This is a genomic window from Streptomyces sp. NPDC002125 (assembly GCF_053593715.1).
This window is the reverse complement of the sequence record NZ_JBSFDD010000018.1, coordinates 57,672-169,167: the sequence shown is the minus strand read 5'-3', so window position 1 is coordinate 169,167 and position 111,496 is coordinate 57,672. Positions and strand designations below refer to the sequence as shown.

Below are 111,496 nucleotides of genomic sequence, written 5' to 3'. Positions count from 1 at the left end.
TCATGGAACGTCACCCCGTGCGCCCCCAGCTCCGCGAGCCGCTCCACCGACTCGACCGGGTCCAGGGCGGGACGCGTCGCGTCACCGAACGGGTCATTGCCACGCCAGCCCACGGTCCACAGACCGAAGGTGAACCTGTCCGAAGGAGTGGGGGTGAAGCGTTCCGTCATGGTGTGTCCGCCTTCGCCTGCCTGGGGTCCGGAGTCGTCGTCAGCCCCCGGGCCTATTTGTTCACTGACATGATTAATTATGCACACGGCACCGTGCGGGCGTAACCCCCCGGACGACGAAACGGGGGGCGCCTCTGTTCCGGACGCCGTCGATCACGTAATTTGTTTGTCGCACTCCCAAAACCAGCACCACCGGAAACCGCACGAGAAGAGGTAGCCCATGCCGCCGCGTACCGTCGTCATCGGCGTGGACAGCTCCACCCAGTCCACCAAGGCTGCAGTCACCGACACCGAGACCGGTGAGCTGCTCGCCGTCGGCCGCGCCCCGCACGTCGTCACCGGCGAGGGCGGTGCGCGCGAGACCGACCCCGAGGTCTGGTGGCGGGCGCTGTGCGACGCCGTCGCGGCCGGGCTCAAGGAGTCCGGGCTCTCCGCGTCCTCCGTCGTCGGCATCGCCGTCGCGGGTCAGCAGCACGGCCTCGTGGTCCTGGACAGGTCCGGCCGGCCGCTGCGGCCCTCGCTCCTGTGGAACGACACCCGCTCCGCGCCGCAGGCTGCCGCGCTCGTCGCCGAGCTGGGCGGCCCCGAGGCCTGGACGGCGCGCACCGGCACGGTGCCCGTGGCGTCCATGACGGCGACGAAGTGGCGGTGGCTGCGGGAGAACGACCCGGCGGCAGCCGAGGCGACCGTGTCCGTGCGGCTGCCCCACGACTTCCTCACCGAGCGGCTCGCGGGCGTCGCGGCGACCGACCCGGGCGACGCGTCGGGCACCTGCTGGTACTCGACCGCGACGGGCGCGTACGACCCGGAACTCCTGGACCGCCTCGGCCTCGACGTCTCGATGCTGCCGGAGGTCGCCGCCACCGGTGGCACCCGCGTCGGTTCCCTGACCGCCGCCGCGGCCGAAGCGCTCGGCCTGCCGGCCGGGATCGCCGTCGCGGCGGGCACCGGGGACAACATGAGCGCCGCCGTGGGCCTCGGCCTGGGCGGGGCGGGGCTGCTGGACCACCCCGTGCTGAGCCTCGGCACCTCCGGCACCGTCTTCGCCGCGTCGGGGACCCGCCCGGCCTCCACCTCGCTCTCCGGTTTCGCCGCGGCCGACGGTACGTACCTCCCGCTGGCCTGCACCCTCAACTGCACCCTGGCCGTCGACAAGGTGGCCGCACTGCTCGGCCTCCACCGCGACGACGCGACACCCGGCGGCGAGGCGGTCCTCCTCCCGTACCTCGACGGCGAGCGCACCCCGGACCTGCCCACCTCGTCCGGGCTCCTCACCGGACTGCGCCACGACACCACTCCGCAGCAGCTTCTGGGCGCGGCGTACGAGGGCGCGGCGTTCACCGTGCTGCGGGCGCTCGACGAACTGCTGCGGGCCTGCGGGCTCGACCCCGCCGATCCCGATGTCGCCGGCCGGCCGCTGCGGCTGATCGGCGGCGGCGCCCAGGGCCGCACCTGGGTGGAGACCGTGCGCCGCCTCTCCGGCCGGCCCCTCATCGTGCCCGGCAGCGGTGAACTCGTCGCGCTCGGCGCGGCGGCGCTGGCCGCGTCCGCGGCGGGCGGCGGTGATCCCGTCGCCATCGCGACCCGCTGGAACAAGCGGGCCGACAACGCCGACGCCGAACACCCGGCCGTGGAGCGGGACACCGAGACGTGGGAGCGCGTCGGTTCGGTACTCGACAGGGCCGCGCAGCCGCTGCTCGGCGGCTGAACGGCGGCCCCTGAATCGCCTCCCCCGGAGCGGTTTTGGGGGTGATCGCCGATCTTCAATAGGATCCGGCGATGATCATAAGAACACGGCTGACGGCCGGGGTGTGCGTTCTGCTCGCCACCCTGGCCGCCGGGCTCGGCACCGCCGTCCCGGCTTCCGCCGACGAACCCTCCACAGCCCCGTCACCCAAGGTCGAGCTGGTCCTCGACGTCAGCGGTTCCATGCGTGCCCGCGACATCGACGGCCAGTCCCGGATATCCGCAGCCAAGCAGGCGTTCAACGACGTCCTGGACGCGGTGCCCGAAGAGGTCGAGCTCGGCATCCGTACGCTCGGCGCGGACTACGCGGGCGACGACCGCAAGGTCGGCTGCAAGGACACCGCGCAGCTCTACCCGGTCGGCCCGCTCGACCGCACCGAGGCGAAGACCGCCGTCGCCACCCTGACGCCGACCGGCTGGACCCCGATCGGTCCCGCCCTGCTCGGTGCGGCCGACGACCTCGAAGGCGGGGACGCGACCCGGCGCATCGTCCTGATCACCGACGGCGAGGACACCTGCGGACCGCTCGACCCGTGCGAGGTCGCGCGTGAGATCGCGGCGCGGGGAATCCATCTGGTCATCGACACGCTCGGCCTCGTGCCCGACGCCAAGATCCGGCAGCAGCTGACCTGCATCGCCGAGGCCACCGGCGGCACCTACACCGCCGTCCAGCACACCGACGAACTCTCCGGCCGCGTCAAGCAGTTGGTCGACCGTGCCGCCGAGCCCGTCATCACCCCGGTGGCGACCGAGGGCGCGGGCAGCTGCTCCGCGGCCCCGCAGCTGAAGGCCGGGCTCTACACCGACCGCCAGGAGATCGGGAAGCACCGCTGGTACCGGGTCGACGTGCTGCCCGGCCAGGAGCTGCGCGCCTCGGTCAGCGTGGCCGCGGACCGTGCCGTGAACGACGACTACGGGGTGCTGCTGCGCGCGGTCACCACGCACGGCCGTGAGATCGTCCGGGGCGCGGAGTCCGGCACCGGGCGTACGGACGCGATCTCTACCGGGCTGCGCTATCCGAAGCCCGAGCAGGAGGACGCCGACGTCTCCGACGAGGATCTGAAGCCCGCCGCCGAGTCCGTCTGCCTCCAGCTCTCCAACTCCTTCTCGGCGCCCTCGTCCGTGAAGACCACCCCGGGCATGCCCGTCGAGCTCACCATCGACCTGGTCGGGGGCCCCGACGACGCGTCCGACGTCGCCGCGTTCGGCCTGGGCCGCGGCTGGTGGCTGCTGGGCGTCATGATGCTCACCGGACTGATCGCCGGCCTGCTGTTCGGCTGGATCTCGCGCTGGCGCGTTGCGGTCTGGAGGACCAACTGATGCGTACCCCTCGCAGGAACCGGCTGGGGCGCGCCTGTGCCGGCGTGCTGCTGGCGGGAGCCACCCTGTTCACCTCGGCGGGCGCCGCCGTCGCCGACGACCCGTCAGCGAGCGCGAGCCCGGCGGACGGGGAGTCCTCCGGCCCCACGGAGGCGGGCACCACCTTCCGTACGGCGACCCCTGTCCAGCAGGAGCAGACCGCCACGGCGGACGCCTCCACGGGTGACTACCTGTACTGGTCCTTCCCCGCCGACGCCGGCCAGCGGCCCACCGTCCGGACGAAGGTGAGCCTGCCCGAGAGCGCCACCCGGCACGGGGCGTCGACCTGGCAGGTCGACGTGTACGACGGGCTGCGCCGCCGTCAGGCCTGCATGTACGGCCACCAGACCAGGAAGGCGGCACCGGACGCGGGCACCGTCGAGCTGTCCTGTGTGCTGCGGACGGTGCGCGCCTGGTCGGAGCCGTGGGCGTCCGATCCGCTGCCCGGGAGTTACTACGTACGCCTGACCGTGGTCGGTCTGGCCGAGGAGGACCTGGGCCTCCCGGTGCACGTCGAGACGGAGATCACCTCCACCGGGCAGGGCGGCGCTCACGACGTCGGCGGCCACCTCGCCGAACCGCTGGTGCCGGGGGTGTCCCTGGCCTCGGCGCAGCGGGACGACGCCACGGGGCAGGACCGCGTGGCCCTCGCCGGCGAGCCCGAGGACGGCTGGTCCTCCGGCTGGTGGACGGACCGCTGGCTGTGGACCATGGGCGGCGGCGTACTGGCCGCGCTGGCGGCGGTGTTCGGCTACGGCCTGACCCGTGGCTCCGGCCGCCCCTCCCGGGTGCCGCCGGGCGTCTGAACCGCGCGATCCCCCGGCCCGAGGGCCGCAGACCACCGGTCTGCGGCCCTCGGCCGTACCCGGTCCCGCCGCACACAAAGGCGTTGTCGAACTCCTGGCCGACGGGCATTAGGCTCGACAACTCACTTGCTCCGTACGGCAGATGACAGGAGTTCCCTCATGTCCACGGAAACCGGTGCGGCCCCCGACACCGAGCCGCGCGGCCACCGGCCCGTCCAGGGGCCGAGGGGGCTCCCCTTGCTCGGCAGCCTGCCGCAGTTCGGCAAGGACCCTCTCGCCTTCTTCGAGCGGCTGCGCGGATACGGGGACATGGTCCGCTGGCGCTTCGGCCGCAACGAGTGCGTCTTCATCGCGGATCCCGAGTACATCGGCGAACTGCTCACCGAGACGGAGCGCACCTTCGACCAGCCGCTGCTGGGTATCGCGTTCCGCACGGTGATGGGCAACGGTGTCGTGGTCGCGCGTGGCCCGGACTGGCGGCGCAAGCGGTCGCTGGTGCAGCCCTCGGTGCGGCCCAAGCAGGTGAAGTCGTACGCCTCCACGATGACGGCCTGCACGGTGGAGCTGGCGGACACCTGGTCCGGCGGTGAACGCGTGGACATCAAGCGGGTGATGGCGGCCCTGACGCAGAAGATCGCGGTCCGCACGATCTTCGGGGTGGACACACCGGCCGACGCGGAGTCGATGGGCCGGGCCATGGACATCGCCCAGCAGGAGATCGGCAAGGAGTTCAGCGGTCTGGGCGCCGTCCTGCCGGACTGGGTCCCGACACCCGGCCGGGCCCGGATCAAGAAAGCCGCCGCCGTGATCGACGCCGAGGTCGGGCGCGTGGTGGCCCGGCACCGCGACGGGGACGGGGAGCGGCCCGATCTGCTGAGCCGGCTGCTCACCGCCGTCGACGAGACCGGAGCGCAGCTCTCGGACAAGGAGATCCGCGACGAGACGGTCACGCTCTACATCGGCGGTCACGAGACGACCAGTTCGACGCTGGTCTGGGCCTGGTATCTGCTGTCCCGCACCCCGCACGCCCGGGAGGCACTGGCCGAGGAGCTGGACCGGGTGCTCGGCGACCGGGAGCCCGGGATCGACGACTACGCCCGGCTGACCTACGCGCAGGCGGTGGTGAAGGAGACCCTGCGGCTGTACCCGACGATCTGGCTGGTCACCGGAATCGCCAAGGAGGGGGCGAGCATCGGTGGCGTACCGATGCCGGAGGGCACGCGGGTGTGGAGCAGCCAGTGGGCCACGCACCGCGACGAGCGGTGGTTCCCGGAGCCGGAGGCGTTCCGCCCGGAGCGGTGGGACGCGGAGGAGGGGGACGAGATCCCCGAGTACGCCTGGTATCCGTTCGGCGGCGGGCCCCGGGTCTGCCTCGGTACGCGCTTCGCGATGGTCGAGGCGGTGCTGATCCTCGCCGTACTGGCGCGGCGCTTCGAGCTGGACGTGGATCCGGGCACCATCGGTCCCGTGCCGACGCTGACGCTGCAGCCCGACCGGGAGGTCCTGGCGACCGTACGGGCGCGCTGAGCGCACGGTCGGGTGACAGCGGTGGGGAACACTTGACCTCAAGTTTGCTTGAGGTCCTAGCGTTCCGTGCGTACCCACCGCTCCTGGAGGCACCCGCATGGACATGGAAGTCACCGCGTGGCATTCGCTGCACAGCACGATGAACGCGCAGGAGGACCGCAGGCCCTTCTCCCGGGCCACCCTGCGCCGCATCGGTGAGTTCGCCCGGCCGCACCGGGCCCGGATCGGCCGGTTCCTGCTGCTGAGCATGGTCACCGCCCTGCTGGCCGTGGCGACTCCGGTGCTGGCGGGGCGGGTGGTCGACGCGATCGTGCGGGGCGACGACGCCGGCACGGTCGCCGGGATCGCCCTGCTCATCGCGCTGATCGCCGTGGCGGAGGCGGGGCTCGGGCTCCTCACCAGATGGCTGTCGGCCACGCTCGGCGAGGGGCTGATCCTCGATCTGCGCACCACCGTCTTCGACCATGTCCAGCGGATGCCGGTCGCCTTCTTCACCCGCACCAGGACCGGCGCGCTGGTCAGCCGCCTCAACAACGATGTGATCGGCGCCCAGCGGGCGTTCAGCAACACCCTCTCCGGGGTGGTCTCCAATCTCGTCACCCTGCTGCTGACGCTGGCCGTGATGCTCACCATCTCGTGGCAGATCACCCTGCTCGCCCTCGTGCTGCTGCCGGTGTTCGTCGTCCCGGCCCGCCGGATGGGCTCACGGATGGCGGGGCTCCAGCGGGAGGCGGCGGCGCACAACGCCACGATGGGCACCCGGATGACCGAGCGCTTCTCAGCCCCGGGCGCGACGCTCGTCAAGCTCTTCGGGCGCCCCGCCGACGAGTCCGCCGAGTTCGCCGCCCGAGCGGCCCGGGTCCGCGACATCGGTGTCCGTACGGCGATGCTCCAGTCCACCTTCGTCACGGCGCTCACCCTGGTGTCGGCGCTCGCCCTCGCCCTGGTCTACGGCCTGGGCGGGTACTACGCGCTGCGCGGCAGCCTGGAGCCGGGTGCGGTCGTCGCCCTGGCCCTGCTCCTCACCCGGCTCTACGCCCCGCTGACGGCCCTGGCCGGCGCCCGGGTCGAGGTGATGAGCGCCCTGGTCAGCTTCGAGCGGGTCTTCGAGATCCTCGACCTGAAGCCGCTGATCGCGGAGAAGCCGGACGCCCGCGAGGTACCGGAGGGACCGGTGTCCGTCGAGTTCGACGGGGTGTCCTTCGGCTATCCCTCCGCCGACAAGGTCTCCCTCGCCTCACTCGAAGAGGTCGCCACGCTCGACGCGGGCGGCGGCACGCAGGTGCTGCACGACGTCTCGTTCACCGCGGAGCCCGGCCGGATGATCGCTCTCGTGGGCTCCTCGGGAGCGGGCAAGTCGACGATCGCACAGCTCCTCCCCCGGCTGTACGACGCCGACTCCGGCACCGTACGGCTGGGCGGGGTCGACGTACGCGATCTGACGGCCGACTCCATCAGGGCGACACTCGGCATGGTCACCCAGGACGGGCACCTCTTCCACGAGTCGGTGCGCGCCAATCTGCTGCTCGCCCGGCCCGGGGCCACCGAGGAGGAGATCTGGGACGCGCTGCGCCGGTCCCGCCTGGACGGCCTGGTGGCGTCGCTGCCCGAGGGGCTGGACACGGTGGTCGGCGAGCGCGGCTACCGCCTCTCCGGTGGCGAGCGCCAACGGCTCACCATCGCCCGCCTGCTGCTGGCCCGTCAGCGGGTGGTGATCCTGGACGAGGCGACCGCGCACCTGGACTCCACGTCGGAGGCCGCCGTGCAGGAGGCGCTGACCGAGGCCCTGGAGGGCCGCACGGCCGTGGTGATCGCCCACCGGCTGTCCACCGTGCGGGCGGCCGATCTGATCCTGGTCGTCGAGGACGGGAGGGTGGTCGAACGGGGCACGCACGACGAGCTGTTGGCCATCGGCGGGCGCTACGAGGAGCTGCACCGGACCCAGTTCGAGCGGCCCGCCCCCCAGGAGGCGGCCCGGCCCCTCGGCTGACCGGCTCCGGCCGGGGACCGCCGGCCGTCCCCTGCCCGCCCTCTGGCCTTGCACGAAACAGTGATACATACTGCGGATGCTTGTTTCACGCTGCTGAGGAGGAAGCCGATGGGCATCGATGAAGCGCGAACCCTGTTCGCCGTCCTGCGCGCCAAGGAATCCGCCGTCCCGGTCGAGGAACTCGAAGCCGTCTGGGCCGTGTTGCCGACCGTCCGTGTCGAGGAGATCCTCGGTGAGTGGCGGGGCGGCGAGTTCGACACCGGGCACCCGCTCAACGGGTTCCTGCAGAAGGCGGGTTGGTACGGCAAGACGTTCGTCTCCGCCGCCGACGCCAAGCCGCTGATCGTGCGCGGCGAGGACGGCACGCTGTACAGCGACACCGAACTGGGCAAGGGCGAGGCCAGCCTGTGGATGATCGAGTTCCGGGGGGAGTCGACGGCCACCATGGTCTACGACGGCCAGCCGGTCTTCGACCACTTCAAGGCGGTCGACGAGCGCACCCTCATGGGAATCATGAACCGCAAGGGCACCGGCCCGGAGGGCCCGTTCTACTACTTCTACCTCGACCGGGTCTGAGCCGGACGGGGCGGCAGGGCCGACGGAGAGGGAGTGGGAGTGAAAGCCGCAGTGGTGGACGCGCTGGGCAGCGGATTCGTCGTGCAGGACGTCGACATCGCGAAGCCGCAGGGCCGCGAGGTGCTGGTGGAGGTGAGGGCGTCCGGTCTCTGCCACACCGATCTCACCTTCGCCACCCACGCGTTCGCGGGCTTTCCGCCGCCCGTGGTCCTGGGCCACGAGCTCGCGGGCGTCGTCGTCGACGTCGGCCCGTACGCGCGCTCCTTCTCCGTCGGGGACCATGTCGTGGGCTGTCTCGTCCAGTGGTGCGGCACCTGCCCGGCGTGCCTCGACGGCAGGGCGTACCAGTGCGCGAACCAGGGGGCCACGCTGCGCGATCCCGCGAAGGACGGCCCCCGGCTCAGCCGCGCGGGCCTGCCCGTCACCCAGGGGATGGGGCTGGGCGCCTTCGCACAGCAGGCCCTCGTCCACGAGAACCAGCTGACCGCGGTCCCCCGCCGGCTGCCGTTCGCGCCGGCCGCCCTCCTGGGGTGCGGGGTGCTGACCGGTGCGGGATCCGTCCTCAACGGCGCGCGTGTCCGGGCGGGTGAGACCGTGGCGGTGATCGGCGCCGGGGGCGTCGGGCTCAACGCGGTCGCGGCGGCGCGGCTCGCGGGGGCCTCCCGCGTCGTCGCGGTCGACGTGCAGGACGGCACCCTGCGGCGGGCGCGCGACTTCGGCGCGACGGACGTGGTCAACTCCGCCGCCGTGGACGCCGTCGCGGCCGTCCGCGAGCTGACCGGGGGCGGGGTGCGGCACGCCTTCGACATCGTCGGTGTGGCGGCGACGGCGGAACAGGCGCTGCGCATGACGGCCCCCGGGGGCGGTGTGTACATCGTCGGCCTGGCGGGCGGCGGAGGAGGAGAGCTGAAGCTGTCGCTGCCCCGGCTGCTGCTGGAGCAGAAGAGCATCCAGGGGCTGATCATGGGATCGGGGAACCCCCGGCGGGACATCCCCCGTTACGCGGACCTGTACCTCCAGGGCCGCCTGAACCTCGACGGCCTCGTCTCCCGGCAGATCGCCCTGGACGGGATCGACGCCGGCTACGCGGCGGCACGGGACCCCGAAGTGGCCCGGGTCGTCATCACGTCCTTCTGAGCCCCGCGCCGCCGCCCTCGTCCCGGGCCGGTACGGCTGTGAGCAGCGGAAACGGGCCTGTCGACGTTGCGCGGACTCCGGGCCCGCTCGTAACGTGACGGTGTCCGCCGAGCCGGCCGGCCTCCGGGACCGGCCGGGGCGGGCGCCCCGCCGTCCTCGGGACCGGCCGGGGCCGCACTGTCCCTCCCACCGCTGAAACCGGGTACGAATGAGTCAGTCACACTCCGCCGTCGGCGCATGGCACCGGCCGATGGTCGCCCGCCTCGCCGGCGAGGAACACCGCACGGCGACGGCGCTGGAGCTGTTCTTCGACCTGTGCTTCGTCACCGCCGTCGCCCAGGCGTCCGCCGCCTTCGAGCACGAGCTCGCCGAGGGGCACATCGGCCACGGGGTCCTCGGCTACGCGATGGTGTTCTTCGCGATCTGGTGGGCCTGGATGAACTTCACCTGGTTCGCCTCCGCCTACGACACGGACGACGTCCCGTACCGGCTCCTGACGCTGGTCCAGATCACCGGTGCGCTCATCCTGGCCGCCGGAGCGGCGGACGCCCTCCAGCACGAGGACTTCACCGTCATCACGTGGGGTTACGTCGTCATGCGGCTCGCCATGGTGACCCAGTGGCTGCGCGCCGCCCGCTCCGACCCCGAACGGCGGCGCTCCTGCGTGCGGTACGCCGTCGGCATCCTGATCGTGCAGGTCGGCTGGGTGGCCCGGCTCGCGCTGCCCGAGGACTGGGGCCTGCCGCTGTTCGCGGTCCTGGTCGTGGCCGAACTCGCCGTACCCGTCTGGGCCGAGAGCGCCGCCATGACCACCTGGCACCCGCACCACATCGCCGAGCGGTACGGTCTGTTCACCCTCATCGTCCTCGGCGAGACCATCACCGCGGCGACCGCGGCCGTCCGTACGGCCCTCGACGGCGAGACGGCGCTCGGCGACATCGCGACCCTGGTCGTCGGCGGAGTACTCACCGTCTTCGCCCTGTGGTGGCTCTACTTCGCGCAGAACGCCCCGCGGCGGCTCGACGGCCTCAGGTCGGCGATCCTCTGGGGTTACGGCCACTACGCCGTCTTCGCCTCGGCCGCCGCGGTCGGCGCCGGGCTGGCGGTCAACGTCGCCCACGCCACCGGTCACGGCCACCTCTCCGACCGGGCGACGGCTGCGGTGTTCACCGTTCCGGTGGCCGTTTTCGTCACCCTGGTGTGGCTGCTCCACCACCGTGGCGCCGAGATCCGCAGCCGGACCGACCTCATCCACCCGGTGGTGGTCCTCGGCGTACTGGCGATGACGTTCACTCCGGTCCCGGTGCTGGCCACCGGCATCCTCGCCGCACTGCTCGTCGCGGCGACGCTCGTCGTGGCGTCGCGGGCGCGGGGCGGGGCGGTTCTGCCGACAGCCTGAGGCGGGGGCCGGACAGCCGGTGGGGGCGTCAGACGGCAGCGGCCAGCGCGGTGACGCCCTCCCCCTCCAGGTCGTCCAGGGCCACCCGCCGACGGGAGACGGCCAGGAGCAGCGAGAGCGCCGGGCCCCGCACCTCCGGGCCCTCACCGACCGACACGTCCGCGTCCGATGCCGTCAGACGGGCGCGCGCCACGAGCTCCTTGGCACCGCCGAAGGAGGCCGGCGTCCGGGCCTGCAGACGCAGCGACCGGACGACGGCCTCCTTCGGGTAGGAACGGGCGAGCCCGAGCGGCCGTCGAATGTCCTCACCGTGCACGATCTCCTCCACGAGCCTGCTGTCGAGGGGCGCCGGCGGGGTGGAGGTGCGCGAAGCCACCCGCCGCAGCCGCTCCAGCGTCTCCCTGGGCGAGGCGCCGCGTTCACGCTCGACACCGCGGGCGTTCTGGCGGTCGAAGTCGAACCGCGCCCGGGCGAGGCCGATCAGGAAGCCCGGGCGGGTCGTCCGGGCCGTGTCGACCAGGTGGGCGACGACGTCGTGCACGGTCCATCCCGCGCAGAGCGAGGGCCCGTCCCACCGCTCGTCGTCGAGTCGTTCGAGATCACCGATGAGCGCCGCACGCTCCGCGTGGACCATCGGCCAGACATCCTTCACGGCTTCCTCCTTCGGCGGACCGCGGCATCTGCCAGGGCAGACTCGGCGCGCCCCGGAAACTCATCGGCCCGTCCGCCTCCGCGACGCTCGCGGTGCCGGCACGAGCATCATGGCGGAGCGGGTCCCGCCGGAGGCCGCACAACGGCGAGGCGCGGCGACGCGTGACCCGGAACGGCGTCGGCCGCCGCAGCTGTGCCGCGGCGGCCGACGGTGGGGCGCGGAGCCTGGCCCCGGCTCAGATCACCTGTCCAGCCACTTCTTCCAGGTGCCGGGGTGCTTCTCGATCCAGCGCCCCGCCGCCTCGTCGGGCGTCAGCCGCTCGGAGGCGATCAGCTCGGAGACCTCGTTCTGGTCCTTCTCCGACCAGTGGAACTTCTTCAGGAACGCGGCGGCGTCACCGCCGCGCTTCGCGAAGCCCGCGTTGAGGTACTTCTGGAGCGGGGTCGTCGGGTACGCGCAGTCGATGTCGGCCGGGTCCTTGGCCGCGCACGCGTCGGAGTACTCGGGGAGCTTCACCTCGACCATCGGCACCTCGTTGAACAGCCACTGCGGCTGGTACCAGTAGCTGAGGAAGGGCTTCTTCTCCTTGGCGAACTGCTGCATCTGGGTGATCTGCGCGGCCTCGGAGCCGGCGAACACGACCTTGTAGTCCAGGCCGAGATTCTTGACCAGGGCCTTGTCGTTGGTGACGTAGGACGGCGAACCGTCCATCAACTGGCCCTTGTCGCCGCTCTCCGGGGTGCGCAGCTCGTCGGCGTACTTGTCGAGGTTCTTCCAGTCCGTGACGTCCGGGTGCTCGTCCGCCCAGTACTTGGGGACGTACCAGCCGATGTGGCCCGTGACGCCGAGGTCGCCCCCGGAGACGATGGTCTTCTTGTCCTGGACGTACAGCTTCTCCTGGTCGGGGTGGCCCCAGTCCTCCAGGATGGCGTCCACCCTGCCCTGGCTGAGTGCGTCCCAGGCGGGTACCTCGTCGGTCTGGACCAGGTCGACGCGGTAGCCGAGTTCGTCCTCCAGGATCTTCTGGGCGACGGCCACATTGGCCTGCGCGCCGACCCAGGACTGCACGGAGAGCGTGACGGTCCTGATGTCCGCGGGCGCCGCGAAGGGGCTCGCCTGCTTGGTCATGTCCGCGGCGCCGCAGCCGGTGACGGCCAGCAGGGCGGCAGCGGATGCGACGATGGCGGACGTACGGAGACGGGCGCGGGTACGGGTGCGAGCCATGTCAGCTCTCCTTCCGCTGGCGGCGGGCGGTGGGCTGGGTGACGCGGTCCAGCATCAGCCCCAGGCAGACGATGGCGGCGCCCGCTACGAGCCCGGTGGCCAGATCGCCCTGGGCCAGGCCGAACACGACGTCGTAGCCGAGCGCCCCGGAGCCGACGAGGCCGCCGATGATGACGACCGCGAGGACCAGCACGACGCCCTGGTTGACGGCGAGCAGCAGGGCGGGCCTGGCCAGCGGGAGCTGGACCTGGCGCAGTTGCTGGCCGGTGGTGGCGCCGAGCGAGCGGGCGCACTCCATCGCGGCGGGGTCGACGCCCCGCAGTCCCTGGGTGGTGATGCGGACGACGGCGGGCAGCGCGTAGACGACCGCCGCGGCGGCGGCGGGGGCTCGGCCGACACCGAAGAGGGCGACGACCGGGATGAGGTAGACGAACTGCGGCATGGTCTGGAAGACGTCCAGGACGGGCCGCAGCAGCCGTTCGAGGCGGCGGCTGCGCGCGGCGCCGATGGCGACGGCGAAGCCCAGGACGAGCGTGACGGCGACGGCGGCGAGGACCTGGCTGAGGGTGTCCATCGACACGTCCCAGACGCCGAGGACCCCGATGGCCGCCATGGCGAGCACGGCGGTGAGCGCGGTGCGCCACGTGCCGATCGTCCAGGCGAGCGCGGCGACGATCAGCAGCACGGACCACCAGGGCAGCCCCTGGAGCCCGTCGCGCAGCGGGTTGAGGATCCAGTTGGTGAAGTGGGCAGCCCAGTCGGCGGTTCCGCCGATGACGGGGATGCCGGTGTAGAGGTGGTCGACCATCCAGTCCTTGGCGGTGTTGACCGGGCCCGCGACGGCGAGGACACCGCCGTCGGGCCAGACGCGGCCGCCGGTGAAGCGGCCCACGACGGCGACGGCCCCGGCGGTCAGGGCGGCGAGGGCCCAGCCGCGCGCCCCGCGCAGGACGGTGGGGCCGGTGGGTTCCGTACCGATCTTCCGGCCGGCCGCCTCAGTCGTACGGTCCAGGACGACGGCGAGCAGCACGATGGGGATGCCCGCGGCGAGCGCGGCTCCGACGTCGACGGAGGAGAGCGCCTGGTACACGCGGTCGCCGAGGCCGCCGGCGCCGATGACGGAGGCGATGACGGCCATGGACAGCGCCATCATGATGGTCTGGTTGAGGCCGAGGAGGAGCTCCTTGCGGGCCAGCGGCAGACGGGCGCTCAGGAGACGCTGCCGGCCGGTCGCGCCGAGCGAGGTGACGGCCTCCATGACGCCCGCGTCGGCGCCGCGCAGTCCGAGCGCGGTGAGCCGGGCCATCGGCGGAGCCGCGTAGACGACGGTCGCGAGGACCGCGCCGGGCACGCCGATGCCGAAGACCAGCACGACGGGCAGCAGATAAGCGAAGGCGGGCAGCACCTGCATGGTGTCCAGGACGGGACGCAGGACGCGGAACGTACGGTCCGAGAGGCCCGCGGCGAGCCCGAGGAGCAGGCCCAGCACCACGGAGGCGAGGACCGCCACGACCATCAGGGCGAGCGTCTGCATCGTCGGTACCCACATGCCGAGCAGTCCGCAGGCCAGGAAGGACAGTCCCGCGGTCAGTGCCAGGCGCCATCCGGCGGTGCGCCAGGCGACGAGCGCGGCGAGGGCGGTGACTCCGGCCCAGCCGAGGGCGAGGAGCGCCAGGTAGACGCCGCGCACGGACAGGACGACGGCGTTGCTGATGTGGCCGAAGAAGTAGAGGAAGAGCGGGTGGCTGTCGCGGTTGCCGATGATCCAGTCGTTGACCTCGTCGAGGGGTCCGCCGAGGTCGACGGTCAGGGCGGAGGGCCAGGCTCCGCCGCCCCAGCGGGCGTGTGCGAGGGGTACGGCGACGGCGGCGATCACCAGCAGCGCCAGGACCTTGCCGAGGGCGGGACGGCCGCGCAGTGCCCCGGACAGGGCGTTCCCCGGGGGGCCGGACGCGGTACCGGTGGCGGCTTGGGCGGTGGCCATCAGACGGTCACCTCACGGACTCCCGCGCCCGCCACCACGTCCAGCAGGCAGGCGTGGTCGACGACGCCGAGCAGCCTGCCGCCGTCCATGACGCGTGCGACCGGCTCGCCGGAGCGGGAGACGGCCTCGATGGCCTCGGAGACGGTGGCACCGGGCCGGAGTGCGGGGCCCTTGTCGGCCTCCCCCGCGGTCGGCGGGCGCATGGCGGTGGCGACGGTGAGGACCTGCTCGCGGGGCACGTCCCTGACGAACTCGCGTACGTAGTCGTCGGCGGGCGAGCCCACGATCTCCTCGGGGGTGCCGAGCTGGACGATCCCGCCGTCACGCATGAGCGCGATGCGGGTGCCCAGGCGGAGTGCCTCGCTGAGGTCGTGGGTGATGAAGACCATGGTGCGGCCCTCCTCGCGGTGCAGCCGTACGACTTCGTCCTGCATCTCCCGCCGGATCAGCGGGTCGAGTGCGCTGAACGGTTCGTCGAAGAGGAGGACGGAGGGGTCAACCGCGAGGGCGCGGGCCAGTCCGACGCGCTGCTGCTGTCCGCCGGAGAGCTGGGCGGGGCGGCGGCCTTCGAGGCCGGCGAGGCCGACCTTCTCCACGAGTTCGGCGGCCCTGGCGCGCCGTTCGGCCCTGCCGAGGCCCTGGATCTCCAGGCCGTAGGCGACGTTGTCGAGCACCGTGCGGTGCGGCAGCAGCCCGAAGTGCTGGAAGACCATGGCGGCGCGGTGGCGGCGCAGTTCGCGCAGCCGGGTGGTGTCCATGCCCAGGACGTCCTCGCCGTCGATGGCGAGGGTGCCGCTGGTGGGTTCGACGAGCCGGGTCAGACAGCGTACGAGGGTGGACTTGCCGGAGCCGGAGAGGCCCATGACGACGAAGACCTCGCCCTTGTGCACGTCGAAGGAGACGTCGCGCACGGCCGCGGTGCAGCCGGTGCGCTCGCGCAGTTCGGCCGGCGGCAGCTCCGCGTGCTCGCTGCCGGGGATGCGGTCGGCCTTGGGCCCGAAGACCTTCCAGAGGTTCCGGACGCTGAACACGGGGGTGCCGGCTTCGCTCATCGGACATCGCCTCCGGTGGTCGGGGTGGTTCGGAGCAGTTCGGCGCACTTCTCGCCCACCATCAGGACACCGATCATGGGGTTCACGGCGGGCATGGACGGGAAGACGGACGCGTCGGCGATGCGGACGCCCTCCAGGCCCTGGATCCGCAGCTGGGGGTCGACGACGGCGTCCGTGTCGCCCACGGCCCCGATGCGGCAGGTTCCTGCGGGGTGGTAGACGGTGTGCGCGACCTTGCGGGCGTACTCGCTGATGTCCTCGTCGGAGGTGACCTCGGGCCCGGGGCACACCTCGCGCTTCAGCCAGTGGGCCAGCGGTTCGGTCTTCGCTATCTCGCGGGCGAGCTTGATGCCGTCGACGAGGGTGCGGCCGTCGTAGTCGTCCTCGTCGGTGAAGTAGCGGAAGTCCAGGGCCGGTTTGGCCTCGGGGTCGGCGCTCGTGAGGTACAGGCGGCCGCGGCTGCGCGGCTTGGGGATGTTCGGGGTCATCGACACACCGTGCTCGGGCTTCTCGTAGCCGAGGCGCTCCGGGTTGTCGGTGAAGGGGATCTGGTAGAAGTGGAACATCAGGTCGGGACCCCGGGATTCAGGGTCCCTGCGCACGAAGAGGCCCGCGTCGGAGTCCATCGCGGAGTTCTCCGGGATGGGCCCGTCGGTCTCCCAGACGATGACGGACTCGGGGTGGTCGAGCAGGTTCTCGCCGACGCCCGGGGCGTCGTGGACGACGGGGATGCCGAGCGCGGTGAGGTCCTTCGCGGGTCCGACGCCGGAGTGCATCAGCAGCCGGGGGGTGTCCACCGCGCCCGCGCAGACGATGACCTCACGGGCGGCGCGCAGGAGGATCTCCTCGCCGTCCTTGGTGCGGACGTGCACTCCGGTGGCCCGGTTGCCGTCGAACTCCAGGCGGTACGCCCATGTCTCCAGCAGGAAGGAGAGGTTGGGGCGGTCACCGGCCTCGATGTGCGGGTGGAGGTAGGCGACGGACGCGGAGGAGCGCTTGTTGTTCTCCGGGTGGTAGGCCAGGTCGAAGAATCCGGCGCCCTCGTGGAAGGGCTTCCTGTTGAAGCTGTCCACGCGCGGGACACCGGCGGCGGCCTGGGCGGCGTCGACGAAGTCGCGGGCTATGGCGTTCCGGTCCTTCTCGTCGACGGGCACGATGTTGTTGCGCAGCCGGGCGAAGTAGGGGTCCATGGCCGCGGCGTCCCAGCCGTCGGCACCGGCCTCGGCCCACTCGTCCCAGTCGCCGGGCAGCGGCTTGAAGCTGATCAGGGTGTTGTGCGAGGAGCAGCCGCCGAGGACCCGGGCGCGGCTGTGCCGGATGTGGGAGTTGCCGCGCGGCTGTTCGGTGGTGGGGTAGTCGTAGTCGAGGTCGCCGCCCAGGAGACCGAGCCAGCGGCGGAGCGTGAGGACGTCCTCGCGGTCGATGTCGCTCGGTCCGCCCTCGATGACGGTGACGGTGACATCGGGGTCCTCGGTGAGCCGGGAGGCGATGACCGAGCCGGCTGTGCCGCCTCCGACGATCACGTAGTCGACGGGTTCGGGGCGTGCGGTGCTGGGGGACGGGGGCATCGGTCACTGCTCCTTCTGCAAGGTGCTTACGTGTGCGTGGTGCTGCCGAACAGCCGGGCGAGGAGGGGACTTTCCTGGTCAGCCGGCGAACCAGCGCTGCGGGCGCGGGTTGAGGTTCTGGTAGATGTGCTTGGACTCGCGGTACTCGGCGAGCCCGGTGGGGCCGAGTTCGCGGCCCGTGCCCGACTTGCCGAAGCCGCCCCACTCGGCCTGCGGGAGGTAGGGGTGGTAGTCGTTGATCCACACGGTGCCGTGCCGCAGCCGGCCGGCGACGCGCCGGGCGCGGCCCGCGTCGGTCGTCCACACGGCGCCGGCGAGGCCGTAGTCCGTGTCGTTGGCCAGAGTGACGGCTTCTTCCTCGGTGCGGAAGGTCTCGACGGTGAGGATCGGGCCGAAGGTCTCCTCGCGGACCACCTTCATCTCCCGGTGGCAGCCGTCCAGGACGGTCGGCCGGTAGAAGTAGCCGCTCGCGGGGAGGGTGCCGGTGGGCTCGGGGCGGGCGCCGCCGGAGCGGACGACCGCGCCCTCCTCACGGGCGGATGCCACGTACGCCTCGACCTTGGCGAGCTGCTGCGCGGAGACGAGCGGGCCGCACTCGACGCCGTCGACGGTGCCCCGGCCGAGCCTGATCGCGTCGGCGCGGCGGGCGAGTTCGGTGACGAAGCGCTCGCTGACGGACTCCTCGACGATGAGGCGGGCGCCGGCGGAGCAGACCTGGCCGCTGTGGAAGAAGGCGGCGTTCAGCGCCTGGTCGACGGCGGTGTCGAAGCCCTCTTCGGTGGCGCAGGCGTCGGCGAACACGACGTTGGGGTTCTTGCCGCCGAGCTCCAGGGCGACCTTCTTGACGGTGGGTGCTGCGGCCTGGGCGACCTTCGTTCCGCTGGCGAGTCCGCCGGTGAAGGAGACCAGGTCGACGTCGGGGTGTTCGGAGAGCCGGGCTCCGACGGGGTCGCCGGCGCCCGTGACGAGGTTGGCGGTGCCGTCGGGGAGTCCGGCCTCCGCGAGCAGCCGGATCAGGTGGACGGTGGAGAGCGGGGTGACCTCGCTGGGCTTGAGCACGAAGGTGTTGCCGGCGGCGAGGGCCGGGGCGATCTTCCAGCTGGCCTGGAGCAGCGGGTAGTTCCACGGGGCGATCAGGGCGCAGACACCGACCGGTTCGTGCACGACGACGCTGTGCACGTCGGGGTCGCCCGCGTCGACGACCCTGCCGCCGCTTTCGTTCATGACGAGGTCGGCGAAGTAGCGGAAGGCGTTGGTGACGTCGTCCACGTCGACACGGCCCTCCTCGAGGGTTTTGCCGGTGTCGCGGCTCTCGGTGATCGCGATCTCCTCGCGGTCCCGCTGGAGGAGGCGCGCGACCGTGCGCAGCAGCTCGGCGCGTTCGGCGACGGGCCTGTGGGGCCAGGGTCCGTCGTCGAAGGCACGGCGTGCGGCGGCCACGGCCGCGTCGGTGTCCTCGGTGCCGCCCTCGGAGACCACGGCCAGGACGGTGGCGTCGGCGGGGTCGAGGATCTCGCGCGTCGCGCCCGATGCCGCCGGCTGCCAGCGGCCGTCGATGTGGACGGTCTCCAGGGTGGCCGGGGGGTGGGCCGACGAGGGGTGTGCCGACATGGGGTGAGCTGCCTTCCGTGCCTGTCTGCTCCGCACCGGTCCGGCCGAGCACCTGCGCCGGTGGACCGGGTCCGGCACCAGCAGGCTTGACCCCTCCCCGGCCCGGCTCGATGTATGCCGAGAAATTCACTCTGAGTGACATGACTCACTGGCCGGGGACACGACGGGTGCGACGGCGGCACGGGCCTGCCGCATCCTGTGGAGCGGTGCCGGGCGGCGACGCGGGCCTTCTTCAGACGGACGACTGGAAGCTCGGCGAGACCCCGTGCGGCCGGTCCGCGAGCGGCGCCCCGGCAGGACCGGGGAGCGGAACCGCGCGGCCACCGATGGTCACGGTGCGCGACCCCGGGGTGAAGTCCTCGAAGGACTGCTCCCAGCGCTCGCCGGGCCAGATGTAGGTCACTCGCCCCTCCGCGGGGCGGTAGGCCGCCGTGTACACGGTGCCCAGGCCCTCGTCGTAGGCGTACTGGTACAGCGGTGGCCGCAGCATCGCCTCCACGTCGTCCGCGCCCGACGCGCGCACGGCCCGCAGCCGCTCCTGGGTGCGGGAGAACCGCTCCTGCTCCTCGGGCACCGGAGCCTGCTGATGATTGGCGGCGCAGCTGTCGGGCGTCACGGTCAGCGGGATGTCGGGACCGACGTGGACCGTCACCACCTGCTCGGAGTCCACCAGGGTGACGTTCTGCGGAATGGCGACCGGGATCGTCGCCAGCCTGGCGACGGCCTCGTCGACGGTGGCGCAGGTCTCCAGCAGATAGCGCAGCACGATGAGCACGGCGAAGCCCGGTCCGTGGACGAATCGTCCGCCGAAGGTGAGCGACACCGCGAGCCCGGCGTCGTTCATCCCGTCCAGCAGGCCCCAGCCGGCGTCCTGCATCCCGATCACCGGGCGCAGGAAGTGCGAGGAGACGATGGTGCCCTCGCACTCGTCGGGGCTGAAGTCGTAGTTGCGCAGGAGTGTGCCGTTGCCGCCGATCTGCGTGCAGCCGGAGAAGAACGGCCTCATGAGCGCGAGGGTGAGGAACGTGTCGCCCCCGGGCCGGTCCAGCTGCACGGCGAGCCGGTCGAGCACGGGTACCAGCTCGGGCATGTGCGTCTCGAAGAGGGCGCGGGCCCGCTGCGCGCCCTCGGGGGTCCGGCCCTCCTCGCTGAGCCATCCCTCCGCCTTCGGCCACCTGGCCCGCGTGTGCGAGGCCCACCGGCCGTCGGTACCGTCGCCGATGTCCAGGGCTCGGAACGTCATCTGCCGCTCACTCATCGCTGCCGCCTTCTGGTGTCCGCCGGATGTGCCGCGCTGGAGGCAACGTAGCGAAATCCGGCCCCTCGGCGCCCGGTTCGGCCGCACGTGCGCTCACCTCCGGTCCGCCGCACGCACGGCAGCCCCGGAGAGACCGCGCCGACGGCGGCTCTCCGGGGCTGCGCGCCCGCCCGTGTCACCGGGGCGGGGAAGCGGCAGGTGAGTCAGGCGACGGTGACCGTCCCCGCCCCCTCCCCCGCAGCGCCGGTCTCCTCCACGCTCACGCGGTACGGCCGGTCCGTGCCCTCCGCCGTGACCCGCACGCCGTCCGCGTCCCGTACGACGCGGAACACCGCAGCCTGATGTCCCGTCAGGTCCGGTACTCCGACAGTCACTTCACCGTCGCCGGAGCCGAACACCCGCAGGGTGAGGCCGTCCAGCCAGTCGCTGTCCGGGCGCTGGTCGTCGGCGCCCCACGGGAGCACGGCACCGTCCCTGACCAGCAGGGGCAGGCTGTCGAAGCCGTGGGTCTCGTGCCGCCACACCGGGCCGGTCACCCGCTCACCGGTGAGCAGGGAGGTCCAGGTGCCCTCGGGGACGTAGTACTCGACCTGGCCGTCCTCCGTGAAGACCGGGGCCACGAGCAGGTCCGGGCCGAGCATGTACTGACGGTCCAGGGTGCGCGTCGTCGGGTCGCCGGGGAACTCCGCCAGCATGGGCCGCATCATCGGAATGCCCGTGCGGTGGGCCTCGGTGGCCACTCCGTACAGGTAGGGCATCAGACGGTGCTTGAGCAGGGTGAACTTCCGTGCCACGTCCACGGCTTCCTCGCCGAACTCCCACGGCACGCGGTAGGAGACGTTGCCGTGCAGCCGACTGTGCGATGAGAGCAGGCCGAAGGCGAGCCAGCGCTTGAAGACCGCCGGGTCGGGGGTGCCCTCGAAGCCGCCGATGTCGTGGCTCCAGAAGCCGAAGCCGGACAGGGACAGCGACAGCCCGCCGCGCAGCGACTCGGCCATCGCGGTGAACGAGGCGAAGCAGTCGCCGCCCCAGTGGACCGGGTACTGCTGGCCGCCCGCCGTGGCGGACCGGGCGAAGAGCACGGCCTCACCCGCGCCGCGCTCCTTCTCCAGGAGTTCGAAGACGGTGCGGTTGTAGATCTGCGCGTAGTAGTTGTGCATGCGCTCCGGGTCGGAGCCGTCGTGCCAGACGACGTCCGTCGGGATGCGCTCGCCGAAGTCCGTCTTGAAGCAGTCGACGCCCTGGTCGAGCAGGACACGCAACTTGTCGTTGTACCAGGCGCGGGCGGCCGGGTTGGTGAAGTCGACGAGCGCCATGCCCGGCTGCCAGAGGTCCCACTGCCAGATGTCGCCGTTGGGCCGCCGGACGAGGTAGCCGTTCTCGGCGCCCTCGGCGAACAGCGCGGACTTCTGCGCGATGTACGGATTGATCCACATGCTGATGCGCAGTCCGCGCTCCTTCAGACGCGCCAGCATGCCCTCGGGGTCGGGGAAGACGTCGGGGTCCCAGAGGAAGTCCGACCACTGGTACTCGCGCATCCAGAAGCAGTCGAAGTGGAAGACGGAGAGCGGGATGCCGCGCTCCGCCATCCCGTCGACGAAGGAGGTGACCGTCTCCTCGTCGTACGACGTGCAGAAGGAGGTGGTCAACCAGAGGCCGAACGACCAGGCGGGCGGCAGCGCGGGGCGGCCGGTGAGGGCCGTGTACCGGGCGAGGACGTCCTTCGGCGTCGGGCCGGCGACGATGTAGTACTCCAGCGACTGGTCCTCGACGCTGAACTGCACCTGGCCGACGGACTCCGAGCCCACCTCGAAGGAGACCTTGCCGGGGTGGTTGACGAAGACGCCGTAGCCGCGCGAGGAGAGGTAGAACGGGATGTTCTTGTAGGCCAGTTCGCTGCTGGTCCCACCGTCGGCCTGCCAGATGTCCACGGTCTGGCCGTTCTTGACGTACGGGGTGAAGCGCTCGCCGAGCCCGTAGACGTTCTCGCCTACGTCCAGGGCGAGTTGGGCGATCATGTGGTGGGTGCCGTCGGGCGCGGTGGCGAACGCCGTCCCCTTGGCGTCGACTCCCGTCAGGCGCCGCCCGTCGGCGTCGAGGAAGCTGATGCCCCAGGGCCCGTCACCGTCCATGCGCAGGGTGAGCGGGCCGCTGGTGAGCTCCGTGACGGCACCGTCGCGGCGGGTGCGGGCCGCGGGCGCGGTGGTCTCGCCCGGCAGGATCGTGAAGTCCGGCCCGCGCCGTGCCTTTCCGGCGTGGTGGGTGGTGCGTACGCCGATGACGCCCTCGGCGGGCGAGAAGCACTCGACCGTGATGAGCGGGGTGTTCAAGGTGTCGCCGCGCGCCGCGACATGCTTGACCGCGGCGTAGGCGGTGAAGCGGTCGGGCTCGACGCGCAGGTCGCGGGTCTCGACCGCGTAGGAGGCGCGGACGCCCTCACGCATGAGCCAGAAGCCGTCGGTGAACTTCATGCGGTCTCCTTGCCGGTGACGACGTCGACGCGGGCGAGTCGCAGGGACCCCTGGATACCGATGCGCAGCTCGTGCACGCCCTGGAGGCCGAGCTCGGCCGTGTGCGTGCGGTAGTCGTACGCTCCGCCGGTGTCCGGGAGCGACAGCTCCACGCTGTGGCCGGCCACCGATGCGGTGAGGGAGCCCTCACCCGCGTAGTGGAAGACCAGCCCTTCCGCACCGTCCCCGAAGTCGCAGTCCCTGTAGAGGAGTTGCCCGGCCCTGTCCGTACCGGCGGGAGCGACGGCGTCGCCGTCCGTCTTCGTGCGGTCGAGGATCGCCGTGTGCTCCTGGTGGTCGTAGTCGGCCGCCTCCAGCCCGTGTTCCGCCACGGGGCGCGGGCCCGGCGTCTCGCCGTCGACGACCGCGGTGGCGGTGAGCCGGATGTCGGCGCTGGACGCGCCGGCGAGGAACTCGTACGCCCCCGGGGTGACAATCCACCGGCCGTGCGCCACGCTCCAGTGGCCCAGCTCCGTCACCGGCACGAGGAAGTCGACGCGCTCGGCCGCTCCGGGTGCGAGGTGCAGGCGGCGGTGGCCGACCAGTTTGCGCAGCGGCAGGTCCGCCGTGTCACCCGGCTCCGCCGGGCGGACGTAGAGCTGGGCCACCTCGTCCGACGCGGTCCCGCCTTCGTTGGTCACGGTCAGGGAGACCCGCAGCCGCTCGCCCTCCGGCTCGGCGTGCAGTTCGGAGTAGCTGAAACCGGTGTAGCCGAGTCCGTGCCCGAACGGGTAGAGCGGGGTGCCGTCGAAGTAGAGGTAGGTCTGGCGGGAGCCGATGATGTCGTAGTCCAGCAGGCCCGGCAGATCGCCGTCGCTCACGTACCAGGTCTGCGGGAGCCGGCCGGCCGGGGAGACGTCACCGGCGAGGACCCGCGCGAGGGCGGTGCCGGCGGCCTGGCCGCCGTGCGCGGTCCAGAGCAGCGCGGGGAGCTCCTCCGCCGCGTCGCCGACCGCGTACGGGTAGGCGGAGGTCAGGGCGAGGACCGTGCGCGGGTTGGCGGCACGGGCGGCACGCCAGATCCGGTCCTGCTGGGCGGGGAGGTCGAGGGTCGTGCGGTCCTCGGTCTCCCGGCCGTTGATGTGGGGGTCATTGCCGGCGACGACGATGACGGTGTCGGCGGCCGCGGCGACCCGGGCCACGACGTCCGCGCCGTGTTCGACGGTCTCGGCCTCGAAGACCGTGGCGTCGTCCTTGGAGATCGGTCCCCCGGACACGGCAACCTTTGCGCCGTCGGCGGCGACAGACACGTACCCACCGGTCCCGATGTGCAGAAGGCGGTGCCCGCTGTCGTGTCCCTCCACCGCCTCCATGCGGAACGTCTCCTGGACGACCCAGCCACCCGGCTCGTCCGCGGACGCCCTGACGTATCCGTCGGCGGCGACGGAGAGGTACATCCCGTCGTCGGTACGGAGGGTCAGGACGCCGTCGCCCCAGTCGACGAGGGCCAGTTCGGTGGCGTCCTCGCCGGAGGTCAGCGGGGGCAGGTCGGTGCGCCCCTCGAGCTGTGCCGGGTCGAGGGCACCCTCCGCCCCCAGGGTCTCCGTGAGCACCGTGCCGTTGTCCTCGGGCACCCGCAGCCAGCCGTCGGAGGACTTCAGCCGGATACGGTCCACTCCCTCGGCGAAGAGGACGTTCCCGGCTCCGTAGCGCTCGCGGATACCGTCGAGCGGCGTCGAGCGGTGCATGAGCGCTCCGCTGTACCAGTCGAGCTTGCAGGCGTCCGCCAGGAGTCCGACGACCGCCACGGTGTGGCCCTGCTGCGGCTTCAGGGGCAGCAGGCCGTCGTTCTTGAGCAGGACGACGGCCTGCTCGGCGGCCTCCAGGGCGAGGGCGCGGTGCTCCTCGGTGTCGAGGGCGTCGGCCTTCGCGTACGGGTCCAGCTCCGGGTCGAACTCGCCGAGCGCGAAGCGCATGGCGAGCAGCCGGCGGACCGCGGTGTCGATGTCGCTCTCGTCGAGGAGGCCCTGGGCGAGGGCGTCCCGGATGCGGCCGGTCATGACCGAGGAGTCCGTGCCGTGGTCGGTGAAGCTGTCGACGCCGGCCTTCAGCGCGGCGGCGGTGGCCTCCGCGTGGGTGTCGAAGTAGTGCTCGGAGTCGACCAGGTTGGTGGGGGCGCCCGCGTCCGAGCAGACGACGAGGGGCTGGTCGGTCCAGCTCCGCAGGTGCTGCCCCAGGAGCGGGGACACATGGTTGGGACGGCCGTTGACCAGGTTGTAGGCGGGCATGACGCCTGCCACCGCCCCGGCCTTCACGGCGTCACGGAAGGCCCTCAGGTCGTACTCGTGCAGCACGCGCGGCCTGACCGAGGAGGACGTGGTGTCGCGGTCGGTCTCGTTGTTGTGCGCCAGCCAGTGCTTGAGCACGGGGGCGGTGCGCCAGTAGTGCGGGTCGTCGCCGCGCAGCCCGCGGGTGTAGGCGACGGCGATGGCGGAGGTCAGGGCGGCGTCCTCGGAGTACCCCTCCTCGCCCCGGCCCCAGAGCGGGTGGCGCAGCAGATTCACGGTCGGCGCCCAGACGTTGAGCCCGACGCGGTCGTCCTGGGCGCGCTTGGCCCTCACCTCGTTGCCGACGGCCTCGCCGATCCGGCGTACCAGGTCGTCGTTCCAGGTGGCTCCGAGGCCGACGGCCTGCGGGAAGACGGTGGCGGGTCCCATCCAGGCGACCCCGTGCAGGGCCTCCTGTCCGGTGCGGAACGGGCCGAGCCCCAGCCGCTCCACTGCCGGGGCGAACTGGTGCAGCATCGCGATCCGCTCGTCGAGCGTGAGCCGGCCGAGCAGATCGTCGGTGCGCCGGGAGAAGGACAGCTGCGGGTCGCGGAAGGGAAACGGATGGTCCGTCACGTGCGGGTCCCCTTGGAGAGGTGGGAGGTTTTAAGGGCATCGGGCAACGAAAGCCCCTTCGATACGAGGAGAAGATCTTTCGAAGCGCTTCGATGCTCTGCGGCCGACCCCATGGGTGTCAAGGGTGCTACCGGCCCAAAGAGGCTCTTCCGGGCACATCGATGCCACAAGGCCCCTGGAAACGGTTCGGACACAGGTCGGAGGAATATCGAAACGAACTCTTGTGTGGCCGAGACCCTTCACTTAACCTCGCTGCAACATCGAAGCGCTTCGACGAGGCAGCCCGTTGACCGCTTCAGCTCAGCCGGTGCAGTGCCACCGGCTCGGCCGGTAACGCCCCTACCTCAGACACAGGGCCGAGCGGCAGTCGCCGCCGCGGGCCGTCCTGTTGCACCACGAAGGGTTGACGCAATGACGCCGAACTCCCCCTCCGCTCCCAGCCGGAGACGATTCCTCGCCTCCTCCGTGGTTGTCGCGGCAGCCGTGGGCGGGGGGATGCCGCTCCTCGCCGCCTGTGGCGGCGGTTCGGGTGGCGCGAAGAACGAGGGCACGACCACGGGCAACAAGCTGAAGGACATCCTTCCGGCCTACGTCCCCTCGAACACCGTCACCCCTGACATCCCCAGCAAGAACGGCTCCGCCGACGGCTTCACGACGGCACTCCCCGCCGACAAGCTGGCGGTGTCGGTGCCGAAGAAGCTCGGCAAGGGCAGCGAGATCAGCATCATGGCCCCGTTGTGGGGCACCTCGCCCGGTGAGGGCAACGCCTACTGGACGGCGATGGACGAGGCCGCCGGCGTCAAGGTCAAGTGGCAGAACCAGGACGGCAATGTCTACGGGCAGAAGCTCGGCGCGGTGCTCGCGTCCAGCGCCATCCCGGACGCCGTGGTCGTCCCGGGATGGGAGCTCCAGGGCAAGATCCCGAGCGCCATCGCCAACAAGTTCGCCGATCTCGGCCCCTACCTGTCGGGTGACAAGGTCAAGGCGTACCCCAACCTGGCGGCCATTCCCACCGGCGCCTGGCAGCGCGGCGTGTTCGCCGGCCAGCTGCGCGGGATCCCGATGCCCGCCGAGGGCACGCCCAACATCACGCCCTTCTACCGCGCCGACATTTTCGAGGAGAAGGGGTACGAGGTCCCGACCACCACGCAGGAGTTCTTCGACCTCTGCAAGGAGATCAACGCCCCCAAGAGCAAGGTCTGGGCGTGCAGCGACATGACCTGGTCGGCGTTCAACTTCTTCGGGGTGCTGCCGGAGAAGCCCTACTACTGGCAGCTGGTCGACGGCAAGCTGGTGAACCGCTACGAGACCCAGGAGTACCTGGAGGCACTGGAGTGGTCCCGCTCGCTGTACTCGGCGGGCTTCGTGCACCCGGACGCCAAGGCGGAGACGGGTGACATGCGCACCACCTTCTCCTCGGGCAACGCCCTGATGTACAACGCGGACATCTCGGACTGGTACGCGGCGACGGCCGTGCAGCGACTGGACAAGCCGGACTTCCGGATGGCGGCGATGGACATCTTCGCCCACGACGGCGGTGATCCCGTCCTCTACGAGGCCTCCCCCTCCAACATCTGGTGCTTCGTCAGCAAGAAGGCCGACAAGAAGGTCGTCGAGGACCTCCTCGCACTGGCCAACTTCACCGCCGCTCCGTACGGGAGCAAGGAGCAGCGTCTGCGGGCGTACGGCCTGGAGGGCACCCACCACTCCCTGAAGGACGGGGTGCTCGTCAAGAACGAGAAGGGCAACAACGAGGTCTTCGCCACCTACGAGTACATAGCGACCTCCAAGCCGTACCGCGCCTACCCGGACTACCCGGACGTCGCCAAGGGTGTCATCGAGTGGCAGCAGCGCCAGGGCGCGCACATGAGGAAGCCGCTGTTCCACGGCATGCAGATCCAGGAGCCCACCCGGTACACCGAGCTCAACGCGCAGTTCGAGGACCTGGAGAAGGACATCGTGCGCGGCCGCAAGAAGATCAGCGACATGCAGCAGCAGGTCTCCGACTGGAAGACCAAGGGCGGCGACAAGCTTCGCGACTGGTACAAGAAGCTGCTCGACGAGACCGGTGAGTCGGCTTCCTGACATGTCACTGAGCACAGAGGACCGGCGCGCGCAGGGGTCCCCTGCGTCGCCGCCGGCCGAGAACGACGGGCCGGCCCCGGTCTCCGCGAAGGTGCCCCTGCGGCACCGGCTGCGCCGGGACCGCACCCTGCTCCTGATGACCGTGCCGGCGATGCTGCTGCTGCTGGTCTTCGCGTACATCCCGCTGGCGGGCAACGTCGTCGCCTTCCAGGACTACGACCCGTACATCGCGGACAACGCGTTCCAGGCGATCGCTCAGAGCCCGTGGGTCGGCTTCGAGTGGTTCCAGCAGATGGCGAACGACCGGCTGTTCTGGTCGGCGCTGCGCAACACGCTGTCGATCTTCCTCCTTCAGCTGACCCTGTTCTTCCCGGTGCCGATCCTGCTCGCGCTGTTCATCAACAGCTTCGTGCGGCCCCGGGTCCGGGCTGTGGCGCAGGCGATCCTCTACCTGCCCCACTTCTTCTCCTGGGTCCTGGTCGTCACCGTGTTCCAGCAGATGTTCGGCGGCGCGGGGCTCATCGCCCAGACGCTGCGGGAGAACGGTCATGAGGGTTTCGACCTGATGACCGACCCCGGTCTGTTCAAGTTCCTGATCACCTTCGAGATGATCTGGAAGGACGCCGGCTGGGGTGTCATCGTCTTCCTCGCCGCCCTGGCGGCGGTGAGTCCCGACCTCTACGAGGCGAGCGCCATGGACGGCGCGGGCCGCTGGCGCCGGATGTGGCACATCACGCTGCCCGCCCTGCGTCCCGTGGTCGCCCTGCTGCTGGTGCTCCAGGTGGGCAACGCGCTGACCGTCGGCTTCGAGCAGATCCTGCTCCAGCGCACGGCGGTCGGTCCGGGCGCCTCGGAGGTGCTCGACACGTACGTCTGGAACGTCGGTATCACCAACGGCGGGTTCAGTTACGCGGCGGCCGTCGGAATCATCAAGGGAATCTTCGGTCTGCTGCTGGTCCTCGGGGCCAACAAGGTCGCCCATCTCATGGGTGAGCAGGGGGTGTACAAGAAGTGAGCAGCCTGCTCTCCGGCATGACCGGCTTGGCCGGTGTGAAGCCGGGCACCCGCGGCCGTCTGCGTCCGGTGTGGGAGGAGGAGCCCTCGAAGACGGGGCTCGCCTCCAAGGGCGTCGTCCTGGTCCTGATCTGCCTGGCCGTGCTCTTCCCGCTCTGGGTCGTGATCGTCACCAGTCTCTCCTCGGTGAAGGCGATCACCGAGGCCGGCGGACTGGTGGTGATCCCGCGCGGCATCACCTTCGTCGCCTACCAGGAGCTCCTCGGCGGCGGCCAGGTCACCCGGGCCACGGTGATCAGCCTCTGTGTGACCGTCGTCGGGACGCTCTTCAGCATGGCCGTGTCGATCATGTGCGCCTACGGCCTGTCCCGCACGGGTTCGGTGCTGCACCGTCCGCTGCTGCTGTTCATGCTCGCCACGATGTTCTTCGGCGCCGGGCTCATCCCCACCTATCTGGTGGTCCAGGGGCTCGGCCTCACCGACTCCTATCTGGCGCTGATCCTGCCGAGCGCGCTCAACGTCTTCAACATCCTGGTGCTGCGCGCCTTCTTCATGAGCACGGCCCAGGAACTCATCGAGAGCGCCCGGATCGACGGGGCGGGCGACTTCCGCATCCTGTGGCAGATCGTCATGCCCCTGTCCCGGGCGGTCATCGCCGTGATCACGCTCTTCTACGCGGTCGGGTACTGGAGCGCGTGGTTCAACGCCTCCATCTACATCAGCGACCCCGAGATGCTGCCTCTGCAGAACGTGATGAACCAGCTGGTGCTGAAGCAGGAGCGGCCCACCGGTCTCGCCCAGGCCATCAACACGGGCCATCTGTCGCCGCTGGCCATCCAGATGGCGGTCATGGTGCTCGCGCTGATCCCTGTCGCGGTCCTGTCCCCCTTCGTGCAGAAGCACTTCAAGGAAGGCATGCTCACCGGCGCGGTCAAGGGCTGAGCCGCCGCACCTGCCCCGCAGTCACCCGTCACTCCCCCACCGGAGGGTCCTCGCCATGCGCGCCACGTCCGTCCCGCAGCCCGAACCCGCCCCGCACCCGCGGCGCCGTACCGTCCTGGCAGGTGCGGCGGTGGCCGCGGCAACCGCCACCGTGCTTCCGGCGGCGGGGACGGCCTCGGCCGCGCCCCGGCCCCCGAAGACCCAGCCCCACCGATGGCGCACCGCGGCCATCGGCGGGACGGGCTTCGTGACGGGTGTCCTGTTCCATCCGGCCGTCAAGGGACTGGCGTACGCCAGGACCGACATCGGCGGGGCCTACCGGTGGGACGACCGAAGATCCCGCTGGTCGGCGCTGACCGACCACATCGGCTGGGACGACTGGAACCTGCTGGGCGTCGAGGCGATGGCGGTCGACCCGGCGCATCCGGACCGGCTGTACCTCGCCCTCGGGACGTACGCGCAGGCATGGGCGTCCCCGGGCGCGGTGCTCAGGTCCGAGGACCGGGGCGCGACCTGGGCGCGTACGGATCTCACCGTGCGCCTCGGCGCCAACGAGGACGGCCGGGGCTGCGGCGAGCGGCTCCTGGTCGACCCGCGCGACAGCGAGACCCTCTGGCTCGGGACGCGCCACGACGGGCTGCTGCGGTCGGCGGACCGAGGCGCCACCTGGTCCGCCGACGCCTCCTTCCCGGCCACCGCGTCGGCGAGCGGCCAGGGCGTCACCCTGCTGGTGGCGGCGGGCCGCACGGTGTACGCGGGCTGGGGCGACGGCGGCACGGCCCTCTACCGCACGAAGGCCGCCGGCGGCTGGGAGGCCGTACCCGGGCAGCCGTCCGCCGGCGCCTCGACGCGCGTGCCGGTCCGTGCGGCGTACGACGCGGGCAGCCGTGCGCTGTACGTGAGTTACGCGGACGGGCCCGGTCCGAACAACCAGTCCGACGGCTCGGTGCACCGCCTCGACACGGTGACCGGGACCTGGACCGACGTGACCCCGGTGCCCCCCGGCCCCGGCGACACCTTCGGCTACGGCGGAGTGGCCGTGGACGCCGCGCGCCCCGGCACGGTCGTCGTCTCCACGAACAACCGCTGGGGTCCTGTGGACACCCTCTACCGCTCGACGGACGGCGGGGCGAGCTGGACCTCGCTCAAGGACACGGCGGTGCTGGACGTCTCGGAGACCCCGTATCTGAAGTGGGGCGGGGAGCCCAAGTTCGGCTGGTGGATCCAGGCCCTGGCCGTGGACCCGTACGACTCGGCGCACCTCGTGTACGGCACCGGTGCCACCCTCTTCGGGACGCGTGACCTGGTGCACTGGGCGCCGGAGATCCGAGGTCTTGAGGAGTCGTCCGTACGTCAGCTGATCGCACCGCCCTCGGGGGCCCGGCTGCTCAGCGGCCTCGGCGACATCGGGGTCATGTACCACGACTCACTGACCGCTTCCCCGTCGCGCGGCATGGCGTCCAACCCCGTCTTCGGCACTGCGACCGGGCTCGCCCTGGCCTCCAGGAAGCCCTCGTACGTGGTGCGGACCGGCTGGCCGTCGGGCTCGGAGTCCGCCGGAGCCTACTCGCGGGACGGCGGGGCGAGCTGGCAGCCGTTCGCCTCGCAGCCGGCGATCGCACCCTCGGCCCCGGGGCCGGTGGCGGTATCCGCCGACGGTTCGGTGCTCCTGTGGTCGTTCGTCCACTGGGACGGCACCAAGTACGCCGCGCACCGCTCCACGGACAACGGGGTGACCTGGGCCGAGGTGGCCACGTTCCCCAAGGGCGGCACCCCGGTGGCCGACCCCCTCGACGCCGCCCGCTTCTACGTGTACGACACGGACACGGGCACCGTCTTCCGCTCCACCGACAGGGGCGCGACCTTCACCGAGGGCGCCACCGGGCTTCCCTCCGGCGATGTGCAGTTCCGGATCGCGGCGGCCCCCGGGCGCTCCGGTGACCTCTGGCTCTCCGCCAAGGACAACGGCCTGCTGCGCTCGACGGACGGTGGCCTGACCTTCGCCCCGGTGGCCGGCTGCCAGGCCTCGCACGCCCTCGGCTTCGGGAAGGCGGCTCCCAGGAAGGGCCGGGCCGGCTATCCGGCGCTCTTCCAGACCGGGCGGGTCTCCGCGACGTACGACGGTGTGGCCGTGCTGCGCTCGGACGACGCGGGCGCGACCTGGGTCCGCATCAACGACGACGCCCACCAGTGGGGGTGGACCGGTGAGGTCATCACCGGCGACCCCCGTGTCCACGGCCGTGTCTATCTGGGCACCAACGGCCGTGGCATCCAGTACGCAGACCCCCAGTAGAGGAACGAGACGTCCATGCCGTCCCTGCACGACGCCACCCGTGGCCGCGTCCTCTTCGGAGGCGACTACAACCCCGAGCAGTGGCCCGAGGAGGTGTGGGCCGACGACGTCCGGCTGATGAAGGAGGCCGGGGTCAACTCCGTGACCCTCGGTGTCTTCTCCTGGGCGAAAATCGAACCGCGCCCGGGCGCGCGGGAGTTCGGGTGGCTGGACCGGCTCCTGGACCTGTTGCACGCGGACGGGATCGGGGTCGTCCTCGCGACCCCGACCTCCTCGCCGCCGCCGTGGATGGGCGCGCTGCACCCGGAGACACTGCCGCGCACCGAGGAAGGAGCCGTGGTCAACTACGGCTCCCGGCAGCACTTCTGCCCGAGCTCACCGGTCTACCGCCGCTACGCCGCGGCCCTCACCGAGGACCTCGCTGAGCGGTACGCGGACCATCCCGCGCTCACCCTCTGGCACATCAACAACGAGTACTGCACGCACTGCTGGTGCGACGAGACAGCCGCGCACTTCCGCCGCTGGCTGGCCGCCCGGTACACCACCGTGGAGGCGCTGAACGAGGCGTGGGGAACGGCGTTCTGGAGCCAGCGCTACGACAGCTGGGCCGAGATCCTGCCGCCGCGCCGGGTGCAGTACCTGAGGAATCCCGCGCACGAGCTGGACTTCAAGCGGTTCACCTCCGACGCCCTGATGGAGTGCTACGTCGCCGAGCGGGACATCGTCGCCCGGCGCACCCCGCACATCCCGGTGACGACCAACTTCATGCCGCTCTGGGAGGGCCAGGACGCCTGGGCCTGGGCGGAGCGGGAGGACGTCGTCTCCGTCGACATCTATCCGGACCCGAAGGACCCGCTGGGCGGCCAGTACAACGCGATGCTCGCCGACATGACCCGCTCGCAGGCCCGGGGGCCCTGGATGGTCATGGAGCAGGCGGCCGGCTCGGTCAACTGGCGCGAGGTCAACCACCCCAAGCCGGCGGGCCTGAACCGGCTCTGGTCGCTCCAGACGGTGGCCAGGGGCGCCGACGCCGTCTGCTACTTCCAGTGGCGGCAGTCCCGGCAGGGCTCGGAGAAGTTCCACTCCGCGATGCTGAGCCACGCGGGCGAACACGGCCGCACGTTCCGCGAGATCAAGCGCATCGGAGCCGAACTCGCCCTGATAGGCGCCGAGGTGAGCGACACGGACGTGCCCGCCGAGGTCGCCGTGCTCCACGACTGGGACGCCTGGTGGGCCGGTACGCAGAAGGACCGGCCCTCCTCGCTCGTCCAGTACCCGGAGCTGGTGCGCGCCTGGCACCGGGGCCTGTGGGAGAGCGGCATCGGGACCGACTTCGCGCGCCCCGAGGCGGACCTGAGCGCCTACCGCATGGTTCTCGTCCCCCAGCTCTACCTGCTGAGTGACGCGGCGATCGACAACCTCGTCGCCTATGTGCGGGGCGGCGGCACCCTGGTGTGCGGGTTCTTCACCGGCGTCGCTGACGTGGACGACCGGGTCAGGCCGGGCGGCATGGACAGCCGGCTGCGTGAGCTGTTCGGCATCCGCACGGTGCACGAGTGGTGGCCGCTGGACGCGGACGCCACGGTGGAGTGCGACGGGTTCCGCGGCACCCTGTGGTCGGAGGAGCTGGAGCACGACGGTTCCGCGGAGACCGTGGCCGGCTACCGCGGCGGCGAGCTGGACGGCCTTCCCGCGGTGCTCCGCAAGGGAACCGCGATGTACGTGTCCACGCTCCCGGAGCCCGCCGCGCTGCGCGAGCTGCTCGGCCGCGCGGCGGCCGGCGCCGGTGTGCGCCCCGTGCTGGAGGATCTGCCCTCCGGGGTCGAGGCGGTGCGCCGCGGCGAGCTGCTCTTCCTGCTGAACCACGGCGGCGCCCCCGCCGGGGTGAAGCTCCCCGGCCGGTACCTCGACCTGCTCACGGGCACCGAGGCCGACGGCGGTGTGGAGCTGGAGCGCCACGGCGTGGCCGTGCTCAGAGGTGCCTCGGCATGATCGACGGCACATGGGAGCCCGGCCCCGCCACCCGCTGGGAGGACGCGTTCCTCAGCGGCAACGGCCGTCACGGGGCGATGGTCTTCGGCGATCCCGGCGATGACCGGGTGATCGTCAACCACCACACGCTGGTGCGGCCCAACGGCAGCGAGGATCTCACGCCTCCCGAGCTCGCCGACGGCCTCGGCCCGCTCCAGGACGCGCTGCTGTCCGGGGACACGAAGGCGGCCGAGGAGTTCGGCGCGGGGCGGCCGCTGGTGTGGGTGCAGCCCTTCCACCCGGCGTTCAGGACCCGGATCCGCCGTGACCGCGGTCTGCACGAGGCGGTCGCCGGATACCGCCGCGAGGTCGACTTCACGACCGGCGAGGTGACGGCGTCGTACGAGGCCTGGCGCAGTGGTGTCTTCGTCTCGCGGACCGATGACGTGGTCGTGCAGCAGGTGACCGACCTCGGGCTGACCGCCGATCTGCTCCTGGACCACGCGCTGCCCGGCGCACCCGCGCATCTGGCCGTCGGCCGCTCCACGGTGCTGACCCCGGACGGCGCGCGTCTGGCCCTGCGGGTGGGCTACCCGGGCAGCGGGCTCGGGTACACGGGCGTCACCGTGGCACGGGTGGACGGCGGCCGGGTGTCCGTGTCGGGCGAGGGCATCCGGATCGAGGGCGCGCGCGGCCTCACGCTGGTCACCCGTGTGGTCCGGGGGCGGGGGCGCCCCGAGCTCGGTGAGCTGTGGGCGGCGCTGCCGCACGAGGACTACGCCGCCCTGCTGGACCGGCACCGCCCGGCCCACCGGACCGCGTACGGACGCGCCTCCTTCACGCTGCGGGACGCGGCGCCGGAGCGTGAACTGTCCGGCAGCGAGCTGCTGCGCACCCCGAAGAGTCCCGCCCTGCTGGAGCGGCTCTTCGCGGCGGGCCGCTACCACCTGCTGTCCTCCGCGGGGCTGCTGCCGCCGCGGCTGACGGGGCTGTGGACCGGGGACTGGGACACGGCCTGGTCGGGGGCGTTCACCACGAACGCCAACCTCAACCTCCAGATCTCCTCGGCCGCCGCAGCCGCGCTCCCGGAGGTCACCGGGGCCCATGCCGCTTTCGTCCAGGGCCAGCTGGACGACTGGAGGGACAACGCGAGGGCACTCTTCGGGGCCCGTGGCATCGTCGCGCCGTCCCACACCGACGGCGAGTCCGGCCACACCCGGCACTTCCAGCGCGCCTATCCGCTGCATCTGTGGACGGCGGGGGCGGACTGGCTGCTGCAGCCGCTCCTGGAGCACGCGGAGGTGACGACCGGCACCCCGGACGCCTCCCTGACCGGCGCACTCGTCGAAGCGGCGCTGTTCTACGAGGACTTCCTCAGCCGCGAGGACCCGGACGGACGCCTGGCGATCGTTCCCTCGTACTCCCCGGAGAACCGGCCGGCCAACGCGAGCTGGGGCACGGTGAACGCCACCATGGACATCGCCGCGGCCCGCCATGCCCTGACGACGGCCGCCGAGCACGCTCCCGGACACCCGTCGGCCGACCGGTGGAAGGCCCTGGCCGACCGGCTCCCGGCCTATCTGGTGAACGAGGACGGGGCGCTCGCCGAGTGGGCGTGGCCTGGCCTGCGCGAGACGTACGACCACCGCCATCTCAGCCATCTCTACCCGGTGTGGCCGCTGGACGAGATCAATCCGTACGACACCCCGGCCCTGGCCGAGGCCGCTCACCGCGCCCTGGAGCTGCGCGGGTCGGAGAACGACTCCGCCCACGGCCATCTGCACCACGCCCTGATCGCGGCCAGGCTGCGGGACCCGGCGCGGGTGTCGTCGGCGATGGACGCGGTGCTGGGCGGTGACTTCTTCCACGACTCGCTTATGAGCGCGCACTACCCCACGCGGAACGTCTACAACGCGGATGCGGCCCACACGCTGCCGGCCGCCGTGATCGAGTCGCTCGTCCAGTCCGCACCGGGCCGCCTGGTGCTGCTGCCCGCCGTCCCCGCGTCCTGCCCCGCCGGTGAACTCCGGGGCCTGCGCACGCGGTTCGGCGCACACCTCGATCTGAGCTGGTCCGAGACCGGGGCCACCGCGGTGCTGCGTCCCACGCGCGACGCGCGGGTCGATCTGCGTACGGGCGACGGATTCACCTTCACCGAGACCTCCGCTGGAAACCCCACGGCTCCCCTGGAGCTGACGGCCGGCGTGGACCGCGTCCTCATCCTGGAAGCGCGGTAGCAGTCCTCCATCCCCACATGGAAGGAACTTCCCATGGCACGATCCACCCTGACCAGGCTGCTCCTCGCCCCGGCGGCAGCCGTGGCCGCACTGATCGGCTTCGCCGCGGCACCGGCCCACGCCGCGATCTGGACCTCGTCCGAGCAGTGGGGCAACTACACCACGTCCGACGGATACATCCTCTACAACAACATCTGGGGCTCCGGGGCGGGCTCCCAGTCCATCTGGGCCAACTCGTCCAGCAACTGGGGCGTGACGGCCAATCACCCGAACACCGGCGGCATCAAGTCGTACCCGAACGCCAAGAAGATCGTCAACAAGCCGATCAGCTCGCTCTCCTCGCTGACCAGCAGCTACAACGTGACGGTCCCCTCGTCCGGCGCCTACAACACGTCCTACGACATCTGGGACACGGACTACGACTACGAGGTCATGCTCTGGGTGAACTACAACGGCGCCGTCGGCCCCCTGGGGACCTCCCAGGGGAACGTGACCCTCGGCGGCCACACCTGGGCCGTCTACAAGGGCAGCAACGGGGCCAACGAGGTGTTCTCGTTCCTGCGGACCTCGGACTCCTCGTCAGGCACGGTGAACATCCTCCCGATCCTGAAGTGGATCAAGGACACCAAGGGCTGGTGGGGCAACGAGACCATCGGCGACGTCCAGTTCGGCTACGAGATCACCTCGTCGTCGGGCGGACTGAACTTCACGACGAACGGGTTCAACGTCTCGTCGAGCTGACGTCGACGTTCCGTCGAGCCGATCCTCCACGCTGCGACGGGCAGACCAGGACGGGCCGGGGGTGCGCCCCCGGCCCGTTCGGCGTGCGGTGGATCTCAGCGCCCGGCGGGGCCACCTGCCAGCCAGTGCGCGGTCCGGGTCCAGTGCTCGGGCGGGCACGCCTCCGCCAAGGCCGCGAAGCGCTCGGGGCGGGCCAGCAGGCGCCGGTCGGACGGGTGCAGCGCCGTGTGGGCCAGCAGCCAGCCGGAGAGCGCGTGCGGGTCGAGCGGGCCGGGGCCGCGCAGCTGTGCCGCGTAGGCGGTGCGTGCGGCTCCCGGGTCGCCGGTGACCAGCAGTTCGTCGGCCGTCGGGGCCCGGTCCGCCGTGAACTCCCGTATCGGCTGCTGGAAGAGGCGGGTGCGGTCGTCCTGCCAGTACCCGCGCCCCGGGCCGGGCGCGACCCGCGCCTCACCGCTGTGTACGGGGGCGGCGCCCGAGCGCAGCGCCTTGACGAGGGTGTCCCGGTCGTCCTCGCCGCAGCGCAGGTTCCGCAGCCGCCACTCCACCCGGTGGCTGACGGCCGCCGCGCGGGCCCGGTCCGCGGTCGCGGGCTCCACGGGCTCCCTCAGCCATGCGTCGACGGTCTCGGACAGCCGGGTGACGAGGCGCAGGCCGGGCCCGGTGAGCGTGGCGCGGGTCGCCAGGGTGCGCAGGACCATGCGGGTCTGGAGCCGGCGCATCGCGAAGAGGAACGGCGCCTTTCCGTCCGGGCCGGTCTCGGTGGCCCCGATCCGCTGCCGCCAGAATCCGGTGACCCCGACGAAGGCGTACGCGCCGTGGAGGAGCCCGGGCAGATGCCGGGGGTCGGCGCGCCAGGGGGCGTAGTGCAGCTCGGACCTGTCGTCGTCCAGAAGCGGGAAGAGGTGGAGCAGGGCGCCGAGTTTGCTGTGCTGGAACTCGTGGACGAGGGTCTCGGCGAGGGCGAGGCCGTCCCGTGGCCTGGCGATCACCATCGAGGCGAAGGCGTCACCGGTGGACGCGCTGAGCCCTTCGGCGGGTACGGGAAGCGCGGTGGCCCCGTCCTTGGCGTGCCACGGGACGATGCGGCCGATCTCCTCGGGCCGCAGACCGCCTGGTCCGCTCCCGCCTCGGCGCAGGATGGCCGCGGCGTCCCGGAACAGCGTGTGCCAGGACCGGAGTTCGGCGGGGTCGAGGCGTCCCGGGGCGATCGGCTCGTCGAGGTCGCGGTAGGGGTCCAGGTCGTCGAGCTGCACGGCACGCACACCGCGACCCGTGTCCAGCCGGTGCACGGGCAGCCAGTGGGCCGATTCCGGGTCGGTGAGGGGGCGCAGGACGATGTCGGGCCCGTGTGCGGCGCGGACGGTGAGGACGCCCCGGGACACCGACACCGGGACCGCCCGGAACGCGCCGTCGTCCCGGCCGGGCAGCCGGACCATGCCGAGCGCGGGCAGGCTGACGGCCGTACCCCGGGCGGGCAGGAGGAGTTCGGCGTCCGTGCCCGCGTGCAGCGCCGCCGCCGCGGCCACCGCCGCGATCTGGCCGGCGTCGGCCCACAGGGGCGGCCCGGAGGCCGTGCCGTGCAGCCGGCGGAGCGTGTGGGCGAGCCAGCTGCCGACCTGGGGGGTCAGCAGCAGCGCGTCGACCGCCTCGGGGGCCCGGACCGCGGCGCCCTCCAGGACGGGCCAGATCGCCCGGGCCTCCAGGGCTCCCAGGATGCCGGGGTCCGTGTCGAGGAAGTCCAGGAGCTCGCGGAGCAGCAGAAGACGGCGCGTGCGCTCGCCCCGGACAAGGAACGCCACGGCCTCGGGCGAGCCGCCACCGGCGGCGATCTCGTCGAACAACGGGCCGGGCATACGGATCGGCTCGTACACTTCGCTCCCTGTCGTGGACGGAACCTTGCGACGGCTACTCGGCCCTTCCCGGTTCGCCACCGCCCCCCATCGCGTTGGTGCGTGCGCGGCGGAGTTCGGCGAGCAGTCGTGCGGCTCCATCCGGAGCGGAGAGCCGCCTCAGATCGGCGACGCCTACGGAGCCGAGGTCGACGAGGTCGGACTCGATGTGATCGGGTGTGCCGTCGGCGGGCACCGGCTGGTACAAGACGCGCTCCCCCTTCGCGAGCGGTGGCACAGGATGCCACCGTTTACTCCATCATGACGACTGAGACCCCTTCCCGAAACCCGTGTGATCACGCCAGCCGATCACGTCGCGGGCCCCGGGTTCATGAGGAAGTCCTGTACGGATGACTTGAGTTCGACGGCGCGGGCGGGGTCGTCGTCGATCAGCGTCACGGCGGCGTACAGGTCCCACAGGCCGTCCGGCCGCCCCTTGAGCGCGCGGAAGATCCCGATGACATCGGTGCGCGGCATCGGGTGCCTCGGCATCCGGGCGACGGCGGCCGCGGGCAGTTCGTTGACCAGCGTCTGCCGTTCGTCACGGTCGTTCATCAGCGGATACGCCATCAGGGCCGCGATGACTCTGGCCGTCGGATTCACTCCGGGACCGGCGTCGGAGGCCTGGCGCGGTCTGTGAAGCTCGCTGCGCTCGGGCGACACCAGGCGGAGGCTGGGGACCTGCACGGTGTGACCCGCTGCGCGCAGCGCGTCCATCCTGGCCTTCACCGCGTCGAAGAGTGGCAGGGTCTCGGGCAGCGGCTCGTCCGGGAGCTCGCGCAGAACGATGTCCGAGAACAGGCCGAGCCTGCGCTCCGGATCGTTGCCCGCCCGCTGCCCCCGGCCTGCCGCGAACATCAGTGTCTGCTCGTGCGCGACGACCCGGGCCCCGGTGGGGAGGCGCTCGGTGGGCAGCGACTGCGGGAAGTGGTGCTGCTCGTCGAAGGTGCGGCACGCGTCGACCATCCACATCTGGACGCCCAGTCCAGGGGTCACGTCGCTCCTCAGCCGGGTGAGCGCGGACTCGACGTCGATGGCACGCCGGTCGGTCAGGGTCGCGTCCGCCGTGTAGAGCGCCATGTTCTCGTCCGCGTCCAGCACACCGTGGCCGCCCCACCACACCCACAGCGCCTCCTCGCCGCGTCCGGGGAGGTCCGTGATGAAGGCACGTCTCAGCGAGTCGTGGTCGGCCGGGCGGTACGGGATGCCGGGCGCGGTCCCGGGCAGCGGTGCGAGATGCAGCTGGATCCGGCTGTCGGGAACTCCGCGGGCCAGCAGCCAGTCACGGAAGCGCAGGGCGTCCCTGGCGGGCCCCGGAAGGTCCCAGCCGGGTCCGGCGGCGTACCGCTCGATGCCGACGACCAGGGCGAAGACACGGTCCGGCGGGATCGGTCCACGGTTCACGGCAGCCGCTCCCCGATCGCGCGGTAGACGGCCGGATCGGTCCAGTAGGCGCTGTGCGCCACGGGAAAGGGCTGACGGCTGTCGGTGGCGATGTCATGGGCCCGGCCGGGGAAGAGCGGTTCCGCGGCGTACCCGAGCAGGTCCCTGCGGTCGTAGAGATTCAGCCACGGCGGAACATGGGCGGGGAGCGGATCGGGGTGGGCGAGCGAGGGCAGCGCGCCCGTCTCGTAGAGGAAGGGTCCCTGGGAGCCGACGGTTGTCAGGAGTTCCACCCCGGGCAGCGGCCCGGATATGAGGGTGTCCAGCGCGATGATGCCGCCGAGGCTGTGCCCGAGGAGCACGACGGGCGGCTCCAGGGTGACCACGAGCTCCCGCAGACCCCGGCGCATGTCCTCACCCCTGGCGAGGTACTTGAGGATGTCCCCTGCGGCCGGGTGCGCGGCATCGGTGAGCGCCCGGCGGCGTCGCACGGCGTAGCGGGAGCCGAGGTGGACGAGCGGCTTGCCCGCCAGCCGGAGCAGCGGACCCCGGCCGGTGCCCGCAGGCTCGGCGCCCAGTCGTTCGGCCAGCCCGGCCACGGCGGCGTCCCGTGCGTCACCGTCGCACTGCACGGGGCTGTCGGCGGCGAGTTCACCGGCGACGACCAGGGCGGTGAGGGAGCGGGCCAGCACCCATGCCAGGGACTCCTGGTCGAGGGCGTCGGCGGCGGGGCCGAGCAGAGGGCTCCGCGCCAGCTCGGCAGCCGCCTCCTGGAGCCGGGGGCCGAGGACCGCCGCCCGGGGTTCGCCGTGTGCCGCGAGCGCGCGCAGGAGTGACCTGGGGCGTTCGTCCGGGAAGGCGGCCCCGGGGGCTGTGACGCGCGGGCCCGTCCCTGCGGAGACCGTGGCGAGCTCGGCCGTGGGGTCGTCGTACAGCCGGGCCCACTGCTCCGCCTCGTCCCGGTCGCCCGGATCTGCGGTGTCCCGGGCGGTTCCGGCGCCGGAGGCTGCCGGGATGCTGGCACCGTCGGCGGCGAGCACGGCCCCGTACGGCCTGCCCCAGTCGTACGCGACGAGCGAGGCGTCCGGAGCCGTTGCCGCCAGGCCCGGGGCGACCCGCGCCAGCAGCGCGGTCAGGTGCGGCTCACGCACACCCGTGCCATGTATGAAGACCACCGTGGTCATGCGTACGCCCCCGTTGCTCTCACTGTGGTCCGGTCCGCCGCCCGGGAAGGGCGGCGGACCGGACCGGCGGTTCACCCGGTCGCCGTGGACATCACATGGGCAGCGGCGTGATGTCGAACTCGATGCGCTGGTGGAGCCTGGCCGCCGTGTGCCAGGGGTGGCTGTCCCCGAGCACCCGGGCAAGCCCGGACACGGCGGAGCGGTTGAGCCGGTCGGCCTCCCCCGACTCGCCGAGCCCTCGTTGGTCGAGCGCCAGATTCGCCGTGCAGGCAAGGGTCAGCGGATGGTCGGCCCCGGCCGTCCCGGTGAGCTTGGGGAGCAGGTCCGCGTCGGCGGCCAGAGCCTGTGCGAAGTCGAGGCGCGCGTAATGGTCATTGGCCCGGCACATCGCCGCGGTCAGTGTGTTGACGTGCAGGTTCCCAAGAGTGTCTTCCAAGCCCTCCACCGCGAGGGCGTCCAGTGCCTCCGCACGGTCCGTATCACCCTGGGCCCGCAACGTCGCCGCGAGGTTCACCCGGGCGAACTGCGTGTACGGGTGCTGGTCGCCCAGCACCTTTCGGTATCCGGCCAGCGCCTGCTCACCCAGCTCCCGGGAACCGACGAGCTCACCGTTGAGCCTGCGTTCGACCGTGGCGTGGATCGCCGCACCGAGCGCGTCGTTGTTGTTCAGGCCGTAGCGGCTGGTGAAGCGCTCCAGGGTCTGTTCCGCGAAGGCAGCCCCTCCCTCGACCACTCCGGCCCGTCGCCTGCACACCGCGAGGTTCAGCGCCGCGCGGATCGTTGCCGCGTTGGTCTCACCGAAGGCATTCACATACGTGTGGTAGTTGGACTCCTGGAGGGCCCGCGCGCCGAGGTAGTCACCGGCTTCACGCAGATCGATGGCCAGTCCGTTCAACGTGTTGAGCGTGAGCCCGTTGACCGGCCCGTAGAGCAACTCCCGCTGCCGCACGGTCTCCTCGTCGATCTGCCGCGCGAGTGCGAAATTCCCGTTCAGCCGCAGCGTCACCCCGTAGTCGTGCGCGGCACTCAGTGTGGTGGGGTCCTCCGGCCCGAACAGGTCGCTCGCCCGGGAGAACGCCTCCTCGCCCAGCTCGCGCGCCTGCTGGAAGCCGCCTCGGTACCGCAGCGCTCCCGCCATCTGCCACATGGAGTCGACGAGTTCCTCTTCGGGAATCTCCGCGCCGCGCGAGATGGCCAGTGCGCGCTCGTTGTGCTGGATCGCCTCGTCCGGCCGGCCGAGCAGGCGCAGATAGAAGCCGAGGAGCTTGGTGATCCTGATGACGTGCAGATCCTCGTCACCGGACTGGGCGCGCCATGCGGACCAGGCCAGCCGGGCCTGGGCGGCACCCGACTCGTGGGCGCCCCAGTAGTAGAGGAAGAAGACCATGTCGTAGACGAGGTCGCGGACCCATCCGTCGGAGCTCTCCACCGCGCCGGACGCGATCACGTGCGGCAGGATCGCCTGGTAGGCGGGCCACTGGTCCGGGGCCGCGGGCGCTCCGGGCTTGGCCGTCGTGAGCAGCAGGTGGGCCGCCCGCGTCATCCGGGCCCGCTCCTCGGGGTCCATCCTGGCGACGATCACGTTCTGCATCAGCCGGTGCATCTGGAGCGTGCCGGTCTTGTGGTCCAGCCTGACCAGGGACAGCTTGCTGAGGTCCCGGGTCGCGCGGGCGAGCAGCAGCGGGTCGCGCAGGACCGGGTCGAGCTCCGGTGTGATCTCGACGTTCCGGCCACCCCTGAAGAGGTTGAGCGGGATGGGTTCCGGCGCCATGCAGGCGCAGATCTCCAGGAGTTGGCGTGCCGCGGGGTTGTCCTGCGACAGGCGCCCGAGGGAGATGTCCCAGACTGCCGCGACCGGCATCGGGTAGTCGGGCGACGGCGCCAGCTCGAGGATCTCGGGGCGGCGCTCGTCCAGCAGATGAAGGTACTCGTCCACCGGCATCCCGGTGGCCGCGTGCCAGGCGCCCGCCTGCTCGACCGCGAGGGGAAGGTCTCCCAGTGCGGCGGCGAGACGGTCCGCGTCCTCGGCACCGAGGCCACGCGCGCGGCGCTGGAGGAGCGCGATGCTCTCCTGGCGGTCGAAGACATCGACGCTGAGGGGGGTGGCGACGCGTTCCCACTCGCGGTTGCGCGAGGTGACGATGATCTTGCCGGGGCCCCCGTTGGGGAAGTACTTCCGGACGGTCTCGATGTCCTCGGCGTTGTCGAAGACCAGCAGCCAGTTGTCGAACGGCTTGCCCGTGCGCAGCGCCTCGCGCACGGCGGGCACCGCGGCGTTGGCCTGCGGTCCCACCTCCAGGCCGAGGCTGCGGGCCAGGTCGGCGAGCGCTCCGAGAACCAGGTTCTCCTGCTCCGACGGGATCCACCAGATCACGTTGAACTCGCCGCTGTGGCGGTACACGTACTCCACGGCGATCTGCGACTTGCCGACACCGCCCATGCCGTGCAGGGCGTGCGGGAGCACGGCAGTGGTCTCGTCCTCCCGCAACTGCCTTTGCACCGCGGCCAGAAGGCTCTCCCGGCCGGTGAAGTTCGGGTTCTTGGGCGGCACATTGCCCATGATCTTCGGCTGGCCCGTGCGGACGAACCGTAGCTCCGGCGCCGTGGCGTGCGTGCGCTCGTCGACCCTCCGGGCGTCCGGCTCGGCGTCTACGGGTGGTGTCGTCGGCGACACAGATCCTCCAGGTGGAACCGTCGAATGCGACGGGGAAACGGGGCCGTTCTCATTCACATCAGGTGCCTCTTTATCATCTCTTGTCCCCTCCGCCGACGCTCCCGCGCCGCGCGACATGACCCCGTTCAGGTGTGCCGCCCTGCGCCGGTAGGGCAGTCCTCCGAGCGCGCGCAGCACCGCGAGCTCGATACGCAGCCACGCCGGCCCCCCTTCGCGGTCCGGGAGCGCCGCCCCCGCCGGGTCGCGCAGTGCCGCGCGCAGCCGGATGCCCTGGGCCCGGCCCGCTCTCGACTCGGCCAGCAGGCCCACCGCTCGGGCGAGTTGTGTGCGGCTGCCCGTGGCCAGCAGGGCTTCCCGTATGCCGTCGGCGAAGTCCGGTCCGCCCTCGCCGTCCCGGCTCCAGTCGATGAGGCCGCCCATCATCACCTCGGCCAGGTGCTCGGGCCGCGTCTCGGGAAGGGCGCGGTCCCGGAGTTCCTCGATGACGTCGAACCGTACCGGTGCCACGGCCAGCAGGACGGCGAGCTGCCGTGCGAGCGGGCTGGCCAGCGAGAAGAACCTGCGCACGGCGTCCGCCGCCGAGCGGGGGCCGTCGAGCCGGGGCGTCCTCACCCCGGGGGCCGACACCCCCTTGGCCATCGCCCCGGCCAGTACGACGGGCAGAGCCCTGCGAACACCGCGTTCGCCGGTGACCAGGTCGGCCCACGCCCGGAACGAGCCGGGGCGCAGGCTGAGGACCGGCACGGCCACGGATCCGTCGCCGGTGTCGGGAAGGGAGTGGGCGTGCTCGATCGCGCCCTGGGGCGGGTGGCACAGGACGTGGCGATTGAGCGCCCCGAATCCGGCGGCGTCGAGCCGTGCGCGGAAGGGGTAGACCGAGGACCGGTGGCGCAGGTACGGAGGCAGCAGATGGACGAGCGCGGTCGGCCCGGACGAGGCGAGCCGTCCCAGCAGTTCGTCGGCGCCGCCCTCGGCCCATCCGGGGGCCAGACCGTCGGTCACGACGAGGAACAGCCGCTGGCCCCGGCCGTCCAGCAGCTCGGCGGGGTCGGCGCGCCGGTTGCCGGGCCAGCGCAGGACGGGCGGCTCCCCGCCGGGCAGTGAGACGTCGACGGTACGCACGTCCCTGAAGGCCCCGCTGCGCACGGCCTCGTCGGACAGCTGGCGCAGGGAGCTGTTCCACACCGGCATGGTGGGCGCCCTGTCCACGAGGAGCATCAGGTCGAAGGCGCGCTCCTGCACGGGGTCGAGGTAGGGGATCCACAGGCCGTCGATGACGCCGTTCTCGGCGGTGCGCGCCTCGTCGAGCCGGCTCTCGTGGCGCGAGGGGACACGGCGGCCGAAGCCGCGCAGGGCCTTGGCGAGCCTCAGCGGCACCGTGCGGCGGGCCGGGCGCGTCTCGTGGGGCAGGACCGAGTCGGGGGTGCCCTGCCTGCTCTCCTCGACGCCGCTGATCTCCGCGCCACGGAGGTCCGCACCGCTGCTTCCGGCGGGCACGATCTCCGGTTCGCCCGGCCCGGCGGGCGGTGGGGCGACATCGGTGACGGGCTCGGCGTCCTCGTGCGGTAAGTGCCCGGGGCCGGGGTCGTCGGTGCCGACCGCGCCGCGGCCGGACCGGTGCCATGCGGCGGCGAGCCATACGCTGTCGGCGAGGTCCTGCCAGCTCGCCTCGCCGTCCGTCTCGTGGAAGGCGGATCCGCTCGCAGCGGTCGCCGTGTCCGGGGCGCGTTCCCGTGGCGAGCCGTTCATCAGCGGCCCTTCGAGAGGTCGCGGAGGAGCGTTTCGAGGAGTTTGCGTCCGTCGTCGTCCGCCCGGAATCCATGAGCCGTGGTGAGCTGCACGGCGTTCAGCAACTGGTCGACGGACTGGGTGCCGCCGCCGTCCAGGCGTCTGACGAAGTCGTCCACGAGGTTCTCGACGTCCTCGGGGCGCCGGCCGAGGTGGCTGATGACGATGGAGACGAGCTGTTCACGGCTGGGCGGGCTCATCTCCAGCGGCAGACAGCGGCGGCGGAAGGCGGCGGGGAACTCGCGTTCGCCGTTGCTCGTGATCACGACCACGGGGAATTCCGCGCACTCGACCCGGCCCGCCTCGATGACGGCTCGGCGCTGGGGGTCGTCGGTGAAGACGGACACCTCGGCGATTCCGGCGCGCACCAGTTCGGGGATCTCGTAACTGCCGTTCTCCAGGACGTGCAGCAGGTCGTTCGGCAGGTCGATGTCGCTCTTGTCCAGCTCGTCGACGAGCAGCACCCGGGGCCGGTCGTACGCGAGCAGAGCCGTGCCCAGCGGTCCGAGCGTCACGAAGTCGCCCAGGTCGGGGGCGCTCACCGTGTCGCTGTCCGGTTCGGCCGCGCCCTCGGCGCGCCAGGCGGCGATGGCCTGCGCCCGCCCGATGGCGTCGTACTCGTAGAGACCGCCGCGGAGTGTGGTGCGGCTGACGATGCTCCAGGGAAGCACCCGGCCGAGTCCCAGTTCCCGCGCGATCAGATAGGCGAGGGTGGACTTGCCGACCCCGGGCGGCCCGGTGATCAGCAGCGGGCGGCGCAGCAGGAGGGCGGCGTTGACCGCGTTGATCTCCTCCTCGCGTAACTGCGGGCCCTCCTGCACGGTGCCGAGCCGGCGCAGTGCCGACTGCGCGTCGTCGGGGGGAGGTTGCTGCAGAGGGCTTCCGGAGAACACCCGCCAGGGCGGCGGCTGGGGCAGCTGGGGCGCCTCTCCGGCGGGAGGCTGCCCCGTTGCGTGGAACACCCTCCAGGAGGGGGGCGTGACGGACTGCGGTGCCGAGGCCTGCTCGGTCATGCTGTCAACTCCTCGCAGTCGATCAGGCGGTTGGGATCATCCCACATCAGGGCCAGGTGTTTCCCGAGGGACCAGTGGTCGCGGTTCATCCCCTCGGCCTTCTTGCGCAACGCGCTCACCTTCGACGGGATCTGTGAGGGCGGATGGGCGAGCAGCAGCGTCAGCACCTCGCCCGACAGCTCGGGGCTGTCCGTTCTGCGGTCCCAGGCTGCAAGGCCCACCCCCTGAGCGATCGCGGTGACGAGTGCTTCCAGACCGAGACCGGGCAGTGCGGGAACGTCGAGAATGACCGCGGTCAGGCCTGGGTTCGCTATCAGCTTGGCACGCCAGCGGTCGAGCCGCTCGCCCTCTTCGCCGTGCCAGCGGTAGGACTCGGCCACACCGGCATTCCTGAGCTGTGTCCAGCGTTCCCGCCACAGAGGCAGATATCCGTCCTTCTGCGCCGCTCTCATGCGTTCCAGCGACCTCAGATGGACGTGGTAGTGCAGGCTGATCGGCAGCGGGTCACCACTCCACGTACCCATTTCCAGGCGGGCCATGTCGTGGTTCAGCAGGGAGAACGGCAGCACGAACTCGACCTGCGGTGTCGGTTCGTTCTCCGTGACCGGCATGCCCGCCCAGCGTTCCTGACCACGGCCGATGGCTCGCTCGACCTCGGCCGCGAGCCCGTCGACGGTGGTGGGCCGCACATCGCCGGCGACCGGCTCCCAGAAGCCTGGCGCGGCATTGACCCAGTGGCGTACGTAGATATCGGCCGAACTGTCGTCGGCGGGCTCCACCATCACGACGAGGCAACGTGCCACATCCGGATCGGACGCGGGCAGGGCCGCTATCGCGCGCCTGCGCTCCTCCAGCGCCTGGACCGCCTCCGGTCCGACCTCCCGGGCCCATGCGTCCGACCACTCCCTGAGCCCCTCGCGCAGCGCGGGCCGCTCCAGGAAGGCGGTGATCTCGACGAGCACGAACGCCGGGGGCAGCCCGTCGGCCTGGGTGTTGACCCCGCAGAGGTGGTCGAAGCGCTGGGCCGGGGTCTGGCCGTACGGGATGTCCACCCCCAGCTCGTGGTTGAGCAGGGCGTGCAGACGGCCGTCGTCGACGCGCCGTACGTCCGCGAGCAGCCGGTGGATCTCGCGCACGGCACCGTCGCTGAAGTCGGGCGAACCGCCGGCCACCGTCCCGTCGGAGCGGGCCGCGCCCGAGAGCCGGGTCAGCTGGGCGGCGCACTCGGGTCCCGCGATGACGCCGACGGTGAAGGTCAGCGCCCCGAGGCCCTTCTCGTACTTCAGCAGGTCCCGGACGAAGGAGAGCATGTCGGCCCGGGGGTTCTTGCGCGCGTAGGTGATCTCGGCGCCCAGCTGTTCCGCGGCGAAGCCGATGAACTGGGCGCACTGGTCGCGGTCGGTGACGAAATCCTGTACGCACAGGAAGTCGACCAGCACTCCGATGAGTCGCGCTCTGGACCCGTCCGGCTCATCCGCTCCGAGCAGCCCGTGCACCATCACCGACCACCCCCGTCGAGTCGGTACCGCCATCATGACCGATCGCGAAGTTATCACGCCGAATCTTCAGCAACCAGGGTCACTCCAGGGCCTGTTGACCACCTGTGACACGTCCGCCGGGCACGTCCGCGCGGCTCAGGGGACGGGCCCGCGGACACACCACCCGAACGAGTGAGCCCAACTCACCGGCCGGATCAGGCCGGTGCGGGACCCGTGCTCGCGCGGACCGTCAGAACCGGTTCCAGCAGCTCCACTTCGTCCGTGTTCCGCCCGGTGAGTTTCGCGACCACCTGGTCCACCGCGCGCCGTCCCATCTCCTGTGCCGGGATGGCGACGGAGGTGAGCCGCACCGAGGCCTGGGTGGCCACCTGGTCGGGGCAGATGGCCACGACGGAGACGTCCTCGGGGACGGCGCGCCCCTGCTGCTGGAGGAGGTTGAGCAGCGGCTCGACCGCGGCCTCGTTCTGGACGATGAACCCGGTGGTGCCCGGCCGCTCGTCGTAGATCCGCGCCAGGGTTCCGGCCATGGCCGCGTACCCGCCCTCGCAGGGCCGGTGCAGGATGCGCGTTCCCGTGTCCTGGGCCTTGGCCCGTATGCCGTCCACGGTCCGCTCGGCGAAGCCGGTGTGCCGCTCGTAGACCGCGGCGGCCTCCCCGATCACCGCGACCTCGCGGTGCCCCAGGCCGGCGAGGTGGTCCACGCAGAGGGCGCCGGTGGCCTCGAAGTCGAGGTCCACACAGGTCACTCCCGAGGTGTCGGCGGGCAGCCCGATGAGGACGGCGGTGCCGCCGGACTCACGGAGCAACGGCAGCCGCTCGTCGTGCAGTTCGACGTCCATCAGGATGATCGCGTCGGCCAGAGAACTCCCCGCGATCCGCCGGACGGCCGCGGGTCCCTCCTCGCCGGTGAGGAGCAGGACGTCGTATCCGTGCGTACGCGCGCTGGTGGCAACGGCGATGGCGATCTCCATCATCACTGGTACGTACATGTCGGTGCGCAGCGGCACCATCAGCGCGATGATGTTGGACCTGCTGCTGGCCAGCGCACGCGCACCGGCGTTGGGGTGGTAGCCCAACTGCTGGATACTGAGTTCCACCCGCTCCCGGGTGGACGCGGAGATCGACCGTTTCCCACTGAGGACATAACTCACCGTGCTCGCCGAGACTCCGGCATGCTGGGCGACCTCGGCCAGCGTGACCATTCAGCTTCTCCCCTACAGATGGTGACCGCAAGGGAGAGCGGGTGAAGCGCTTCGACAGCGCCTTGCTGTGCTCCCCTTCGCACTCCGACATGCACAGACACCGTGGAGCCTAGACTTGCTCACAGGGACTGTCCAGAGCGGAGTCGAAGCGGAGTCGAAGCGCTTCGACCGTGGGTGTTTCGCTTCTGCACACGGTGACTCAGGAGGCCGAGGGTGTCCAGCCCGCCAGCCAGTCGGCGGTCTCCTGGTCCGCGGCCTGGGAATCGGTGAGTTGCGGACGGTTGCTGCTCGCGGCCCCCGAGCCGGGTCCGGTGTTCTTGTACTCCGCGAAACGGTCGTCCTTCCAGGAGAAGCCGCTCATGTCGGTCCAGGGTGCCGACTTGATCGCCGAGCTGAGCACCGTACCGCGGAATGTGGCCATCGGGTCGAGTGCGGCGTCGCCGCCCGCGTGCCACGGACGGCCGAGGTGGAAGGAGGACGCCGAGACGTCGCCGTTGACGGTCGAGCCGGTGATCAGGAAGCCCTCGCGGTCGGCGGCCGTGCTGGGCGCGGCGATGTAGCCGGCTGAGCTGCCGTCCCACCGCTTCTTCAGTGTGATCACGGACTTGTCGATCACCGCGGTGGCGCGTCCGAAGATGAAGTCGACGTTGCCGATGACATAGGAGTTGGTCATGTAGACACGGCCCAGCGTCGCCTTGGACGCGGTGTCGAGCAGCAGGGTGTCCTGGTCGCCCGTGACGATGACCGAGTCGAGGAAGACCTTGTCCGCGGCGGTGCGCAGGGCGACCGCCTGGTGTCCGCTCAGGCTCTGGTTCGCGGCCTCGTCGAAGTCGTTCGCGATGGTGAGGTTGCGGGCCTGGAAGCCGTTGGCCTCGGCCGCGACGGTCGCGCTGCCGCTGGTCCCGTAGGTTCCCGAGCCGTCGGGCTTCTGGGTGCCGGAGGCGTTGTTGTAGACGATGACGGTGTCGTTGCGGCTGGAGCCGCTGCCCTGGAGGGTGACGTTCTGCTTGCTGGAAGGGATCTTCACCAGTTCGCGGTAGGTGCCCGGCTTGATGGAGACGACGACCCGCGCGGTGTTCCCCGCGGGGATCGCGTTCACGGCGGCCTGAACCGAGGAGTACTGCCCGCTGCCGTCCTTGGCGACGGTGAGCGTGGTGGCCGCCGCCGCGCGGGACGCGGCCCCGAACGTCTGGAGGGCCGCGACGGCCAGGACCGCGGCCGCCCCCGCCGTCAGCGCCCTGCGTGTTCCGGGGCGGAGAGCCGTACGTCGTCGATTCGCTGACATGGCGTGATCCGTTCGGTCGGAAGGGGAAGAGGTGGGGTTCCGGGCAGTAGTCGCCACAGGCCGGGCGAAAGGTTGCCGGGCCCTGCGACGGTGTCCGGCGCGGGACGCGCGCTCGTGCTCGCACGCCGCCGGTCCCCGGTCACCTCCCTGCGGCGCCGGTCCTCCCACCGTCGGAGGGCTCGCCGCGGGGCACGCCCATCGCCAGGAGCGCGGTGTCGTCGTCGAGCCCTTCACCGAATCCCTTCAGGAGCTCGGTGAGCGCGTCGACGACAGCGGGGGCGGAGGCGGGAGCCAGGTGCCGTGCGAAGTCCAGGAGCGCTTCGTCGCCGTAGCGTCCGCCTGCGTCCGAGGTGCGCGCCTCGGTCAGACCGTCCGTGTAGAGCAGCAGCGTGTCGCCGGGCCCCAGCTCCACGGTGGCTGTGGTGAACTGCGCGTCGGGCACGACTCCGACCAACTGGCCTCCTGGCGTGGGGACGTGGTCGGCGCTGCCGTCGGCGCGCAGCAGCACGGCAGGTGGGTGGCCGCCGCCGGCCAGCACGACGTGGAATCCCGTGCCCTCCCCCTCGGAGGTGAGCAGGCCGAAGATCACGGTGCAGAAGCGCGGTTCTTCCTCCTGGAATTCACGGGTGAGGGCGCTGTTCAAGTTGGCCAGCACGGTGGCCGGTACAGGATCGGACACCGCTGCGGCGCGCAGGGTGTACCGCGCCAAGGACGTCACCACGGCGGCGCCCGCGCCCTTGCCGCGCACGTCCCCCATGAAGAACCCCCAGCGTCCGGGCGCCAGCGGGAACAGGTCGTAGAAGTCCCCGCCCAGGTCGTCGGAGGAGGCGAAGTGGTAGCGCTCGGCGACATCCAGGCCCGGGACGGGTTCGAGCGCCGGCGGGATGAGGGTGCGCTGCAGGGTCGTGGCGAGCCGCTGCAGGCGTTCGCGTTCGCGGTCGGCGTCCTGCCGGGCTCGCAAAAGTTCGCGCTCGTAGGCCCGCCTGTCCCGGGCGTCCAGGAGGGTGGTGCGAATGAGCAGTGGCTCGCCGTCGCTGTCCTGCTTGACGACGGAGGTGACCATGACGGGCAGCCGGCTCCCGTCCGCCGCCTTGAGTTCCAGGGCGACGCCGCTGACCTCGCCCTGCATGCGGAGCAACGGCGAGAAATGCGTCTCGTGGTACAGCTTGCCGCCGATGGTCAGCAGATCGGAGAACCGCTTGTGGCCCACCACCTCCTCGCGCCGGAAACCGAGCCATTTCAGGAGGGTCCCGTTGACCTTGGCGATCCGGCCGTCCATCAGGGTGGAGAGGTAGCCGCACGGCGCGTTCTCGTACAGGTCCTCCGCACTGTCCGCCAGCAGGGCCGAGAACGGCAGCCGCTCCTGGTCACGGTCCCCCGCGGCCCACGACTCACAGGCCTCCTCGTCACCCGGGGGCACCGTCACGCCCCCGTACGAAGGCGATGATCGCCTCGGCCGTCTCCTCGGGCGCGCTCAGCTGGGGGCAGTGACCCGTCGAGTCCAGGGTGACCAGCTCGCTGCCGGGGATCTGTGCGTGGACGAAGGAGCCGACCTCGCGCGGGGCGAGCGTGTCCCGCGCGCTCTCGGCGATGAGTGTCGGGACGCCGACCCCGGCGAGATCCGCGCGGTTGTCGGACAGGAAGGTCACCCTGGCGAACACCTCGGCGATCTCCGGGTCCGTCCGGCAGAAGCTGTTCGTCAGTTCCTCGCCCAGCTCCGGACGGTCCGGAGTCCCCATGATCACCGGGGCCATCGTCGCGGACCAGCCGAGATAGTTACTGGCCAGCGACTCGAGGAGCTCATCGATGTCCCGCCTGCTGAATCCGCCGCGGTAGTCACCGTCATCGATGTAGGACGGCGACGGGGTGAGAAGGACCAGCCTGTCGAAGAGTCCGGGTTCCTGGACGGCGGCGAGGACGCCGATCATGGAACTGACCGAATGCCCGACGAAGGTCACGGGTCCGAGACCCAGCTCCTGGCAGATCTCGATCACGTCCTGTGCATAACCGTCCAGGCTGGAATACCGCTCGGGGCTCCAGGCCGACACGTCGGACCGCCCGGCCCCCACATGGTCGAAGAGGACCACCCGGAAGTGCTTCTCCAGTTCGGGCGCGACGAGACGCCACAGATTCTGGTCGCATCCGAACCCATGGGCGAGCATCACCACCGGGCCGCTCTCGCGGCCGGTCACGGATACCCGGTTCCTCTTCCACACGTCCATGACTACCATCCTGACACTTCCGGCACACAGTGGCCCGGTGTGCCGGGAACGGCCCCCCACCAGTAACGATCACGTCGTGTGACGACGCGCGTACACCATGCCGGGCAGCCGCAGCCCACGGCCGCCTGCCCCGTGAGCTGCGGCGGTCACCAGGTGGCCGGGAGAGCCTCGGGCCTCCCGGGCACCCTCAGCCGACCGGCACGAGCTTGAACTGCTGGCAGGTGTTGTTCAGCCAGGTCCACTGCCGTACGTCGGCGCCGTCGGCCGTCGAGCAGTTCGCGACGTCGGCGACCTTCCCGGTGGCCTGGTTGACGATGCGCACCCAGCCGCCCGCCTCCGTGGTGACGAAGCGGAAGCGCTGGCAGGTGTTGTCCAGCCACGACCACTGGCGCAGGTCCGCGCCGTCGGCCGTGGAGCAGTCGGCCGTGTCGAGCACCTTGCCCGTCGCGGCGTTCACCAGCCTGCTGGTGTCATCTCCCCGGTCCTCGACGCGCCACCGCTGTTTGGCGCTGCCGTCGCACGTCCACTGCTGGACGTCGGCACCGTCGGCGGTGGATGCCCCGCTGACGTCGAGGCATTTCCCGGTGGCCCGGTTGACCACGGTGTAGGCGGTCGGGGTGGCCGCCGTCTCGCCCGAGGGCCCCGCCAGCGTCGTACCCAGGGCGACCGGGGTGCCCAGGTTCGGGGTGCCGTCGGAGTTCCAGGTGAACTTCTGCGCCCGTGCCGTACGCCCGTTGTCGCAGCCTTCGGAGGCCGAGTCGTTGGCGTGGTAGACGATCCAGCTCTCCGTGCCGTCCGGCGAGGTGAAGAAGCCGTTGTGCCCGGGACCGTAGACCCCCGCCGCGTTGTTCCGCTGGAAGACGGGCGTCGACTTCTTCGTCCAGGATGACGCGGAGAGCGGGTTGGAGCCGGTCAGGGTGAGCTGGCCGAGCTTGTAGTCGGGCGTCCAGCAGCCGCTGGCGGAGTAGACGATGAAGGTCTTCCCGCCCCGCTGGAGCACCTCGGCCCCCTCGTTGACCGTGCCGCCCGACTTCTCCCAGTCGTAGGTGGGCGTCGAGATCGTCGAGAAGGAGCCGCTGAGGGTGTACGGGTTCGACATCGGTGCGATCACGAGGTTCTGCGTGCCGCCGCCGCTCGCGCTGCCCAGGAGGTACATGGACCCGTTGAGCGTGAGCACGCTCGGGTCGAGCATCCAGGTGCTGCCCAGCTGGTTCTTGTACGTGTACGGCCCCATCGGGTCCGAGCCCGCGCTCTGCAGCACATGGGTGCGCTGCGTCGGGTTGTAGTCGGTGATGTTCTGCCCGGCCACGAAGTACAGATACCAGCGGCCGCCCGAGAAGTGCAGTTCGGGCGCCCAGATGTTGCAGCAGCGCGAGGCCGCGTCGCCCTGCCAGACCTGAACGCTCGGCGCGGTGGAGAGCCCGGCCAGGGTCGGCGACTTGCGCATGGTGATGACGTCGGTCCAGCTCGTCGACACCAGGTAGTAGTTGCCTTCGTGGTACGAGATCCAGGGGTCGGCGCCCTTCTGGGTCTTGACGGGGTTGGTGTAGGGACGGCCCTCGGCCGCCGACGCGGAGGTCGGCTGCCCCAGGGCGAGCGCCAGCAGCAGGGCGCTCAGCAGGGTCAGTAGGCGACGGGCCATCCGCTGCTCCAGTTCAGGAGGTTGACGCCGAGCTTCGGGGTGCCGTTGTCCTGGCCGTCGTAGTAGTGGTAGACGAGCAGGTCGCCGTCGGAGTCCGCCAGGATCGACTGGCCGCCGGGGCCGATGTAGCGGCCGTGCGACTCCATGACGGGCGTCCCGCCGTTGCTGAGCATGCTGACGCCGTTCTTGTCCTTGTAGGGACCGGTGACGCTGGTCGCCCTGCCCACCTTGATCTTGTACGTCGAGCTGGTGCCGGCGCAGCAGGTGTCGTACGAGGCGAAGAGGTAGTAGTAGCCGTTGCGCTTCACGATGGAGGGCGCCTCGACGGCCTTGGTCCCGGTGGGGCGGGAGGCGAGCGAGCGTCGCGCGGTGTCGCCCGCGTACTGCTTGCCGGTCGACGGGTCGATCCGGATCATCTTGATCCCGGTCCACCAGGAGCCGAAGGACAGCCACCACTTCCCGTCGTCGTCCACGAACAGGTTGGGGTCGATGGCGTTGTAGTCGCTCGACGAGCTCGATGTGTAGACGATGCCGTAGTCGCTCCAGCTGCCGGCCTGGCCTGTGGTGGAGGCCGCGAGTCCGATGGCCGAGGTGTTGGAGCCGAAGGACGAGACCGCGTAGTACATCAGGTACTTGCCGCCGCGGTACGAGATGTCCGGGGCCCAGGGGTCGGAGGCCGAGGAGTAGTTCTTCCACCAGCTCGGCTTGGTGGTGAAGGCGTTGCCGGACCGGCCGAAGGCGGTCCGGTCGGTGGAGGTGCGCAGCTGGAGGCCCTCACCGGTGGAGTACAGCAGGTACTGGCCGGACGAGCTGCGGATCATGCTGGGGTCGTGGACGACGATGTCGCCGTTGACGACGCCCGGGTTGGGGTAGGCGGACGCGCTGCCCGGCACGAGTGCCATCAGGAACGCGGCGGGGAGCACGGCGAGGGTTCTCCTCAGAGTGCGGCTCACGAGGGACCTCCTTGAGGGTCGGGGGTGGGTGGTGCACCCCGCAGTCGCCACAGGGCAGGGCTTGGGTTGCCGCACGGCACCCACTTTCACCGAGAATTCGGACGCCGTTCGAAATCCCGGACAGCCATGGGCCGGACAGCCCTGGCCCGGACAGCCGTGGCCCGGGCGGGCCTGGCGCAGTTGGCCCGGGACGACTGCACCCCGGGCCAACTGCGTTCCGGACGCACCCCGTTCGGGCGGGCGTCCGGTCCGCGCGGCGACCGTCCCTCAGCCGTGCAGCAGCACGGGGAACGCCTCCATGTCGTTCTGCGTCATCACGGGCAGCTTGCGTATCTCGTCGTCCCCGATGGCGAGCTTCAGCTCCGGGAAGCGCCCGAACAGGGCGGGCAGCGCGATGCCGGCCTCCACCCGGGAGAGCGCGGCCCCCGGGCAGATGTGCGGCCCGTGCCCGAAGGTCATGTGCCGGATCGGCGTGGGCCTGGTGATGTCGAAGGCGTCGGCGTCCTCCCCGTGCTGCGCGGTGTCGCGGCCGATGGCCCGGTAGGAGATCACCACACCCTCGCCCTTGGCGATCACATGGTCGCCCACCTGGATGTCCTCGGTGGCGAACCGCATCAGCAGGTGCGTGGTGGGTGTGTCCCAGCGCAGCGTCTCCTCGATCACCGTCTCCCACGGGATCTCCCCGTCCAGCACCATCCGCAGTTGGTCGGGATGGGCGAGCAGCGCGCGTACGGCGTTGAGGACGAGCCCGATCGTGGTCTCGTGCCCGGCGGCCACCATCGCCTTGAGGTTGCCGACGACCTCCTCCTCGGTGAGCGGCTCGCCGCCCTCCTCCGCGAGGATCAGCGCGCTGGTGAGGTCGTCCGTGGGCCGCGCGGTCTTCTCCCGCACCAGTTCGGCGTAGAAGACATCGAGTTCGGCGAGCAGCGCGAGGCGGTCCTCCTGCGGGGTGAGCATGGAGAAGAAGGCCTTGTACTGCCGGGTCAGCATGGGGTGGAGCGCCTCGTCGACCCCCATCAGCAGACCGACCACCCGCATCGGCAGCGGCTGCGCGAACACGGCCTTGAGGTCGACGACGCCGTCCTTGCCCTGTTCGGCGAGGGCGTCCAGCAGCTCTTCGGTGAACTTCTCGATGTCCGGGCGGATCGCGTCCAGCCGGCGCGGGGTGAGCGCCTGGGAGGTCTTCGTACGCAGCCGGCGGTGCTCCTCACCGTCCACGGTGAACATGGACCGGCCCGCGTCGATCATGCCGATCAGCGGCCAGGTGTGCGTGACCTCCCCGCTCTGCCAGAGGCCCCACGCGTCCAGGTCCTTGACCAGGCGGGGGTCGACCAGGAGCCTGCGTGCCTCGGCGTGCCGGGTGACGGTCCAGGCGGGGACCCCGAGCAGGTCGAGGCGCGCGAGCGGGGCGGACTCCCGCAGCCTCTCCGTCTCGCCGTCGAGGTCCTGGACCATGGGATCGACGGCCACCGTCGCGTACGGGCAGTTCACAGCAGGTCTCCTGTCGTCTGTACGGGAGCGAACCGGACGGGCAGTGCGTTCATCCCGCGCAGGAAGGCGGACGGCCGCCGGACGAGATCCTTGGCGGGAACGGCGAGTTCGAGGTCGGGCAGCCGGTCGAGGAGCACCTCGATACCGGTACGGGCCATGGTCTCCGCGATCTCCTGGGCCGGGAAGGGGCAGCGGTACTCGCCGTGGCTGAACGCCAGATGTGCCCCGTTGCCCGCATGGCGTCCCGCGCCGCCGACACCCGCCTCCTGGCGTACGAGCGGGTCGGTGTTGGCCGCGCCCAGGCCGAGCAGGATCATGTCCCCGGCACGGATGTCCCGCCCGCCGAGCCGGGTGTCGCGGACCGCCCAGCGGCCGGCGAGGATCTGGGTCGGGCTCTCCTCCCAGAGCACCTCGTTCATCGCCTCGCCGACACTGCGCCGGCCGCCCGCGAGTGACTCGGCGAACTCGTTCTCGGTGAGCATCAGCCGCAGCGAGTTACTGATCCAGTCGGCGGTGGTGAGGTGCCCGGCGGCGGTGATGGCCATCAGGTCGAGGGCGTACTCCTCATCCGTGAAGGGCTCCGGATCGGCGAGCATCCGTGAGGTGACGTCGTCGCCGGGCGCGGCCCGCTTCACGTCGACCAGCCGCCGCATGTGCGCGCCGAACCTGCCGTACGCCTCCTGCGCCCCGGGGCCTCCGTCGGCCAGGTCCTTCAGGACCCTGGCGATGTCCGCGCCCTCGTCGTCGGGGAACCCCACGAGGCGGGCGAGGACGAGCACGGGCAGCGGCTCGGCGAATTCGGCGACGAGGTCGGCGGTCCCCCGTGCGCAGATGCCGTCGACGAGCCGGTCGGCCAGCTCCTCGCAGTGCCGCCCGATCTCGAACGGGTCCGCGGCCTCCAGCGCGGGGACGACCATCCGCGAGTGGCGCCGGTGTTCGGCGCCCGCGGTGAAGTAGATGGAGGGCATAGGGCGCCCGACCATGGGAAGCAGGGGCCAGTCCTCGGGGATGTGCTCCCACTGGTTCCACAGACCGACGTCCCGGGGGAACAACTCGCCGTCGCTGGTGACCTGGTGGAGCTCGCGATACCCGGTGACCAGCCAGGCCGGAAAGCCGCCGGGGAGCTCGACGGGCACGACGGGCCCGTAGGAGTGACGCATGGACCGGTACAGGGCTTGCGGCTCGGTGTGGAACGCGGGTCCGCTGAGCGGTACGGGGGCGCTCGCGGCATGGGCGGGGCAGCCGCCGCCGGATGCGGACGCGCCGGATAAGAAGGGGGTCGTCATCGTACGGACTCCTGGGAGACGGCTTCGCGCGTTGCGGCCATACGATCAACGCGGCCCCACTATAGGGAGGTTGAGTGAAGCTTTGGGTACGGATCGCGACACAGGCGGCCGAACGACGACCCGCAGCACTCCCCCACCCGGACCTGTTTGGGAGCCTTTGTGATGTTTCCGCTTCCAGTCGGCGGAGCGGGGGCCCGAGGTGGCCGATGATGCGCTCGGCCGAGGAGCTCGAGACGCCGGAAGACGCAACCCGGTGACCGGAGTTGTCGACGTCGGCTGCGCAGCCGTGATCACAGCGGTCACGGCTGGAGCGTTGGAAACACCCCCCTCGCCGTTGGCAGACGTCGCGTGGGTCAAGGCCCCAGCGCGGCAGCCACCTGAGCCAGGCGACCGGCCGACAGGGCGAAGAGGTTGGCGGGGTTACGGAGCAGCAGTTCCTCGGCCTCCTCGCTCTGGACGCACGAGGAGAGGTGGCCCAGCCAGAAGAGCGGCTCGTCCAGGAGCCCGGCCTGGTACGTGAGGGGGCCACCGTCGTAGCCCGCTATCCGGACAGGCAGCAGGTCCGCTCTGTTCATCACGGAGGACGTCCTGCCACCCCGGCTCCACACCCTCGAGGCCGGGCGCCGCGGCCGGTCATCATGGAACGTTGGTTCGGCTGTCGGCGGCGCCGCGCCCAGCGTTCTCCGCCTACGCGGCGAGCCAAGTGGCCCAGGTGGCCATGGCCTTGCGCATCACGGCCATCGCCTCCACCGACTCCCTGAGTGTCCGGGCGAAGCCGGCCTGGTATTCCGGACTCCCGCCCCGGTGGCCACAGGCCATCCACAGCTGCCAGGCCGCCACTCCGACGCGTCCGGCGAACATACCGGTGAACGCGGACTCGTCGACCGCCCCGACCGCCCCTCCCGCGGCGACATACCCGGAGAGGCACGCTTCGACGATGCGGCGCTCGGGCATTTCCAGCCCACAGCCGGAGCCGGCGAGACCGAAAGCGGTGAAGACGAGCTCCCACCACGGCTCCTGCGCCCCGGCGGCATCGAAGTCCAACAGCACCGGACCACCGGAGCCGGTCAGTACGTTCTGGTGCCGGATGTCGCGGTGCATGACCAACTTCGACCGCCACAGCTCCGACTGATCCTCGACCATGGCCTCGGCTTGTTCCACCGACAGCCTGAGGACGCGGACGTGCTCGGGGCCGAGGACCTCAAGGCGTTCGGCCTGAGCGAACCATTCCTCCCACTCCCCCCGGGAGTACGACCGGTAGTCGCCGTCGACGGCCGGATCGGCCGGGACCGCGCACCGGGCAAGGTCGGCGACGAGCCCCCCGGCCCAGGCCGCCAGCGCTTCGGACGTCGGCGCGGTCGGATGCGAGCCCTCGACGAAGCGCACCGCGCGGGCGTAGACCCCGTCCCCGACCGGTCGCCACAGACCCGCTTCGGCCAGAGCCGTCGACTGCGGCTCGGGCATCGCGACACCGGTCTCCCACGCGGCGACTTCGAGCGCCCCTGCCTGAGCGGCCATGGACAGCCAGAAGTCGCCCCAGGGGCGGTTGAGTTTCACCACCCATGAACCGGAGTCGGTAGCGGCCTTCCACACCGGGCCCTGCTCGTCATCCTTGAGCAGCAGCGGTGCTTCCAGCAACTGCCCCAACCCGAGCCGCTCGGCCGCGCATGCCAGGTTCATAACAGTCAGCCAACCCGCCCGTCACCTCGGCGGCAACCGATTTGCCGGCTGCTGTCACCCGCTCCTGAGCGGCTCCACCGCTGCCCAGGGCGACTGCGCGTGACCGGGACGGGACGCATCGGTGGACCGGTTCGAGGTCTCCACCGAGGACGTCGACACCCGCCTACTGCCTGAGCGTGTCCCGGCAGGAGCCCGAGTTCACCTTGCCGAGCGTCGAGGTGGCCATCTCCGTCACTGTGAACGAGAACCGCTGCGCATGGACAAGGCCGAAGTCTTCCGCTCCTGGGGCAGCAGTGCGCGCACGGTCAGCAACAGCCCCACGTTCAGCACGACTTCCGCGGCGTTGCCCAGCACGGGTATCTGCGCGGCCGCCCCGGAGACCACGACCATCACGGCGGCGGTGACCGCCAGCCAGGCAAACCCGGTGGACCGCCACAGCACGATCCCGGCGGAGAGCACCACCAGTCCCGTGATGATGGCGGGCAGTGGGCCGACCGGAGATGCCGCGTCGTTCGTGTAGCGCAGGGTGTCCGCCCAGGGTTCCGTACGCAGCGTCAGGCCGACGATGTCATGGAGCACCCCCGCCGCCACAAGGAGGACCGTGAGGCAGACGGCGGCGCCCCGCACTCCCTTGCGCCGCACCCACGGCAGCCCCGCATGGGTGACCGCCGACAACGACCAGAGGACGAGAAGGGGCGTCAAGAGCGCGTGTGCGACGAAGCGGGGAACGCTCAGGGCCTCAAGGAGGGGCCCGGCCCCCACCAACTCCCCCAGGGCGATCACACCGTTGTCCCAGACGAGCGCGGCACACACCGCCGCCGGCACTGCGGCCAGCAGCCCTGTTGCCGCACGCCAGTAGCGCGCGGCGGACACCGCCAGGCACAACTGCGCGGCCGCGAGCACTGCGAACGCCGACGAGATCACCCAGGACTCCCTCGCACCCCTCAAGATATTTCAATCATCAAGATACCTGGTGGGATACGAGCCTCCGGCGGCAGGGGCGTCACACGGGTCACGCTTGTGGCTTCACCGCCGGGACCGGCCGGTCGCCTCGGACAGGGAGCCGTGCATGACGGGGCCACGGGCGGGTGGGCACGTCGGGACCGGTGACATCCAGAAGCGTGGCCGAACGAAGTGATCACGGTGCCGGTCTCGGGGTATCCGCCATGCAAGGAGGTCCCTCACCATGAGTGCAACAACCAAGAAGAAGACCAGGTCCAGGGTGTATCTGTCGCTCGGCACCACTGCTTTCGGCGCACTGGGCGCCGTGAAGCAGGCCAGGGCGGCCCGCGAGGAGAACGACACCCTGCGGCTGGTCGACGCCGTGGTCTCAGCCGCCAAGGTCGCCACCGGTCTGGCCATCCTCTATCGCGAGCTCAAGCGTCTCGGCGATGACGACGTCCTGCTGGGGTGAAGACCGTCTCGAACCCGGGGCGGGATGGAAGACCTGACTGATCAGCCGCCCGCCCCGGCTGCGGGCTCCTCGTCGCGCATGCCGGGGAAGGCGTAACCCTCGGTCTCGTCCCACGGGACGTCGAGGTCGTCCAGGTGCACGCTCCACTCCGCTCCCGGCAAGGCGCGGCGCAACTCGCTCACGGAGCCGAGCACATGGTCGAGCACCGACAGGACGCGATCGGGCTCGAACGGCATCTTGGTGGACCCGGCCAGGATCTCGGACGGCTCGCTGCCGCCGCCGTCGTAGAGGTACAGACTCTCCTCGTCCTCGTACGGAAAGGACGACATGTGGGCGGCGACGATGCGCTCGACGGCGGCCGTCTCGGCAACCGTCGACGGCACCGTCCGGCTCGCGCTGTAGTAGAGGGAAACGCTCATGCCCCCGAGCGTACGGAGGGGGTATGACAACGCCCTGCGCCGGAGCACGCCGCCCGGCGACGGACGCCGTGGTGGGATGGGCCCGTGAGCCGCGCCGTGGAAGAGACCAACCGCCGCACGCTCCGGGCGCGGGACGCGATGGACCGTGCGTATGCCCAGCCCCTGGACGTCCCGGCCCTGGCCCGGATCGCCCACGTGTCCCCGGCGCCGCAGCTGAAGGGCTGAGGGACGGGGTCGGACACCCGACCGCAGCGGGCGGCGTCCCGTCCCGGACGGCCCACCGCCCGCTGCCGCCCCCTCCCCTCCCTCGTTCCCGCACCTTGCTTGATCTATCGAAACTCGATAGATTCATATCGTAAGTCGATGGAAGGGTGAGGCGTGGGACAAATGACCGTGCGCGCGCTGCGCGCCGTTCTCGTGGTGGTGCTGACCGGCACCGTGTTCGTGCAGGCGTCGATGGCGTGGGCGCTGGCCACCGACCCGGAGCAGGGATCGCTTCCGCTGACCCCGCTGCGCCTGGTCACGATCCTGGGCATGGTGACGGCCCAGGTCGCCGTGGTCTCCGTTTGGCGGCTGGTGACGATGGTGCGGCGCGGCACCGTGTTCTCCCACGCCGCTTTCCGGTACGTGGACACCGTGATCGGCGCGATCGTGGCGGCCTCTCTCCTGTGGTTCACCGTCACGGCTCTCAACGCGCCGGGGCAGCGGGAGGACCCGGGCGTCACCGTCATCATGGGCGGGGTGGGCCTGGCCATCCTGGGGGTCGCGCTCCTCGTGCTCGTCATGCGGACGCTGCTGGCCCAGGCCGTCGCCCGCGATGTCGAGGCGTCCAGGATGCAGGCCGAGCTCGACGAGGTGATCTGATGCCGATCACCGTCGACATCGATGTGATGCTGGCCAGGCGGAAGATGTCCGTGGGCGAGCTGGCGGACCGCGTCGGGATCACACCCGCCAACCTGGCGGTGCTCAAGAACGGCCGCGCCAAGGCGGTGCGCTTCGCGACGCTCGCCGCCCTCTGCGAGGTCCTGGAGTGCCAGCCGGGCGACCTGCTGCGCTGGGAGAGCGGGGACGGCGCGGCTGGATGACGTACCCCGGGGCAGGCTACTGCCCGCCGGGCGAGCATCTGCCATGTCTCCCTCGACCGGCAGCACCACACCACTCCACTCTCCGAACGGACGGCTCCGCAGCGCCTCCCCAGTCAGCTGACGCGCCTCCACTCCTGACAGCACGTCGACTTGAAGACCTCGCCCTTGTTGACCGCGCCCCGGCCGCTGCCGTCCAGGTTGTCTTCATGCCCTCCCCCAGGTACTCGCCGCCCCCTTCGACGGTGGTCGGCGGACCTTTGGGCTTCGGCGGCTTGGGCGGCGGAGCCGTGACCGTCGCGGTCTTCGTCACGAACGTGGACGAGTAGGCCCCCTACGTACAGGAGGGCCCCGCCTCATCGCCGGATGGGCGCGTGGCGGGGCTTTTTCACGTATGTCACTCAGCCGGTGACAAGTCCCACGAAGCCAGCCCACGCTCCGGGCCCGACAGTCAGCACAGGACCATTGACCTGCTTCGAGTCCCGGACGAGCACCTTGGCAACTGCGGCAGCCACCTCGACACATTCGCCGCCTTCAGCCCCGCTGTAGCTGCTCTTGAACCAAGCCAGCTCCTGCACGACAGGAGCATCAGTGGTCTTCATAGCTCTCCCAGCAACTTCTCGATGAATACCAGAGACTCCTGCGGAGTCAGAGCCTGCGAACGGATGATCCCATAGCGTGCCGCCACAGAGCGCACCTCATCGCGATCGGTTAGCAGGATGCTGCGCCCTTGTACCTCCAGGTACGCGAGCTGCTCACCGCTCCTGCGCGTGATCAAGGTGAACGGCCCATCCAGTCCGGCGTTGTCTTCGCGGACCGTCGGCATGACCTGGATCTCAACGCTTCGCTGACGACCCACCAGTAGAATCTGCTCAAGCACTCCCCGCAGTACGGACTTCCCGCCGAACGGCCTCCGCAAAACGGCCTCCTCGATCACGAAGCTGATCAAGGGAGCGGGCCATCGGTTGAGTACCTGCTGTCGAGCGATGCGAGACAGCACACGCTGCTCGATGATGTCCTCGTCAAGTAGTGGCCGCCGCATCGCAAGCAGAGCACGGGTGTACTCCTCGGTTTGCAGGAGCCCAGGTACGGCACTCACCGCGTACAGGAAGAGCTCCAGCGCCTCGGCCTCCAGTCGCGCAGCATCCCGAAAGAACGCCGGATACTGCGACCGAGCCAGCTCCTCCTTCAACGCCACCAGCAGTCCCCCGGCGTCCAGCACGCGGTCCGCCTTGTCGACGAACTCCGGCTGAGGAATCCGCCGCCCCTGCTCGAACGAGGCCACCGACTGCGCCGCGTACCCCACCCGCTGGCCGAACTCCACCCGGTCCAGCCCCGCTCGCACCCGCAGCAGCTTCAACTGCCGCCCGAACGCGACCGCTACGCCGTTCTCCGCCTTGCCCTCCGGCTGGGCGGGGGCACCCGCCGAGCGCTCCGCGCCCTCCTCCGTACCCACGCCCGCATCCATCTCGTCTTGCGTCATCCGCCACCGCCTGTCCCCGTACGCACACGCCCACGTCCATCGCGCCCAACCGTCACACAACAACCAGCACTTCACAGCTCGACCGACAGGACGACATCACCCACGCCTGCGACCCCCGAACCACCGCGCCCGCCTTGTCACGTCCCGCTCGGGCACCGTAATCACCTGCTCGCACGCCTGCACAGCGTTCGCCGGTAGATCCCTCCAAAGAGTGGGTAGAAGCGGGCCGACGCTCATCCATCCCCGCCACCCGTGGTTCACATAGCCCTCTGCGGTGGCGCACCGAGTCGACCCGCGAGAGGACACTCCTCATGGCCAAGACCACCCAGCTCCGCACCTATACCGTCCGCGAAGGCCTGCTGGACGAGTGGGCGCAGCGGTGGAAGGCCGAGATCCTGCCGCTGCGTCTTGAGTCGGGGTTCGCGATCGGCGGTGCCTGGCTCGACCGGGAGCACAACCGGTTCGTCTGGCTGATCTCCTACGAGGGGCCGGAGACGTTTGCCGAGCGCAACACGATGTACTGGGACTCGCCGGCCCGCAAGTCGATGGATCTCGATCCGGACGACTACCTCGTCAGCACCGAGGAGCGGACGGTGGAGGAGTGGTACTGAGCCGACGGTCCCCCTCCTGCGTACAGGCCGGCGCGCATCACGTACAGCCACTTGGCGACAGCGCGTCGCCCCTGGTCACGCTCGGCCACGATGCATCAGCGTTGAGACATGACCAGCAAGCAGCCACCCCTCCCCGTGCGCCCCGCACGCAGCGCACAGCCTCGCTTCACCTGGCACCACTTCACGATGCGCTTCAGTTCGACGACGCGCGGTGCCCGCCTGGCCCGACACCTGGCGGGCGAGCGACTTGACGCCTGGGGCATCCCGTACGGGAGTGAGGCGCACGACGCACTGGCACTGATCGTCGCCGAGCTCAGCAGCAACGCTGTGCGCCACGGCCACGTATCCGGCCGGGACTTCCGCCTACGCCTCACCGCCGAGGGCACAGCCATCCGCATCGAGGTCACGGACACCCGGGGCGAACGCCTCCCCACACCCGCCGAAACTGGCTCATTCGACGAGGACGGCGGCCGCGGTCTGCTCCTGGTCGCCGCCCTCGCCGACCGCTGGGGCTGGTACCCCTGCGCCGACGGACCGGGCAAGACGGTGTGGGCTGTTCTGGAGCCCTCCGTATAGCCGGTACGTGATCCCGCGGCTGCGCCCGCTCTCGGCTCGACCGTGAGCCATCGCGTTCCGGGCCGCGCACGGTCGGCTACCGTCCGGGTTTTGCCGGGACGTCACCGTGTGAAGGTCTGACCACGAATGTTCGGGTTCCTTGATCATCTCTTGCGGGCTTCTCCTACCCCAGAGTAACTAACTGTCATGAACCTCTTCAGCCGCAGCTCCTTGCTCCGCCGTCCGGAGACCCCCGCCGAGGAGCCGACCGCCGCCCCGATGGCCGCCGGTGCTGCTGTTTCGCCGGATCCCCGGCTGGCGGCCCTCACCGGGGAGTGGATGATCGATCCCGCGCACAGCAGGATCGGCTTCTCCGTACGGCACGCGATGGTGACGACGGTGCGCGGCGCCTTCCTGGAGTACACGAGCCGTCTGTACTTCGACGGGCGCCGCCCGGAACGCTCCCGGGCCGAGATCTCGATGGCCACCGCCAGCGTGGACACCGGTGTGGAGCAGCGCGACGCGCATCTGGTCGGCCGTGACTTCCTGGACGCCAGGAACCACCCGCGCATCGGCTTCGTGAGCGATGCCGTGCAGCTCGTCGGCAAGGACGTCTACCGCATGAACGGTGACCTCACCATCAGGGGCATCGCCCGCCCCGTGACCCTGGACCTCACCTACATCGGTTACGTCACCGACCCGTTCGGCTACGAGCGCGTCGGGTTCGACGGGACCACCACCATCAACCGCTCCGACTGGGGACTGACGTACAACGCCCGGCTGGCCGAGGGCGGCGCGATGGTGAGCGAGCGGCTCCGCCTGCAGTTCGACGTCGCCGCCATCCGCACCCCCACCCCCGCCTGAGGGAGACCGGCGGGTCTAACCGCCGTACACCGCCTGTGACTCCGTGAGCGCGTCCGCGAAGTCCCGTGCCAGGCGCGTGGCTTCCGCAGGGGTGAGGGTCGCCGTGGTGACCCGGACGGCCGGCGGGGACGCGATGCGGAACCGGGTTCCCGCCGCCGTCCACCAGCCCCGGGTGCGCAGTCCGTTGACGACGGCCGACTCGTCCCGGACCGGCACCCACACGTTGAGGCCGCTGGCCCCGTGGGACGCGATGCCGTGCTCGGCCAGCGCCGCGCCCAGAGCCTCGCGCCGGGTGGTGTAGGTCCGGGACGCCCTCGCCATCAGACGGGTCACGGACCGGTCGGTGAGCAGGTCCGCGACGGTGGCCTGGAGGATGTGGCTGACCCAGCCGGAGGTCAGCAGCAGGCGCCCGTCGTGCCGTGCGAGGGTGGCGGGGTCGCAGGCGAGCGCGGCCCAGCGGAGATCGATGCCGAGGTGCTTGGACACCGTACGCACATGAGCCCAGCGGGGCAGTCCGGCGGATGCGAGGGTCACCGCGTCCGCGCCGGAGATCTCCGAGTTGTGGTCGTCCTCGACGACCAGCACCTCCGGAAAGTCGCCGAGCACGGCGAGGAGTTCGTCCCTGCGGGCAGGGGTGAAGCGTCCGCCCAGCGGGCTCTGGCCGCGCGGGCTGCACACCAGGGCCCTGGCCCCGGCCCGCAGCGCGGTGCGCAGCGCCTCCGGGCGGATGCCCTCGTCGTCGACCGTCACCGGCAGCATGCGGAGCCCGAGGGCCGGCACCAGGTCGAGCAGATGATGGAAGCCGGGGTCCTCCACGGCCACGGCGTCACCGGGTTTGAGCTCGGCGGACAGCAGCCGTCCGATGCAGTCCAGCGCCCCGTGGGCGAACGTCACCGAGCCGCTGGGCACTCCGTCCCGGGCGAACCAGGCGCGGGCCGCGTCCTCCAGCACCGCGAGCCTCGGCGAGGCGCGGTGGGAGCCGGGCACGGGCTCCACGCGCGCGGGCGGGGTGAGCACCGGGAGGCAGGCGGGGTCGGGGTGCCCGCCCGCCAGATCGCGTAGCCCCGAAGGCACTTGGGGCGGTCGTCGCGAGGTGACGGTGGGAACGGACGCCACCACCGTGCCACCGCGGCCCAGGGTCACGACGACTCCGCGCCCGCGCAGCTCCTTGTACGCCGACGCCACCGTGCCGGCGCTCACACCCAGCTCCTCCGCGAGCCGCCGCACCGGGGGCAGTGAGGAGCCCGGCCGGAGGGTGCCGTCAGCCACACGGCTCTCCACGGACGCGGAAATCTCCCTGGCCGTACCACCCTGGATGCCATATTGTTCTGCCACAGAGAGAATATTGTACCGATACAAAAGAGATGTCAAGGGGGGCCGATGCGACAGACATCGAGCCGTGTCCCGTTCGTCCGGCGGCTCGCCGTGCCGGGCGGCCGGGACGGCAGGCGGATGCTGGTCGTCGCTGTCATCGACAAGGTGGGCACGGGCCTGTGGAGCGGGGCGGCCACGCTCTACTTCATCTACGTCGCGCATCTGTCGGTGGCCCAGATCGGTGTGCTGATGGGACTGTCCGGCGTCCTCGGCATAGCCGGGCCGCCCCTCGCGGGCCGACTGGCCGACCGTTTCCCGGTGACCCGCATCCTGGTCGTCGCCCAACTGGCCCGTGGCGCGGCCCTCCTGGCCCTGCTGTCCACGAACGAGTACGGACTGCTCGTCCTCTACTCGGCGCTGGGCGCGCTGCCCGACCGCGCGTCGAGCGTGCTCACGAAGCTGTTCGCCGCGCGTGTCGCGGGCCCCCACCGCATCCGGTACCAGGCGATCCAGCGCACCGCCGTCAACATCGGCTGGGCGGTGGGTGCGGCCGGGGCCGCCGCCGCGCTCACCGTGGGAAGCGCCGCGTCCTATCGGGCGCTCCTGCTCGCCAACGTCGCCTCCTACGCGGTCATCGCGGTCCTGACGCTCCGCTGCGCGGAACCGCCGGCCCCGAGCCGGATCGTCACCGGCCCCGGCCTGCCCGTCGCCGGGACCAGGGCGCCGACACCCTGGAGGGACCGCCGCTACCTGGCCTTCACCGGTTCGGAGATCTGGCTGTTCCTGGACGACAGCATCCTCCAGGTCGGCTTCCCCTTGTGGATCGTCCACGCCACCACCGCCCCGGTCGGCCTGGCACCGCTGGTCCTTGTACTGAACAGCGTCCTGGTGATCGCTCTTCAGGTGCCCCTGTCCCGCTTCGGCGAGACCAGGGCGGCGGCCCGCCGACTCCTCGTGCCCATCGGCGCGGCCTTCCTGACCGGAGGCGTGGCGCTCGCGGCGTCGGCCGACGGCGGCCCCTGGTTCGCCACCGCAGCGGTCCTCGTCGCGGCCGTCGCCTTCACGCTCGCCGAGATCCTGCACGCGCTCTCGTCCTGGGAACTCTCGGTCTCCCTCGCCCCCGGGGAAGCACAGGGCGCGTACCTCGGTGTGCACGGCCTGGCGCAGTCGGCGCAGCGCAGCCTCGGCCCCGTCGTCGTGGGCGCCGCCGTGACCGCGGGGCCGTTCGCCTGGCCGGTGCTCGGAGCCACGCTGGCGTTGGTGTGCCTGGCCCAGCACCGGTTCGTCGGGCCGTCCCCCCACCTCCCGCCGCCGGCCGGGGACATGGACCCGGGCGCGCGGACCCGCACCGCCGAGGACGCCGCACGACCCCCCGCCGCGTCGCCGCCCCCGCCCGCACAAGGAGGCTGACGACGGACCGGCCCGCCGCCCTCGCGAGGGGGCGTGCGGCGTTCCGGCCCGTCACAGCTGACGGTGGATCACCGAGGTACCGTGGCCGAACACAAGGCCGATCCGGCTGTCTTGGTCGCACGAGGTGACGAACGATGAACGAGTACGCGCTGCCCACCCCCCACCCGACGAACGCCCACCCCGCCCGGGTCTACAACGTCTGGCTGGGAGGCAAGGACCACTACCCCGTGGACCAGGAGGCCGCCGAGCTCGCCGCCGAGGCGAACCCGACGATCGTGCCTTCGGTCCGGGCCAACCGGGCGTTCCTCGGGCGCGCGGTCCGTCACCTCTCCTCGACCGGCATCCGCCAGTTCCTCGACATCGGCACGGGCATTCCCGCCGCGGAGAACACCCATGAGGTGGCCCAGCTCGCCGCCCCCGACTCCCGCGTCGTGTACGTCGACAACGACCCGATCGTGCTCACCCATGCCCGGGCTCTTCTCGTCAGCGGCCCCGAGGGGCAGACCGACTATGTGCAGGCCGACGCGCGGGACGTCGACGCGATCCTCGACGCGGCCTCCCGCACCCTGGATCTCAGCCGGCCGGTCGGCCTCATGCTGGTGGCGATCCTCCAGTACATCAAGGACTCCGAGGACCCGTGGGACATCGTCCGCCGGCTGCTGGACCGGCTCGCCCCCGGCAGCTGCCTGGTCCTGTCGCACCCGGCCGCCGATGTGACCGCCCCCGAGGTCGCCGAGTCCATGCGGATCTACAACGAGCGTGCCGCGAGCCACGCGTCGGCGACCCCGCGCACCCAGAAGGAGGTGGAGCGCTTCCTCGACGGGCTGGAGATCCTGGAGCCGGGCGTGGTCACCCTGACCCGGTGGCGTCCGGGCCCGTCCGACACCCCGGACGACACCCTGCCCATGTGGTGCGCCGTGGCCCGGAAGGCGTAGCGCGAGCGGGAGGCCGCGGTCGTACGCTCCCTCACGTGGCGCTGCGCTCGCTCGCCTCCCGCAGGTCGCGGTCCACCGCGCGGTCGAAGGCGGGGTCCGGCGTGCCTTCGGTGCTGCCCGGGCGGCCGGCGCGGAGGTGTTCGCGCCAGCGTTCCTGGCTCCAGTCGGCCGGCGCGGTGGTGTTCATGAAGTCCTCGACCAGGGCGCGGAAGCGCACAGGGTCGCTGTGGAAGGGGAAGTGCCCGGCACCGTCGAAGATCTCCAGGCGGCTGCCGGGCATGGCGGCGTGGGCGCCGTAGGCGTGCTGCACGGGAACGACGCTGTCCCGTGAGCCCCACAGCAGGAGCGTCGGCATTCCCTGGGTCAGATAGCAGCGGTCCAGCATGGTGACGACCTGACCGCGCCAGTCGACCACCGCGCGCAGGGTGCTGATGAAGGCACTGCGGGAGGTGGCGTCGGGGAGGGCGTCCACGAGGTCGATGAGCTCGTCCGCGTCCTGGCCGAGGTCGGTGTCGAGCAGCTTGATCAGCCGGGTGAACAGGCCGACCTGGCTGCGCATCCCAGGCAGCCGCAGCGTGGACAGCATCAGGTCGGCGCCCGGCAGGGACACGGCCCGCAGGACGGGGTTGACCTCCCGCCCCACGCCGCCCGCGCTCACCAGGATCAGGCGGTCGGTGCGCTCGGGGTACTGGTACGCGAACTGCATGGCCACACCGCCGCCGAGCGAGTGCCCGACCAGGGTGGCGCGTTCGATGCCCAGGACGCCGAGCAGGTCCCGGATGCCGTTGGCGTAGGCGGCCACCGAGTAGTCGGCCCGGGGTTTGTCCGACTCACCGTGCCCGAGCAGGTCAGGTGCGATCACGGTGTGGTGGCGGGCCAGCTCGGGGATCAGGTCCGCCCAGGTGGCGGAGGAGTCGCCGATGCCATGGATGAGCAGGATGACGGGCCCCTGGCCCGCCATGCGGTACGCACGGCGGTAGCCGTGGATGGTGCGGTGGGACAGCTCCGCGCCCCCTTTGGCCCCTCGTCCGCGTGCTGGTGCGCCCGCCACGGCACCGCCTCCGTATGCTGCTCCGACGCTTCCCGAGCGAGGCTAGAAAACTCCCGCGCCGGGCGGATTACCGGGACGTTTCAGTCGGCGCCCGCGTGATGCCCGGGGCGGCTCCCGTCGGCCCCGGCATTCGTAACACGGGCGTAGCAGTCACACGGGCCGACGCGCCCTATGATCACCCCAGCACACCCGCCACGTGCAACTTCCCCTGGTCCGACGTGGTTTCGTGCGTCTCCCTCTCCCTGCCCGGGCACGGGCCCCCGTGCTGTCGTGCCCGCGAACCCCGGAAGGTGGCCTGAATGGGCTCTCCCGTACGTATCTGGCTCAACCGCACGTACGCGGAGAACGTCTTCTTCATCGACCAGCTCCGAGATAATCCGCACGGGCGGCAGGTCCTGGTGCACGCGACCCACGGGGACCCGGACTCCCCCGTGCTCGCGGCGGCCGACACGGCGGCTCCCGAGCCCGAGGGCCTCTCCCCGGCGGCGTACGTCGAATACGCGCTGGACCAGTGCGCCAGGCGTGCCATCGACGTCTTCGTACCCGTCCTCCATCAGGCGGCGATCGCCGCGCACCACGACGAGTTCGCCGCGCGGGGCACGACGCTGCTCGCCCCTCCGGCCGAGGCCTGCACGCTGTTCCAGGACAAGGTGACGGCGTACGAGGCGGTGGCGGCCGTGGGGATACCCGTGCCGCCCTGGTGGCGGGTGCGCACCGAGGAGCAACTGGTCGAGGCCGTCGACGCCATCGAGGCCACGGGCGGCAAGGCCTGCTTCAAGCCCGCCGCCGGTGCCGGTGGCGTCGGGTTCCGCATCGTCACGCGGGCCCCGTTCTCCCTGCTGCATCTGGGCGGCTTCCCGAGCCCTTACGTGCCCCTCGACCTGGTGACCGATGCGCTGCGGAGCGGTGGCGGACGGGGTGTCGACTGGCTCGTGATGCCCCGGCTGGACGAGCCGGAGGTGTCCGTGGACTGCCTCACCGGGCCCGACGGCGAGGTCAGGATGGCGGTGGGGCGGACGAAGAACGGGCGGCGCCGGGGCTTCACGCTCCGCCCCGCGTGGATCGAGCCGGCCAGGCTGGTGGCCCGGACCTTCGGACTGCGGTGGCTGACGAACATTCAGTTCCGGATGTACGAGGGCCGGCCCGTCCTGATGGACGTCAACACACGCCCGGCGGGCGGGCTGCACCAGCTCGCCCAGTGCGGCCTGAACGCACCGTGGGCCGCGGTGCGCCTGGCGCTCGGTGACGATCCGGGTGATCTGACCCCCGGCTTCCTGGGCGCGGACTACTCGGTCGTCGCGGGGCCCCGGGCGCTGCGCCCGCTGGTGGTCCCGGCGCAGCGGCCCGCGGAGGTTCCCACGGCTCGTGCCGCCGCCACGGGCGAGGTCGGGGCGGCACTCTGACGTACGGGGCGTGCTGGGCCCGCCGTCGGGCGGGTCCGCCCTGCTCGCGGCGGACTCCTACTCCTTGTATCCGGCGCCGCCGAAGGCGTCCACATCGGCGGGGACGCTCGCGCTCTCCGCGTCGGGGTGCCACTCGCTGAGCCGCACGAATCCGGGCTCGACCCATCGGAGGCCGTCGAAGAGCGTGGCGATCTCGTCGGGCTCGCGCACGTGGTACGGCACCGCTCCGCTCTCGATGTACGCCTTCTCGGCGGCGATCATGCCCTCGCTGGTGCGCGTGCCGTCGTAGACGACGAGGTGGCTGCCCGAGGGCAGGCCCGCCATGAGGCGCCCGACGACGTCGCGGGCCTGGCCGAAGTCGCCCGCGTGGCCGAGTATCCCGAGGAGCATCAGCGCCACGGGACGGTCGAAGTCGAGCGTCTTCGCAGCTTCGGCGAGGACGGCGTCCGGGTCGTAGAGGTCCGCGTCGATGTAGTCGGTGGCCCCTTCGGGTGTGCTGGTGAGCAGGGCACGCGCGTGGGCCAGGACCAGCGGGTCGTTGTCCACGTAGACGATGCGGGCGTCGGGGGCGAGGCTCTGGGCGACCTGGTGCGTGTTGTCGGCGGTCGGCAGTCCTGTGCCGATGTCGAGGAACTGCCGGATGCCCCGCTCCTCGACCAGGTGCCGTACCGAGCGCCGCAGGAACTGCCGCCCCGCCACCGCCACATCGACCAGCCCGGGAAAGAACGTCCTGATCTGGTCGCCTATCTCACGGTCGACCTCGTAGTTGTCCTTGCCGCCCACGAAGTAGTTCCAGAAGCGGGCCGAGTGCGGGCGCGTCGTGTCGATCCGGTCCGACAGGGGCGTCGTGGCCGGGGCGACGGACGATTGCGGGTTCTCACTCATTCGGACGCCTCCGTGGTCAGGGCGGATGTCAGCGACGGATGCCGGCGACTGTGGTCACGGGCGCCACCAACCTACCTATTGGGCGCGCCCGTTGGCGAACAATTGATCATCGGTACCGCTTCGGGGCGGACCGGCGCACTGGACGGACTATCGTCGTGACGGCAAGGCGTCCGCACGTCACCAGGACCGCCCCGAGTTCGACGAAGGATGGAAAACGTGCCCCAGCAGTCCGCATCCGCCCCGCAGGAGTCCGTGGACGTCTCCGTGGAAGTCTCCGTGGGCGTCTCCGGCGGCGATGCCTATCTGCGGCTGGTGTCGCTGCTCGACGAGCACGGCGCCCGGTACCGCGTCATCGACCACACCCCCGAGGGGCGCACCGAGGAGGTCAGCCGACTCCGTGGGAACCCGGTGGAGCAGGCGGCCAAGTGCCTGGTCGTCATGGTGAAGACGGGCAAGCGCACCAAGCGGTACTTCCTCGCCGTCGTCCCGGGAGACGCCCGGGTCGATCTGCAGGGCCTGAAGGCCCTGGCCGAGGGGAGTTATGTCTCGTTCGCCTCGGCGGACAGGGCCGAGGAGCTCTCCGGAAGCGTCAGCGGCACGATTCTCCCGTTCAGTTTCCATCCGGATCTGGAACTCATCGTGGATCCGCGGGTGCTGGAGCACGAGGAGATGTACTTCAACGCCGCGCGGCTGGACCGCTCGCTGGCTCTGAACACGCAGGACTACCGGGACCATCTGCTGCGGGTCGGCGCGCGTGTCCAGCCTGTCGCCGCCGAGGACTCCGCGACGGCGGAGAAGTAGCCGCTGTACGAGCTGTGACCGGTCCTCGGCCGACGCCGGCCGGCCCGGGGTCACCGTCGGCACATATGCCGCATGCCGGACTACGGTGGGCGCATGTGCCACTACTGCGGCTGTCGCGAGATCCCACTGATCAGGGAGTTCATCGCGGAGCACGAGTCCGTGACCGACACGGCCGGCGACGCCCTGCGGGCCCTGGACCACGGCGATCGGGCTCTGGCCGGGGAGCTGGTCGCGCGGATGGCGCGGGAACTGCTCGCCCACTGGCAGGGTGAGGAGCAGGGGCTCTTCGCGGTGATGGGCGGCGACGCGGAGTACGCCGGTTACATCGACGCGCTGGTACGCGAGCACCGGGAGCTCGCCGCGTTCCTGGGCCGTGTCGATCTGGGCCGCGCCGAGGACGTCGTACAGCTGCGGGAGGCGGTGGACGAGCTGCACCGGCACATCGCCAGGGAGGAGGACGGCCTCTTCCCGGCCTCACTGACCGCGCTCTCCGGGGACGAGTGGGACCTCTCGATGGCGGCGTGGCGGACGGCGCACCCGGACGCGCCCGGGGACCTCGGACGGGCATGATCCTCAACCGCGCCGAGGGCTCGTGCGCCCGGTGTGTCAGGTCGGCGACAGGCGAGCCGGCCGCTGAGGTCAGCCTGATTTCCCGCTCGCCGCCGTCCGCACCTCGGCCGGTCCGGGCAGCAGATACGCCTGACCGGCCCCGGCGCCCCGGCCGGGCGGCAGGGGGATGCCCCGCAGCCCGCCGGCGAAGGCCGGCGGGTCGTCACCCTCCGCCACCAGGAAGGCCGTCGGGAGACGGCGGGCCGCGGCGAGGAGTGCCTCCGGGGTGGTGCTCGCGTCGTGACCGCCGGTCTGGCGGGAGGCGCAGCCCGCGTAGTACGCGACCGGCACGGCCTGGTCTCCGCTGACCACGCACGGCGGGCGCACCCCCGCGGCGTTGAGTGCGCGGGCGACGGCGGCGAACTCCGTGGTCGTGGCACGGCTCGTGCGGACCACATGGCTGAGGACGGAGAGCTGGACGGTGAGATGCGCCGCCAGGGCCAGGGCCAGCAGGGTGGCGCCCACGGGTCTGCGGGCGCGCCGCGTCCGGGCGAAGAGGCGCGCGAGGCATTCGGCCGCCGGGACGGCCAGCAGCGCGTAGGCGGGGAGCAGGAAGCGGGGTGCGGCGTAGCCGACGAGGAAGAGATACGGCACGGCCATCGCGATCCCGGTCGCGGTGGCCAGCAGCGCCGTCGCGCCCCGGCCGGCCCTGCGCGCCGCACGCATCCCGCCGATGACGAGCAGGGGCAGTGCGGCCCACCAGAGGGCGGTGGCGGGGTTCTCCCAGCCGATGTCGCAGGACCGGCAGAGGGTGCGCCCGGCGAGGGCCCGCAGATGGTCGTCGACGGCGATGTTCCAGCCCAGCCCGCCCTGGATCTCACCGGCCCGGTGAAGCCGGGCGCCGAGACCGCCGTAGTGGGCGTACGCCTCGGCGGCCCAGGGTGCGCAGCCTGCCACCAGCCCGGTGACGAGCGCGGCACACATGCCGGGCAGACGCCGGCCGGGCAGCAGGACGATGGCGAGGGCCAGCGGCAACGCGAGCCAGAATCCGTCCGAGGGCCGCATCAGGGCGACCAGTGCCACGGCGGCACCGGCGCCGACCGTCTCCGCACGGCCGGCGCCGCGTCCCGTGCCACCGCCGAGGGCCCTCGCGACCCAGCCGGTCGCGGCCAGGGCTCCCAGGGCGCACCACAGGTTGGGCATGGCGGCCGGTCCGTAGAACAGCGTCGGCCACAGTCCGGCGAACAGCCCTCCCGCGCCCACGAGTACGGGTGTGGGCAGGACCGTGCGCCAGATCCCGAGGGCGAGGACCAGCCCTCCGGCGGAGAGCAGCGTGAGAAAAATCCGCAGCACGGTGGTCGACGCGGTGAACACCGCGGCCGGTGCGACGAGATAGGTGATCCCCCGGGCGCGGGGTGCGCTGAAGAACGCGGGAGGGGCATTGCCTCCGGCCTGGCCGACATAGACCGTCTCGTCCCAGGACAGCCCTGATCCCGGTACGACGAAGGTCAGTTGTACGGCGACGAGCACCAGGGCGACGACGATCAGCCAGGGAAGCGGACCGGACACCCGTCGGGCCGGCCGGGCAGCAAGGCCCCTGGGCGCGGGGCGTACCGGCCCGGCTGCGTACATGACGGCTCCTCACCTTGGCCGAAGGACTGACAGCGGCGGCCTTGGTCAACGAGAGGCGGGGCCGGGGGTCACGCGGCGCCCCGCCTCCCCACCTCTGAGGGGGGCTCTCCCCTAGGGCTTCAAGGGGGGACAACCCCCCAGAGAATTAGGGGTCTCTCCGTATCGTTCGGGGGACGCGCCGGGGCCAGGCTGTGGAGTGGAATCAGTGCACCGCTCCGCACACCCCGACTGGAGGCTTTCCGTGACCGCCCCCGCGCACCGGCCGAAGCGCCGCACCGCTCACCCGCTCGTCACGGCGTTCCTGCGCTTCGTCGTGTGCGGAGGCGGGGTCGGCCTGGCGTCGAGCGGTGCACTGGTGCTGCTCAGCGCGCACGTACCGCTGGTCGTCGCCAATGCCGTGATCACGGTCGTCGGCACGGTGATCGCGACGGAGCTGCACAGCAGGATCTCGTTCCGCACGAACCGGGGTGGCTGGCGCGTGCATCTCCAGTCGGGGCTGACGGTTGCCGTGAGTTACGTGTTCACCACCGGGGCTCTGCTGGTGCTGCACGCCGTGCAGTCGGCACCATCGGCACTGGTCGAGCAGTCCGTGTATCTGTCGGCGTCGGCGGTGGCCGGCATCGGGCGTTTCGCCCTGCTCCGGGTGGTGGTCTTCCCCACTGCGACCAAGCCTGCCGGTGCCACGGCGACCATGCCGACAGGTGCCCCGGCGACCGTGCCGGCCGGTGCCACGGCGCTGGCCAGGCCGGCGCTCACCGCCGCGGCCTGACACCCGGGCGCCGGACGCCGGGAGCCCACGTCAGGGGCTCAACTTGCCTCGCCCACGCCCGTGCCGTGCAGGTGGAGCGCCCACAGCAGTGCGCCGAGCGAGGCGGTGTGGAGGACGGCGCGGACGGTGTTCCAGGTAACCCAGTCGCTCTCGAACGCCGCCCGCGCCTCGGCGAGCCGGTCGGGCGCGGCATCCGGCGGAACCGCGTCGAGGGCGTCGTTGAGCGGGACGTTCCGCGCGCCGGTGACCAGGAACGCCGCGGCGTACAGAGCCAGCGCCGCGATGATCCACGGCAGGGCCCCCGGGCTGTGCCCCTTCGCCGCGAGGACCGTCGCCAGGACGAGCAGGGGCAACGGCAGCAGAAAGGGCGTCAGGAACCAGCCGTTGATGATGGATCGGTTGATGTGCTGCATGCTCCGGACGAAGGCACGGTCGTCGGTGCGGGCCAGGCCCGGCATGACGGCGTACGCGAAGGCACAGAAGAGCCCGGCCATCAGGGCGGCTCCCAGCGTCGACGCGAGCAGCGTCGCGGTCTGCAGGCTTCTCATGCGCGCCCCGTCTCTCGTACGGCCCGGACTTCCGGTGTCCTCGCGGGCGGAGGAGGCGAAGCCGAACCGAGCGCCCCCCGACGCTGCCGCCGTTCCAGGATGGCAGCTGTTGACTGGGTTCACAAGGGTTATTCTTGCGGAGCGCTCGGGACATCGCCTGTGCACAGACATGTCACAGCCATGCCATACGATGCGCACACCTGTTCACAGAACTTCCGTTTGAGGATGCCCAAAGCCATGTTTCCCGGTGTCACGTCTCGCTCCGCCCGCGGCATGTCCGCGCTTGTCGCCCTCCTCGCGATCGGCGCGGTCGGCTGCTCCGACGCCATCGACAGCGCCACTGCCGGCGCCAAGAAGGTCGTCCGTCAGCGTTCGGTCTTCTCGCTCACCCCGGGCGACTGCTACAACCCGAACAGCGGGGCGAACGAGAGCGAGGAGTTCAGCGTCGAGATCGTCCCGTGCAAGGAGCCCCACGAGGGCCAGGTCGTGGGCGAGTTCAAGATCGAAGGGGAGTCCGCCTACCCCGGTGACGAAGGGGCGTCGAAGATCGCGGACGAGCGCTGCCCGACCGTGTCGCAGAAGTTCATCTCCGACACCTGGGCGATACCCGCGGGCGTCGAGCTCTTCTACTACTACCCCACCAGCCAGAGCTGGGCGACCGGCGACCGGGCCGTGAGCTGCACGTACGCCAAGGAGACGGGCACCTTCACCGACTCTCTGAAGAACGACTCCCTGAACGCCGACCAGAAGGCGTACCTCAAGGGTGCGGGCGCCGTCTACGACGCCCTGTGGGCGAACCAGCCGGAGGCGGAGCAGATCGAGGACGACCTCGCCGGCTACAAGAAGCAGGCCAAGGCCGTCTCCACGGCTCTGGACGCCCACCTCACGAACCTCAAGGGCATCGAGCAGCCGGAGACCGTCAAGCTGGCCAAGCAGCTCAAGGACGCCGCCGACGCGTGGAAGGACGCCGCGTCGGCCGCTGACACGGACGCCTTCTACATCGCGTACGACCTGGCCTTCACCGGCATCGACCCGAACAAGTCGGTCGACGCCCGCAAGGAGCTGAAGCTCGCCACCACCGTCCCGGCCGACGACGCCGAGGTCTGGGCGAGCTGACCGTTCCCTCGCTGACCGGCACGGCGGCGGATCCGTCCCACCGGTCCGCGCACACCCTGGACGAGCGGTGACGCGGTGACGCCCGCCCCGAAACGGCTTCCACGCACCGGAGTTCGACCCGGTGCCACAGGAAGCCGTTCGAGGCGGGCGTCCGTCATCGCGCCAGGGATGAAAGGCTGCGGAGCAGGGACGCGTGCCGGCGTAGGCTTTCCGCATGGCCGCCCCGCTGAGCACGGAATCCGCCGGACTCGCAGAGGCCGCCGGACTCACAGAAGCCGCCGGACTCACAGAAGCCGCCGGACTCACGGAATCCGCCGGACTCGCAGAGGCCGCCGGACTCACAGAAGCCGTGGCACTCACAGAGGCGGACCGCCGTTGAGCACCGTCCCTCTCCCCTTCGAGCTCGTGCCCGGCGCCGTCGGATCGTCGGTTCTGCTGCATGTCCCCCACTCCTCCCGGGTCGTCCCGGAGGAGGTGCGCGGCGGAATCGTGCTCGACGACGCGGCGCTGGAGACGGAGCTCGACCACATCACCGACGCCCACACCGCCGACCTGGCGGCCAGGGCCTGCGAGGCCGGCGCCGCGGCACCCTGGCGCTTCGTCAACGGCCTGTCGCGACTGGTCGTCGACCCGGAGCGGTTCCCCGACGACCGGGAGGAGATGCTGGCCGTCGGCATGGGCGCGGTCTACACGCGGACCACTCACCGCGAGCCGCTCCGGGCCCCCGGGCACGACCCCGGCCCGCTGCTCGACCGCTATTTCCACCCGTACGCGCGCGCGATGACGGCGGCTGTCGACGAGCGGCTGGCCGCCACGGGGCGCGCGGTCGTCATCGACGTCCACTCGTACCCCACCGCGGCGCTCCCGTACGAACTGCACGGCGCCGGGCCCCGTCCGCCGGTCTGCCTGGGGACCGACGGCTTCCACACCCCGCCCGGGCTTCTGGCCCGGGCGGAGGCGGCATTCGCCGGATTCGGCGGCACGGGGCTGGACAGCCCGTTCCCCGGTACGTACGTCCCACTGAAGCACTACGGGAAGGACCGGCGGGTCAGCGCGCTGATGATCGAGATCCGGCGCGACCTCTACATGACCGAGCCCGGTGGCCCTCCGGGCCCGGGACTCGACGCGCTTGCCTCGGCGCTGGCCGAGCTGGTGGACGGCCTCACCGACCTGTGACCGGGGCCCCGGGCCGGGCGTAGGGCCTTGTCATGATCTCCATGTTGTGGCCGTCCGGGTCCTTGAAATAGGCACCCCGGCCCCCGAAGAGCCTGTTGATCCGCCCGGGTTCGTTGTGCTGGGGGTCGGCGTAGTGCGTGACCCCGAGCGCGCCCAGCCGGGCGATCATGCTGTCGAACTCCGCGTCCGGGACGAGGAAGGCGTAGTGCTGCGCCTGCACCGGTTCACCGCGCAGCTCGTAGTAGTCCAGGGTCACGCCGTTCCCGAGGTCGACGGGAAGGAAGGGACCGAAAGGGCTGCCGACCTCCAGGCCCAGGATGGCGGCGATGAACTCCGCCGACAGTGCCCGGTCGGCGGCGTACACGGCGAGGTGGTTCAACTGCACCACGCCGACGCCCTCTTGGGCGAGCGGGTCCTGCTGTGGTGTGTGAGGCATGAGGATACGTCTCCGTGTCGTGAATTCCGCTGGTACGGGGCGCCGCGTTGCGGGCGCCGGTCGGAAGTGCACGACGGGGCGGGCGGGGCTCGTGCCCGCCACGCGCTCATGCCACAGCCGGGCGCCTTGCTCGTACATGGCCCATGGCCGACCCGGCAGTCACGGGAAGGAGCGTAACAGTGCGCGCCCCGGGGCCCCGCACGTGAGGCCCGGGAGGGCGCGCGACCCGGGCCGGGAGCGGGCGCACTACGACGCCCGCACCCGACGACCGGTCAGAAGAACACCCCGCATCTGAGCAGCACGTTCGCGTGGGGCCGTGCCTCCCCCGTCCGCACCACCAGGCGGGCTGAGGCGGAGAGCGCCTTGAGCTGCTCGTGGGGCACATGTGTCAGGTCCGGCAGGCGGGAGGCCAGGAGGCCGGCGGCCTCCGGATTGGTCCGTCGCACCTCCTCGGCCGCCGTGGCCCCCTCGACGACCAGCTCGTCCAGCAGCCCGTCCAGGACCTCGGCGAAGGACGGGACTCCCGCACGGAAGGCCAGGTCGACGACGCGGGGGCCCGAGGGGACGGGCATGCCGGCGTCGCAGACCAGGACACCGTCGCCGTGCCCCAACTCGGCAAGCGCTCCCGCGAGATGACGATTGAGGATGCCTGACTTCTTCACAGTGCCGCGACCTCTTCCGCGGTGGGGAAGGACGCCTGCGCGCCCTCCTTGGTGGCGGCCGCCGCGCCGACGCGCACGGCGAAGGCGGCTGCTTCGGCGAGTTCCTCCCCGAGGCCGAGCCGCCAGGCGAGGGCAGCGGTGAACGCGTCACCCGCACCGGTCGTGTCCACGGCGTCGACCCGCGGGCTCGGTACGCGCACGGGTTCGCCCGCGCGGGTGTCGGAGACCAGCGCCCCGTCCGCGCCCAGCGTGATCACCACCGAGCGGGGTCCGAGCGCGGTGAGCCCCCGGGCCCACTCCTCCGGAGTGGCTCCCGCGCCCTCCCCCAGGATGAAGCGCGCCTCGTGCTCGTTGACGACCAGCGGGTCGCAGGCGGCCAGCACTTCGTCGGGGAGCGGGGCGGGCGGGGACGGGTTGAGGACCAGACGCGTGTCCTGGCCCAGGGAGCGGGCCGTCTCGGCGACGGTGTCCAGCGGGATCTCCAGTTGTACGGAGACGACGCGGGCCGCCGCGAACAGGGGGCCCGCCGCCTTGATGTCCCCGGGGGTCAGCCGGGCGTTGGCGCCCGGGGAGACGACGATGCTGTTGTCCCCCGACGGGTCGACGGTGATGAGCGCGACGCCTGTGGGCGCCCCGCCGACGAGGACTCCGCCGGTGTCGACACCCGCCTCCTGCTGCGAGGCGCGCAGCAGGAGGCCGTGGGCGTCGTCGCCGACCCGTGCCAGCAGCGCCGTACGGGCGCCGAGGCGGGCGGCGGCGACGGCCTGGTTGGCGCCCTTGCCGCCGGGGTGGACGACGAGGTCGGTGCCGAGCACCGTCTCCCCCGGCCCGGGGCGCCGGTCGACGCCGATGACCAGGTCGGCGTTGGCCGAGCCGACGACCAGGAGGTCGTACCGGGAGGGCGCGGAGTCCTCATTCGCGTACATCTGGATCGTGCCTTCCGTGATCAGGAGAAGTCGGCGACGTTCTGCCGGGTGACGACCTTGACCGGCACCTTCACCATGCTGTCGACCTTCTTGCCTTCGGCGGCGCTGACCGCGTTCTGTACGGCGATCCTCCCCAGTTCCTTGGGCTGCTGGGCCACGGACGCGTACAGGGTGCCCGCCTCGACGGCCGTCAGACCGTCCGGGGTTCCGTCGAAGCCGACGACCGCGACGGACTTTCCGGCCTTGCTGCCCAGGGCCTTCACCGCGCCGAGGGCCATCTCGTCGTTCTCGGCGAAGACGCCGGTGATCCCGGGGTGCGACTGGAGCACGTTGGTCATCACGTCCAGACCCTTGGTGCGGTCGAAGTCGGCAGGCTGGGTGGCGACGATCTTGATGCCCGGGTAGGCCTTGATGCCTGCCGCGAAGCCCGCGCCGCGCTCACGGCTGGCGGATGTGCCCGCCGTGCCCTGGAGGACGACGATGCTGCCCTTGCCGCCGAGCCGGTCGGCGAGCGTCTTCGCGGCGAGCTTGCCGCCCGCCACGTTGTCGGAGGCGACGAGCGTCGCGGTCTCGGCCTTGTTGACGCCCCGGTCGGCGGCGACCACCGGGATGTCGGCCTTGTTGGCGCCCCGGACACCGGGGCCGACCGCGTCGGAGTCCACCGGGTTGACGATGACGGAGTCCACTCCGGAACTGGTGAAGTTCTCCAGCTGGTTGGCCTGCTGCGAGGCGTCGTTCTGAGCGTCGGTGACGGTCAGGTCGACTCCGGCCGCCTTGGCCTCGGCCTGCGCGCCCTCCTTCATCTGCACGAAGAAGGGGTTGTTGAGAGTGGAGAGCGACATGCCCACCTTGGTGGTGGTGCCGGTGGAACCGGACTTGAAGAAGGTCACCGCCGCGATGACGGCGGCCACGCAGACCACCGCGATGCCGATCTGCGTCACTCCCTTGCGGCCCTTGCCCGGTCCGCCGGGTGCGGCGGACGAACCGCCCGCGCTCGCGGCACCGGAACCGGCCTTGCGGCGGAGTGTGTCGAGCAGCACCGCGAGGGCGATGACGACGCCGATGACGACCTGCTGCCAGAAGGCGGACACGGACAGGAGGTTGAGGCCGTTGCGCAGCACGGCGAGGATCAGTGCGCCGATCAGGGTGCCGGACGCCTTGCCGACGCCGCCGGCGAGGCTCGCCCCGCCGATGACGACCGCGGCGATCGCGTCGAGTTCGTACCCCTGTGCGGCCTGCGGCTGCGCGGAGACCAGACGGGAGGCGAGGACGATGCCCGCGACGGCGGCGAAGAGGCCCGACAGGGCGTAGATGGCCAGCTTCTGCTTCTTGACCCGCAGGCCGGAGAGCCTGGCCGCTTCCTCGTTGCCGCCGATGGCGTACATGGAGCGGCCGATGTAGGTGCGGGCCAGGATGAGGGCCGCTATCAGGCCCATCGCGATCATCACGAGGACCGGGACGGGCAGCCAGCCGCCGAGCGTGTCACCCAGAACGGAGACGGACTCGGGGAACGGGATCGGCCGGCCCTGGGAGATGACGAGGGACAGACCGCGGGCGACCGAGAGCATGGCCAGCGTCGCGATGAACGAGGGCAGCTTTCCGTACGCGACGAGGGCGCCGCTCACGAATCCGCAGGCGATGCCGGTGGCGACGGCCAGGATGACCGCGAGCCAGACCGGGACGCCCTCGGAGGTCGCCGACCATGCGAGGACGGTCGCGGAGAGGGCGGCGACCGACCCGACGGAGAGGTCGATGCCGGCGGAGACGATGACGAAGGTGACGCCGAACGCGAGGATCGCGGTCACGGCGGCCTGGACACCGACGTTCAGCAGGTTCTGGGTGGTGAGGAAGTCGCCGGAGAGCAGCGACATCGCCACCAGGAGGACGACCAGGGCGCTCAGCGCGCCGTTGTCGAGCAGGAGGCGGCGGAGGGTGTGTCCGGCGCTGCCCGCGCCCGCCTTGCTCGGATGCGTGTCAGTGGCCACGGGGGCTCTCCTCGTCGTTCTCGGTGTGCTGGCCGCCGTCGGTGGACGGGGCTGTTGCGGGGGCGGCGCTGACGGCGAGTGCCATCACGGCGTCCTGGGTCGCTTCCTGGGCGGGGAGCTCACCCGCGATCCGCCCCTGGGCCATGACCAGGACCCGGTCGCTCATCCCGAGGACCTCGGGCAGGTCGCTGGAGATCATCAGGACGGCGTGCCCCGAGGCCGTCAGCTCGTTGATGAGCTGGTAGATCTCGACCTTGGCGCCGACGTCGATCCCGCGCGTCGGCTCGTCGAGGATCAGGACCCGGGTGTCGGCCAGGAGCCACTTGCCGATGACGACCTTCTGCTGGTTGCCGCCGGACAGGGTGCGGACGTGCTGGCCGAGGCCCGACATCCGCACGCCGAGCTGCTCGGCGATGCGGGCGGCCGCGGTGCGCTGGCCCTTGACGTCGACGAGCCCTGAGCGGGTCGCCGAGCGGAGGGTGACCAGGCCCAGGTTCTCCTGCACGGAGGCGTCGAGCACCAGGCCCTGGCCCTTGCGGTCCTCGGGGACGAGCCCGATCCCGGCGCCCATGGCGGCGGTCACGTCGTGCTTGCCGAGGCGCTCGCCGCGTACGTCGACGGTGCCGGAGTCGTAGGGGTCGGCGCCGAAGACGGCGCGGGCGACCTCGGTGCGCCCCGCCCCGACGAGTCCGGCGAGGCCGACGACCTCACCGGCCTTCACGTCGAAGCTGATGTCGTGGAACACCCCGTCGCGGGTGAGCCCGCGCACGGAGAGCAACGGCTGTCCGGTTTCCGGGCGTTCGCGCGGGTACTGCTGGTCGATGCTGCGTCCCACCATGAGCTGGACGAGCTCGGCCTCGGGGGTCGAGGCGGGCACCTGGTCGATGCTGCGGCCGTCGCGCAGGACGGTGACGCGGTCGCCGAGGGCGGCGATCTCGTCGAGATGGTGGGTGATGAAGACGACGCCGACGCCGTCGGCGCGCAGCTGCCGGACGATCCCGAAGAGCTTGTCGACCTCCTCGGAGGTGAGGACCGCGGTCGGCTCGTCCATGATCAGGACGCGGGCGTCCAGGCTGAGCGCCTTGGCGATCTCGACCATCTGAAGGCGGGCGATGCCCAGTTCGCGGATCTTCGCCCGGGGCGAGACGTGCAGGCCGACGCGGCGCAGCAGCACCTCGGCGTCGGCTTCCATGCGCCTGCGGTCGATCATGCCGAAGCGGCGGGGCTGCCGGCCGAGGAAGATGTTCTCGGCGACCGTCAGATCGGGTACGAGGTTGAACTCCTGGTAGATCGTGGCGATCCCGAGCTTCTCGGCGTCCTGCGCCCCATGGATGCGCACCTCCTGGCCGCCGGCGAAGATCCGGCCGCTGTCGGGGCGGTAGGCGCCGGAGAGCATCTTGATGAGGGTGCTCTTCCCCGCTCCGTTCTCACCGAGCAGGACGTGCACTTCACCGCTGCGCAGGTCGAAGTCGACGCTGTCCAAAGCGACCACGCCGGGGAATGTCTTGCGTACGCCTTCGATGCGCAGCAACTCGGCTGATTCACTCACTCGTTGCTCCCGGGTCCAAAGGTGCGCTCGCCGCAGGAGCTGCGTACGACGAGGCGTGCGGGCAGGGTGACGGACTGCGGAGGCCGGCCCTCGACGATGTCGACCAGGGCACGCACGGCGGCGCGGCCGAGCTCGCCCGTCGGCTGGGCGATCGCGGTGATCGGCGGGCCGGTGTGGACGAACCACGGGATGTCGTCGAAGGCCGCGATGCCGATGTCCTCGGGGACGCGCAGCCCGCGTGCGCGGATGGCGTCCAGGGCGCCGAGCGCCATGAGGTTGTCGGCGGCGAACACGATCTCGGGCGGTTCGGGGAGCGAGAGGAAGCTCTCGGTGGCGCGTCGGCCGCTGTCGGCTTGGAAGTCGCCCTGGCCGATGTAGGCGTCGGGCAGCGCGAGTCCGTGCGTACGCATCGCTTCACGGAACGCCTCGACACGCTCGTCGCCCGTGGTGGTGGCCGCCGGTCCCGCGATAATGGCGAGCCTGCGGTGGCCGAGCGCGTACAGGTGGGCGACGAGGTCCTGGATCGCCCGGTGGCCGTCCGCGCGGACGACGGGGACGTCCACCCCGGGCATCCAGCGGTCCACGAAGACCATCGGGGTGCCGGTGCGGGCGACGTCGAGCAGCAGCGGGGACTCACCGTCGGCGGGCGAGACCAGGAGCCCGTCGATCCTGCGGTCCAGGAGCGTGCGGACATGGTCGTCCTGCTGCTCGGTCCGCTCGTCGGCGTTGCCGATGATCACGCTGTAGCCGAGCGCGCGGGCCTCCTCCTCCACGGAGCGGGCCAGCGCGGTGAAGTACGGATTGAGTACGTCGCTGATGACCAGGCCGAGCGTGCGCGTCTGGTCGGTGCGCAGCGAGCGGGCCACGGCGTTGGGCCGGTAGCCGAGGGCTTCGACGGCGGCGAGGACGCGGGCGCGTGCGTCGGGACTGACGGACGGATGACTGTTGAGAACGCGGGAGACCGTGGCGACAGAGACTCCTGCCCGCGCCGCGACATCCTTGATGCTCGCCATTTCCGGGCCACCTCCTTGTGGTTTCCGGGGGTCTCGAAACCAGCGGAACGAGCCGTGGAATCGATTACACGGATGATTGGAATCGATTACATGGCCGAAAACAAGTGTCCGGGCATCGGACGAGACCGGATCGTGATCTGAGGGCCTGCCGCACGGCGGCCGGGCGGGCCGATCCTGCCGGGCGGCATCCGGCTCGGCGGGGCCCGCTGCGGGCCGGACGCCCGGACCGGCGCGTGTGCTTCCACGCGGGCAGGACACTCCGCGCCGAGGCGGGTTCCGCCGATCCGTGGCCCGTTCACGTATCACGCAGAGTGATTTACCTACCGGCGACTTGGGTAGCTGTCCGGTGCTTGCGGCCGAGAACTGGGGGTTGGGCATGAAATTGTGCATTTCGATGACCGACGAGCGGGACGCGGACGAACTCGCCTCGCTGTACCGCTGGTTGAGCAACGATCCGGACCTGGCACAGTGGGTCGAGTTCAGCTTCGGGCAGGAGGAGCCCGAGCCCGGAGCGATGGGCCTGGATCTGGATCAGATCGTCGCACTGGTGTCGGCCGTGACAGGCACGGTCGGTGCGGCGGCTGGGGTGTTCTCGAGCATCACCCAGTGGCGCTCGACCCGTCCGCGAGGGACCGCCCAGGTCACGGTGGTCTCCGGCTCCGGAGCGCCGCCGGTCGTCCTGGACGACGAGGAGCAGCGCTCCCCCGGCCAGCTGGGTGCGGACACCGTCGGTGGAACCGGACCGGTGCAGTAGATGGCCGACGCTCTGAGACTCTCCGATCCCGCGGCGTCGTACGCGGTTCTCGCGGGGGTGGCGAAGTACGAACACCTCGACGACCTGCCCGCCGTGGCGAACAACGTTGCGGCGCTGCGTGACACCCTGGCGGACCCCGCCGTCTGGGGGCTTCCTCTCGACCGGATCGAGATCGTCGAACCGGAGAGGGTCGGCAGCCGCTTCACCTGGGCGGTCAAGGAGGCCGCCGAGAAAGCCACCGACACCCTCCTCGTCTACTACGCGGGGCACGGCACCCCCGAGGACGGGACACGGGAGCTGTATCTCGGGCTGCCGGGCCAGATGCAGGGATACGTGGAAACGGCCCTCCGCTACAAATGGGTGGCCGAGAAGCTGAACAGCGCGAGGAACAAGGCGCGCCACATCATCGTGATCATCGACAGCTGCTACAGCGGCCTGGGGACCACCGGTTACATGTCGGACGGCGAGAGCCTCGCACAGGTCGTGAACGGTGAGTTCACGGAGATCAAGGGCCGCGCCGTGCTCACCTCGTCCGCGGCCAACAAGGTGTCCAAGGCGCCCGTGGGCGCCCCGTACACGGCGTACACGGGAGAGTTGCTCAGCATCCTGGAGTCGGGGATCAAGGACGGCTCCGCACTCCTGAACGTGGAGACCCTGCACCGGGAGATCATGCGACGCCTTCCCGACCAGCTCCCGGACCTGGGCGCACGCGGATCCACCAATGTGGTCTGCTTCGCCAGGAACGCCGCCTACATACCGCCTTCGGCCGGCACCCCGGATCCGCCGGCAGCGGAACGGGCGCCTGCCCCGCAGCCTCCGGCGACCGCGCCCACTCTGCCCCCGCGCATGCCGGTGCTCGTCCGGGCGGAGCTCGAGCAGATGCCACGGGTCAAAGGCTTCCACCTGGTGCGGCCCGGCTACGCCGAGTCACGGCCGGTGACCAAGGCGCGGCAGACGCACCTTCTGTCCAGCAGGGAGGAACTGATCGGCGTCTGGCAGTGGAAACGGTCGGTGTTCGAATCGAAGAGCCTGGTGTTCACCAACGAGGGGATCCGGGTGTCGGACGGTGGCGTCTCGTTCCAGCTCTCGTACGCGGATTTTCATCAGTGCACCTTCAGGTACCGGCAGTTCGATGTGCCCGGGGTCGAGTTCGGCACCATCGACAAGACGTACCTGTCCGTGTGGGGGCCCGATGTCCACTGGTCGAGCCCTCCGATGACCGCCGGGTACGACCTCCGGCACCTGGCAGCGGCCCTGAACGCCATCCGCAAGACGGCCACGGGAGAACAGTGATCAGCGGCCGGAGTCCCGTTCCGCCGACGGCCTGAGCACGTCGTCGGGCGCACGCCCGGTCGATGCCATCGGGCCCGCCCGTGAAGGTGGCCCCGCAGAGAGACGGACACGTCAACGACGAAGCCGGTCAGAGCGACGAGATGTCGCTCTGACCGGCTTCGTTCGGTCGACTGACCGTGGTGTCCGAGGGGGGACTTGAACCCCCACGCCCGATAAAGGGCACTAGCACCTCAAGCTAGCGCGTCTGCCATTCCGCCACCCGGACAAGGTGTCTGTCGTTCCGGGGTGTTCCCCGTGGCGACAAAGAAAACAATACCAGGGGTTTGGGGTGCCTCTCACCTGCGTTTTCCGTGGTCAGTGCGGTGCGGGTGCGCGCGAGGCCGGATCGCGTACGTTCCGTGGCGTGCCGTGTACGTGGAGTGGTTCCGGGCTACCTTCGCGGGCATGAGTGGGAAGAGTGGGCGTGCCGGCCGGCCGCCCGGCACGCCGTCCTCACCGATGCCGCCGATGCCCCACGCGTCGCCGTCCTGGCTGTCCGGGGTCCGGGAGCGGCTGCGTGACACCTTCTGGTTCGCGCCGACCGTGGGGCTCGTGTGCGCCTTCGTTCTCTGGTGGGGCCTCTCCGAGCTGGACGCCAGGATCGTCACGTATCTGCGGGAGGAGGGCTCGTACCGCGAGATCGAGGATCTCCTCGCCTTCGCCGGGGACGCGCGGACGATCGTCACCACGGTCAGCGCCGCGATGATGACCTTCATCGGTGTCGTGTTCAGCATCTCGCTGGTGGCCGTCCAGATGGCGAGCGGGCAGCTCACCCCGCGCGTGGTCCGGATCTTCGTGCGGAGCAGGATCAGCAAGCTCACGCTCACGGTGTTCCTGGCGACCTTCGCGTTCTCGCTGCTCGTGCTGACCTCGTACGAGGGAGGTACCGCCCCGGACCCCCGGCGGGTGACGTCGGTGCCGCTGCTCCAGAGCCTGCTGACCCTGGGGCTGGTCGGCCTGAGCCTGCTGCTGTTCGTCGCCTATGTCTCGTCCACCCTGCGGCTGATGCAGGTCGGCCCCGTCCTCGACCACATCGCCCGCGAGTCGCTCCGTGCCCTGGAGCGGCAGCCGGGAGGCCCGGCGGAGGTGCCGACGCGGGGCCCGGAGACCGCGCGGGTCCTGTACGGGGAGCGGGCAGGGGTGCTGCGGGGCGTGGGGGTGCCCCGGCTGGTGCGGGCCGCGGAGCGGCACGGGGTCGTGCTGCGCCTGGTGCCTCGCGTCGGGGACTTCGTGGTGCCCGGCACCCCGGTACTGGCGGTGTACGGGGGCGCCGCCCCGCCGTCGCGCGCGCTCGGCCGGCCGCTGCTGGTCGGGGTCGAGCGGGCGCTGCACCACGATCCGGCCTTCGGGCTGCGGCAGCTGTCGGACATCGCGCTGCGTGCCCTGTCGTCCTCGGTGAACGATCCGACCACCGCGGTGCAGTGCCTGGACCGGATCGTTCAGTTCCTCTCGGTCGCCGTACATCTGCCGCTGGGGCCTCTGCACCACCGGGACCGGCGGGGCGAGGTGCGGCTGGTCCAGGAGGTGCCCGGGTGGACGGATCTCGTGGATCTCGCGTTCGAGGAGATCCGGTGGTGCGCGACCGTGAGCCCACAGGTCACCCGGCGGCTGCTGGCGGGGCTCGACGATCTGTTGGTGCTGGCCACGGGGGAACGCAGGAAACCGCTGCTCAGGCACCGTGCGCTCCTGGTCGAGGCGGTGGAGCGCACGGTGCCCGAGGCGGCCGGACGAGCATTCGCGCTGCGTCCGGACCGTCAGGGGATCGTCTGACGGGTGCGGCTACGGCATGAGGTGGTAGTCCGGGAAATTGCCCGGCAGCCTCTCCGCCCCCGGTCCGTCGGTCACGGCCCGTACGAGCAGTTCGCCGCCCACGAACGCGCCGCGCCAGGACCCCCCGAAGCCCCCGAAGAGCTCCTCGCGGTCGCCCCGCGAGCGGGGCTTGCCGTGACCGGTCTTGAAGGCCCGGATCTGCGGCGCGAGTCGCTCGTACGTCGCCGGGTCGTCGGTGGACAGGGTCGCCACCAGCGCCCCGTTGGACGCGTTCATGGCGGCGAGGAGTTCGGCCTCCGTGTCGACCAGGACGATCGTGTCGACCGGGCCGAAGGGTTCCGCGTGGTGGAGCGGTGAGGAGGGCGGCGGGTTCAGGAGGGTGACCGGCTGGAGGTAGGCGCTGGTGTCCTGGCCGGGGAGGAAGCGGGCGTCGGCCGCCGAACCCTGGTGGAGCGGGACCGCTCCCCGGTCGATGGCCTCGGTGACCTGGTCGTGCAGTTCCTTGGCCTTGGTGGCGTTGATCAGCGGTCCGAAGTCCAGGACGGGGAGCGGGTCGGAGGGATGCTCCACGGCGAGGGGGTGCCCGGTGCGGAGGGAGCGTACGGCGGGGAGATAGGCCGCCAGGAAGTCCGCGAAGAGGGTCCGCTGGACGACGAACCGGGGGTAGGCGGTGCAGCGTTGCTTGCCGTAGTCGAAGAGCTTCGGGACGACCGCGGTGAAGGACGCCCAGTCCGTGTGATTCCAGACGCCCCAGGTGTTGAGGCCCTCCTGCTCCAGGATGTGCCGCTTCCCGAGGTCGGCGACGGCCGTGGCGATGCGGGCGCCGGTGTCCCGCCCACCGACGAACGAGACGCATCCGATCTCCGGCGACCGGACCAGGGGCTCGGAGAGTTCGCTGCCGCTGCCGCTGAGGAGGGTCAGTGGGATGCCCTCGCGGGCGGCGAGCGCACAGGCCAGGGTGAGGCAGGCGACACCGCCGTCGGTGGGCGTCTTGGCGATCACGGCGTTGCCGGCCAGGGCCTGCACGAGCATCGCGTGCACCAGCACGGACATGGGGTAGTTCCAGCTGGCGATGTTGGAGACGGGGCCGGCGAGGGGGGTGCGGCCGGCCAGGAGGCGGTCGCTGTGGTCGACGTACCAGCGGACGCCGTCGATCGCCCGGTCCACGTCCGCCTGGGCGAGGCGCCAGGGCTTGCCGATCTCCCAGACCAGGAGCAGGGCGAGGAGTTCGCGGTGCTCGGTGAGGGCGTCGAGGGTGGCCGACACACGGGCGCGGCGCTCGGGCAGCGGGATGTGGCGCCAGGCGCGGTGCGCGTCGAGGGACGCGCGTACGGCTTGCCGGGCAGCCGGGGCGTCGAGCCGGGGCGGGCCCGTGATGGGGGTGCCGTCCACGGGGCTGGTGGCGGGGAGGGTGCGGCCGTCGGGGTGCCAGGCGGCGGCCCAGAGGTTGTGGACGCGGGTGTCCTGGAATGCCTCGGGGGCTGCGGCCAGGCAGCGGTTCCAGGCGTCCTGCCAGGCGGTTCCCGGCTTGAGGATGAGGGGGGTGGGGGTGGGAGGTGCGGGTGTGGGTGCCTTGGTCATGAGGTCTCCGCTCTGAGGGTGCGGGGTGACTGGGGCGGATGTGCGGTGCGGGTGACTCTGTGGTGCGCAGCAGGTGCCGGGGTGCGGGTGGCGCGGGGCGACGGGGAGTGCGGGTGGCGCGGGGCGGGCGGCGCGGGGCGGGCGGCGCGGGCGGGGCGCCTGCGGCGGGCCTGATCCCCTGCCCGCCCCTTCCCGTACCAGGGCTCCGCCCCGGACCCCGGTCCTCAATCGCCGGACAGGCTAAATCAATGCGGCTTTGCTCCCGGCGCCAGCCCCGCACCGCCCGACAAGCCAAATCGGTGCGGGCTCTGGTCCAGACACGAGGCCCGCACCGCCGCACGGGCCGGTTCTCAGCCGCGCAGCCTCTCCTCCGCCAGGCGGGCCGTTTCCGTCGGGGTGGCGCCCACTGCCACTCCCGCTGCCTCCAGTGCCTTCTGCTTCGCCGCTGCCGTGCCGGAGGAGCCCGAGACGATGGCTCCCGCGTGGCCCATCGTCTTGCCCTCGGGAGCCGTGAAGCCCGCGATGTAGCCGACCACCGGCTTGGTGATGTGCTGGGCGATGTGTGCCGCGGCGCGTTCCTCCGCGTCGCCGCCGATCTCGCCTATCAGGACGATCAGTTCGGTGTCCGGGTCGTTCTCGAAGGCCGTCAGGCAGTCGATGTGTGTCGTGCCGATGACCGGGTCGCCGCCGATTCCCACGGCCGTGGAGAAACCGGTGTCCCGGAGCTCGTGCATCAGCTGGTAGGTGAGGGTGCCCGACTTCGAGACCAGGCCGATACGGCCGGGCTTCGTCGCGATGTCGGCGGGGATGATGCCCGCGTTGGACTGGCCGGGGCTGATCACACCGGGGCAGTTGGGTCCGAGGATGCGGGTGCCGCGGTCCTTGGCGTGGGCGTGGAAGGAGACCGCGTCGTGGACGGGGATGCCTTCGGTGATGACCACGGCCAGGCCGATCCCCGCGTCCGCCGCCTCGACGACGGCCGCCTTGGCGAACGGCGGCGGGACGAACACGACCGTGACGTCCGCGCCGGTCGCCTCCATGCCGTCGCGTACGGAGCCGAAGACAGGGACCGCGCGGTCGTCGAGGTCCACCGTGCGGCCCGCCTTGCGGGGGTTGACGCCGCCGACGATCTGGGTGCCCGCCGCGAGCATCCGCCGGGTGTGTTTCATGCCCTCGGCGCCGGTCATGCCCTGGACGAGTACCTTGCTCTCCTTGCCGATGAGGATTGCCATGATCAGTGACCTCCCAGGGCCAGTCGGGCTGCTCGGTCCGCCGCGCCGTCCATCGTGGTGACCTGCTGGACCATCGGGTGCGCACGCTCGTCGAGGATCGCCCGGCCGCGTGCGGCGCTGTTGCCGTCGAGGCGTACGACCAGGGGTTTGGTCAGATGGACGGAGTCCAGGGCCTGGACGATGCCGTCGGCCACCGCGTCGCACGCGGTGATCCCTCCGAAGACGTTGACGAACACGGACTTCACCGAGGGGTCGGAGAGGATGACCGTGAGGCCGTCGGCCATCACCGTGGCCGAGGCGCCGCCCCCGATGTCGAGGAAGTCGGCGGGCCGGGCTCCGCAGCCGGCGACCACGTCGAGGGTGGACATGACGAGGCCCGCGCCGTTGCCGATGATGCCGACCTCGCCGTCGAGCTTGACGTAGTTGAGCCCCTTCGCGGCGGCCGCCGCCTCCAGCGGGTCCCCGTGCGGGTCGGCCGCGTCCGCGCCCCAACGGGACTGCCGGAAGGCCGCGTTGTCGTCCAGGGTCACCTTGCCGTCGAGAGCGAGGATACGGTCGTCCTCGGTGCGGACGAGCGGGTTGACCTCGACGAGCAGGGCGTCCTCCTGGGTGAGGACCTGCCACAGCGCCCGGAGTACGGGGACGGTCCCGGGCGGGAGCGAGGCCGCCTCGGCGATCTCCGCCGCCTTGGCCGCCGTGACGCCCTCGACGGGGTCGACGGGGATACGGGCCACCGCTTCCGGGCGGGTGGCGGCGACCTCCTCGATGTCCATGCCGCCCTCGGCGGAGGCGATGGCGAGGAAGGTTCCGGCGGCCCGGTCCAGGACGTAGCTGACGTAGAACTCGTCCTGGATGTCGACGGGTCGGGCGAGCATCACCGAGCGGACCGTATGGCCCTTGATGTCCATCCCGAGGATCTGGCGGGCGGTGACGACCGCGGCGCCCGGGTCGACAGCGAGTTTCACCCCGCCCGCCTTACCCCGGCCGCCCACCTTGACCTGCGCTTTTACGACGACGCGGCCGCCGAGCCGTTCGGCCGCCGCGTGGACCGCGGACGGGTGGTCCACGACCTCGGCGTCCGGTACGGCGATGCCGTGATCCGCGAAGAGTTGCCGTGCCTGGTGCTCGTACAGATCCATAGCCACTCCCGATCGTGCCGATTGTGAAAGTGCCGCACGCCCCCTGGACACCACCCACCGGATGCGGGATAACAAGCTTCATACAGTATTCGTCGACTGTATGCAATGTACCGCGAGAGCGGCGGAGCGGCTCCCGCACTCCCCTACGAAGGGACAGGACATCGCCATGCCCGAGGACAGCCAGGACAACCAGAACCTCATCTCCGGTGGGCACTTGGTCGCCAAGGCACTCAAGGCGGAGGGGGTGGAACGCATCTACACCCTCTGTGGCGGCCATATCATCGACATCTACGACGGCTGCGTCGACGAGGGCATCGAAGTCGTCGACGTACGCCACGAGCAGGTCGCCGCCCACGCCGCCGACGGGTACGCCCGGATCACCGGGAAGCCGGGGTGCGCGGTCGTCACCGCGGGGCCGGGGACGACCGATGCCGTCACGGGTGTCGCCAACGCCTACCGGGCCGAGTCGCCGATGCTCCTGATAGGCGGTCAGGGAGCGCACACCCAGCACAAGATGGGCTCGCTCCAGGACCTCCCGCACGTCGACATGATGACGCCCATCACCAAGTTCGCGGCCACGGTGCCGGACACCGCGCGGGCGGCGGACATGGTGTCGATGGCGTTCCGGGAGTGCTACCACGGGGCACCCGGGCCGTCGTTCCTGGAGATCCCGCGCGATGTGCTCGACGCGAAGGTGCCCGCGGCCAGGGCGCGGGTCCCCGAGGCCGGCCAGTACCGCGCGTCCACCCGGGCGGCCGGCGATCCGGCCGACATCGAGAAGCTCGCGGATCTGCTGGTCCATGCCGAGAAGCCCGCGATCCTGCTGGGCAGCCAGGTATGGACGACGCGGGCCACGGACGCGGCCACCGAGCTCGTGCGGACCCTCAACATCCCCGCGTACATGAACGGCGCCGGCCGCGGCACCCTCCCGCCGGGCGATCCGCACCACTTCCAGCTCTCGCGGCGCTACGCGTTCTCCAACGCCGATCTGATCGTGATCGTCGGCACCCCCTTCGACTTCCGGATGGGGTACGGGAAGCGGCTCTCTCCGGACGCCACCGTCGTCCAGATCGACCTCGACTACCGCACCGTCGGCAAGAACCGCGACATCGACCTCGGGATCGTGGGTGACGCGTCGGTCGTGCTGAAGGCGGTGACCGAGGCCGCGAGCGGACGTCTCAACGGCGGATCGGCCCTGCGCAAGGCCTGGCTGGACGAGCTGCGGGCCGCCGAGCAGACGGCGATCGAGAAGCGGCTGCCCCAGCTGAAGTCGGACGCCTCGCCCATCCACCCGTACCGGCTGGTGAGCGAGATCAACGACTTCCTGACCGAGGACTCCGTCTACATAGGCGACGGCGGCGACATCGTCACCTTCTCCGGCCAGGTCGTCCAGCCCCGCACCCCCGGCCACTGGATGGACCCGGGCCCGCTCGGCACGCTCGGCGTCGGGGTGCCGTTCGTCCTGGCCGCCAAGCAGGCCAGGCCGGACAAGGAGGTCGTGGCCCTCTTCGGCGACGGCGCGTTCTCCCTCACCGGGTGGGACTTCGAGACGCTGGTCCGCTACAACCTCCCGTTCGTCGGGATCGTCGGCAACAACTCCTCGATGAACCAGATCCGTTACGGCCAGAAGGCGAAGTACGGGGACGAGCGGGAGCGGGTCGGCAACACCCTCGGCGACGTCCACTACGACAAGTTCGCCCAGATGCTGGGCGGTTACGGCGAGGAGGTCCGCGACCCCGCGGACATCGCACCCGCCCTGCGCCGGGCCCGTGAGTCGGGGCTGCCCTCGCTCATCAACGTCTGGGTCGACCCGGACGCGTACGCCCCCGGAACGATGAACCAGACCATGTACAAGTAGCAGAGGAGCCGTTGGCATGACCAAAGCTCTTGAGGGCGTGCGCGTCCTCGACATGACACATGTACAGTCCGGCCCCTCCGCCACCCAGCTGCTCGGCTGGCTCGGCGCGGACGTGGTCAAGCTGGAGGCGCCGAGCGGGGACATCACCCGCAAGCAGTTGCGCGATCTGCCCGACGTCGACTCCCTCTACTTCACGATGCTCAACTGCAACAAGCGGAGCATCACCCTCAACACCAAGAGCGAGCGCGGGAAGGAGATCCTCACCGAACTCATCCGCCGCAGCGACGTCATGGTGGAGAACTTCGGCCCCGGCGCCGTGGACCGCATGGGGTTCACCTGGGAGCGGATCCAGGAGATCAATCCCCGTATCGTCTACGCCTCCATCAAGGGCTTCGGTGAGGGCCCGTACACCAACTTCAAGGCGTACGAGGTCGTCGCGCAGGCCATGGGCGGATCGATGGCCACCACCGGGTTCGCGGACGGGCCTCCGCTGGCCACCGGGGCCCAGATCGGCGACTCCGGCACCGGGATCCACGCGGTGGCCGGCATCCTCGCCGCACTGTTCCAGCGCGAGAACACCGGCCGCGGACAGCGGGTCAACGTGGCGATGCAGCACGCCGTGCTCAACCTCTGCCGGGTCAAGCTGCGCGACCAGCAGCGGCTGGAGCACGGCCCGCTCGCCGAGTACCCGAACGCGCAGGACACGGCCGGCGCCGACGAGGTGCCGCGCAGTGGCAACGCCAGCGGCGGCGGCCAGCCGGGGTGGGCGGTGAAGTGCGCGCCGGGCGGGCCCAACGACTACGTGTACGTCATCGTGCAGCCGGTCGGCTGGCAGCCCCTGTCGGCGCTGATCGGCCGCCCCGAGCTCGCGGACGACCCCGAGTGGGCGACCCCGGAGTCCCGGCTGCCCAAGCTCGGCAAGATGTTCCAGCTGATCGAGGAGTGGTCGTCGGCGCTCCCCAAGTGGGACGTCCTGGAACAGCTCAACGCCCACAACATCCCGTGCGGCCCGATCCTCTCCACCAAGGAGATCGTCGAGGACGAGTCGCTCGTCGCCAACGAGATGGTGGTCCGTGTCGAGCACCCCGAGCGCGGTGCCTTCACTACGGTCGGCAGCCCGCTGAAGCTGTCCGACTCCCCCGTCGACATCGTCACCTCCCCGCTCCTGGGTGAGCACAACGCGGAGGTGTACGTCGGCGAACTGGGCCTGGGCGACGAGGAACTGCGGCTGCTGAAGACGAACGGAGTCATCTGAGCATGGCCGGAACAGTCGAATCACAGGAGCGGGAACGCGTCAGGGAGCTGCTCGACCGCGTCCGGGGCGAGGGGCGCGGCGCGCTCACCGCCCCGGAGGGGAAGGTCGTCGCCGACGCGTACGGGATCACGGTGCCGGGTGAGGGTCTGGCCCGGGACGTCGACGAGGCGGTGGCGCTGGCCGACCGGCTCGGCGGGTCCGTGGTGCTCAAGATCGTCTCCCCCGACATCCTGCACAAGACGGATGCGGGCGGTGTGGTGGTCGGGGTGTCGGGTGCGCAGGAGGTGCGCGCGGCCTTCTGCTCCATCGTGAAGAACGCCAAGGCCTACGCGCCGGACGCCCGGATCGAAGGGGTGCAGGTCCAGCAGCTCGTGCCGCCCGGCCAGGAGGTCATCGTCGGGGCGGTCACCGATCCGACGTTCGGGAAGGTGGTGGCGTTCGGTCTCGGCGGGGTGCTGGTCGAGGTGCTCAAGGACATCACCTTCCGGCTGGCCCCGGTGAGCGCGGAAGAGGCGCAGTCGATGCTGGACTCGATCGGCGCGGCCGAGATCCTGAAGGGCGTGCGCGGCGCGCCCGCCGTGGACCGGTGGGCCCTGGCGGAGCAGATCCGGCGGGTCTCCCGGCTGGTCACCGACTTCCCGGAGATCGCGGAGGTCGACCTCAATCCGGTGATCGCGTCCCCGGACGGGGCGATCGCCGCCGACATCCGGATCCTGCTGTCGACCGAGGAGGTGAAGGTGCGCCGCCGCTACAGCCGCGAGGAGATCCTCGGATCGATGCGCCGGCTGATGGAGCCGCGGTCCGTCGCCGTCATCGGTGCCTCCAACGAGCAGGGCAAGATAGGCAATTCGGTGATGCGGAACCTCATCGACGGCGGGTTCGCGGGCGAGATCCACCCGGTGAACCCCAAGGCCGATGACATTCTCGGCCGCAAGGCGTACAAGAGTGTCACCGACGTTCCCGGTGAGGTGGATGTGGCGGTCTTCGCGATCCCCGCCAAGTTCGTGGCATCGGCGCTGAAGGAGGTGGGCCGCAAGGGCATCCCCAACGCCGTGCTCATCCCCTCCGGTTTCGCCGAGACGGGTGAACAGGCCCTCCAGGACGAGATCGTGGCGGTGGGCGAGGAGTACGGCGTACGGCTGCTCGGGCCGAACATCTACGGCTACTACTCGACGTGGCAGGACCTCTGCGCCACGTTCTGCACCCCGTACGACGTCAAGGGACCGGTGGCGCTCACCTCGCAGTCCGGTGGCATCGGGATGGCGATCCTCGGCTTCGCGCGGTCGACGAAGACGGGTGTCTCGGCGATCGTCGGGCTCGGCAACAAGTCGGACATCGACGAGGACGATCTGCTGACCTGGTTCGGCGAGGACCCCCGCACCACGTGCATCGCGATGCATCTGGAGGACCTCAAGGACGGCCGCGCGTTCGTGGAGGCGGCGCGGGCGACGGTGCCGAAGAAGCCCGTCGTGGTCCTCAAGGCCGGGCGGACGAGCGCGGGTGCCAGGGCGGCGGGTTCCCACACGGGAGCGCTGGCCGGTGACGACGCGGTGTACGACGACATCCTCCGTCAGGCGGGGGTCATCCGGGCACCCGGTCTGAACGACATGCTGGAGTACGCGCGGGCGTTGCCCGTCCTGCCGGCGCCGAAGGGCGACAACGTCGTGATCATCACGGGGGCGGGCGGTTCGGGGGTGCTCCTGTCGGACGCGATCGTCGACAACGGGCTCTCGCTGATGGAGATCCCGCCGGATCTGGACACGGCGTTCAAGGCGTTCATCCCGCCGTTCGGCGCCGCCGGGAACCCGATCGACATCACGGGCGGGGAGCCGCCGTCGACGTACGAGGCGACGATCCGGCTGGGCATGGAGGATCCGCGCATCCACGCCCTGGTGCTGGGCTACTGGCACACGATCGTCACTCCCCCGATGGTCTTCGCCGAGCTGACGGCCCGGGTGGTGGAGGAGTTCCGGGCGCGCGGGATCGAGAAGCCGGTGGTGGCGTCGCTGGCCGGCGACACCGAGGTCGAGGAGGCGTGCGCCTACCTGTTCGAGCGGGGCGTCGTCGCCTACCCGTACACGACGGAGCGGCCCGTCGCGGTGCTCGGCGCGAAGTACCGGTGGGCCAGGGCGGCAGGGCTGTTGGGTGGTGGCCGATGACCTGATGACGACGGCTCGAACCACGGGGTCTGCGGCCCACCGCTCGGCCGCGGACCCCGGCGCGAAGTGAGAACGGGCAGGGGGCGCTGGCCAGACTTCTTCCACGCAAGGGGTTCGATCTACATGACAACAACAGGCATCTCGACTTCCGTCCCCTACAGGGAGGTGACGGACGCCAACGGCCGGACCTACCGGGTTGGCGAGAGCGACATCGACATCATGGGCCGCAAGCGCAAGTGGATGGTCATCCTGCCGTGGGTCGGCATGATGGGCATCAGCTCCGCCGAGTACGCGTTCGCGTCGGCGGAGGACACGCTGCACCACGCGCACAACTGGAACAGCGGTCACATCTACTGGATGATGACCGTCTGGGTGTTCTTCCAGGCGGCGGTCGCGATGCCCGCGGGCAGGCTGCGGGAGACCGGCAGGCTGCCGGCCCGCTGGGCGATGATGCTCGGCGCGACGGGCACGCTCCTCGGCTACCTGTCACTGGCGTACGCGCCGCACGTGATCTTCGCGTACATCGGCTTCAGTGTGTTCTCCGGGATGGGCGCGGGCATGGTGTACGCCACCTGCGTCAACATGGTCGGCAAGTGGTACCCGGAGCGCCGGGGCGGCAAGACCGGCTTCGTCAACGGCGGTTTCGCCTACGGTTCGGTGCCGTTCGTCTTCCTCTTCACCGGCTTCATGGACATCACCAACTTCAGGTGGGTCCTGGTGTCGGTGGGTCTGTTCCTGGCCACGATGGTGGCGTGCGCCGGATTCTTCTTCAAGGACCCGCCGAAGAACTGGTGGCCGCAGAACATCGACCCGCTCAACCCGCCCGAGGACCCGCGGGCCCGCCGCTCGCTGGAGAAGAACCCGCCGGCCATCAAGCAGTACTCCCCGGGGGAGGCGTGGCGGACCGGCCGGGTGGCGCTGATGTGGGTCTGTCTGGCCTGTACCTCGGGTGTCAACATCTTCGGTATCGCCTTCCAGGTCGACATCGGCCAGGACGCGGGCTTCGCGGCCGGGATCGTGGCCACCGCCATGTCGCTCAAGGCCATCGTCAACGGCACCGGGCGTGGCGTCATCGGCTGGCTCTCCGACCTCTACGGCCGCAAGAAGTGCCTGATCTACGTCTGCGTCATCCTGGGGCTCGCCCAGTTCGGCATCATCTGGTCGGCCGACATGCAGAGCCTTCCGCTGTTCCTGCTCTTCTCCGCGATCTCCGGCTTCGGCGGCGGCGCCATCTTCCCGATGTTCGCCGCGATGACCGCGGACTACTTCGGTGAGAACAACAACGCCACCAACTACGGCATGGTCTACAGCTCCAAGCTCGTGTCCGGCCTCGGTGCGGGAATGGGCTTCCTGGTCGTCGACGCCTGGGGGCTCAACGGCGCCTTCGTCCTGGCGGGCAGCATCTCGTTCTTCGCGGGATTCCTCTCCCTGTTCCTCGCGGCACCCGGCCGCGACCGCAGAGGCAATCTGCTGGCGAAGCCGAGTCCGGGCCCGGTCGTCCGGGAGACCGACTGACCGCACATCCGCGGCACACGCGTGGGGCCCGGTTCCTGGAACCGGGCCCCACGCGTTGTGTGCCGTCGTGCGTCAGTCGCCGCAGCGGCCTTGGCGGAGCGAGTGGAGGTGCTCGCTGGACTTGCGGGCGAAGGCGAAGGACTCGACCGGGTTGTCGTGCTCGGTCTGCCAGTGGTGGTAGGTCCGGCCGAGTGGGGTCTCCCCTGGTCGAGCGGAGCCGAGACCTTGGGGATGCGTGCGGGTGGTGACCCGGCTCAGGAAGTTCTTGTAGTCGATGTCCCCGTCGCCGACGTCCGTCATGGTGTAGCCGTCGCGTACGGAGTCGTCGCGCGTGCCGTCCTTGACGTGGAAGAGGGGGTAGCGCTCGGGCTGCTTCAGTACGTAGTCGATGGGGTTGAAGGGCGCCGGCGTGCCGTCCACCCGCTTGCCGAAGCGGAACTGGGCGCAGAACGCCCAGTAGATGTCCATCTCCAGGTAGACCAGGTCGGGGTCGGTCTCGGCGAGGAGGACGTCGTAGAGGCGCACGCCGGGCTTGTCGGTGGCGAAGGAGAACTCCTCCGCGTGGTTGTGCTGGTAGAACTTCATGCCGCGCTTGCGGGCGGCGGCGCCGTAGGTGTTGAAGTCGTCGGCGGCGCGCTTCCAGCCGTCCACGGTGGAGCCGTAGCGGAAGGGACCGGACGCGGTGCCGATGTGCTTCAGGCCGAGGGCCTCGGCCTCGTCGAGGACCTTGGTGAGGTTCTGGGCGAAGGTGTAGGCGCCGGGGTTGTTGTCGTCGTAGTAGCCGACGTGGCTGCCGATGGGGTTCAGTCCGTGGTCCCGGGCCAGCCTCTTGAGCTGGGCGAGGGTGATCGCGCCGGCGGAGCCCTGGGTGTATCCGGCGAACTCGATCTCGTCGTAGCCGTACTTCTCGAGTTCGGCGAAGACGGGCGCGAAGCCGAGGGTGGAGACCTTGTCGCGGAGGCTGTAGAGCTGGATGCCGAGACGCCCCGGAGGCAGGACGGGGCGCCCCTTGCCCTTGCCGGGCGCGGCCTGGGGAACGGTCGCCTGGGCGGTGGCGCCGCCCAGGAGGGTGGCGGCCGTGGCTCCGGCGGCGACGCCCAGGACGTTGCGGCGGCTCAGCCTGCGCGCGAGCTCGGGGTCCTTGGGGGTGCGGCTGATGTTCACGAATCTCCCTGTGGGGTGCGGGCGGAACGGATTGTCAGTGCAGTCCGGCAAGCTGGAGCAGCAAGGACTTCACTTCGGTGGCCTGGACGCGGTCGCCGAAGGCGTGGGGGGTGGAGCAGAGGATGAGCGGACCTTCGTCGTCGCTCGTGGGAAGGCGGCCGTGGCTGCCGCGAATAGGTGAGGGGTCCAGGGGGACGACCGCCATGCGGTAGCGCATCCCGAGCTTCTTGCGTGCGACCGCCGACGCGGCCTTGACCCGGACGTAGGGGTCCTGGGGGTCCATGAAGAGCTCCACCGGGTCGTAGCCCGGTTTGCGGTGGATCTCGACGAGCTGCGCGAAGTCGGGCGCGCGGGCGTCGTCGAGCCAGTAGTAGTACGTGAACCAGGCGTCCTTCTCCGCGACGGCGACGAGCTCGCCGGAGCGGGGATGGTCCAGGTGGTGCGCCTTCTTGCCCTCGTCGTCGAGGAGTTCGGCGATGCCGGGCAGGTCCGCGAGGGCTTCCCTGGCAGCTTCGAGGTCCTCGGGCCTGCGTACGTAGACGTGGGCGAGCTGGTGGTCGGCGACGGCGAAGGCCCGGGAAGCCATCGGGTCGAGGTACTCCATGCCGTCCTGGGTGTGGACCTCCAGCAGCCCGGCGCGGCGCAGGGCGCGGTTGATGTCGACGGGCCGGTCGACACGGGTGATGCCGTACTCGGACAGGGCCACGACGGTGCGGCCCTGGGCCCGGGCGTCGTCGAGCAGGGGGGCCACGGCCCGGTCGAGGTCACAGGCGGCCCGGTGGGAGCGGGGGTCGTCGGGGCCGTAGCGCTGGAGGTCGTAGTCGAGGTGCGGGAGGTAGCAGAGGGCCAGGTCGGGGGTGCGCGTGGCGAGGATGTGGCGGGTGGCGTCGATGATCCACTGCGAGGAGACGAGGTCGGCGCCGGGGCCCCAGAAGTGGAAGAGGGGGAAGGTGCCGAGCTTCTCGGTGAGCTCGTCGTGGAGCGCGGGGGGCCGGGTGTAGCAGTCGGGTTCCTTGCGGCCGTCCGCGTAGTACACGGGGCGGGGGGTGATGGTCCAGTCCGTGTCGGCGCCCATCGCGTACCACCAGCAGATGTTGGCGACGGTGTAGCCGGGGTGGGCGCGCCGGGCGGCGTCCCAGAGCTTGTCGCCCTCGACGAGCCCGTTGTGCTGGCGCCACAGGAGGACGTCGCCGAGCTCGCGGAAGTACCAGCCGTTGGCGACGATGCCGTGTTCGGCGGGGGTGGTGCCGGTGAGGAAGGTGGACTGGGCGGCGCAGGTGACGGCGGGCAGGACGGTGGAGAGGGGTGCCTTCGATCCGGCCATGGCCCGGAGGTTCGGCATGTGCTCCAGCAGCTGCGGGGTGAGGCCGACGACATCGAGGACGAGGAGCGGGGTGGGGCGGGTGCCGGATTCCGGTGCGGTCATGGGAGCTCCTTCAGTCCGAGGTCGACGAGGAGGTCGCGGGCGAGGGTGAGTTCGGCGGCGATGCCGTCGGCGAGCTGGGTGCGGGTGCGCGGCCGCAGTTCGGCGGGGAGCGCGTGCCAGGTGTACGTCTCGACCTCAAGGTGCCGGGTGAGGGGCGCGGCCCCTCCGACGAGCCGGGTCAGTACGGACTGGAGTACGGGGAGTGTGGAGGTGAGCGGGGGCGCGGGCGGTGCGTGGAGGGGGACGTGGAAGTGGGAGCGCCAGGGGGTGCTGTCGGGGAGGACACCGCCGGTGACGGCCTCGCCGAGGTCGTCGGTGCCGCGCAGGCCGGACGCGGTGAGGGTGCGTGTCTGGTGGAGGAAGCGGGGTTCGGCGAAGGCGCCCAGGGCGGCGCGCACCTCGGGCAGGTGCGGGTGTTCGGCGTGCAGTGCCGCGGAGAGCTGTGCCTTGGCGACGGGGACGTCGGCGGCCCCCAGGGCGTCGAGTGCGGTGTCGGGGTCCTCGAAGGAGGTGGCGAGGTGGCAGGTGTCGACGCAGATGCCGATGCGGTCGTGACCGATGTCGGTGAGCGGGCCGATGGCGTCGGCGGTGGTCTCCACGGTGCAGCCGGGTTCGGGTTCGAGGCCGATCCTGATGGATTTGCCGGTCAGCTCGGCGAGGGCGTCGAGCCGTTGCGCGAGCGTGGTGAACGCCTGCCGCGCCGTTGCGGCGGCCGTGGGGTCGCCGGCGTAGGGGGTGCGCCAGGCGATGGGCAGGGTGGAGATGGTGCCGTCGGTGACATCGTCGGGGAGCAGGGCGGCGAGCAGCCTGGCCAGGTCGGTGGTGTGGGCGAGCCGCTCGGGGTCGGTCCAGTCCGGCCTGTAGACGCGGTACTTGACCTCCTGGGCACCGAACCCCTCGTAGGGGAAGCCGTTGAGGGTGACCACTTCGAGGCCTCGGTGGTCGAGCTCGGCACGCAGCGACCGCAGGGCCGCGGGGTCGTTGATCAGGGCGCGTGCGGCGTCCTTGGCGAGCCAGAGGCCGATGCCGATCCTGTCCCGGCCGAGCCGTCGGCGTACGGGCTCGCAGTGGTCGCGCAGCTGGGCGCGGACCCCTTCGAGGGTCTCGGCGGGGTGCACGTTGGTGCAGTACGAGAGGTGGACGGTGGAGCCGTCCGGGTGGCGGAAGCGCATGGTTCACTCCCCGCCGCGGAGGATGGAGTTGCCCTCGTGGAGGGGGGCGGGGGCGGTGGTGTCGAGCTGGAGTCGGCCGCTCTGTCCGTAGAAGGCGACGGGGTTGCGCCACAGCACCGTGTCGACGTCGTCCTCGTCGAATCCGGCCTTCAGCATGGCGTCCGCGACCTTGCGGGTCTTCAGCGGGTCGCTCTTCCCCCAGTCGGCGGCCGAGTTGACGAGAATCCTGTCGGTGCCGTAGTTCCGCAGAATCGTGATCATGCGGTCCTCGTCCATCTTGGTGTCCGGGTAGATGGAGAAGCCGGCCCAGCAGCCGCTGTCGAGGGCGTCCTTCACGGTCGTCTCGTTGAGGTGGTCGAGCAGGACGTGCTCCGGTGCGAGGTCCGATTCACGGACGACGTCGATGGTGCGGTGCAGGCCGGTGAGCTTGTCGCGGTGCGGGGTGTGGACGAGGGCGGGAAGGGCGTGGTCCGCGGCGAGCTGGAGCTGGGTGGTGAGGGCCGTGTCCTCGGCCGGGGTCATGGAGTCGTAGCCGATCTCGCCGACGGCGACGACCGAGTCCTTGACGAGATACCTGGGCAGGGCGTCCAGCACCGGGGTGCAGCGGGGGTCGTTCGCCTCCTTGGGGTTGAGGGCGAGCGTGCAGTGGTGGGCGATGCCGTACTGGGAGGCGCGGAAGGGCTCCCAGCCGAGGAGGGCGTCGAAGTAGTCGAAGAAGCTGGCGGGCGAGGTGCGGGGCTGGCCGAGCCAGAAGGAGGGTTCGACGAGGGCGCGTACGCCTGCGTCGTACATCGCCCGGTAGTCGTCCGTGGTGCGGGAGGTCATGTGGATGTGGGGATCGAAGATGCGCATCAGGACTCCTCCGTGGGGGCGGGGGCGGACGCCGGGGCGGTGAGGTCGAGGACGGTCCGAAGGTCCTCGGGCACGGGACGTCCCGCCGCGGTGCGTTCGGCGGCGAAGTCGCCCAGCATGCGGGCGAGTTCGGCGTCGCCGCGGGCTCGCTCGCCGAGCCGGCCGACGGCCTGGACGGGTACCTCGGTGAAGAGGCACTTGAGGACGGCGTGCCGCCAGCCGTGCGCGTCGAGGTGGGCCGCGCCGTACGGGCCGACGGCGGCGGCGACCAGCCGGGTGTCGTTGGTGCGCAGGGCGTCCTCGACGAGCGGGAGTGCGGTGGCGCCGAGGTCCAGCCGGTGCAGGGTGAGGAGGACGGCTCGGCGTTCGGCCGCGGTTCCCTGCTCGTAGAGCCTGGTCACGGCCGGCAGGCCCGCATGGGCGTCGACCAGCAGCAGGGCGCGTACGGAGTCGGCGTTCTCCAGCCCGCAGTGCCTGCCCGCGGAGGCGAACCGCAGCTCCCAGGGGGGCGATCCGCTGTCCGCGCCGGGGTGGGCCGCGGCGTGCGCGGCCTCGGCGAGCGCTTCGTCCAGCCATGCTCGGGCGGCTCCTGCGAGCCGGTCGTCGAGTTCCTTGCGGCTGATCAGCACGGTGCGGCTCCGTTCGTCGTCCGGGTGGCCCGGCGCAGGAAGTCGATGGAGCTGCGGGCGAGATCGGGGCCCGCGTGGGAGTGCCGGGGCAGTTCGACGACGGTCAGACCCGTGTATCCGGTGGCGTCGAGGGCTTCGAGCACCGGCGGGAAGTCGATCTCGCCGTCGCCGAACGGCAGGTGTTCGTGGACCCCGCGCCGCATGTCCTCGATCTGGACGTGCCGCAGCCAGGGGGCGGCCTCCTTGACGCAGTCGGCGGGCGGTGCGGGCTCCAGGCACTGGCAGTGGCCGATGTCGAGGGTGAGTCCGAGGGGTTCCGGATCGCCGAGGAGGGTGCGCAGCCGGTGGAATCCGGCGAGGTCGCCGAGGAGGTGGCCGGGTTCCGGTTCGATGGCGAGGGGGACGCCCGCGCGGGCGGCGGCGTCCAGGACGGGGGCGAGGGCGTCCGTCAGCCGCTGCCAGGCGGTGTCCGTGGTGGTGTCCGGCGGGGTGATGCCGCTGAAGCAGTGCACGGCGTGCGCACCGAGGTCGGCGGCCACCTCCACGGCGCGGACGAGCAGCCCGGTGCGTGCCGCGCGGCCCTCGGGGTCCGGGTCGAGGAGGGACGGCCCGTGCTTGCGCCGGGGGTCGAGGACATAGCGCGCGCCGGTCTCGACGGTGACGCCGAGCCCCAGTCCGGCCAGTCTGCGCGCCACCTGGCGGGTGCGGGAGGCGAGGTCGGGAGCGAGGGGGTCGAGGTGCATGTGGTCGAGGGTCAGCCCCACTCCGTCGTAGCCGAGGTCGGCGAGGAGGCCGAGGGCGTCGTCCAGCCGGAGGTCGGTCAGTCCGTTGGTGCCGTAGCCGAGGCGGAGGGTCATGTCGGGCTCACCTTCCGTGCGAGCGCGCGTGCGAGGGGGACGAGCCCGATGACGGCGAGCCCGCTGAGGGGCGCCCCCGACCGGGCGGCCAGCGCGGCCTGGAGCGGGATCATCGCCCGGATGCCGCCGCCGACGGCGCGCTGGGTGAGGGGCGGGGACGGGTTGAGCGCGGCATGGAGGAGGGGGATCCCGGCGGTGCGGAGGTAGGCGCCGGTGAAGGCGGGGAGCAGCAGCCGCTCGACGGCGGCGGGGTCAGCGGGCGGCGGACCCGCCGGCTGCCGGCGCGGGAGGACGCCTGCCGTCGGCTGCCCGCGCAGCACGGCGGCCCCCAGCGCGGCGACTCCGCCGAGCGCGGCCAGCGGGACGACCGTGGAGCCGCCCTGCGCCTCGTGCCGGGAGACGGCGGTGACGGCGTAGGTGTGCGCCCCGAGCACGAGCGCGGCGGGCAACGCGGCGCGGGGGGCGGCGTACGGGGTGCGGGGGGCGTGCGCCGCGCGGGGCACTCGCGCGGTGCCGGAAGCCCGCGCCCCGGACACCCGTGCGCCCCCCGGCTCCCGCACAGCAGTACCCGTGGCCGTGGCGCCGAGCAGCAGGTCCAGGGCGCGGGCCGTGGCCATGGCTGCCGGGCCCAGTCTCGTGTGCTTCAGGTGCAGGTCGTAGGCCCAGACGGTGGCGCCCAGGGCGGTCGCCACCGTCAGGGCGTGGCGGCCCGCGCGGGCGGCCAGGGCCAGGCCCGCCGCCGTGAGCGCGCCCGCCGCCGCCAGGGCGGCGCCCGGGGAGACGCGGCCCGAGGGGATCGGGCGGTGGGGGCGGTCGACGGCGTCCTCCTCGCGATCCGCCCAGTCGTTGAGGGCCATGCCCGCCTCGTAGAGACACAGGGACGCGCCGACCGCGAATGCCGTGCCCCGGCCGGGGCGCAGACCGGTGGCCGCCGCTCCGGCCAGCGCGTCGCCCGGCACGCTGAACAGGGCTGAGACCCGGAGCAGTTCCGCCCAGGCCCGCAGGCGCGCACGGGGGCGCGGCCTGTCCGGTACGGGCGCAGTCCCACCCGTACCGGACAGGCCGATCGAGGGCGCGGTGGCCGGGGGCCGGGCCGCGAGCAGCCGGGGTGGTCCGGTCACCGCCATGAGCAGCCGCAGCGGCTTCACCGGGCGGCCCGCAGGCGTCCGGCGAAGGCGAGCAGTGCCTCGTACTGCTCGGAGAGCGCGGACGCGCCTCCGTCCGGGTCCTTGAAGTAGAAGCCCAGTTCGGGCCGGGGCCCCGTGAGCCCGGTCTCGTGGGAGCGGGCCAGCAGCCGGGCCAGGTCCAGGACCAGGGGCGCGGCCAGTGCCGAGTCGCAGCCCTGCCAGATCGTCTGGAGGATCATCCGGGAGCCGAGGAAGCCGTCGAAGGCGATGTGGTCCCACGCCGTCTTCCAGTCCCCCATCGCCGGTACGTCGTCGATGTGGACCTCGCCCTCCGGGGCGGCCCCCAGCGTGTCGGCGAGTACGCGCTCCTTGCCCGCGTTCTTCGCCGCGGCCGCCGCCGGGTCGGCCAGCGCGGCACCGTCCCCGCCGCCCAGGAGGTTCGTGCCCGACCACGCCCGGACCGGCAGCGCGCGCTGGACGAACATCGGTGCGAGCACGGAGCGCAGGAGCGTCTGGCCCGTCTTGCCGTCGCGTCCGGCGTGGGGAAGTCCGCAGGAGTCGACGGCGTCCTGGAGGCGGGGGCTGCGCAGCCCGGTGGACGGGGTGAAGTTGGCGTACGGACAGCCGGCCCGGAGCGCCGCCGCCGCGTAGAGGGAGCTGGCGGGCAGCCGGGGATCGTCCTGGCCGGGTGCGGGTTCGGTCGAGGCGACGTTGACGACGACCGTGCGGGCCAGCTCGTTGCGCAGGGTGAAGTCGGCGATGTCGGCGGCGAAGGCGGTGATGAGCTCCTCGTCGGTGCGGGTGTCGCCGGGGAGCGGGCCGCCGGAGCGTATCTCCGCGTCGGCGGCGGCGAGTTCGGCTCCGACGGCGGACGGCAGCCCGTGCGGGAGCACTCCCCCGGCGGCGAGGGCCTCGGCCCGCTTGGGCAGCGGGCAGTCGAGGGTGTCGTGGCCGCCGAAGACGAGGGAGGTCAGCGGCGGAAGTCCGGTGTCGGTGAAGGGTGGCGTCTCGGTGACCATGCCGGTCGGCGGGTGGAGCCCTGCCGCGATGGCCGCGCACCCCGCGGTGGCGGTGGTGGCGACGGAGCCACGTGCTCCGATGAACCAGATTCCGGTACGAGCGGCGTGTGCGGTCACGGGCTGCCTCCCAGGGGGAATGAAGAGGGGTGGTGGACGGCGGGCGGGGAAGGCATGTGCTGTCCCCGCCCGCCGCCGGCGCAGGAGGTGGCCGCCCTACGTGGAGGGCAGCTCCTTCAGCTGGATGTCGCGGAAGGACACCTGGTCGACGGCCCCGTGGTTCTGGAGGCCGATGTAGCCGTTCTTGAGGCTTCGGACCGGGTCGGTGTTGGTGAAGTCGTTGATCTTGACTCCGTTGAGGAAGACCTGGAGCCGCTCGCCCTGGACCTTGATCTCGTAGCTGTTCCACTGGCCGGGCGGCCGGAGCACCTGGTCACGGGCCTTGATGTTGGCGGATTTGAAGGTGTACACGGCCCCGGTCGTGCGGTCGGCCGCGTCCGTTGCGTCGATCTGGACCTCGTAGCCGTTGTTGACCGCGGACCACGGGTCGTCGGACTCGGGGAAGCCGACGAAGATGCCGGAGTTGTCGTCACCCTCCATCTTCCAGTCGAGCTTCAGCGAATAGGACTTCAGCTCCTTGGCCTGGTAGGTCAGCAGGCCCATGCCGCCCTCGGTGCGCAGCTCACCGTCGACGACGGCGAACTTCCCGGGGCCGGCTTGCTTCCACCCTTCGAGGGTCTTGCCGTTGAAGATCGGCCGGTAGCCGGTGTCCGGCTTGCAGTTGGCCTTCACCTGGCCGGCGGCGTAGCGCAGTCCGCCCAGCAGGTGCTGACGGAAGGCCGGTTCGGCGTAGGACTCCTTGGTGTGGCCGAGGCCGGTGTAGAAGGAGCGCCCGCCCTGGTACGCCTGGCACCAGGAGATCGGGTGGTCGCCCTTCATGTTGCCGCCGGTATAGGTGGTCTCGTCCAGTGTGGCGAGGACCTGGGCCTTGTCCCGGGGGTTGGTGCGGTAGTTGTACCACTCGTCGGTACGGTCCCAGGCCTCGTCCAGGTGCGCGGTCGCCGGGTGGTCGTGGTTCTCCACACGGACGGTCGCGGGCTGGATCTGCGGGTGCGAGTGGAAGTAGGCCCCGACGAGCCCGCCGTAGAACTCCCAGTCGTACTCCGTGTCGGCCGCGGCGTGGACGCCCATGTAGCCGCCCCCGGTGGCGACGAAGTTCTCGAACGCCTTCTGCTGGTCGGCGTTGAGGACGTCACCGGTCGTCGAGAGGAAGACGACGGCGTCGTAGCGCGCCAGGTTGCTGGTGGTGAACTGGCCTGCCTCCTCGGTGGAGTCGACGGTGATGTTGGTGTCCTTGCCCAGTTCCTTCAGCGCGGCGATGCCCTCGGGGATCGAGTCGTGGCGGAAGCCGCCCGTCTTGGAGAAGACCAGGACGCGCTTGGCGGTCCTGTCCACCGGGGTGTTCGAGAGTTCGAAGTCGTCCACGTCGTACAGCGCTCCCGCTCCGCCCTTGAAGACCAGGAACAGCTTCGTCGCCTTCTTCGGCGCGCCGCGCAGCGGCACGTCGATGTCCTGGAACGCGTCCCAGCTCCCGGTCACCGGGACCGGCGCCGAGCCGAGGATCTTGCCGGTCGGTGAACCGGCCCGCACCTCCAGGAAGCCTCCCGCACCCGCCGATGAGGTACGGGCGGTGAGCTTGGTGGTGCCGTCCAGGATGTACGGCTCGAAGGAGATCCAGTCGTTGTTGTCGATGTCCCCGACGGTCCTGCCGCCGTGGGCGCTGGTCTTGCTCGGTGTGCTGATGCCGGAGGAGTCGTCGAAGTGCTCGGCCTGGCGGTGGCGGGGCTGGAGCTTCGCCCCGTCACGGCTGGTCAGCGCGGCCTGTCCGCCGCCCCCGCCGTCGGTGTACGAGGCCGAGATGCCTCCGTAGATGTTGGCGTTCGGGTCGTGGCCGCCCTCCATGGCGGTCTTGATGGTGCCCTCGCAGCCGTGCTCGGTCGTGATGTCGTGCCCGTGGCTGTCATGACCCAGGGTGAACTTGACCTCGACCTCGGTGCAGTCGATGGTGCCGTCCTCCGGGTCGGTCACGGTCACCTTGAAGGGGACCTCGTCGCCGAACTCGAACAGCTTGCCGTCCAGCGGGGCCTGGAGCACGACGGTGGGCGCGGTGTTGCCGACGGTCAC

Annotated in this window: 90 protein-coding genes, 1 tRNA gene and 2 pseudogenes (1 of these 93 running past the window's edge); 38 read left to right on the top strand and 55 right to left on the bottom strand. The window is 71.1% G+C overall.

The features are described from left to right. Positions 1-170, bottom strand: a pseudogene (locus tag ACWCQM_RS27470) (xylose isomerase); the annotation flags it as partial. 220 nt (positions 171-390) lie between these two features. On the opposite strand from ACWCQM_RS27470, the gene xylB reads away from it, so the two are divergent. From xylB to ACWCQM_RS27430, 8 genes are all read left to right on the top strand, one after another. Then, a complete protein-coding gene (xylB, locus tag ACWCQM_RS27465; RefSeq protein WP_450917787.1) occupies positions 391-1,878 on the top strand; it encodes a xylulokinase in 1,488 nt (495 codons plus the stop codon). A gap of 71 nt (positions 1,879-1,949) precedes the next feature. Continuing rightward, the gene (locus ACWCQM_RS27460) at positions 1,950-3,236 is read left to right on the top strand and encodes a VWA domain-containing protein (protein ID WP_450917786.1); all 1,287 of its coding nucleotides are present in this window, start codon (positions 1,950-1,952) and stop codon (positions 3,234-3,236) included. Further along, a complete protein-coding gene (locus tag ACWCQM_RS27455) occupies positions 3,236-4,081 on the top strand; it encodes a hypothetical protein (protein ID WP_450917785.1) in 846 nt (281 codons plus the stop codon). Before ACWCQM_RS27460 ends, ACWCQM_RS27455 begins: the two co-directional genes overlap by 1 nt. 159 nt (positions 4,082-4,240) lie before the next feature. Further along, positions 4,241-5,608 carry a cytochrome P450 gene (locus tag ACWCQM_RS27450; protein WP_450917784.1) on the top strand — a complete coding sequence of 456 codons (1,368 nt, stop codon included), beginning with the start codon at positions 4,241-4,243 and terminating at the stop codon, positions 5,606-5,608. 97 nt (positions 5,609-5,705) lie between these two features. Next, positions 5,706-7,598: an ABC transporter ATP-binding protein gene (locus ACWCQM_RS27445; protein ID WP_450917783.1), complete on the top strand. Its 1,893-nt coding sequence runs from the start codon at positions 5,706-5,708 to the stop codon at positions 7,596-7,598. Between the two features lie 108 nt (positions 7,599-7,706). Continuing rightward, on the top strand, positions 7,707-8,174 hold the full coding sequence (locus ACWCQM_RS27440; RefSeq protein WP_450917782.1) for a DUF4334 domain-containing protein: 468 nt from the start codon (positions 7,707-7,709) through the stop codon (positions 8,172-8,174). A gap of 39 nt (positions 8,175-8,213) precedes the next feature. Continuing rightward, positions 8,214-9,311: a zinc-binding dehydrogenase gene (locus ACWCQM_RS27435; protein ID WP_450917781.1), complete on the top strand. Its 1,098-nt coding sequence runs from the start codon at positions 8,214-8,216 to the stop codon at positions 9,309-9,311. Between the two features lie 208 nt (positions 9,312-9,519). Continuing rightward, positions 9,520-10,710: a low temperature requirement protein A gene (locus tag ACWCQM_RS27430; protein ID WP_450917780.1), complete on the top strand. Its 1,191-nt coding sequence runs from the start codon at positions 9,520-9,522 to the stop codon at positions 10,708-10,710. Positions 10,711-10,738: 28 nt separating this feature from the next. On the opposite strand, the gene ACWCQM_RS27425 is transcribed toward ACWCQM_RS27430, so the two are convergent. The 9 genes from ACWCQM_RS27425 to ACWCQM_RS27385 all read right to left on the bottom strand — a co-directional run bounded on the left by ACWCQM_RS27425 (position 10,739) and on the right by ACWCQM_RS27385 (position 25,412). After that, on the bottom strand, positions 10,739-11,344 hold the full coding sequence (locus ACWCQM_RS27425; protein WP_450917795.1) for a maleylpyruvate isomerase family mycothiol-dependent enzyme: 606 nt from the start codon (positions 11,342-11,344) through the stop codon (positions 10,739-10,741). A gap of 258 nt (positions 11,345-11,602) precedes the next feature. Beyond that, entirely contained in the window at positions 11,603-12,586 is a 984-nt protein-coding gene (locus ACWCQM_RS27420; RefSeq protein ID WP_450917779.1) for an ABC transporter substrate-binding protein, read from the bottom strand. 1 nt (position 12,587) lies between these two features. Then, positions 12,588-14,570, bottom strand: coding sequence for an ABC transporter permease (locus tag ACWCQM_RS27415; RefSeq protein WP_450917778.1), 1,983 nt, complete (start codon positions 14,568-14,570; stop codon positions 12,588-12,590). Beyond that, a complete protein-coding gene (locus ACWCQM_RS27410) occupies positions 14,570-15,622 on the bottom strand; it encodes a quaternary amine ABC transporter ATP-binding protein (RefSeq protein WP_450917777.1) in 1,053 nt (350 codons plus the stop codon). The genes ACWCQM_RS27415 and ACWCQM_RS27410 overlap by 1 nt, the downstream gene beginning before the upstream one ends. Further along, entirely contained in the window at positions 15,619-17,190 is a 1,572-nt protein-coding gene (locus tag ACWCQM_RS27405) for a GMC family oxidoreductase (protein ID WP_450917776.1), read from the bottom strand. The genes ACWCQM_RS27410 and ACWCQM_RS27405 overlap by 4 nt, the downstream gene beginning before the upstream one ends. 78 nt (positions 17,191-17,268) lie before the next feature. Beyond that, positions 17,269-18,801, bottom strand: a complete 1,533-nt coding sequence (locus ACWCQM_RS27400) for an aldehyde dehydrogenase family protein (RefSeq protein WP_450917775.1) — start codon at positions 18,799-18,801, stop codon at positions 17,269-17,271. Between the two features lie 232 nt (positions 18,802-19,033). Then, positions 19,034-20,059 carry a C45 family autoproteolytic acyltransferase/hydolase gene (locus tag ACWCQM_RS27395; protein WP_450917774.1) on the bottom strand — a complete coding sequence of 342 codons (1,026 nt, stop codon included), beginning with the start codon at positions 20,057-20,059 and terminating at the stop codon, positions 19,034-19,036. Positions 20,060-20,262: 203 nt separating this feature from the next. Continuing rightward, positions 20,263-22,530: an alpha-xylosidase gene (yicI, locus tag ACWCQM_RS27390; RefSeq protein WP_450917773.1), complete on the bottom strand. Its 2,268-nt coding sequence runs from the start codon at positions 22,528-22,530 to the stop codon at positions 20,263-20,265. Next, the gene (locus ACWCQM_RS27385; RefSeq protein WP_450917772.1) at positions 22,527-25,412 is read right to left on the bottom strand and encodes a glycoside hydrolase family 3 C-terminal domain-containing protein; all 2,886 of its coding nucleotides are present in this window, start codon (positions 25,410-25,412) and stop codon (positions 22,527-22,529) included. The genes yicI and ACWCQM_RS27385 overlap by 4 nt, the downstream gene beginning before the upstream one ends. Before the next feature lie 411 nt (positions 25,413-25,823). On the opposite strand from ACWCQM_RS27385, the gene ACWCQM_RS27380 reads away from it, so the two are divergent. From ACWCQM_RS27380 to ACWCQM_RS27350, 7 genes are read left to right on the top strand one after another with little or no spacing between them, the layout of a single operon-like run. Further along, positions 25,824-27,497: an extracellular solute-binding protein gene (locus ACWCQM_RS27380; protein WP_450917771.1), complete on the top strand. Its 1,674-nt coding sequence runs from the start codon at positions 25,824-25,826 to the stop codon at positions 27,495-27,497. A gap of 1 nt (position 27,498) precedes the next feature. Then, positions 27,499-28,512 (top strand): ABC transporter permease, encoded by a 1,014-nt coding sequence (locus tag ACWCQM_RS27375; protein ID WP_450917770.1) that lies wholly within the window; start codon positions 27,499-27,501, stop codon positions 28,510-28,512. Between the two features lie 17 nt (positions 28,513-28,529). Beyond that, positions 28,530-29,453, top strand: a complete 924-nt coding sequence (locus ACWCQM_RS27370; protein WP_450917794.1) for a carbohydrate ABC transporter permease — start codon at positions 28,530-28,532, stop codon at positions 29,451-29,453. 55 nt (positions 29,454-29,508) lie between these two features. Beyond that, positions 29,509-31,746, top strand: coding sequence for a 1,4-beta-glucanase (locus ACWCQM_RS27365; RefSeq protein WP_450917769.1), 2,238 nt, complete (start codon positions 29,509-29,511; stop codon positions 31,744-31,746). A gap of 15 nt (positions 31,747-31,761) precedes the next feature. Then, positions 31,762-33,738 (top strand): beta-galactosidase, encoded by a 1,977-nt coding sequence (locus tag ACWCQM_RS27360; protein ID WP_450917768.1) that lies wholly within the window; start codon positions 31,762-31,764, stop codon positions 33,736-33,738. Continuing rightward, positions 33,735-35,954 (top strand): glycosyl hydrolase family 95 catalytic domain-containing protein, encoded by a 2,220-nt coding sequence (locus ACWCQM_RS27355; RefSeq protein WP_450917767.1) that lies wholly within the window; start codon positions 33,735-33,737, stop codon positions 35,952-35,954. The genes ACWCQM_RS27360 and ACWCQM_RS27355 overlap by 4 nt, the downstream gene beginning before the upstream one ends. Before the next feature lie 33 nt (positions 35,955-35,987). Continuing rightward, complete coding sequence (locus ACWCQM_RS27350) at positions 35,988-36,695, top strand: GH12 family glycosyl hydrolase domain-containing protein (protein WP_267078374.1); 708 nt, start codon at positions 35,988-35,990, stop codon at positions 36,693-36,695. Between the two features lie 95 nt (positions 36,696-36,790). Here the strand turns inward: ACWCQM_RS27350 and ACWCQM_RS27345 are convergent, their stop codons facing one another. From ACWCQM_RS27345 to ACWCQM_RS27260, 18 genes are all read right to left on the bottom strand, one after another. Then, the gene (locus ACWCQM_RS27345; RefSeq protein ID WP_450917766.1) at positions 36,791-38,566 is read right to left on the bottom strand and encodes an HEXXH motif domain-containing protein; all 1,776 of its coding nucleotides are present in this window, start codon (positions 38,564-38,566) and stop codon (positions 36,791-36,793) included. A 34-nt stretch (positions 38,567-38,600) separates the two neighbouring features. Further along, the gene (locus tag ACWCQM_RS27340) at positions 38,601-38,792 is read right to left on the bottom strand and encodes an aldo/keto reductase (RefSeq protein WP_450917765.1); all 192 of its coding nucleotides are present in this window, start codon (positions 38,790-38,792) and stop codon (positions 38,601-38,603) included. 101 nt (positions 38,793-38,893) lie between these two features. Next, the gene (locus tag ACWCQM_RS27335) at positions 38,894-39,988 is read right to left on the bottom strand and encodes an effector-associated domain 2-containing protein (RefSeq protein ID WP_450917764.1); all 1,095 of its coding nucleotides are present in this window, start codon (positions 39,986-39,988) and stop codon (positions 38,894-38,896) included. Beyond that, positions 39,985-41,151 (bottom strand): hypothetical protein, encoded by a 1,167-nt coding sequence (locus ACWCQM_RS27330; protein ID WP_450917763.1) that lies wholly within the window; start codon positions 41,149-41,151, stop codon positions 39,985-39,987. The genes ACWCQM_RS27335 and ACWCQM_RS27330 overlap by 4 nt, the downstream gene beginning before the upstream one ends. Before the next feature lie 91 nt (positions 41,152-41,242). Further along, positions 41,243-45,574 (bottom strand): FxSxx-COOH system tetratricopeptide repeat protein, encoded by a 4,332-nt coding sequence (gene fxsT, locus ACWCQM_RS27325; RefSeq protein ID WP_450917762.1) that lies wholly within the window; start codon positions 45,572-45,574, stop codon positions 41,243-41,245. After that, on the bottom strand, positions 45,574-46,626 hold the full coding sequence (locus ACWCQM_RS27320; RefSeq protein ID WP_450917761.1) for an AAA family ATPase: 1,053 nt from the start codon (positions 46,624-46,626) through the stop codon (positions 45,574-45,576). Before ACWCQM_RS27320 ends, fxsT begins: the two co-directional genes overlap by 1 nt. Next, positions 46,623-48,125 carry a VMAP-C domain-containing protein gene (locus tag ACWCQM_RS27315; RefSeq protein WP_450917760.1) on the bottom strand — a complete coding sequence of 501 codons (1,503 nt, stop codon included), beginning with the start codon at positions 48,123-48,125 and terminating at the stop codon, positions 46,623-46,625. Before ACWCQM_RS27315 ends, ACWCQM_RS27320 begins: the two co-directional genes overlap by 4 nt. Positions 48,126-48,319: 194 nt before the next feature. Beyond that, complete coding sequence (locus ACWCQM_RS27310; RefSeq protein ID WP_450917759.1) at positions 48,320-49,327, bottom strand: LacI family DNA-binding transcriptional regulator; 1,008 nt, start codon at positions 49,325-49,327, stop codon at positions 48,320-48,322. A gap of 199 nt (positions 49,328-49,526) precedes the next feature. After that, positions 49,527-50,612 carry a pectinesterase family protein gene (locus ACWCQM_RS27305; RefSeq protein ID WP_450917758.1) on the bottom strand — a complete coding sequence of 362 codons (1,086 nt, stop codon included), beginning with the start codon at positions 50,610-50,612 and terminating at the stop codon, positions 49,527-49,529. A 139-nt stretch (positions 50,613-50,751) separates the two neighbouring features. Further along, positions 50,752-52,038 (bottom strand): PP2C family protein-serine/threonine phosphatase, encoded by a 1,287-nt coding sequence (locus ACWCQM_RS27300; RefSeq protein WP_450917757.1) that lies wholly within the window; start codon positions 52,036-52,038, stop codon positions 50,752-50,754. Continuing rightward, positions 52,019-52,834 (bottom strand): alpha/beta fold hydrolase, encoded by an 816-nt coding sequence (locus tag ACWCQM_RS27295; protein WP_450917756.1) that lies wholly within the window; start codon positions 52,832-52,834, stop codon positions 52,019-52,021. The genes ACWCQM_RS27300 and ACWCQM_RS27295 overlap by 20 nt, the downstream gene beginning before the upstream one ends. Positions 52,835-53,021: 187 nt before the next feature. Further along, complete coding sequence (locus ACWCQM_RS27290; RefSeq protein WP_450917755.1) at positions 53,022-54,476, bottom strand: family 43 glycosylhydrolase; 1,455 nt, start codon at positions 54,474-54,476, stop codon at positions 53,022-53,024. Next, a complete protein-coding gene (locus tag ACWCQM_RS27285; protein ID WP_107428463.1) occupies positions 54,458-55,378 on the bottom strand; it encodes an arabinan endo-1,5-alpha-L-arabinosidase in 921 nt (306 codons plus the stop codon). The genes ACWCQM_RS27290 and ACWCQM_RS27285 overlap by 19 nt, the downstream gene beginning before the upstream one ends. Before the next feature lie 318 nt (positions 55,379-55,696). After that, positions 55,697-56,884, bottom strand: a complete 1,188-nt coding sequence (locus ACWCQM_RS27280) for a cytochrome P450 family protein (RefSeq protein ID WP_450917793.1) — start codon at positions 56,882-56,884, stop codon at positions 55,697-55,699. Between the two features lie 32 nt (positions 56,885-56,916). Next, on the bottom strand, positions 56,917-58,206 hold the full coding sequence (locus ACWCQM_RS27275; protein ID WP_450917754.1) for a cytochrome P450: 1,290 nt from the start codon (positions 58,204-58,206) through the stop codon (positions 56,917-56,919). A 353-nt stretch (positions 58,207-58,559) separates the two neighbouring features. Then, positions 58,560-58,784, bottom strand: coding sequence for a hypothetical protein (locus ACWCQM_RS27270; RefSeq protein WP_450917753.1), 225 nt, complete (start codon positions 58,782-58,784; stop codon positions 58,560-58,562). Between the two features lie 109 nt (positions 58,785-58,893). After that, the gene (locus ACWCQM_RS27265) at positions 58,894-59,886 is read right to left on the bottom strand and encodes an aminoglycoside phosphotransferase family protein (protein ID WP_450917752.1); all 993 of its coding nucleotides are present in this window, start codon (positions 59,884-59,886) and stop codon (positions 58,894-58,896) included. Positions 59,887-60,117: 231 nt separating this feature from the next. Further along, positions 60,118-60,810: a hypothetical protein gene (locus ACWCQM_RS27260; protein WP_450917751.1), complete on the bottom strand. Its 693-nt coding sequence runs from the start codon at positions 60,808-60,810 to the stop codon at positions 60,118-60,120. Positions 60,811-61,072: 262 nt separating this feature from the next. On the opposite strand from ACWCQM_RS27260, the gene ACWCQM_RS27255 reads away from it, so the two are divergent. Beyond that, on the top strand, positions 61,073-61,300 hold the full coding sequence (locus ACWCQM_RS27255; protein WP_450917750.1) for a hypothetical protein: 228 nt from the start codon (positions 61,073-61,075) through the stop codon (positions 61,298-61,300). 41 nt (positions 61,301-61,341) lie between these two features. On the opposite strand, the gene ACWCQM_RS27250 is transcribed toward ACWCQM_RS27255, so the two are convergent. Further along, positions 61,342-61,719: a hypothetical protein gene (locus tag ACWCQM_RS27250; RefSeq protein ID WP_450917749.1), complete on the bottom strand. Its 378-nt coding sequence runs from the start codon at positions 61,717-61,719 to the stop codon at positions 61,342-61,344. 84 nt (positions 61,720-61,803) lie between these two features. Between ACWCQM_RS27250 and ACWCQM_RS27245 the strand changes: the two are divergent. From ACWCQM_RS27245 to ACWCQM_RS27235, 3 genes and pseudogenes are all read left to right on the top strand, one after another. Beyond that, positions 61,804-61,926, top strand: a pseudogene (locus ACWCQM_RS27245) (helix-turn-helix domain-containing protein); the annotation flags it as partial. Between the two features lie 171 nt (positions 61,927-62,097). Beyond that, entirely contained in the window at positions 62,098-62,583 is a 486-nt protein-coding gene (locus ACWCQM_RS27240; protein ID WP_450917748.1) for a DUF2975 domain-containing protein, read from the top strand. Then, entirely contained in the window at positions 62,583-62,804 is a 222-nt protein-coding gene (locus tag ACWCQM_RS27235) for a helix-turn-helix domain-containing protein (RefSeq protein WP_450917747.1), read from the top strand. The genes ACWCQM_RS27240 and ACWCQM_RS27235 overlap by 1 nt, the downstream gene beginning before the upstream one ends. A gap of 398 nt (positions 62,805-63,202) precedes the next feature. Here ACWCQM_RS27235 and ACWCQM_RS27230 read toward each other — a convergent pair whose 3' ends face one another. Both ACWCQM_RS27230 and ACWCQM_RS27225 read right to left on the bottom strand, forming a co-directional pair. Then, complete coding sequence (locus tag ACWCQM_RS27230) at positions 63,203-63,403, bottom strand: DUF397 domain-containing protein (RefSeq protein WP_450917746.1); 201 nt, start codon at positions 63,401-63,403, stop codon at positions 63,203-63,205. After that, complete coding sequence (locus ACWCQM_RS27225; protein ID WP_450917745.1) at positions 63,400-64,284, bottom strand: helix-turn-helix domain-containing protein; 885 nt, start codon at positions 64,282-64,284, stop codon at positions 63,400-63,402. Before ACWCQM_RS27225 ends, ACWCQM_RS27230 begins: the two co-directional genes overlap by 4 nt. A gap of 311 nt (positions 64,285-64,595) precedes the next feature. Between ACWCQM_RS27225 and ACWCQM_RS27220 the strand changes: the two genes are divergently transcribed. The 3 genes from ACWCQM_RS27220 (at position 64,596) to ACWCQM_RS27210 (ending at position 66,314) form a co-directional block, all read left to right on the top strand. Then, positions 64,596-64,895 (top strand): NIPSNAP family protein, encoded by a 300-nt coding sequence (locus ACWCQM_RS27220; protein WP_450917744.1) that lies wholly within the window; start codon positions 64,596-64,598, stop codon positions 64,893-64,895. Positions 64,896-65,003: 108 nt separating this feature from the next. Continuing rightward, positions 65,004-65,471 carry an ATP-binding protein gene (locus ACWCQM_RS27215; protein ID WP_450917743.1) on the top strand — a complete coding sequence of 156 codons (468 nt, stop codon included), beginning with the start codon at positions 65,004-65,006 and terminating at the stop codon, positions 65,469-65,471. Between the two features lie 186 nt (positions 65,472-65,657). Beyond that, positions 65,658-66,314 (top strand): YceI family protein, encoded by a 657-nt coding sequence (locus tag ACWCQM_RS27210; RefSeq protein WP_450917742.1) that lies wholly within the window; start codon positions 65,658-65,660, stop codon positions 66,312-66,314. Positions 66,315-66,329: 15 nt separating this feature from the next. On the opposite strand, the gene ACWCQM_RS27205 is transcribed toward ACWCQM_RS27210, so the two are convergent. Next, entirely contained in the window at positions 66,330-67,649 is a 1,320-nt protein-coding gene (locus ACWCQM_RS27205; protein WP_450917741.1) for an aminotransferase class I/II-fold pyridoxal phosphate-dependent enzyme, read from the bottom strand. Between the two features lie 45 nt (positions 67,650-67,694). Between ACWCQM_RS27205 and ACWCQM_RS27200 the strand changes: the two genes are divergently transcribed. Then, complete coding sequence (locus ACWCQM_RS27200) at positions 67,695-69,038, top strand: MFS transporter (protein ID WP_450917740.1); 1,344 nt, start codon at positions 67,695-67,697, stop codon at positions 69,036-69,038. Positions 69,039-69,172: 134 nt separating this feature from the next. After that, positions 69,173-69,973 carry an SAM-dependent methyltransferase gene (locus tag ACWCQM_RS27195; RefSeq protein WP_450917739.1) on the top strand — a complete coding sequence of 267 codons (801 nt, stop codon included), beginning with the start codon at positions 69,173-69,175 and terminating at the stop codon, positions 69,971-69,973. Positions 69,974-70,004: 31 nt separating this feature from the next. On the opposite strand, the gene ACWCQM_RS27190 is transcribed toward ACWCQM_RS27195, so the two are convergent. Next, the gene (locus tag ACWCQM_RS27190) at positions 70,005-71,024 is read right to left on the bottom strand and encodes an alpha/beta fold hydrolase (RefSeq protein WP_450917738.1); all 1,020 of its coding nucleotides are present in this window, start codon (positions 71,022-71,024) and stop codon (positions 70,005-70,007) included. Positions 71,025-71,323: 299 nt separating this feature from the next. On the opposite strand from ACWCQM_RS27190, the gene ACWCQM_RS27185 reads away from it, so the two are divergent. Then, complete coding sequence (locus tag ACWCQM_RS27185; RefSeq protein ID WP_450917737.1) at positions 71,324-72,427, top strand: ATP-grasp domain-containing protein; 1,104 nt, start codon at positions 71,324-71,326, stop codon at positions 72,425-72,427. Positions 72,428-72,484: 57 nt separating this feature from the next. Here the strand turns inward: ACWCQM_RS27185 and ACWCQM_RS27180 are convergent, their stop codons facing one another. After that, a complete protein-coding gene (locus tag ACWCQM_RS27180; protein ID WP_450917736.1) occupies positions 72,485-73,312 on the bottom strand; it encodes an SAM-dependent methyltransferase in 828 nt (275 codons plus the stop codon). A 276-nt stretch (positions 73,313-73,588) separates the two neighbouring features. On the opposite strand from ACWCQM_RS27180, the gene ACWCQM_RS27175 reads away from it, so the two are divergent. Then, positions 73,589-74,113: a YbaK/EbsC family protein gene (locus ACWCQM_RS27175; protein ID WP_450917792.1), complete on the top strand. Its 525-nt coding sequence runs from the start codon at positions 73,589-73,591 to the stop codon at positions 74,111-74,113. Positions 74,114-74,185: 72 nt separating this feature from the next. Beyond that, positions 74,186-74,683 carry a hemerythrin domain-containing protein gene (locus ACWCQM_RS27170; RefSeq protein ID WP_450917735.1) on the top strand — a complete coding sequence of 166 codons (498 nt, stop codon included), beginning with the start codon at positions 74,186-74,188 and terminating at the stop codon, positions 74,681-74,683. Positions 74,684-74,752: 69 nt separating this feature from the next. Here the strand turns inward: ACWCQM_RS27170 and ACWCQM_RS27165 are convergent, their stop codons facing one another. Continuing rightward, positions 74,753-76,294, bottom strand: coding sequence for a hypothetical protein (locus ACWCQM_RS27165; protein WP_450917734.1), 1,542 nt, complete (start codon positions 76,292-76,294; stop codon positions 74,753-74,755). A 241-nt stretch (positions 76,295-76,535) separates the two neighbouring features. Here ACWCQM_RS27165 and ACWCQM_RS27160 point away from each other — a divergent pair, with 241 nt between their 5' ends. After that, positions 76,536-77,063 carry a hypothetical protein gene (locus tag ACWCQM_RS27160; protein WP_450917733.1) on the top strand — a complete coding sequence of 176 codons (528 nt, stop codon included), beginning with the start codon at positions 76,536-76,538 and terminating at the stop codon, positions 77,061-77,063. A 38-nt stretch (positions 77,064-77,101) separates the two neighbouring features. Here the strand turns inward: ACWCQM_RS27160 and ACWCQM_RS27155 are convergent, their stop codons facing one another. Continuing rightward, entirely contained in the window at positions 77,102-77,611 is a 510-nt protein-coding gene (locus tag ACWCQM_RS27155) for an anthrone oxygenase family protein (RefSeq protein ID WP_450917732.1), read from the bottom strand. A 237-nt stretch (positions 77,612-77,848) separates the two neighbouring features. On the opposite strand from ACWCQM_RS27155, the gene ACWCQM_RS27150 reads away from it, so the two are divergent. The 3 genes from ACWCQM_RS27150 (at position 77,849) to ACWCQM_RS27140 (ending at position 79,903) form a co-directional block, all read left to right on the top strand. Beyond that, positions 77,849-78,727 (top strand): septum formation family protein, encoded by an 879-nt coding sequence (locus ACWCQM_RS27150; RefSeq protein ID WP_450917791.1) that lies wholly within the window; start codon positions 77,849-77,851, stop codon positions 78,725-78,727. A gap of 214 nt (positions 78,728-78,941) precedes the next feature. Beyond that, on the top strand, positions 78,942-79,106 hold the full coding sequence (locus ACWCQM_RS27145) for a hypothetical protein (protein ID WP_450917731.1): 165 nt from the start codon (positions 78,942-78,944) through the stop codon (positions 79,104-79,106). Beyond that, the gene (locus tag ACWCQM_RS27140; protein WP_450917730.1) at positions 79,103-79,903 is read left to right on the top strand and encodes an N-formylglutamate amidohydrolase; all 801 of its coding nucleotides are present in this window, start codon (positions 79,103-79,105) and stop codon (positions 79,901-79,903) included. Before ACWCQM_RS27145 ends, ACWCQM_RS27140 begins: the two co-directional genes overlap by 4 nt. On the opposite strand, the gene ACWCQM_RS27135 is transcribed toward ACWCQM_RS27140, so the two are convergent. The 6 genes from ACWCQM_RS27135 to ACWCQM_RS27110 all read right to left on the bottom strand — a co-directional run bounded on the left by ACWCQM_RS27135 (position 79,890) and on the right by ACWCQM_RS27110 (position 86,474). Beyond that, a complete protein-coding gene (locus ACWCQM_RS27135; RefSeq protein WP_450917729.1) occupies positions 79,890-80,339 on the bottom strand; it encodes a VOC family protein in 450 nt (149 codons plus the stop codon). The genes ACWCQM_RS27140 and ACWCQM_RS27135 overlap by 14 nt on opposite strands. Positions 80,340-80,611: 272 nt before the next feature. Continuing rightward, positions 80,612-81,001 (bottom strand): D-ribose pyranase, encoded by a 390-nt coding sequence (gene rbsD / locus ACWCQM_RS27130; protein ID WP_450917728.1) that lies wholly within the window; start codon positions 80,999-81,001, stop codon positions 80,612-80,614. Next, on the bottom strand, positions 80,998-81,927 hold the full coding sequence (locus ACWCQM_RS27125; RefSeq protein ID WP_450917727.1) for a ribokinase: 930 nt from the start codon (positions 81,925-81,927) through the stop codon (positions 80,998-81,000). The genes rbsD and ACWCQM_RS27125 overlap by 4 nt, the downstream gene beginning before the upstream one ends. A gap of 20 nt (positions 81,928-81,947) precedes the next feature. Then, entirely contained in the window at positions 81,948-83,912 is a 1,965-nt protein-coding gene (locus ACWCQM_RS27120; RefSeq protein ID WP_450917726.1) for an ABC transporter permease/substrate-binding protein, read from the bottom strand. Next, entirely contained in the window at positions 83,902-85,461 is a 1,560-nt protein-coding gene (locus ACWCQM_RS27115; protein WP_450917725.1) for a sugar ABC transporter ATP-binding protein, read from the bottom strand. The genes ACWCQM_RS27120 and ACWCQM_RS27115 overlap by 11 nt, the downstream gene beginning before the upstream one ends. After that, a complete protein-coding gene (locus ACWCQM_RS27110) occupies positions 85,458-86,474 on the bottom strand; it encodes a LacI family DNA-binding transcriptional regulator (RefSeq protein WP_450917724.1) in 1,017 nt (338 codons plus the stop codon). The genes ACWCQM_RS27115 and ACWCQM_RS27110 overlap by 4 nt, the downstream gene beginning before the upstream one ends. 394 nt (positions 86,475-86,868) lie before the next feature. Here ACWCQM_RS27110 and ACWCQM_RS27105 point away from each other — a divergent pair, with 394 nt between their 5' ends. Together ACWCQM_RS27105 and ACWCQM_RS27100 are read left to right on the top strand one after the other, a co-directional pair. Beyond that, positions 86,869-87,228: an effector-associated constant component EACC1 gene (locus ACWCQM_RS27105; protein ID WP_450917723.1), complete on the top strand. Its 360-nt coding sequence runs from the start codon at positions 86,869-86,871 to the stop codon at positions 87,226-87,228. After that, positions 87,229-88,521 (top strand): caspase family protein, encoded by a 1,293-nt coding sequence (locus ACWCQM_RS27100; protein ID WP_450917722.1) that lies wholly within the window; start codon positions 87,229-87,231, stop codon positions 88,519-88,521. It abuts the gene before it with no gap. Positions 88,522-88,698: 177 nt separating this feature from the next. On the opposite strand, the gene ACWCQM_RS27095 is transcribed toward ACWCQM_RS27100, so the two are convergent. Further along, a tRNA-Leu gene (locus ACWCQM_RS27095) sits at positions 88,699-88,786 on the bottom strand. A 233-nt stretch (positions 88,787-89,019) separates the two neighbouring features. On the opposite strand from ACWCQM_RS27095, the gene ACWCQM_RS27090 reads away from it, so the two are divergent. Further along, on the top strand, positions 89,020-90,330 hold the full coding sequence (locus ACWCQM_RS27090) for a DUF2254 domain-containing protein (protein WP_450917790.1): 1,311 nt from the start codon (positions 89,020-89,022) through the stop codon (positions 90,328-90,330). A gap of 9 nt (positions 90,331-90,339) precedes the next feature. Here ACWCQM_RS27090 and ACWCQM_RS27085 read toward each other — a convergent pair whose 3' ends face one another. The 3 genes from ACWCQM_RS27085 to sucC form a co-directional block, all read right to left on the bottom strand. After that, positions 90,340-91,911 (bottom strand): aldehyde dehydrogenase family protein, encoded by a 1,572-nt coding sequence (locus tag ACWCQM_RS27085; RefSeq protein WP_450917721.1) that lies wholly within the window; start codon positions 91,909-91,911, stop codon positions 90,340-90,342. A 350-nt stretch (positions 91,912-92,261) separates the two neighbouring features. Next, positions 92,262-93,143, bottom strand: coding sequence for a succinate--CoA ligase subunit alpha (gene sucD / locus ACWCQM_RS27080; protein WP_450917720.1), 882 nt, complete (start codon positions 93,141-93,143; stop codon positions 92,262-92,264). A 2-nt stretch (positions 93,144-93,145) separates the two neighbouring features. Next, entirely contained in the window at positions 93,146-94,282 is a 1,137-nt protein-coding gene (sucC, locus tag ACWCQM_RS27075) for an ADP-forming succinate--CoA ligase subunit beta (protein ID WP_450917719.1), read from the bottom strand. 166 nt (positions 94,283-94,448) lie between these two features. Here sucC and ACWCQM_RS27070 point away from each other — a divergent pair, with 166 nt between their 5' ends. From ACWCQM_RS27070 to ACWCQM_RS27055, 4 genes are all read left to right on the top strand, one after another. Continuing rightward, entirely contained in the window at positions 94,449-96,140 is a 1,692-nt protein-coding gene (locus ACWCQM_RS27070) for a thiamine pyrophosphate-binding protein (RefSeq protein WP_450917718.1), read from the top strand. Positions 96,141-96,156: 16 nt separating this feature from the next. Continuing rightward, positions 96,157-97,395: a formyl-CoA transferase gene (frc, locus tag ACWCQM_RS27065; RefSeq protein ID WP_450917717.1), complete on the top strand. Its 1,239-nt coding sequence runs from the start codon at positions 96,157-96,159 to the stop codon at positions 97,393-97,395. Positions 97,396-97,397: 2 nt separating this feature from the next. Further along, a complete protein-coding gene (locus ACWCQM_RS27060; protein WP_450917716.1) occupies positions 97,398-99,554 on the top strand; it encodes an acetate--CoA ligase family protein in 2,157 nt (718 codons plus the stop codon). Between the two features lie 123 nt (positions 99,555-99,677). Beyond that, on the top strand, positions 99,678-101,069 hold the full coding sequence (locus ACWCQM_RS27055; protein WP_450917715.1) for an OFA family MFS transporter: 1,392 nt from the start codon (positions 99,678-99,680) through the stop codon (positions 101,067-101,069). 72 nt (positions 101,070-101,141) lie between these two features. Here ACWCQM_RS27055 and ACWCQM_RS27050 read toward each other — a convergent pair whose 3' ends face one another. From ACWCQM_RS27050 to ACWCQM_RS27010, 9 genes are all read right to left on the bottom strand, one after another. Next, positions 101,142-102,227, bottom strand: coding sequence for a sugar phosphate isomerase/epimerase family protein (locus ACWCQM_RS27050; protein ID WP_450917789.1), 1,086 nt, complete (start codon positions 102,225-102,227; stop codon positions 101,142-101,144). 40 nt (positions 102,228-102,267) lie between these two features. After that, on the bottom strand, positions 102,268-103,659 hold the full coding sequence (locus tag ACWCQM_RS27045; RefSeq protein ID WP_450917714.1) for an alkaline phosphatase family protein: 1,392 nt from the start codon (positions 103,657-103,659) through the stop codon (positions 102,268-102,270). Then, positions 103,656-104,831 carry a metabolite traffic protein EboE gene (gene eboE / locus ACWCQM_RS27040; RefSeq protein ID WP_450917713.1) on the bottom strand — a complete coding sequence of 392 codons (1,176 nt, stop codon included), beginning with the start codon at positions 104,829-104,831 and terminating at the stop codon, positions 103,656-103,658. Before eboE ends, ACWCQM_RS27045 begins: the two co-directional genes overlap by 4 nt. A gap of 3 nt (positions 104,832-104,834) precedes the next feature. Then, positions 104,835-105,683 carry a TatD family hydrolase gene (locus ACWCQM_RS27035; RefSeq protein WP_450917712.1) on the bottom strand — a complete coding sequence of 283 codons (849 nt, stop codon included), beginning with the start codon at positions 105,681-105,683 and terminating at the stop codon, positions 104,835-104,837. Then, positions 105,683-106,312, bottom strand: coding sequence for an EboA domain-containing protein (locus tag ACWCQM_RS27030; RefSeq protein WP_450917711.1), 630 nt, complete (start codon positions 106,310-106,312; stop codon positions 105,683-105,685). Before ACWCQM_RS27030 ends, ACWCQM_RS27035 begins: the two co-directional genes overlap by 1 nt. Continuing rightward, on the bottom strand, positions 106,306-107,169 hold the full coding sequence (locus ACWCQM_RS27025; protein WP_450917710.1) for a sugar phosphate isomerase/epimerase family protein: 864 nt from the start codon (positions 107,167-107,169) through the stop codon (positions 106,306-106,308). Before ACWCQM_RS27025 ends, ACWCQM_RS27030 begins: the two co-directional genes overlap by 7 nt. After that, on the bottom strand, positions 107,166-108,296 hold the full coding sequence (locus ACWCQM_RS27020) for an SCO3242 family prenyltransferase (RefSeq protein ID WP_450917788.1): 1,131 nt from the start codon (positions 108,294-108,296) through the stop codon (positions 107,166-107,168). Before ACWCQM_RS27020 ends, ACWCQM_RS27025 begins: the two co-directional genes overlap by 4 nt. A gap of 17 nt (positions 108,297-108,313) precedes the next feature. Continuing rightward, positions 108,314-109,432, bottom strand: a complete 1,119-nt coding sequence (locus ACWCQM_RS27015; RefSeq protein WP_450917709.1) for an inositol-3-phosphate synthase — start codon at positions 109,430-109,432, stop codon at positions 108,314-108,316. 96 nt (positions 109,433-109,528) lie between these two features. Next, on the bottom strand, positions 109,529-111,496 hold the 3' portion of the coding sequence (locus ACWCQM_RS27010) for a ThuA domain-containing protein (RefSeq protein WP_450917708.1). It continues 1,740 nt past the right edge of the window; 1,968 of the gene's 3,708 nt are visible here — the last part of the coding sequence; its start codon lies beyond the right edge, outside the window; it ends in the stop codon at positions 109,529-109,531.

Bases quoted from the DNA above. Each gene is read 5' to 3' on its own strand.
- fxsT (WP_450917762.1), bottom strand. From the start codon at position 45,574: ATGAACGGCTCGCCACGGGAACGCGCCCCGGACACGGCGACCGCTGCG.
- ACWCQM_RS27415 (WP_450917778.1), bottom strand. From the start codon at position 14,570: ATGGCCACCGCCCAAGCCGCCACCGGTACCGCGTCCGGCCCCCCGGGG.
- ACWCQM_RS27330 (WP_450917763.1), bottom strand. From the start codon at position 41,151: ATGACCACGGTGGTCTTCATACATGGCACGGGTGTGCGTGAGCCGCAC.
- ACWCQM_RS27210 (WP_450917742.1), top strand. From the start codon at position 65,658: ATGAACCTCTTCAGCCGCAGCTCCTTGCTCCGCCGTCCGGAGACCCCC.
- xylB (WP_450917787.1), top strand. From the start codon at position 391: ATGCCGCCGCGTACCGTCGTCATCGGCGTGGACAGCTCCACCCAGTCC.
- ACWCQM_RS27170 (WP_450917735.1), top strand. From the start codon at position 74,186: ATGCCGGACTACGGTGGGCGCATGTGCCACTACTGCGGCTGTCGCGAG.
- ACWCQM_RS27150 (WP_450917791.1), top strand. From the start codon at position 77,849: ATGTTTCCCGGTGTCACGTCTCGCTCCGCCCGCGGCATGTCCGCGCTT.
- ACWCQM_RS27215 (WP_450917743.1), top strand. From the start codon at position 65,004: ATGACCAGCAAGCAGCCACCCCTCCCCGTGCGCCCCGCACGCAGCGCA.
- ACWCQM_RS27145 (WP_450917731.1), top strand. From the start codon at position 78,942: ATGGCCGCCCCGCTGAGCACGGAATCCGCCGGACTCGCAGAGGCCGCC.
- ACWCQM_RS27365 (WP_450917769.1), top strand. From the start codon at position 29,509: ATGCGCGCCACGTCCGTCCCGCAGCCCGAACCCGCCCCGCACCCGCGG.
- ACWCQM_RS27380 (WP_450917771.1), top strand. From the start codon at position 25,824: ATGACGCCGAACTCCCCCTCCGCTCCCAGCCGGAGACGATTCCTCGCC.
- ACWCQM_RS27035 (WP_450917712.1), bottom strand. From the start codon at position 105,683: ATGCGCATCTTCGATCCCCACATCCACATGACCTCCCGCACCACGGAC.
- ACWCQM_RS27125 (WP_450917727.1), bottom strand. From the start codon at position 81,927: ATGTACGCGAATGAGGACTCCGCGCCCTCCCGGTACGACCTCCTGGTC.
- ACWCQM_RS27460 (WP_450917786.1), top strand. From the start codon at position 1,950: ATGATCATAAGAACACGGCTGACGGCCGGGGTGTGCGTTCTGCTCGCC.
- ACWCQM_RS27230 (WP_450917746.1), bottom strand. From the start codon at position 63,403: ATGAAGACCACTGATGCTCCTGTCGTGCAGGAGCTGGCTTGGTTCAAG.
- ACWCQM_RS27090 (WP_450917790.1), top strand. From the start codon at position 89,020: ATGCCGCCGATGCCCCACGCGTCGCCGTCCTGGCTGTCCGGGGTCCGG.
- ACWCQM_RS27375 (WP_450917770.1), top strand. From the start codon at position 27,499: ATGTCACTGAGCACAGAGGACCGGCGCGCGCAGGGGTCCCCTGCGTCG.
- ACWCQM_RS27165 (WP_450917734.1), bottom strand. From the start codon at position 76,294: ATGTACGCAGCCGGGCCGGTACGCCCCGCGCCCAGGGGCCTTGCTGCC.
- ACWCQM_RS27440 (WP_450917782.1), top strand. From the start codon at position 7,707: ATGGGCATCGATGAAGCGCGAACCCTGTTCGCCGTCCTGCGCGCCAAG.
- ACWCQM_RS27405 (WP_450917776.1), bottom strand. From the start codon at position 17,190: ATGCCCCCGTCCCCCAGCACCGCACGCCCCGAACCCGTCGACTACGTG.
- eboE (WP_450917713.1), bottom strand. From the start codon at position 104,831: ATGCGCTTCCGCCACCCGGACGGCTCCACCGTCCACCTCTCGTACTGC.
- ACWCQM_RS27055 (WP_450917715.1), top strand. From the start codon at position 99,678: ATGACAACAACAGGCATCTCGACTTCCGTCCCCTACAGGGAGGTGACG.
- ACWCQM_RS27275 (WP_450917754.1), bottom strand. From the start codon at position 58,206: ATGACGACCCCCTTCTTATCCGGCGCGTCCGCATCCGGCGGCGGCTGC.
- ACWCQM_RS27295 (WP_450917756.1), bottom strand. From the start codon at position 52,834: ATGGACGTGTGGAAGAGGAACCGGGTATCCGTGACCGGCCGCGAGAGC.
- ACWCQM_RS27185 (WP_450917737.1), top strand. From the start codon at position 71,324: ATGGGCTCTCCCGTACGTATCTGGCTCAACCGCACGTACGCGGAGAAC.
- ACWCQM_RS27070 (WP_450917718.1), top strand. From the start codon at position 94,449: ATGCCCGAGGACAGCCAGGACAACCAGAACCTCATCTCCGGTGGGCAC.
- ACWCQM_RS27290 (WP_450917755.1), bottom strand. From the start codon at position 54,476: ATGGCCCGTCGCCTACTGACCCTGCTGAGCGCCCTGCTGCTGGCGCTC.
- ACWCQM_RS27085 (WP_450917721.1), bottom strand. From the start codon at position 91,911: ATGACCAAGGCACCCACACCCGCACCTCCCACCCCCACCCCCCTCATC.
- ACWCQM_RS27410 (WP_450917777.1), bottom strand. From the start codon at position 15,622: ATGAGCGAAGCCGGCACCCCCGTGTTCAGCGTCCGGAACCTCTGGAAG.
- sucD (WP_450917720.1), bottom strand. From the start codon at position 93,143: ATGGCAATCCTCATCGGCAAGGAGAGCAAGGTACTCGTCCAGGGCATG.
- ACWCQM_RS27315 (WP_450917760.1), bottom strand. From the start codon at position 48,125: ATGGTGCACGGGCTGCTCGGAGCGGATGAGCCGGACGGGTCCAGAGCG.
- ACWCQM_RS27105 (WP_450917723.1), top strand. From the start codon at position 86,869: ATGACCGACGAGCGGGACGCGGACGAACTCGCCTCGCTGTACCGCTGG.
- ACWCQM_RS27020 (WP_450917788.1), bottom strand. From the start codon at position 108,296: ATGGCGGTGACCGGACCACCCCGGCTGCTCGCGGCCCGGCCCCCGGCC.
- ACWCQM_RS27425 (WP_450917795.1), bottom strand. From the start codon at position 11,344: ATGGTCCACGCGGAGCGTGCGGCGCTCATCGGTGATCTCGAACGACTC.
- ACWCQM_RS27305 (WP_450917758.1), bottom strand. From the start codon at position 50,612: ATGTCAGCGAATCGACGACGTACGGCTCTCCGCCCCGGAACACGCAGG.
- ACWCQM_RS27155 (WP_450917732.1), bottom strand. From the start codon at position 77,611: ATGAGAAGCCTGCAGACCGCGACGCTGCTCGCGTCGACGCTGGGAGCC.
- ACWCQM_RS27355 (WP_450917767.1), top strand. From the start codon at position 33,735: ATGATCGACGGCACATGGGAGCCCGGCCCCGCCACCCGCTGGGAGGAC.
- ACWCQM_RS27445 (WP_450917783.1), top strand. From the start codon at position 5,706: ATGGACATGGAAGTCACCGCGTGGCATTCGCTGCACAGCACGATGAAC.
- sucC (WP_450917719.1), bottom strand. From the start codon at position 94,282: ATGGATCTGTACGAGCACCAGGCACGGCAACTCTTCGCGGATCACGGC.
- ACWCQM_RS27195 (WP_450917739.1), top strand. From the start codon at position 69,173: ATGAACGAGTACGCGCTGCCCACCCCCCACCCGACGAACGCCCACCCC.
- yicI (WP_450917773.1), bottom strand. From the start codon at position 22,530: ATGAAGTTCACCGACGGCTTCTGGCTCATGCGTGAGGGCGTCCGCGCC.
- ACWCQM_RS27220 (WP_450917744.1), top strand. From the start codon at position 64,596: ATGGCCAAGACCACCCAGCTCCGCACCTATACCGTCCGCGAAGGCCTG.
- ACWCQM_RS27400 (WP_450917775.1), bottom strand. From the start codon at position 18,801: ATGTCGGCACACCCCTCGTCGGCCCACCCCCCGGCCACCCTGGAGACC.
- ACWCQM_RS27350 (WP_267078374.1), top strand. From the start codon at position 35,988: ATGGCACGATCCACCCTGACCAGGCTGCTCCTCGCCCCGGCGGCAGCC.
- ACWCQM_RS27310 (WP_450917759.1), bottom strand. From the start codon at position 49,327: ATGGTCACGCTGGCCGAGGTCGCCCAGCATGCCGGAGTCTCGGCGAGC.
- frc (WP_450917717.1), top strand. From the start codon at position 96,157: ATGACCAAAGCTCTTGAGGGCGTGCGCGTCCTCGACATGACACATGTA.
- ACWCQM_RS27110 (WP_450917724.1), bottom strand. From the start codon at position 86,474: ATGGCGAGCATCAAGGATGTCGCGGCGCGGGCAGGAGTCTCTGTCGCC.
- ACWCQM_RS27025 (WP_450917710.1), bottom strand. From the start codon at position 107,169: ATGACCCTCCGCCTCGGCTACGGCACCAACGGACTGACCGACCTCCGG.
- ACWCQM_RS27060 (WP_450917716.1), top strand. From the start codon at position 97,398: ATGGCCGGAACAGTCGAATCACAGGAGCGGGAACGCGTCAGGGAGCTG.
- ACWCQM_RS27370 (WP_450917794.1), top strand. From the start codon at position 28,530: ATGACCGGCTTGGCCGGTGTGAAGCCGGGCACCCGCGGCCGTCTGCGT.
- ACWCQM_RS27265 (WP_450917752.1), bottom strand. From the start codon at position 59,886: ATGAACCTGGCATGCGCGGCCGAGCGGCTCGGGTTGGGGCAGTTGCTG.
- ACWCQM_RS27280 (WP_450917793.1), bottom strand. From the start codon at position 56,884: ATGGTCCAGGACCTCGACGGCGAGACGGAGAGGCTGCGGGAGTCCGCC.
- ACWCQM_RS27200 (WP_450917740.1), top strand. From the start codon at position 67,695: ATGCGACAGACATCGAGCCGTGTCCCGTTCGTCCGGCGGCTCGCCGTG.
- ACWCQM_RS27320 (WP_450917761.1), bottom strand. From the start codon at position 46,626: ATGACCGAGCAGGCCTCGGCACCGCAGTCCGTCACGCCCCCCTCCTGG.
- ACWCQM_RS27100 (WP_450917722.1), top strand. From the start codon at position 87,229: ATGGCCGACGCTCTGAGACTCTCCGATCCCGCGGCGTCGTACGCGGTT.
- ACWCQM_RS27360 (WP_450917768.1), top strand. From the start codon at position 31,762: ATGCCGTCCCTGCACGACGCCACCCGTGGCCGCGTCCTCTTCGGAGGC.
- ACWCQM_RS27455 (WP_450917785.1), top strand. From the start codon at position 3,236: ATGCGTACCCCTCGCAGGAACCGGCTGGGGCGCGCCTGTGCCGGCGTG.
- ACWCQM_RS27180 (WP_450917736.1), bottom strand. From the start codon at position 73,312: ATGAGTGAGAACCCGCAATCGTCCGTCGCCCCGGCCACGACGCCCCTG.
- ACWCQM_RS27430 (WP_450917780.1), top strand. From the start codon at position 9,520: ATGAGTCAGTCACACTCCGCCGTCGGCGCATGGCACCGGCCGATGGTC.
- ACWCQM_RS27255 (WP_450917750.1), top strand. From the start codon at position 61,073: ATGAGTGCAACAACCAAGAAGAAGACCAGGTCCAGGGTGTATCTGTCG.
- ACWCQM_RS27395 (WP_450917774.1), bottom strand. From the start codon at position 20,059: ATGAGTGAGCGGCAGATGACGTTCCGAGCCCTGGACATCGGCGACGGT.
- ACWCQM_RS27225 (WP_450917745.1), bottom strand. From the start codon at position 64,284: ATGACGCAAGACGAGATGGATGCGGGCGTGGGTACGGAGGAGGGCGCG.
- ACWCQM_RS27135 (WP_450917729.1), bottom strand. From the start codon at position 80,339: ATGCCTCACACACCACAGCAGGACCCGCTCGCCCAAGAGGGCGTCGGC.
- ACWCQM_RS27250 (WP_450917749.1), bottom strand. From the start codon at position 61,719: ATGAGCGTTTCCCTCTACTACAGCGCGAGCCGGACGGTGCCGTCGACG.
- ACWCQM_RS27420 (WP_450917779.1), bottom strand. From the start codon at position 12,586: ATGGCTCGCACCCGTACCCGCGCCCGTCTCCGTACGTCCGCCATCGTC.
- ACWCQM_RS27045 (WP_450917714.1), bottom strand. From the start codon at position 103,659: ATGACCGCACCGGAATCCGGCACCCGCCCCACCCCGCTCCTCGTCCTC.
- ACWCQM_RS27235 (WP_450917747.1), top strand. From the start codon at position 62,583: ATGCCGATCACCGTCGACATCGATGTGATGCTGGCCAGGCGGAAGATG.
- ACWCQM_RS27285 (WP_107428463.1), bottom strand. From the start codon at position 55,378: ATGGCACTCGTGCCGGGCAGCGCGTCCGCCTACCCCAACCCGGGCGTC.
- ACWCQM_RS27450 (WP_450917784.1), top strand. From the start codon at position 4,241: ATGTCCACGGAAACCGGTGCGGCCCCCGACACCGAGCCGCGCGGCCAC.